The sequence below is a fragment of the Pseudomonas sp. SL4(2022) genome (assembly GCF_026625725.1).
GTDB lineage: Bacteria > Pseudomonadota > Gammaproteobacteria > Pseudomonadales > Pseudomonadaceae > Aquipseudomonas.
Genome location: NZ_CP113060.1, coordinates 1,452,168 through 1,563,975, shown reverse-complemented (window position 1 = coordinate 1,563,975; position 111,808 = coordinate 1,452,168). Strand labels below are relative to the sequence as shown.

At 61.0% G+C, this 111,808-nt stretch carries 110 protein-coding genes and 1 pseudogene (2 of these 111 only partly in view); 54 read left to right on the top strand and 57 right to left on the bottom strand.

The window, feature by feature from the left end; genetic code table 11:
- Positions 1-769, top strand: partial view of a hypothetical protein gene (locus OU997_RS07535; protein WP_108487247.1) — the 3' portion only. Its footprint begins 185 nt before the window's first position; 769 of the gene's 954 nt are visible here — the last part of the coding sequence; its start codon lies beyond the left edge, outside the window; the stop codon is at positions 767-769.
- On the top strand, positions 766-1,605 hold the full coding sequence (locus OU997_RS07530) for a sulfotransferase domain-containing protein (protein ID WP_108487246.1): 840 nt from the start codon (positions 766-768) through the stop codon (positions 1,603-1,605). Before OU997_RS07535 ends, OU997_RS07530 begins: the two co-directional genes overlap by 4 nt.
- Here OU997_RS07530 and OU997_RS07525 read toward each other — a convergent pair.
- From OU997_RS07525 to OU997_RS07515, 3 genes are all read right to left on the bottom strand, one after another.
- Entirely contained in the window at positions 1,602-3,527 is a 1,926-nt protein-coding gene (locus tag OU997_RS07525; RefSeq protein WP_267809545.1) for an asparagine synthase-related protein, read from the bottom strand. The genes OU997_RS07530 and OU997_RS07525 overlap by 4 nt on opposite strands.
- A gap of 30 nt (positions 3,528-3,557) precedes the next feature.
- A complete protein-coding gene (locus OU997_RS07520) occupies positions 3,558-3,731 on the bottom strand; it encodes a hypothetical protein (protein WP_267809544.1) in 174 nt (57 codons plus the stop codon).
- Positions 3,732-3,795: 64 nt separating this feature from the next.
- On the bottom strand, positions 3,796-4,554 hold the full coding sequence (locus OU997_RS07515; protein ID WP_267809543.1) for a hypothetical protein: 759 nt from the start codon (positions 4,552-4,554) through the stop codon (positions 3,796-3,798).
- Positions 4,555-4,621: 67 nt separating this feature from the next.
- Between OU997_RS07515 and OU997_RS07510 the strand changes: the two genes are divergently transcribed.
- Positions 4,622-5,371: a class I SAM-dependent methyltransferase gene (locus OU997_RS07510; protein WP_267809542.1), complete on the top strand. Its 750-nt coding sequence runs from the start codon at positions 4,622-4,624 to the stop codon at positions 5,369-5,371.
- Positions 5,372-5,743: 372 nt separating this feature from the next.
- Positions 5,744-6,703 (top strand): class I SAM-dependent methyltransferase, encoded by a 960-nt coding sequence (locus OU997_RS07505; RefSeq protein ID WP_267809541.1) that lies wholly within the window; start codon positions 5,744-5,746, stop codon positions 6,701-6,703.
- 303 nt (positions 6,704-7,006) lie between these two features.
- On the opposite strand, the gene OU997_RS07500 is transcribed toward OU997_RS07505, so the two are convergent.
- The 7 genes and pseudogenes from OU997_RS07500 to OU997_RS07475 form a co-directional block, all read right to left on the bottom strand.
- Positions 7,007-7,591 carry a hypothetical protein gene (locus OU997_RS07500; RefSeq protein ID WP_267809540.1) on the bottom strand — a complete coding sequence of 195 codons (585 nt, stop codon included), beginning with the start codon at positions 7,589-7,591 and terminating at the stop codon, positions 7,007-7,009.
- Positions 7,588-8,829: a peptidylprolyl isomerase gene (locus OU997_RS07495; RefSeq protein ID WP_108487240.1), complete on the bottom strand. Its 1,242-nt coding sequence runs from the start codon at positions 8,827-8,829 to the stop codon at positions 7,588-7,590. Before OU997_RS07495 ends, OU997_RS07500 begins: the two co-directional genes overlap by 4 nt.
- Before the next feature lie 10 nt (positions 8,830-8,839).
- Positions 8,840-9,829 (bottom strand): phospholipase, encoded by a 990-nt coding sequence (locus tag OU997_RS07490; protein WP_108487239.1) that lies wholly within the window; start codon positions 9,827-9,829, stop codon positions 8,840-8,842.
- A 217-nt stretch (positions 9,830-10,046) separates the two neighbouring features.
- Positions 10,047-11,174 carry a methyl-accepting chemotaxis protein gene (locus OU997_RS07485; RefSeq protein WP_420713272.1) on the bottom strand — a complete coding sequence of 376 codons (1,128 nt, stop codon included), beginning with the start codon at positions 11,172-11,174 and terminating at the stop codon, positions 10,047-10,049.
- A 132-nt stretch (positions 11,175-11,306) separates the two neighbouring features.
- Positions 11,307-11,636 (bottom strand): annotated as a pseudogene (locus tag OU997_RS20975) (PAS domain-containing protein); the annotation flags it as partial.
- Positions 11,633-13,861, bottom strand: coding sequence for a putative bifunctional diguanylate cyclase/phosphodiesterase (locus tag OU997_RS07480; protein ID WP_108487237.1), 2,229 nt, complete (start codon positions 13,859-13,861; stop codon positions 11,633-11,635). The pseudogene OU997_RS20975 and the gene OU997_RS07480, both read right to left, overlap by 4 nt.
- Positions 13,862-14,082: 221 nt before the next feature.
- On the bottom strand, positions 14,083-14,400 hold the full coding sequence (locus OU997_RS07475) for a hypothetical protein (RefSeq protein ID WP_256583083.1): 318 nt from the start codon (positions 14,398-14,400) through the stop codon (positions 14,083-14,085).
- 131 nt (positions 14,401-14,531) lie between these two features.
- Here OU997_RS07475 and recC point away from each other — a divergent pair, with 131 nt between their 5' ends.
- The 3 genes from recC (at position 14,532) to recD (ending at position 23,285) form a co-directional block, all read left to right on the top strand.
- Positions 14,532-17,786 carry an exodeoxyribonuclease V subunit gamma gene (gene recC / locus OU997_RS07470; RefSeq protein WP_267809538.1) on the top strand — a complete coding sequence of 1,085 codons (3,255 nt, stop codon included), beginning with the start codon at positions 14,532-14,534 and terminating at the stop codon, positions 17,784-17,786.
- A complete protein-coding gene (gene recB, locus OU997_RS07465; RefSeq protein WP_267809537.1) occupies positions 17,783-21,328 on the top strand; it encodes an exodeoxyribonuclease V subunit beta in 3,546 nt (1,181 codons plus the stop codon). The genes recC and recB overlap by 4 nt, the downstream gene beginning before the upstream one ends.
- 112 nt (positions 21,329-21,440) lie before the next feature.
- Positions 21,441-23,285: an exodeoxyribonuclease V subunit alpha gene (gene recD, locus OU997_RS07460; RefSeq protein ID WP_267809536.1), complete on the top strand. Its 1,845-nt coding sequence runs from the start codon at positions 21,441-21,443 to the stop codon at positions 23,283-23,285.
- A 247-nt stretch (positions 23,286-23,532) separates the two neighbouring features.
- On the opposite strand, the gene OU997_RS07455 is transcribed toward recD, so the two are convergent.
- Positions 23,533-23,811, bottom strand: a complete 279-nt coding sequence (locus OU997_RS07455) for a YheV family putative zinc ribbon protein (protein WP_267809535.1) — start codon at positions 23,809-23,811, stop codon at positions 23,533-23,535.
- Positions 23,808-25,856, bottom strand: a complete 2,049-nt coding sequence (gene prlC / locus OU997_RS07450; protein ID WP_267809534.1) for an oligopeptidase A — start codon at positions 25,854-25,856, stop codon at positions 23,808-23,810. Before prlC ends, OU997_RS07455 begins: the two co-directional genes overlap by 4 nt.
- 131 nt (positions 25,857-25,987) lie before the next feature.
- Here prlC and OU997_RS07445 point away from each other — a divergent pair, with 131 nt between their 5' ends.
- Both OU997_RS07445 and OU997_RS07440 read left to right on the top strand, forming a co-directional pair.
- On the top strand, positions 25,988-26,530 hold the full coding sequence (locus tag OU997_RS07445) for a gamma carbonic anhydrase family protein (protein ID WP_267809533.1): 543 nt from the start codon (positions 25,988-25,990) through the stop codon (positions 26,528-26,530).
- A gap of 14 nt (positions 26,531-26,544) precedes the next feature.
- Entirely contained in the window at positions 26,545-27,192 is a 648-nt protein-coding gene (locus tag OU997_RS07440) for an HAD family hydrolase (RefSeq protein ID WP_108487261.1), read from the top strand.
- A 207-nt stretch (positions 27,193-27,399) separates the two neighbouring features.
- Here OU997_RS07440 and OU997_RS07435 read toward each other — a convergent pair whose 3' ends face one another.
- Positions 27,400-27,630: a DUF1161 domain-containing protein gene (locus tag OU997_RS07435; RefSeq protein ID WP_267809532.1), complete on the bottom strand. Its 231-nt coding sequence runs from the start codon at positions 27,628-27,630 to the stop codon at positions 27,400-27,402.
- Between the two features lie 59 nt (positions 27,631-27,689).
- Positions 27,690-28,748, bottom strand: a complete 1,059-nt coding sequence (locus tag OU997_RS07430) for an aminopeptidase (RefSeq protein ID WP_267809531.1) — start codon at positions 28,746-28,748, stop codon at positions 27,690-27,692.
- A gap of 401 nt (positions 28,749-29,149) precedes the next feature.
- Here OU997_RS07430 and OU997_RS07425 point away from each other — a divergent pair, with 401 nt between their 5' ends.
- Positions 29,150-29,569, top strand: a complete 420-nt coding sequence (locus tag OU997_RS07425; RefSeq protein WP_108487223.1) for a hypothetical protein — start codon at positions 29,150-29,152, stop codon at positions 29,567-29,569.
- A gap of 9 nt (positions 29,570-29,578) precedes the next feature.
- On the opposite strand, the gene OU997_RS07420 is transcribed toward OU997_RS07425, so the two are convergent.
- The 3 genes from OU997_RS07420 to OU997_RS07410 all read right to left on the bottom strand — a co-directional run bounded on the left by OU997_RS07420 (position 29,579) and on the right by OU997_RS07410 (position 31,898).
- Positions 29,579-30,577, bottom strand: coding sequence for an LLM class flavin-dependent oxidoreductase (locus OU997_RS07420; protein WP_267809530.1), 999 nt, complete (start codon positions 30,575-30,577; stop codon positions 29,579-29,581).
- A 151-nt stretch (positions 30,578-30,728) separates the two neighbouring features.
- Positions 30,729-30,944: a dodecin gene (locus OU997_RS07415; protein WP_108487221.1), complete on the bottom strand. Its 216-nt coding sequence runs from the start codon at positions 30,942-30,944 to the stop codon at positions 30,729-30,731.
- A 66-nt stretch (positions 30,945-31,010) separates the two neighbouring features.
- Positions 31,011-31,898 (bottom strand): LysR family transcriptional regulator, encoded by an 888-nt coding sequence (locus OU997_RS07410; RefSeq protein WP_267809529.1) that lies wholly within the window; start codon positions 31,896-31,898, stop codon positions 31,011-31,013.
- A 129-nt stretch (positions 31,899-32,027) separates the two neighbouring features.
- On the opposite strand from OU997_RS07410, the gene trpB reads away from it, so the two are divergent.
- The 3 genes from trpB (at position 32,028) to OU997_RS07395 (ending at position 34,904) form a co-directional block, all read left to right on the top strand.
- Positions 32,028-33,239 (top strand): tryptophan synthase subunit beta, encoded by a 1,212-nt coding sequence (gene trpB / locus OU997_RS07405; protein WP_267809528.1) that lies wholly within the window; start codon positions 32,028-32,030, stop codon positions 33,237-33,239.
- Positions 33,236-34,045 (top strand): tryptophan synthase subunit alpha, encoded by an 810-nt coding sequence (gene trpA / locus OU997_RS07400; RefSeq protein ID WP_108487218.1) that lies wholly within the window; start codon positions 33,236-33,238, stop codon positions 34,043-34,045. The genes trpB and trpA overlap by 4 nt, the downstream gene beginning before the upstream one ends.
- A 226-nt stretch (positions 34,046-34,271) precedes the next feature.
- Entirely contained in the window at positions 34,272-34,904 is a 633-nt protein-coding gene (locus tag OU997_RS07395) for a TetR/AcrR family transcriptional regulator (protein ID WP_267809527.1), read from the top strand.
- 93 nt (positions 34,905-34,997) lie between these two features.
- On the opposite strand, the gene argA is transcribed toward OU997_RS07395, so the two are convergent.
- Positions 34,998-36,296 (bottom strand): amino-acid N-acetyltransferase, encoded by a 1,299-nt coding sequence (argA, locus tag OU997_RS07390; RefSeq protein WP_108487216.1) that lies wholly within the window; start codon positions 36,294-36,296, stop codon positions 34,998-35,000.
- Positions 36,297-36,399: 103 nt separating this feature from the next.
- Positions 36,400-37,578, bottom strand: a complete 1,179-nt coding sequence (argE, locus tag OU997_RS07385; protein WP_267809526.1) for an acetylornithine deacetylase — start codon at positions 37,576-37,578, stop codon at positions 36,400-36,402.
- Positions 37,579-37,724: 146 nt separating this feature from the next.
- Here argE and OU997_RS07380 point away from each other — a divergent pair, with 146 nt between their 5' ends.
- Both OU997_RS07380 and OU997_RS07375 read left to right on the top strand, forming a co-directional pair.
- Positions 37,725-39,197, top strand: a complete 1,473-nt coding sequence (locus OU997_RS07380; protein WP_108487214.1) for an inorganic phosphate transporter — start codon at positions 37,725-37,727, stop codon at positions 39,195-39,197.
- Between the two features lie 228 nt (positions 39,198-39,425).
- Positions 39,426-40,790 carry an inorganic triphosphatase gene (locus OU997_RS07375; RefSeq protein WP_108487213.1) on the top strand — a complete coding sequence of 455 codons (1,365 nt, stop codon included), beginning with the start codon at positions 39,426-39,428 and terminating at the stop codon, positions 40,788-40,790.
- 86 nt (positions 40,791-40,876) lie between these two features.
- Here the strand turns inward: OU997_RS07375 and OU997_RS07370 are convergent, their stop codons facing one another.
- Positions 40,877-41,935 carry an extracellular solute-binding protein gene (locus OU997_RS07370; protein ID WP_108487212.1) on the bottom strand — a complete coding sequence of 353 codons (1,059 nt, stop codon included), beginning with the start codon at positions 41,933-41,935 and terminating at the stop codon, positions 40,877-40,879.
- Positions 41,936-42,097: 162 nt separating this feature from the next.
- Positions 42,098-43,474, bottom strand: a complete 1,377-nt coding sequence (locus OU997_RS07365) for a glutamine synthetase family protein (RefSeq protein WP_108487211.1) — start codon at positions 43,472-43,474, stop codon at positions 42,098-42,100.
- Positions 43,475-43,750: 276 nt separating this feature from the next.
- Here OU997_RS07365 and OU997_RS07360 point away from each other — a divergent pair, with 276 nt between their 5' ends.
- From OU997_RS07360 to OU997_RS07320, 9 genes are all read left to right on the top strand, one after another.
- Positions 43,751-44,503 (top strand): gamma-glutamyl-gamma-aminobutyrate hydrolase family protein, encoded by a 753-nt coding sequence (locus tag OU997_RS07360; RefSeq protein WP_267809525.1) that lies wholly within the window; start codon positions 43,751-43,753, stop codon positions 44,501-44,503.
- 43 nt (positions 44,504-44,546) lie between these two features.
- Entirely contained in the window at positions 44,547-45,905 is a 1,359-nt protein-coding gene (locus OU997_RS07355) for a glutamine synthetase family protein (RefSeq protein WP_108487209.1), read from the top strand.
- 116 nt (positions 45,906-46,021) lie between these two features.
- Positions 46,022-47,395 (top strand): aspartate aminotransferase family protein, encoded by a 1,374-nt coding sequence (locus OU997_RS07350; protein WP_108487208.1) that lies wholly within the window; start codon positions 46,022-46,024, stop codon positions 47,393-47,395.
- A gap of 156 nt (positions 47,396-47,551) precedes the next feature.
- Positions 47,552-48,649 carry an extracellular solute-binding protein gene (locus OU997_RS07345; protein WP_108487207.1) on the top strand — a complete coding sequence of 366 codons (1,098 nt, stop codon included), beginning with the start codon at positions 47,552-47,554 and terminating at the stop codon, positions 48,647-48,649.
- 62 nt (positions 48,650-48,711) lie between these two features.
- Positions 48,712-49,800, top strand: coding sequence for a polyamine ABC transporter substrate-binding protein (locus OU997_RS07340; protein ID WP_108487206.1), 1,089 nt, complete (start codon positions 48,712-48,714; stop codon positions 49,798-49,800).
- 54 nt (positions 49,801-49,854) lie between these two features.
- The gene (gene potA / locus OU997_RS07335) at positions 49,855-51,009 is read left to right on the top strand and encodes a polyamine ABC transporter ATP-binding protein (RefSeq protein WP_108487205.1); all 1,155 of its coding nucleotides are present in this window, start codon (positions 49,855-49,857) and stop codon (positions 51,007-51,009) included.
- A 26-nt stretch (positions 51,010-51,035) separates the two neighbouring features.
- Positions 51,036-51,917, top strand: coding sequence for an ABC transporter permease subunit (locus OU997_RS07330; RefSeq protein WP_177480043.1), 882 nt, complete (start codon positions 51,036-51,038; stop codon positions 51,915-51,917).
- A complete protein-coding gene (locus OU997_RS07325; protein WP_108487203.1) occupies positions 51,914-52,807 on the top strand; it encodes an ABC transporter permease subunit in 894 nt (297 codons plus the stop codon). The genes OU997_RS07330 and OU997_RS07325 overlap by 4 nt, the downstream gene beginning before the upstream one ends.
- Positions 52,808-52,926: 119 nt before the next feature.
- A complete protein-coding gene (locus OU997_RS07320) occupies positions 52,927-53,280 on the top strand; it encodes a diguanylate cyclase domain-containing protein (protein WP_420713271.1) in 354 nt (117 codons plus the stop codon).
- 12 nt (positions 53,281-53,292) lie between these two features.
- Here OU997_RS07320 and OU997_RS07315 read toward each other — a convergent pair whose 3' ends face one another.
- From OU997_RS07315 to OU997_RS07260, 12 genes are all read right to left on the bottom strand, one after another.
- The gene (locus tag OU997_RS07315; protein ID WP_108487202.1) at positions 53,293-53,544 is read right to left on the bottom strand and encodes a TIGR03643 family protein; all 252 of its coding nucleotides are present in this window, start codon (positions 53,542-53,544) and stop codon (positions 53,293-53,295) included.
- A 35-nt stretch (positions 53,545-53,579) separates the two neighbouring features.
- On the bottom strand, positions 53,580-55,778 hold the full coding sequence (locus tag OU997_RS07310) for an OsmC domain/YcaO domain-containing protein (protein WP_267809524.1): 2,199 nt from the start codon (positions 55,776-55,778) through the stop codon (positions 53,580-53,582).
- Positions 55,779-56,003: 225 nt separating this feature from the next.
- A complete protein-coding gene (locus OU997_RS07305; protein WP_218276646.1) occupies positions 56,004-56,240 on the bottom strand; it encodes a VOC family protein in 237 nt (78 codons plus the stop codon).
- Entirely contained in the window at positions 56,206-56,394 is a 189-nt protein-coding gene (locus OU997_RS20970) for a VOC family protein (RefSeq protein WP_371920682.1), read from the bottom strand. Before OU997_RS20970 ends, OU997_RS07305 begins: the two co-directional genes overlap by 35 nt.
- Positions 56,395-56,688: 294 nt before the next feature.
- Positions 56,689-57,084 carry a GFA family protein gene (locus OU997_RS07295; RefSeq protein ID WP_108487200.1) on the bottom strand — a complete coding sequence of 132 codons (396 nt, stop codon included), beginning with the start codon at positions 57,082-57,084 and terminating at the stop codon, positions 56,689-56,691.
- 143 nt (positions 57,085-57,227) lie between these two features.
- Positions 57,228-57,536, bottom strand: coding sequence for a hypothetical protein (locus OU997_RS07290; RefSeq protein ID WP_108487199.1), 309 nt, complete (start codon positions 57,534-57,536; stop codon positions 57,228-57,230).
- Between the two features lie 66 nt (positions 57,537-57,602).
- Positions 57,603-58,142 carry an NADPH-dependent FMN reductase gene (locus tag OU997_RS07285; protein ID WP_108487198.1) on the bottom strand — a complete coding sequence of 180 codons (540 nt, stop codon included), beginning with the start codon at positions 58,140-58,142 and terminating at the stop codon, positions 57,603-57,605.
- 97 nt (positions 58,143-58,239) lie between these two features.
- Entirely contained in the window at positions 58,240-58,788 is a 549-nt protein-coding gene (locus tag OU997_RS07280) for a cysteine hydrolase family protein (RefSeq protein ID WP_267809523.1), read from the bottom strand.
- A 66-nt stretch (positions 58,789-58,854) separates the two neighbouring features.
- On the bottom strand, positions 58,855-59,346 hold the full coding sequence (locus OU997_RS07275; protein WP_267809522.1) for a DUF7000 family protein: 492 nt from the start codon (positions 59,344-59,346) through the stop codon (positions 58,855-58,857).
- A gap of 105 nt (positions 59,347-59,451) precedes the next feature.
- Positions 59,452-60,120, bottom strand: coding sequence for a hypothetical protein (locus tag OU997_RS07270; protein ID WP_267809521.1), 669 nt, complete (start codon positions 60,118-60,120; stop codon positions 59,452-59,454).
- Between the two features lie 113 nt (positions 60,121-60,233).
- Positions 60,234-60,647: a hypothetical protein gene (locus tag OU997_RS07265; RefSeq protein WP_267809520.1), complete on the bottom strand. Its 414-nt coding sequence runs from the start codon at positions 60,645-60,647 to the stop codon at positions 60,234-60,236.
- Between the two features lie 24 nt (positions 60,648-60,671).
- On the bottom strand, positions 60,672-61,292 hold the full coding sequence (locus OU997_RS07260) for a TetR/AcrR family transcriptional regulator (RefSeq protein WP_108486795.1): 621 nt from the start codon (positions 61,290-61,292) through the stop codon (positions 60,672-60,674).
- 80 nt (positions 61,293-61,372) lie between these two features.
- On the opposite strand from OU997_RS07260, the gene OU997_RS07255 reads away from it, so the two are divergent.
- A complete protein-coding gene (locus tag OU997_RS07255; protein WP_267809519.1) occupies positions 61,373-62,227 on the top strand; it encodes an oxygenase MpaB family protein in 855 nt (284 codons plus the stop codon).
- Positions 62,228-62,279: 52 nt separating this feature from the next.
- Here the strand turns inward: OU997_RS07255 and OU997_RS07250 are convergent, their stop codons facing one another.
- Both OU997_RS07250 and OU997_RS07245 read right to left on the bottom strand, forming a co-directional pair.
- Positions 62,280-63,773 (bottom strand): M20 family peptidase, encoded by a 1,494-nt coding sequence (locus OU997_RS07250; RefSeq protein ID WP_267809518.1) that lies wholly within the window; start codon positions 63,771-63,773, stop codon positions 62,280-62,282.
- A gap of 16 nt (positions 63,774-63,789) precedes the next feature.
- Positions 63,790-66,165 carry a penicillin acylase family protein gene (locus OU997_RS07245; RefSeq protein WP_267809517.1) on the bottom strand — a complete coding sequence of 792 codons (2,376 nt, stop codon included), beginning with the start codon at positions 66,163-66,165 and terminating at the stop codon, positions 63,790-63,792.
- Positions 66,166-66,279: 114 nt separating this feature from the next.
- Here OU997_RS07245 and OU997_RS07240 point away from each other — a divergent pair, with 114 nt between their 5' ends.
- Positions 66,280-67,332 carry an AraC family transcriptional regulator gene (locus OU997_RS07240; RefSeq protein WP_267809516.1) on the top strand — a complete coding sequence of 351 codons (1,053 nt, stop codon included), beginning with the start codon at positions 66,280-66,282 and terminating at the stop codon, positions 67,330-67,332.
- A gap of 34 nt (positions 67,333-67,366) precedes the next feature.
- On the opposite strand, the gene OU997_RS07235 is transcribed toward OU997_RS07240, so the two are convergent.
- Positions 67,367-67,975, bottom strand: a complete 609-nt coding sequence (locus OU997_RS07235; RefSeq protein WP_256583080.1) for a DUF6436 domain-containing protein — start codon at positions 67,973-67,975, stop codon at positions 67,367-67,369.
- Positions 67,976-68,058: 83 nt separating this feature from the next.
- On the opposite strand from OU997_RS07235, the gene OU997_RS07230 reads away from it, so the two are divergent.
- Positions 68,059-68,991, top strand: coding sequence for an alpha/beta hydrolase (locus OU997_RS07230; protein ID WP_267809515.1), 933 nt, complete (start codon positions 68,059-68,061; stop codon positions 68,989-68,991).
- A 132-nt stretch (positions 68,992-69,123) separates the two neighbouring features.
- On the opposite strand, the gene OU997_RS07225 is transcribed toward OU997_RS07230, so the two are convergent.
- Positions 69,124-69,891 carry a DUF2059 domain-containing protein gene (locus OU997_RS07225; RefSeq protein ID WP_267809514.1) on the bottom strand — a complete coding sequence of 256 codons (768 nt, stop codon included), beginning with the start codon at positions 69,889-69,891 and terminating at the stop codon, positions 69,124-69,126.
- A gap of 84 nt (positions 69,892-69,975) precedes the next feature.
- On the opposite strand from OU997_RS07225, the gene OU997_RS07220 reads away from it, so the two are divergent.
- On the top strand, positions 69,976-70,599 hold the full coding sequence (locus OU997_RS07220; RefSeq protein ID WP_108486787.1) for a 2OG-Fe(II) oxygenase: 624 nt from the start codon (positions 69,976-69,978) through the stop codon (positions 70,597-70,599).
- 8 nt (positions 70,600-70,607) lie between these two features.
- Here the strand turns inward: OU997_RS07220 and OU997_RS07215 are convergent, their stop codons facing one another.
- Positions 70,608-71,165 (bottom strand): DUF6160 family protein, encoded by a 558-nt coding sequence (locus OU997_RS07215; RefSeq protein WP_108486786.1) that lies wholly within the window; start codon positions 71,163-71,165, stop codon positions 70,608-70,610.
- 222 nt (positions 71,166-71,387) lie between these two features.
- Between OU997_RS07215 and OU997_RS07210 the strand changes: the two genes are divergently transcribed.
- Positions 71,388-71,882: a DUF523 domain-containing protein gene (locus tag OU997_RS07210; protein ID WP_108486785.1), complete on the top strand. Its 495-nt coding sequence runs from the start codon at positions 71,388-71,390 to the stop codon at positions 71,880-71,882.
- Here OU997_RS07210 and OU997_RS07205 read toward each other — a convergent pair.
- Together OU997_RS07205 and serA are read right to left on the bottom strand one after the other, a co-directional pair.
- Complete coding sequence (locus OU997_RS07205; RefSeq protein WP_108486784.1) at positions 71,879-72,661, bottom strand: DUF4344 domain-containing metallopeptidase; 783 nt, start codon at positions 72,659-72,661, stop codon at positions 71,879-71,881. The two genes, OU997_RS07210 and OU997_RS07205, sit on opposite strands and share 4 nt — an antisense overlap.
- Positions 72,662-72,732: 71 nt before the next feature.
- Positions 72,733-73,962, bottom strand: a complete 1,230-nt coding sequence (serA, locus tag OU997_RS07200) for a phosphoglycerate dehydrogenase (RefSeq protein WP_108486783.1) — start codon at positions 73,960-73,962, stop codon at positions 72,733-72,735.
- A gap of 186 nt (positions 73,963-74,148) precedes the next feature.
- Here serA and OU997_RS07195 point away from each other — a divergent pair, with 186 nt between their 5' ends.
- From OU997_RS07195 to OU997_RS07175, 5 genes are all read left to right on the top strand, one after another.
- On the top strand, positions 74,149-75,543 hold the full coding sequence (locus OU997_RS07195) for an FAD-binding oxidoreductase (RefSeq protein ID WP_108486782.1): 1,395 nt from the start codon (positions 74,149-74,151) through the stop codon (positions 75,541-75,543).
- Between the two features lie 279 nt (positions 75,544-75,822).
- Positions 75,823-76,488, top strand: a complete 666-nt coding sequence (locus OU997_RS07190; RefSeq protein ID WP_108486781.1) for a fumarylacetoacetate hydrolase family protein — start codon at positions 75,823-75,825, stop codon at positions 76,486-76,488.
- A gap of 114 nt (positions 76,489-76,602) precedes the next feature.
- Positions 76,603-77,538 carry an SdiA-regulated domain-containing protein gene (locus tag OU997_RS07185; RefSeq protein ID WP_267809513.1) on the top strand — a complete coding sequence of 312 codons (936 nt, stop codon included), beginning with the start codon at positions 76,603-76,605 and terminating at the stop codon, positions 77,536-77,538.
- Between the two features lie 83 nt (positions 77,539-77,621).
- Positions 77,622-77,969 carry a NirD/YgiW/YdeI family stress tolerance protein gene (locus tag OU997_RS07180; protein WP_108486779.1) on the top strand — a complete coding sequence of 116 codons (348 nt, stop codon included), beginning with the start codon at positions 77,622-77,624 and terminating at the stop codon, positions 77,967-77,969.
- Between the two features lie 104 nt (positions 77,970-78,073).
- On the top strand, positions 78,074-78,994 hold the full coding sequence (locus tag OU997_RS07175; protein WP_108486778.1) for an SdiA-regulated domain-containing protein: 921 nt from the start codon (positions 78,074-78,076) through the stop codon (positions 78,992-78,994).
- On the opposite strand, the gene OU997_RS07170 is transcribed toward OU997_RS07175, so the two are convergent.
- Positions 78,975-80,372 (bottom strand): NorM family multidrug efflux MATE transporter, encoded by a 1,398-nt coding sequence (locus OU997_RS07170; protein WP_267809512.1) that lies wholly within the window; start codon positions 80,370-80,372, stop codon positions 78,975-78,977. The genes OU997_RS07175 and OU997_RS07170 overlap by 20 nt on opposite strands.
- Before the next feature lie 138 nt (positions 80,373-80,510).
- On the opposite strand from OU997_RS07170, the gene OU997_RS07165 reads away from it, so the two are divergent.
- Positions 80,511-81,440: a LysR substrate-binding domain-containing protein gene (locus tag OU997_RS07165; RefSeq protein ID WP_267809511.1), complete on the top strand. Its 930-nt coding sequence runs from the start codon at positions 80,511-80,513 to the stop codon at positions 81,438-81,440.
- A 326-nt stretch (positions 81,441-81,766) separates the two neighbouring features.
- Positions 81,767-82,555 (top strand): gamma-glutamyl-gamma-aminobutyrate hydrolase family protein, encoded by a 789-nt coding sequence (locus OU997_RS07160; protein ID WP_267809510.1) that lies wholly within the window; start codon positions 81,767-81,769, stop codon positions 82,553-82,555.
- A 57-nt stretch (positions 82,556-82,612) separates the two neighbouring features.
- On the opposite strand, the gene OU997_RS07155 is transcribed toward OU997_RS07160, so the two are convergent.
- Both OU997_RS07155 and OU997_RS07150 read right to left on the bottom strand, forming a co-directional pair.
- Entirely contained in the window at positions 82,613-84,112 is a 1,500-nt protein-coding gene (locus OU997_RS07155) for a YifB family Mg chelatase-like AAA ATPase (RefSeq protein WP_267809509.1), read from the bottom strand.
- A gap of 39 nt (positions 84,113-84,151) precedes the next feature.
- Positions 84,152-84,421 (bottom strand): accessory factor UbiK family protein, encoded by a 270-nt coding sequence (locus OU997_RS07150; protein WP_108486773.1) that lies wholly within the window; start codon positions 84,419-84,421, stop codon positions 84,152-84,154.
- A 427-nt stretch (positions 84,422-84,848) separates the two neighbouring features.
- On the opposite strand from OU997_RS07150, the gene glnK reads away from it, so the two are divergent.
- The 4 genes from glnK to sutA all read left to right on the top strand — a co-directional run bounded on the left by glnK (position 84,849) and on the right by sutA (position 88,562).
- Complete coding sequence (gene glnK, locus OU997_RS07145; protein ID WP_021700071.1) at positions 84,849-85,187, top strand: P-II family nitrogen regulator; 339 nt, start codon at positions 84,849-84,851, stop codon at positions 85,185-85,187.
- A 36-nt stretch (positions 85,188-85,223) separates the two neighbouring features.
- Positions 85,224-86,540 (top strand): ammonium transporter, encoded by a 1,317-nt coding sequence (locus OU997_RS07140; protein ID WP_108486772.1) that lies wholly within the window; start codon positions 85,224-85,226, stop codon positions 86,538-86,540.
- Positions 86,541-86,706: 166 nt separating this feature from the next.
- The gene (locus tag OU997_RS07135; RefSeq protein WP_267809508.1) at positions 86,707-87,957 is read left to right on the top strand and encodes an ammonium transporter; all 1,251 of its coding nucleotides are present in this window, start codon (positions 86,707-86,709) and stop codon (positions 87,955-87,957) included.
- A gap of 275 nt (positions 87,958-88,232) precedes the next feature.
- Positions 88,233-88,562: a transcriptional regulator SutA gene (gene sutA / locus OU997_RS07130; RefSeq protein ID WP_108486770.1), complete on the top strand. Its 330-nt coding sequence runs from the start codon at positions 88,233-88,235 to the stop codon at positions 88,560-88,562.
- A 160-nt stretch (positions 88,563-88,722) separates the two neighbouring features.
- Here the strand turns inward: sutA and OU997_RS07125 are convergent, their stop codons facing one another.
- Genes OU997_RS07125 through lptM form a run of 6 tightly spaced genes read right to left on the bottom strand, consistent with a single transcriptional unit; the run spans position 88,723 to position 93,280 of the window.
- A complete protein-coding gene (locus OU997_RS07125) occupies positions 88,723-89,418 on the bottom strand; it encodes an HAD family hydrolase (RefSeq protein WP_267809507.1) in 696 nt (231 codons plus the stop codon).
- Positions 89,415-90,311, bottom strand: a complete 897-nt coding sequence (gene xerC, locus OU997_RS07120) for a tyrosine recombinase XerC (protein WP_108486768.1) — start codon at positions 90,309-90,311, stop codon at positions 89,415-89,417. The genes OU997_RS07125 and xerC overlap by 4 nt, the downstream gene beginning before the upstream one ends.
- Before the next feature lie 38 nt (positions 90,312-90,349).
- Positions 90,350-91,048: a DUF484 family protein gene (locus OU997_RS07115; protein WP_108486767.1), complete on the bottom strand. Its 699-nt coding sequence runs from the start codon at positions 91,046-91,048 to the stop codon at positions 90,350-90,352.
- Positions 91,049-91,061: 13 nt separating this feature from the next.
- Entirely contained in the window at positions 91,062-91,892 is an 831-nt protein-coding gene (dapF, locus tag OU997_RS07110; RefSeq protein WP_108486766.1) for a diaminopimelate epimerase, read from the bottom strand.
- A 5-nt stretch (positions 91,893-91,897) separates the two neighbouring features.
- Complete coding sequence (lysA, locus tag OU997_RS07105; protein WP_267809506.1) at positions 91,898-93,145, bottom strand: diaminopimelate decarboxylase; 1,248 nt, start codon at positions 93,143-93,145, stop codon at positions 91,898-91,900.
- A gap of 9 nt (positions 93,146-93,154) precedes the next feature.
- Positions 93,155-93,280, bottom strand: a complete 126-nt coding sequence (gene lptM, locus OU997_RS07100; protein WP_108486800.1) for an LPS translocon maturation chaperone LptM — start codon at positions 93,278-93,280, stop codon at positions 93,155-93,157.
- 147 nt (positions 93,281-93,427) lie between these two features.
- Between lptM and OU997_RS07095 the strand changes: the two genes are divergently transcribed.
- From OU997_RS07095 to OU997_RS07075, 5 genes are all read left to right on the top strand, one after another.
- Positions 93,428-94,468: an AraC family transcriptional regulator gene (locus tag OU997_RS07095; protein WP_267809505.1), complete on the top strand. Its 1,041-nt coding sequence runs from the start codon at positions 93,428-93,430 to the stop codon at positions 94,466-94,468.
- A gap of 52 nt (positions 94,469-94,520) precedes the next feature.
- Positions 94,521-94,853, top strand: coding sequence for an iron donor protein CyaY (gene cyaY / locus OU997_RS07090; protein ID WP_108486763.1), 333 nt, complete (start codon positions 94,521-94,523; stop codon positions 94,851-94,853).
- Positions 94,834-95,040 carry a DUF1289 domain-containing protein gene (locus OU997_RS07085; RefSeq protein WP_267809504.1) on the top strand — a complete coding sequence of 69 codons (207 nt, stop codon included), beginning with the start codon at positions 94,834-94,836 and terminating at the stop codon, positions 95,038-95,040. The genes cyaY and OU997_RS07085 overlap by 20 nt, the downstream gene beginning before the upstream one ends.
- A 118-nt stretch (positions 95,041-95,158) precedes the next feature.
- The gene (gene rnk, locus OU997_RS07080) at positions 95,159-95,569 is read left to right on the top strand and encodes a nucleoside diphosphate kinase regulator (RefSeq protein WP_108486762.1); all 411 of its coding nucleotides are present in this window, start codon (positions 95,159-95,161) and stop codon (positions 95,567-95,569) included.
- 60 nt (positions 95,570-95,629) lie between these two features.
- Positions 95,630-96,430: a lipase family protein gene (locus tag OU997_RS07075; protein WP_267809503.1), complete on the top strand. Its 801-nt coding sequence runs from the start codon at positions 95,630-95,632 to the stop codon at positions 96,428-96,430.
- A 1-nt stretch (position 96,431) separates the two neighbouring features.
- Here OU997_RS07075 and OU997_RS07070 read toward each other — a convergent pair whose 3' ends face one another.
- The 6 genes from OU997_RS07070 to argH form a co-directional block, all read right to left on the bottom strand.
- A complete protein-coding gene (locus OU997_RS07070) occupies positions 96,432-99,353 on the bottom strand; it encodes a class I adenylate cyclase (protein ID WP_267809502.1) in 2,922 nt (973 codons plus the stop codon).
- Positions 99,354-99,577: 224 nt separating this feature from the next.
- Positions 99,578-99,832, bottom strand: coding sequence for a TIGR02647 family protein (locus tag OU997_RS07065; RefSeq protein WP_108486759.1), 255 nt, complete (start codon positions 99,830-99,832; stop codon positions 99,578-99,580).
- A 96-nt stretch (positions 99,833-99,928) separates the two neighbouring features.
- Positions 99,929-100,195, bottom strand: coding sequence for a hypothetical protein (locus OU997_RS07060; protein WP_108486758.1), 267 nt, complete (start codon positions 100,193-100,195; stop codon positions 99,929-99,931).
- Positions 100,196-100,219: 24 nt separating this feature from the next.
- The gene (locus OU997_RS07055; protein ID WP_108486757.1) at positions 100,220-100,699 is read right to left on the bottom strand and encodes a GNAT family N-acetyltransferase; all 480 of its coding nucleotides are present in this window, start codon (positions 100,697-100,699) and stop codon (positions 100,220-100,222) included.
- Positions 100,700-100,705: 6 nt separating this feature from the next.
- Positions 100,706-100,948, bottom strand: coding sequence for a hypothetical protein (locus tag OU997_RS07050; RefSeq protein WP_267809501.1), 243 nt, complete (start codon positions 100,946-100,948; stop codon positions 100,706-100,708).
- A gap of 31 nt (positions 100,949-100,979) precedes the next feature.
- Entirely contained in the window at positions 100,980-102,374 is a 1,395-nt protein-coding gene (gene argH / locus OU997_RS07045) for an argininosuccinate lyase (RefSeq protein WP_267809500.1), read from the bottom strand.
- 254 nt (positions 102,375-102,628) lie between these two features.
- On the opposite strand from argH, the gene OU997_RS07040 reads away from it, so the two are divergent.
- The 8 genes from OU997_RS07040 (at position 102,629) to rsd (ending at position 109,952) form a co-directional block, all read left to right on the top strand.
- Positions 102,629-103,711 (top strand): sensor histidine kinase, encoded by a 1,083-nt coding sequence (locus OU997_RS07040; RefSeq protein ID WP_108489094.1) that lies wholly within the window; start codon positions 102,629-102,631, stop codon positions 103,709-103,711.
- Positions 103,708-104,454 (top strand): LytR/AlgR family response regulator transcription factor, encoded by a 747-nt coding sequence (locus OU997_RS07035; protein ID WP_108489095.1) that lies wholly within the window; start codon positions 103,708-103,710, stop codon positions 104,452-104,454. The genes OU997_RS07040 and OU997_RS07035 overlap by 4 nt, the downstream gene beginning before the upstream one ends.
- 92 nt (positions 104,455-104,546) lie before the next feature.
- A complete protein-coding gene (gene hemC / locus OU997_RS07030) occupies positions 104,547-105,485 on the top strand; it encodes a hydroxymethylbilane synthase (RefSeq protein WP_267809499.1) in 939 nt (312 codons plus the stop codon).
- Positions 105,482-106,255, top strand: a complete 774-nt coding sequence (locus tag OU997_RS07025) for a uroporphyrinogen-III synthase (protein ID WP_267809498.1) — start codon at positions 105,482-105,484, stop codon at positions 106,253-106,255. The genes hemC and OU997_RS07025 overlap by 4 nt, the downstream gene beginning before the upstream one ends.
- A gap of 16 nt (positions 106,256-106,271) precedes the next feature.
- The gene (locus OU997_RS07020; RefSeq protein ID WP_420713252.1) at positions 106,272-107,477 is read left to right on the top strand and encodes a uroporphyrinogen-III C-methyltransferase; all 1,206 of its coding nucleotides are present in this window, start codon (positions 106,272-106,274) and stop codon (positions 107,475-107,477) included.
- Positions 107,474-108,733, top strand: coding sequence for a heme biosynthesis HemY N-terminal domain-containing protein (locus OU997_RS07015; protein WP_267809497.1), 1,260 nt, complete (start codon positions 107,474-107,476; stop codon positions 108,731-108,733). The genes OU997_RS07020 and OU997_RS07015 overlap by 4 nt, the downstream gene beginning before the upstream one ends.
- Positions 108,734-108,740: 7 nt before the next feature.
- Positions 108,741-109,283, top strand: coding sequence for a DUF3833 domain-containing protein (locus tag OU997_RS07010; RefSeq protein WP_267809496.1), 543 nt, complete (start codon positions 108,741-108,743; stop codon positions 109,281-109,283).
- 195 nt (positions 109,284-109,478) lie between these two features.
- Positions 109,479-109,952 (top strand): sigma D regulator, encoded by a 474-nt coding sequence (rsd, locus tag OU997_RS07005; RefSeq protein ID WP_108489101.1) that lies wholly within the window; start codon positions 109,479-109,481, stop codon positions 109,950-109,952.
- 12 nt (positions 109,953-109,964) lie between these two features.
- Here rsd and OU997_RS07000 read toward each other — a convergent pair whose 3' ends face one another.
- Positions 109,965-110,609, bottom strand: a complete 645-nt coding sequence (locus OU997_RS07000) for an FKBP-type peptidyl-prolyl cis-trans isomerase (protein WP_108489102.1) — start codon at positions 110,607-110,609, stop codon at positions 109,965-109,967.
- Positions 110,610-110,735: 126 nt separating this feature from the next.
- Between OU997_RS07000 and OU997_RS06995 the strand changes: the two genes are divergently transcribed.
- Positions 110,736-111,578: an AlgP family protein gene (locus OU997_RS06995; RefSeq protein WP_420713251.1), complete on the top strand. Its 843-nt coding sequence runs from the start codon at positions 110,736-110,738 to the stop codon at positions 111,576-111,578.
- Here OU997_RS06995 and OU997_RS06990 read toward each other — a convergent pair.
- Positions 111,575-111,808 carry the 3' portion of a TIGR02444 family protein gene (locus OU997_RS06990; RefSeq protein WP_267809495.1) on the bottom strand. 231 nt of this gene lie beyond the right edge of the window, so only the last 234 of its 465 coding nucleotides appear in the window; the start codon falls outside the window, past its right edge; it ends in the stop codon at positions 111,575-111,577. The two genes, OU997_RS06995 and OU997_RS06990, sit on opposite strands and share 4 nt — an antisense overlap.

Here is a 111,808-nt window from a genome sequence, read left to right as displayed (position 1 = left end):
TTGTCGCTTTGCTATTGACGGGGTGGCGGCTTACCGCATAGCGGCCGATGGTCGTTCGATTCGCATACAGCCTCACCTCCCTGAGGACTTTCCTGCTATTCGAGCTTTCCTGTTCGGCATGGTTTTCGCCATTGCCTGCCAGCGGCGTGGTCTACTTCCCCTGCATGCCTGTTGCGTCAGATTACCCACCCCGCATGGCGATGTCGCGGTGGCATTCAGCGCAGCATCTGGGGCCGGTAAATCCACCCTGGCGTCAGCCTTCATTCGCCGAGGTTATCCAATCCTGGCTGATGATGTGACTTTGGTCTGCGCCGGGGAGCAAGGCACCTTGGCACTGCCGACCTTCCCCCGGATCAAACTATGGGGCGATGCTCTTGAGCGGGAAGAGGTGCGCGGCACATCAAGAGAGCGTGTCCGCCGGGGCATGGACAAGTTCTCTATTGGATTGCAAGCGACAGATTTTTCGGCCGATGAGCCGCTGAAGCTCGCAACCCTTTATCACCTTGAGCGGGTTAATGACGTCCAGCATGTCGGCCAGCAGTGTGTCATGGGGCTCGATGCATCAATTCGTTTCGCGCACGCCCTGTACCAGGCTCCTGCTTTGATGCGCGTGGCGACGGATAAAGCCGCCCACTTTTCGCTGGCAACCCAGCTTGCGGCAGGAGTCGCCGACCATATCCTGCTTCGACAGTTGTCGGGTTTCGAGCACTTGGATGACCTCGTCAGTCGTATTGTTGACGTCCACGCACGCGGGCGTGTGCCGGCATGAGTGGTTTTTATTGGCTGGCGTCCTACCCCAAGTCAGGCAATACCTGGCTGCGCCTGGCGTTGAATAGCTATCGCAACGGTGGTGCAACCCCGGATTTTTCCCAGAGGCTGGACTTTGCCCACGCCGCCAGTAGCCGCCGCCGTTTCGACGACCACCTTGGCGTGGCTTCGTCCGATTTACTGCCGGACGAGATCCTCATGCTACGTCCGCGCTTGTATGAAGAGCTGGCCCTCGCCGCGCGTAATCCTCTTTTCAACAAGGTCCATGATGCCTGGCGGCTGACGCCGGGTCATGAACCCCTGTTCCCGGTAGATGCCACTTTGGGGGCGATTTATGTCGTGCGAGACCCTCGCGATGTAGTGCTCTCGCTCGCAGGGCACATCGGTATCGATGCGGACAGAACGATCGATTTTCTCCTCGACGAAAACGCTACGCTTTGCCATCAGCGCGCCTGGCTGCTGGAGCAGTTACCCCAGTTCTTGGGGAGCTGGTCTCACCATGTCCGCAGCTGGATTGATCTGCCCGCGCCATGGGCTCCATTGTTGTTGCGTTACGAGGATATGTTGATACAGCCTCTGCAAAGCCTGGCTCGTGTTGTCGAGTACGTTGGTTGGACGTTGGATGCAGGACGGCTGGAGCAGGCAATGACAGCGACTCGCTTTGATCGGCTACAGGCGGCTGAAGCCCAGCATGGCTTCAGTGAGCGTCCAGCGCGGGCCAAGCGGTTCTTTCGGGAGGGACGAGCGGGCAGTTGGCGTGAACAACTGACCGATAAACAACGCAGGCGCGTGGAAAACGCTACAGAGGCGATGAGGGCGAGACTGGGTTACGACTAGTTCCGCGTGCCGCCGGACTCTACCCAGTGAAGAAACTGACCAAAGTGCAGTCCTCGGTGAAGTACTGTCAGGTACTCGCGGTGCCAGGGCGTCGAAGGCCAGTGTGCAAGCAGTGCACTCATTCGCTTGAGATCGAGTATCTCTCTGGCCAGGGGAGATCCGTTCAATTGAGCGAGATGCTCGGCCAGCATCGGTCGCATGGCCGTCATCCGATGCATGTACTCTGGGCATTGCAGGCCACGACGGCGGTTGTTTACAACGCTCGCCGGCAGGCGGTCTGCGGTGACGTGACGCGCTAACAGTCGGCTCACACCACCGTTCAGATAGAGGCTGTCGGGCAGCGAAAAGCAGAACTCCAGCAACCGACGATCAGCCATGGGGTCGCGAACTTCGAAGCCATGGAGTGCTCGTACAAGCCCCATAGCTTCAAGGCTAACCTGGCGTTCCTCAAAGCAGCATTGGCGCAGTTCCCAGCTACCCAGCGTAGACATGCGCTCGCGCTTTCTGAATGCGGCCTGGATCTGGGGCCGGTTTCGGGCTGCCGGTGTAACCGAACACTGCTTTTGCCACTCCAACTCTGTTGATTGGCCCAGCAGGTTTCGCATTACACGTTGAATATAACCAGGCAGAAACGGCATCAACGTCGTCCTGAAGATCTGGCGCGCCGTAGAAGCCGACCGACCGGAGCCTTGTGCCAGAGCATTGGCTTCCCGGAGTGCCTGCAACCATCGGCCGCGTCTGATCAGGCCGGGAAGTGTGCCTTGGCCATCCCAAGACAATGTAATGTTACCGAGCCCGCCCGAAAGCAGCACGCGCCCGCCCTGCTGGCGTACATAGTCCCTTGCGGGGCCCATCCATGCGAGGTTCATGACATTACGCCATGGGGTACCCGTGGATTGAAACATGGCTGTCCAGTCTGTATCCCAGCGATGCAGCTCTGGGCCAGGAAAAAAGAGTGGGGTCAGGCTAGGGCTTTGTTCCGCGATGCTCTCCACATACGGGCGTTCGGAGGCATAAAAAGATGGTGAATCGGCGGTAATCGTACCTTCGGCTGGTAGGCTGGTCAGTGTGGTAAGTCTGTTGCCAGGCAGATGTCGCAGCGCCGTTACCGAAACGGCGGAAGAGTCCAATCCTCCGGTGATGGACGAAAAAGCAGGGCCTTCGATTCTCAGGCAATCCCGTACCGCTCGGTTGAACAGTTCGCGCGCGGCCTCAACATAGTCTTCTTCGTGAGGCAGATGCAGTTCTGATTTGCGCTCCGGTGTCCAGTAACAACGTTGAGTCAGGCGGCTTCCGCGCAAGGTAGCGACGGAGCCGGCGGGAAGTGCGGATATGTGTTTGTGAAAGGTGCTATGGGGATCGAGGGGTAAATCAAAAAGGTTTAGGATCAGTCGATCTTCGTCCACGCCCCAAGGAATACCAGGGATTGCCAGTAGGGCAGTGGGAGACGTCGCGAAAGCAAATAAGCCGTTGCTGTGGTGGTAGTAGAGTGGGCGCTGGCCTACGCCGTCCCTCATCAACAGCAGGCATTGCGTCATTGGATTCCAGGCCGCCAGTGCGAAATCGCCCAACAGATGCTCAGCTGCCCGCTCGTCCCAGTGGAGAAGCGCCTCGAAGGCAAGCGCACTGTCTGGCCAGTTATTCGCCGACCTTGGCAGGGCCAATGATTGAATCAGCTCGGGTCGGTTGACCAAATAGCCGTCGAATACCAGCACTAAAGGATGTTCGGCATTGTGCCTTGGTTGCTTGTCCTGGCGGTCCTCGGGAGCTGTAACGCGCATGCGATGTGACAGGTGCACACCCGCGTCCGACCAGTACTGCGGCAACTCCAGCCCTGGAGCGTCCAATGCTTTCGCAAAGCGCTCGGCCAGATCAACCGGCAAAGCACGCCCTATGGCCAATAGGCCGGCGAAGGCGCTCACAGGCTAACTTTCAAAACCGAGCGTCCCAGATCAAGACACGTTGCTGAAACCCAAGGTCCCATCATTTCCGCTCGTAGCGAAGATGGATGCGGTTACGTCGGTGATTGATACCTCGGTGAAGTCCGGCTTTTGCCAGGCCTTGCGCTGGATATTTTGCTCGATTTTTTCGCCGTGGGGGGCTGGACAGTCTGTCATGTCATTCATGCGCTTTGCTCCAGATGAGTATGGTTGATGAGGTTACCGTACTCGCAATTTACGGACAATTGGTTTACTCCGGTGAATAGTTCACTGGCTCTTTATAGAGCGGACGCCCTTGGGTGAAGTTTTTGTAACTGTTGTCGCCCACCTGATAGGCGACCTGCACCCACTTCATCAATGTGACTGCAGCGGAGACCGGCGCCAGGCGCTGAGTTGGGCGCAGGCGCTCCAATAGGGCCGTTTCAACGGTCTTGAGTTCATTGGTGAACGTGAAGTTATTGGATGGGCCGCAATGGATTTCATACGCTGTGCATCCCCGCTTAATAGTGACCTCGACATTCGGTCCCAGCTCTTTGGCCAAGTTGACTCGTTCGCGCACTTGTTTGTAAACGTCTTGGGCTTGTTGCAGGCTGTCGAGATAAAACAGCGTGCGGTAGGGGCCGGCTTGGAACTGCAAGTTCAGACTGGCACCGGCCTTGTAGGCGTACGGTAGGTCATGAGCAATTCGCTCGGAAGCGACCAGTTGCTGCAATGTGGTCGGTCGCACTTGTACTTTGTAGCAGGTGCGACAACCGTCAGGAACAGTCGCTCGTGCATATGCCTGGTAAAAGAGAAACCCCATAAGTTTCCCGCAAGGGAAGGGCGTGCTTACCGGGCCAAATACCCAGTTGTTGGCCGCTAAGTAGGTTCTTGTCAGCGACCAGCTGCCGTCTTCATGCAGGATTATATCGCCTCGAAGCTGGGCTGCCTGGAGATTCTCGGCAATGGTAGTCTTCCCAGGCTTAAAGTTCAGGATGTCGGCGGCGATGGCGGTTTTTTCGTTGTTCATTGTGGGCACTTCCGTGTCGGAGAGTGAGTGCTAGTGTCAAGTTTGTCCGTGCTCAGGTAAAGCGCATATGAATATGCTCTTCAGGCGTTGTATACGTAAGCGATACTCCTTAGTCAGCATGGCGCGCCTTGCCCTACAGATAGTCCTCGGAGGCGAGCATCGCCGCTCGGCGTTGTTACTTTGGCGAGCCCCGCAAGGCTTGTTTCAGCCCTACGGTACCACCCGTGACGCTCGATACTCGTCACGGCTCCAGTGGCTAAGCGAGTTCATTGTCGATGAGCCAGAAACCCGCATTCTGTCCTTCGGCTGCTCGACAGGTGAGGAGGTGTTCAGCCTAGCCCGGTATTTCACCCAGGCGCATATATGTGGTGTGGATATCGAGCCGGGGCGTATCCGTGACTGTTGGAGACGCTGGCGACGTGAGGGGTATCCATCCCGACTGGCATTTAAATGCGCCGCTAATGTGGAGTCTTATCAGCCAGAGTCCTACGAGCTGATCCTTTCTATGGCTGTATTTCGCCATGGCGCCTTGGGGGGCTGCCCGGACCAGTGTTCAGCCTGGCTGAGATTTAGCGATTTCGAGCGAGTTATCATAGATTTTGCTAGGGTATTGCGTCCTGGCGGGCTGTTAGTGATTCGCCACGCCAACTTCCGCTTTGGCGATACGCAGGTTGCTTACTTGTTTGAGTGCCTGCAACGGGAGACTTTCACCGATGAAACAGAGGTCACTCCCATTTACGGTAGGGACGATCATTTACTGCCTGGTGTGAGGGGGGATGATGGTGTTTACCGTAAGAAACCTATGGATTCTGATTAATATTTTTTCACGGTAGAATTAGACGCTAGAATTCTTTGAGTATAGGCCTTTGCAAGGCGTAGTGTTAAATTTTCTGTGCGGTGTATGGCGTAATCATTTTATGTGCTGTGATTTTTTTATTTTATCCGCTTGTGAATGTAAGCAGGCTATAGTGGTTATCGGAAATCGGAGGTTTTCAATGGCTTAAAGTGCTCAGGTAGGCTTTAATAATTCAGGTGGAAGTTTTTTATGTTACGCTTCGGTAAATTAATATGTGGTCATTGCTTTGTGTTTTTTATTTGTTTTTTTAATGTTTGTGAATGTGGTTTAAAAGTAATGGTATGTTGATTTAAAGTGCGCTGATAAAAATCATTTAATATATAGTGGGCATTAATGTCGGTTAGTCAAAATTCCTCTTTGCTGGTTGAGCTCGGCAGGCTGAACCAGAATCTGCTGGAGCTTCCGTGTCCGTCCTGCGGTAAGCGCGACCCCTCTTTCATCTGGCGTCGTGATCGCTATTTTCTTGAAGTCAATCTATCGGCTTGTCGTGGATGCGGCGTGGTTTACCTGGCTCGAGGGCTCAGCGGTGAAGCCCAGACCCGTTTCTATTCACACATTTACCCTCGTTTGATGCGTCAGCCGCCACCCGAAGATGCGCTCTGTCACTACCGCCTGATTGCGGGCTATCGCTACAGCGAAATCAACGCAGTGGTTGGTGAATGCTCTTCTGTGTTGGACGTGGGCTCTGGGTTAGGCTTTTTCCTGGACGCCTGCAGGGCACATGGCTGCGAACAATATGCCGGTATTGAACCTGGTGGGCCTCAGCGCGAGCATGCGGTTCATACCTTGGGATTAGGTGAGGCTATCCAGGACGGGTACCTGGACCAAACGACTCAGCTGCCATTCAAGCCAAAGTTGGTGACCTTATTTCATGTGCTGGAGCATCTGGATGAGCCGGGAAAGGCGCTGGGGTGGATTGCCAAACTGATTGCCCCTGATGGTTGGCTGGTTATAGAGGTGCCCGATATTCTGGCTAATTGGCCGAAACTTGGTTTGTGGCAAATCCATATTTCCCACCGTAGCTACTTCTGTATGGAAACGCTCGAGGCTTTATTGCAGAAAAATGGCTTTAAGGTTCAGCACAGTTGTCGTGAGGCGTATGGAATATACGAGGGTAATCTGCGCGTCTATGCCCGTCTCAGCGAACAGTGTGTATCTGAACACTCAGTTGCACAGCATGCGCTAATCAGCACTAAAGCACATATCAAAAAACAAATTCGACCGTGGAGCCTGCGTAATGGTTATCCTCGAGCCGCTGTGCGTCTTTTACGGTTGGCGTTAAAACGTCATTAATCAATATAAAGACGTGGCGCTTAAATGCTGTACCTAATGGCGTGACAGCGTGTGAAAATTTATTCAGATAAATATTTTGGATCTGAATAGAATTTGTTTTGGTGCTAATTGCTCGCTGCCGTTTAAGCGCCGCTCGCCATCCCGCCGTTCTTTTGTGCGCCACGGGTATTACGCCATGCATCTATTGTCAGGCTTTTACTGCGCATGCCTGCAGTACGAGCGAGGGATGGCCGGCCGAAGTTCCTGCTTCGGGTGGTGAGTCGATTAGAGCATTTGGGCACCCATCGGATGAGCGTATTTCTGTCACTCGCCTCCATCCGGTAACAGTTCCGGTCTTTCCCTCAGCAGTTTGTTCTGCAGCATTTCCAGCTGCTCCAGCGCGGCGCGGGCTTCGTCGAGTTCGGTTTGGCTGCGTTCGCCGGATTGCGCGGCTTGTTCGATGCGCTCGCGGATGGCGGGGATCTGCTGGACGCCGCTGGCGTAGGCCATGATCTGGTCGCGGGTTTGTTGTTCTTCGAAGGCGTTGTACTGCGCCGGATCGGCCATTTGGGCGGGGCTGGCGGGTTGGCGCGGTTTGAGTTGGCCCAGGGCCGGGCTGCGTGGGTCACCCTGATCGGCCATAAGCTGAATCAGCATCTGCGCTTCCTGGGCATTCAGGGGCGGTTCGCTGGGCGGTGCTTCCACAGGTTGTTCCGCAGGTGTTGGGGTTGCCGCTGGCTGCTGTTTCGGCAGTGCGGCGGGCATCTCTGGCAGGCGAATGGGCGGACTGATTGGTGTTGCAGTCTGTGCTGCAACGGCAGGTGTGATATCAGCCTGGGGCGTGCGCACAACGACGATGGTCACCGCGGTGATCACGCCGAGTAGGCCGATACCGAGCCAGGCCTTCATAGCCCTTCTACCTTGGCGTTGGCCAGCAGAGCGTCGACGCGAGCCTGGAAGGCTTGGGTCAGTTGCTCCTTGGCCACGGCCTGGTTGACCTCATACCGCACGCTGGGATCGCTCAGTGGCAGCTGTCGATCCTCGCGGCTGCGTACCTGCACGATCTCGAAGGCGCCGTCGATCAACATCGGTTGAGAAATGCTGTTTGCCTTCTGCAGCAGGGCGGTCTTGCGCAGAAAATCCAGCGGCGCGTCCTGTGGGCGAATCAGGCCGAGGTCGCCGGGTGGCGTGTGGCTCTTGGTCTCAGCCAGTGAGTAGCGGCGCACGGCGTCATCGAAGCTCAGGCCCTGTTGCAGTTCGGCATACACCCGGTCGGCACTGGCTTGATCAGCCAGGCGGATATGGCTGGCCTGCACCTGGGCAACGTTCAGGTAGAGCTGCAGGTTGCGCTGGTAGTAAGCCTCGGCGTCCGCATCGCTGACCCGGCTAGCGCGTTCGCGCAGGCCGGCGGTTTCATGGTGAAAGTCGTTGTGCAGGCCAAGCTGGTGCAGGTACTTGTGGCGGACGAGTTTGTCGCGCACCAGCTGGCGGATGCCGGCCTGTTCGTCCGTGCTAAAGCCTTTCTCGCCGAGCTGATACCAGAGGTAGTCACGCAGCGCCTGCTGGCGCACCTGTTCAGCCAGGTACACCAGGTTGCCCTGTTGCAGCTCCACGCGGCCTTGTACGTTGTCGCCTTGATACAGCTCCAGCAGGTTCAGGCGTTGTTCGGCCTGGCCGGGGAATTGCCAACTGATTAGCTGCACCTGGGCAGCATCGGTTTGTTGTTGGGGGCTCAACTGCAGGCTGTCGAGCACCACGCCTTGGGTTGGCGCGGTCAGTACCTGGCGCATGCGGGCACTGCTCAGCGCCTGTGGCTGACGCAGAAAGGGGCGTACATCGTGGTCGAATTGGCGGCCGTAGACCTGCTCGATCAGATTGCTCGCCTCGCGCTCGACCAAGGCATCCAAATCGCTGCTGTATTTGGTATTCAGTTCGTCTTCCACCTCACGGGCCAGCAGGTGGTTTTCCGCCAGGCCTGTGCGCAGCAGGCGCAGGTCGGTGTTGAATTTGACCCGGGTCATGGCCTGTTCCAGCAGGCCGATGCTTTTGCCAGGCAGGCGTTCACCGTTGATGTGCAGGTCCTGGCTGCCCAGGGCTGACAGGCAGATGCCGGTCAGCCCCAGTACCAGCAAACTGCGCTGGATCATCGCGCGCACCTTACAGGCCACCCTGGCCGTAGAAGGTGTTGGCACCCTTGGTCAGCACGCTGACGGTGAGGGCGATGGACTCCGGAATCAGCTCCTTGGCCACCCGCAGGCGGGTAGCGTAGCTGGTGTCATACAGCGGCTCGGGGCGCTGGTAGGCCACTTGCGCGGTCTGGGTCAGCAGCTCGCGGATCGGCTTTTGCGGGTCGTAACTGCCCACCCGGTTGGCCACCGCGGCGATATTGTTCAGGCCTTCGCTGAAGTAATGATCGTCCACCCAGCCTTCCCAGCCGGAGTGACCGTTGCCCGAGGTGACCCAGGCGTGGTGTGGCTGCGCCACATCGCCGGTGGTGTGCAGTGAGTAGCCGATGGTTTGCAGCGAGGGGGCGTTTTTGAACTGATCGAACCAGTATTTGGCCAGGTTATCGATGGGCTGAAAGGCCGCAGTCTGGAAGTCGCCATAGTGCGTCTGCCAGTTGGAGGACGTGCCCTGACGGTAATGCGCTTCGGTGGTGTCGAAGTCGCTTTTCTTCAGCTCGCGGTTGTACAGGTAAACCATGGCGTACCAGTCAACGTCGCCGCTCCAGCTGCCATCCACCTTGCGGTAGCGGTAGTCGTAGCCGCCGTGGTCATTGCCGTGTGCGTCACCCTGACGGGCCATGTTGATGAAGTGCCAATAGGAGGTGTAGTTGACCAGCGAAGCGGCGGCGCCATACACCGGCGCGTGCTCGTAGCCGACCCACCAGCCACCCAGACGGGTGTCCTGGAAATCATCGACGTCGTAGGCGGCCTGGCCGAGGATTTCCCCCGCGCGGGCTTCGCTGCCGGCGGCGCCGACATAGAACTGGTAGGCGCGTTTCATCTCGGGCGTGGCGTGCGCCGAGTTGAGGAAGGCCAGGGCGTCTTTGACGATGTTTTTGTGCGTAGGTTGCGACCAGGCGCTGGCATGGCTGGCGCTAAAAGCCAGGCCTAGACCAACGACCAGGGAGGTGAGGGTTTTCATAGGGAAGGCGCTCTTTTGTTGTTGGAGTTGAGCAGTATTAGCGGTCATTGATGGCAAAAAGGTTGCAATGCCGCATGTCAACTTAAAGCGGGTGCGCCGCGTTACCTCAACCCAACCAAGGTTGGGTGGTATAGACCAATTTTCTTGGGGTGTTACTTCGCGTCGTTGTCCTCGTGAGGCAGGGCACCTGTCTCGCTGCTTTCCAGCGCCGCATCGGTCAGGCGTGGCGTTGATGGCTGTGGAATTGCTCCACCAGCAGTTGCAGACGCTCGGCCAGCTTCGCCAGGTGTTGGGCGCTGTGGCGACTCTGATCACTGGCGGCCACGCTGCTCAGGTTCGCCTCGCGGATGGCGCAGAGGTTGAGCTGAATGCTGTCACCCACCGTGCTTTGCTGCTCCACTGCCGCGGCAATCTGGATGTTCATGTCGCTGATCTGCGCCACCCGCTGGTTGATTCCGCCCAGCGCTTCGGCGGCCTGCAGCGCCTGTTCGACACTCGCCTGCGCCTGGGTCTGGCTGCGCGCCATGGCGGCCACCGCGTCACGCGTGCCCAGCTGCAGGGCATTGATAATGGCATGGATCTTTGCCGTAGATTGCTGGGTCCGTTGTGCCAGGCCGCGCACTTCATCGGCCACCACGGCAAAGCCGCGTCCGGCCTCACCGGCGCGTGCCGCCTCAATGGCGGCGTTAAGGGCCAGCAGGTTGGTTTGCTCGGCAATGCTCTGGATCACATCGAGCACCTGGTAGATGTCCTGGCTGTGCAGCTCCAGCTGCTGGATCACCTGATGGCCGTGCAGCACTTCCGCTGCGAGGGTGGCGATCTGCTGGCGGGTTTCCTCGACCAGTTGCAGGCCGTTGACGGTTTCCAGATCGGCCTGGCTGGCGGCATTGGCACTGAGCTGGGCGTGGCGCGCCACCTCCTGCACGCTGCTGGCCATCTGGCTGATGGCACTGCTGACCTGCTCGGTCTCTGTGTGTTGCTGCAGGCTGGCCTGGTTGCTGCTGTCGATGGCATTGGCCAGTTCGGCGGCATCCTGGCTGAGTTCCCGGGCCGAGTTGGCCAGGCGTCCGACCACTGCACCGGACTCGACCCGCAGGCTGTGCAGGGCGAAGGCCAATTGGCCGAATTCGTCACGGCGGCCGCTGTAGACCCACTGGTTCAGCGGGTTGTCGACCAGGGCGCGGGCTTCCTGACAGAGCTGGTGCAGTGGCCGCAGTGCCAGGTGGCAGCCTGCCGACAGCAAGGCGCTCAACCCCAATCCGCCGCTGACGGCCAGCCAGCCGGGCAGGCTGCCACTGGTTGCCAGAACGGCGGCGCAGGCGAGGATGGGCAGGCTGAGCAGCACGCTCAAGCGATTGGCCAGCGGCAGCCGCAGTGGACGCAGTTGCTGTGGGCTGCGCCCTGCCCGCAACTGGCCGTACAACCACTCGGCTCGGGCGATGCGCTCGGGTGTGGTGCGTGTGCGCACGGACTGGTATTCCACCGTTTGGCCATTGCGCACCACCGGGGTGACGTAGGCGCTGACCCAATAGTGATCGCCATTCTTGCAACGATTTTTCACCAGGCCCATCCACGAGCGGCGCGCCTTGAGGGTTTGCCACAGTTCGCTGAAGGCGGCACTGGGCATATCCGGGTGACGCACGATGTTGTGGTTCTGGCCGAGCAGTTCAGCCTCGTCGAAACCGCTGATGCGGATGAAATCAGGGTTGATGTAGCTGATCGCACCCTTGAGGTTGGTGGTGGAGAGGATGTTGGCGTCTTCTGGCACGCTGACGTCGTGCTGACTAACGGGCAGGTTGGTTTTCATGATTCGATCGGCTCTTCGGCTGAGGGCAAGCGGGTGCTCATGCGGCTGAACAGGGGTTGCAGTTCATGGGCGCTGCAGGGACGGCTGAACCAGAAGCCCTGGGCCAGTTGGCAGTTCTGCGTGCGCAGAAAATCCAGGTGGGCGGCGTGCTCCACGCCTTCGGCGATGACCTCCAGGCCGAGGCTGTGGCCCAGGCCGATGATCGCCCGGCTGATGGCTTGCAGTTCGGCATCTTCGGGCACGCCGCCGATAAAGCTCTTGTCGACCTTGAGGATGTGCAGTGGAAAGCGTTTGAGGTAACCCAGTGAGGAATAGCCGGTGCCGAAATCATCCAGGGCCAGTTGAATACCCAGGTTGGCGAGGGCGCGCAGGGTGATCAGGGTTGCGGTGCTGTCTTCCAGCAACTGGCTTTCGGTGATTTCCAGCACCAGACAGGAGGGCGGCAAACCGGTGTCCTGCAGGATGGCGGTGAGCCGGTTGACAAAGTCGTCCTGGCGCAACTGCCGGCTGGAAAGATTTACGGCGCAGTGCAGTTGCGTGTGCCCGGCCTGTTGCCAGGCGCGCACCTGGCGGCAAGCCTGGCGCAGCACCCAGTCGCCGACCGGAACAATCTCCCCGGACTCTTCCAGTGAGGGGATGAACTCCAGCGGTGCGACCAGCTTTTCGCCGCGTTGCCAGCGCAGCAGGGCCTCGACCCCGACGACCTGAGTGCCCGTGCCATCACTGCGACAGATTGGCTGGTAGTGCAGGACAAACTCATCACGCAGCAGGGCCTGGCCGAGAGCGCTTTCCAGTTCCAGCTGATGATGCGCGCTGGCCTGCAGTTCAGCGCTGAACCGGGCGAACTGAGCCTTGCCGGCTTGTTTGGCTTGATACAGGGCCAGGTCGGCGGCCTGCAGGGCATCCTCGGCGGCATCACTGGCCTGCAACGCGGTGATGCCGATGCTGGCGCTGACCACCAGCACCTGCTCCTGTACATGCAGGGGCAGGTGCAGGCTGTCGAGCATGCGCTGGGCCACCTGCTCGGCATCGCTGGTACTGGCCAGGTCGGTGAGCAGCACCACAAATTCATCACCGCCAAAGCGGCACACGTGATCACCGGGGCGCAGGCAGTGGTTCAGGCGGCGGCTGATCTCGATCAGTACCTGATCGCCGCAGGAGTGACCGAGGCTGTCGTTGATCAGCTTGAAGCGGTCGAGGTCGATAAACAGCAGTGCGGCTGCACGCGCGCCCTCTTTGCCCAGCTGTTGCAGGGCTTGCAGCAGCAGCTCGTCGAGGCGCAGGCGGTTGCCCAGGCCGGTCAGCGGGTCGTGGCGGGCGGCGTGGCGCAGTTGCTGTTCGACGGCCTTGCGTGCGCTGATGTCGCTCTGCGAACCGGCGATGCGCTGTTGCCCGCTGGCATCGCTCTGCGCCACGCCACGCACCAGCACCCAGAGGTAATCGCCATTGCAGCGGCGGATGCGGTACTCGTGGTGCAACAGCGGGCTGGCGCCACTGAGGTGGCTTTCCAGGGCCTGGCGCAACGCCGGCAGGTCGTCCGGGTGCACGCGGCTGAACCAGCTGGCGCTGCTTTCGCCGAGCTGATCACGGTCGAGGTCGAGCATGCGGGCCCAGCGTGCCGAGACATATAGACGATCGTGCTGCAGGTGCCAGTCCCAGATGCCGTCATTGGCGCCACGCAAGGCCCGGGCGAACCGCGCTTCGCTGTCTTCCAGGGCCTTGCGCTGGGCGGCGCTGTAGGTGTCGATGGCCAGCGTCATGTCGAAGAACACTGCTTTCAACAGGCTGGCGTAGAGAGCCTGGTCGGGATGCTCCGCGAATAGGCGGGCGAGGACTTCATCGAGGTACAGCCGGTAACCGGCCATGTACCATTTCAGTTCGATGCCGGCCAGCTGGTGGATCAGCCCGATGCGCAGGCGGCTGGCCACGTAGTCGGCGTTGTAGGGGCCGTGCCAGAGGCGCTGGTAGTAATCCAGCTGGCTGTGCTTGAGGCGTTGCAGGGTGGATGCGCTGCTGATCAGGCTGGCGGGGCCGGGAAAGCCGGCCAGGTGTCCGTAAAGGCGCTCGGTAAAGGCCTGTTGGGTGTCGCTCATGTGCGCGGCGGCGCTATTCAGGCGTGTGGCGTCGGCATCCTGCCAGTCGAGGAGTTTGCGCCGCTCATGCACGTCACGGCGGTTGAGGCCGATGCGCTGGATCAGCTCATCGAGTGCGGCTACTGAGTTCATCTTCCCTCCCTGCTGTTGTTGTTTTGCAGTCATGCACAGTGGTCAGCGCCTCGCCCGGATGCTGCGCGGCCAAGTGGCCCCCACAAATCGCAGCCATAAAAAAAGCGCCGCAGCATTACGTTCGTGATGAACGCACTGCTGCGGCGCTTCGTCTTGCAGGCCCTGTGTCCTGCCCGGCAAAGCCGGTTCCCGCCGTGGCGGAACCTACTTGAACGCTAGTTCTACTCTATTTTCCGGGTGGCTGACAATTCCTCCAGCAAGCCCTCCAGGCGCGTGCGCAGCTCACCCAGCTCGCGGGATTTGAACGCATGGCGGGTACGCATGAGGGTGGCGATCGTATCGCTCAGGGCCGCATGCAGCAGATCTTCTGCCGGCGGGCTGGGTGCCTGTAGCCAGTGGCACAGCGGTGCCTGACTGCAGTCGCTGGTGACACAGATGACCTCACCGGCGCTGGTCTGGCTGGCCAGCCATTGGCGCAGGCGCAGACCCAGTGATGCGTCTGTGCAGATGATCCGTGGTGTAGGGGCGAGGGTACACATAGAGGCGGCACTTTAACGGTGCACTCCCGGGGAAACATTGATCGGTGTCAACGCGTCTGCCTCGGCTGAACACCTGCTGTGCCGCCGCTGAACTGCTACCCTAGCGCCTTCGACAGCAGGCCGGTTGCCCAATGTTCACCCTCTACCATGCCCCCGATCTGGAAACCCTTGGCGAACTGGCGACCACGCTGCTCGCCACGCCAATGCGCGAGCCGTTTGCGCCGGCCTGGGTGGTGGTGCCGAGTCAGGGCATGGGACGCTGGCTGACGCTGGAGCTGGCGCGCAAGCAGGGCATTGCCATGCAGCTGGACGTGCAGCTGCCGGCCAAGTTCGTCTGGGACATCTCGCGCCTGTGCCTGGGGCAACTGCCGGAGCAATCGGCGTTCAGCCCCAGCAGCCTGAGCTGGCGCTTGTATGACTGGCTGTGCGAGCCCGCTCACTTGGCTGAAGCGCCACGTCTGGCGCATTACCTGGACGGTGGCGATGAGCGCCGAAGGCTGTCGCTGGCCGTGAAGATCGCCGACGTATTCGACCAATACCTGCTGTATCGCGACGACTGGCTGGCCGCCTGGGAACGCAACGAGCGGCTTGATCTTGGCGCGGATGAAGCCTGGCAAGCGCTGCTCTGGCGCGAGCTGACCAAAGACGGCCATCCACACCGCGCCCGCTTGCTGGAAGAGCTGCTCGCCCGCCTGTATGACGCCACACCCATCGCCGGGCTGCCCGAGCGCGTGCTGGTGTTCGGTATCAGCGCGTTGCCACCGCACCACATGCGCGTACTGGAAGGCCTGGCGCGGCACACCGAGGTGATTGTTTTCGCCCTCAACCCGTGTCGCGAAGCCTGGGGCGAGATTCGCGATATCCGCGAACTGGCGCGGCAACCCGAAGCCAACCCCGAAGACTGGTACTTGGATGTCGGCCATCCGTTATTGGCCAGCCTGGGCAAACAGGGCCGCGATTTTTTCGACAGCCTGTTTAGCCTGGCCTCCAGCGAAGGCAGTCAGGAAATCGGCCTGTATTCCGAAGATGAAGACCTGCACGACGCCAGCCTGTTGCAGGCATTGCAGAACGACATCCTGCGCCTGCGCACCCGCACCGCCGATGAACGTTTGCTGCTGCGTGAGGACGATCGCTCGCTGGAACTGCACGTCGCCCACTCGCCGCTGCGCGAAGTGGAAATCCTGCATGACCAACTGCTCGCCCGCTTTGCCGCCGACCCCGCGCTGACGCCCGATCAGGTGGTGGTGCTGACCCCGGACATCGAGCGGTATGCGCCCTATATCGAAGCGGTGTTCGCCCCGCGCGACGGTGTGCCGCGCGTGCCGTTCAGCCTGGCCGACCGCAGCCTGCGCGCGGAAATCCCGCTGATCGAAGCCTTCCTCAACCTGTTGGCGCTGCCGGACAGCCGTTTTGCCGCCGAGGAAATCCTCGCCTGGCTGGAGCAACCAGCCATTGCCCGTCGCGTCGGCATTGAGGCAGAAGATTTACCGCTGCTGCGCGACTGGCTGCGCGACGCGGGCGTGCGCTGGGGCCGCGATGAAACGCACCGTGAGCAACTGGGCCTGCCGGCCGACGCGGCCTTTACCTGGCGGCAAGGGCTGGACCGCCTGCTGCTGGGTTTTGCCGCGCCGCCGCAGCTGGCCGGTCTGGCTGCGCCGTTGCTGGGCGACAGTTGGCCGCTGGATGCGCTGGAAGGCGGCCGCGCACAACTGCTCGGGCGCTTGGCCGGTTTTGTCGAGCGCTTGGCCGTGCTGGCGCAGAGCCTGCAACGGCCGCGCGCCCTGGGCGAATGGGCCGGATCCCTGCAAGGGTTGATCGATCAGCTGTTTGACGAGCGCGAGGCCGGTGACACCCTGTTGCTGCTGTCCAAGGCCTGCGCGGCGCTCAAAGAACAGGGCGACGCCTCGGGGATTGAGCGGCCAATTGAGCTGGCGCTAATTCGTCAGCAACTGACCGCCGCCTTGGAGCAGGGCAGCGCCGCTTCGGGCTTTCTCACCGGCGCGGTGACCTTCTGCACCATGGTGCCGATGCGCAGCCTGCCGTTTCGGCTGGTCTGCCTGCTCGGTCTGGATGACGGTGCCTTGCCGCGCCGCACCCCGGCAGCGGGCTTTGACCTGATCAGCCAGAAACCCCGCCGCGGCGACCGCGCACGGCGGCTGGATGACCGTTACCTGCTGCTGGAAATTTTGCTCTCGGCGCGGGGCGGCCTGTACCTGAGCTATGTCGGCCGTGATCCACGCAGCAACGCCGAGCTGCCGCCTTCGGTACTGGTCAGCGAGCTGCTGGATGTGGTTGATCTGACGGCGATCGATGGCAACGGCCCGGCTAGCACGAGGATTACCCACCACCATCCGCTGCAGCCCTTCGCCCCCGGCAACTTCGCTGGCAACTGCCATGCCGGCTTTGCCGCGCCCTGGTTCCACGCCGCGCAGCGTTTGAGTCAGGCGGTGCAAGCCCCTGCGCCCTTTGCCAGCGCTCTGGATGCACCGGATGCGGACGGGTTAAGCATCGAACCCAGTCAGTTGATTCACTGCTTTAAACATCCGGCGCGCTACCTGCTGGAACAACGCCTCGGCCTGCGTTTGGCGCAAACCGAAGAAGCCCTCGCCGGTGACGAGCCGTTCAGCGTCGAGTGGACCAGTCAGCACGGCTTGCGTCAGCTGGCCTTGCAGGCCACCGAGAACGGCTGGAGTGAACGCCAGGAGCGCGCCGTGGCGGCGGCTTCCGGCTGGCTGCCGGTGGGCGAGTTGGGCCAGGCGCACTGGGGGCAAATTCGCGGGCCGATCCGCGCCTTTGCGCCGACCCTGTTTGACGAGCGCCCGGAGGACGCGCCGCAACCGCTGTTGGTCGATATCGAACTGGCGGGTGTGCGCATCCACGGCTGGCTGGATGGCGTGACCCGTGAAGGGTTGTTTGATTACCGCCTGCGTGATCTCGGCGCTTGGGAGCTGGCGCCGTTCTGGCTGCGCCATCTGCTGCTCAACTGCGCGGCCAGCCCCGAGATCAGCCGCGACAGCCGCCTGCTCTCACCGAAAAGCGAATGGCGTCTGGGCGCGTTGGCCAATGCCCGTGAGCTGCTCTTACCCTGGCTGGAGGCCTACAAACGCGCGCTGTGCGAGCCGCTGCCGCTGTTCGCCAAATGCAGCCACGGTTTTGCTCACAAATGGCGCAACCCCGGGCGTAAAGAGCCAATTGACGCCGCCCGCAGCGAAGCGCGGGTGATGTGGCAAGGCAATGACTTTATGACCGGTGAAGGCCAAGACCCCTGGAACGCCTTGGCCTTCCGCGACCGTGAAGCGCTGGATGAGCGCTTTGAAGTGTTGGCCGAACAACTCTACGGCCCGGCGCTGGACGCCCTGCAAGACAGTGACGAGGACGAAGCATGAGCAGCGCCAGCCTGAACCTGCTGCACGACAGCTTCACCGGTCGCTCGCTGATCGAGGCCAGCGCCGGCACCGGCAAGACTTGGACCCTGACCGCGTTATACGCGCGCCTGCTGCTGGAGAAGCAGCTCAACGTCAGCCAGATTCTGGTGGTGACCTTTACCACCGCTGCCACCGCCGAGCTGCGCGAACGCATTCGTAAGCGCCTGGCCGAGTTGCTGGCGGTCTATGAACAGGGGCCGGGCGACGACGCCTTGCTTAATGCGCTGCAAACCCAGTACCCGGATGCCGCCAGCCACCGGCGTTTGCTGCTGGCGGTGCACGGTTTTGACGAGGCGGCGATCTTCACCATCCACGGCTTCTGTCAGCGGGCGTTGCAGGACGCGGCGTTTGAAGCGGGGGGCGATTTCGACAACGAGCTGACCCACGACGACCGCGAGATTATCGACGCCCTGCTCGCCGACCTTTGGCGGCATGAGCTGGCCAGCGCCGAGCCGGAATGGGCGGCATTTCTGGTGCAGCAAAAGATCACCCCGCAAAGCCTGCGTCAGCGTTTGCGCAATCACCTGGGCAAACCCTACCTGCGCATCGAACCACAACCGGGCACGCGCTGTGAGATGAGCGCCCTGCGCGCTGCCTGGCAGCAGGCGCAGCGCCTTTGGCAGGGCGAAAGCGCCGGCTGGCTGGCGCAGCTCAAAGCCTTCGATGGCTTCAAGAGCAATATGTGCAACGCGGCCAAACTAGGCGTCTGGCAGGCCGAGCTGGACGGTTATTTCAGCGACGCCGCCGCGCTGTTCAGCAAGACCGAAGCGCATCGACGGCTGGCCCGCGAAGGGCTGAACAAGGCCAGCAAGAAGGGCTGCGAAGCCCCGGCTAATCCGCTGGCCGCTGCGCTGCAGGAACTCTGCGATGCCCTCGATGCCGCGCAACCCGAAGCCGAGCAACGCCTGATCGACCTGCAGGTGCGCTTGATTCATCAGCTCAACGAACAATTGCCCGCGCGCAAGGCGGCGCAACGCCTGCTGGCCTTCGATGACCTGCTCAACAAACTGCAGCAAGCCTTGCAGAGTGAGGGCGGCGAACATTTGGCGAGCACCCTGCGCACGCAGTATCCGGTTGCGCTGATCGATGAGTTTCAGGACACCGACCCGGTGCAGTACCGGGTGTTTCATCGCATTTATCAGGATTCCGGTGACCTGTGTTTTGTCGGCGATCCGAAGCAGGCCATCTACGCCTTCCGTGGCGCGGATCTGGCGACCTACCTCAAGGCCCGCAGCGAAGCCGCGCGGCAATACAGCCTGGCCACCAACCACCGCTCCACGCCCGCGCTGATCGCCGCGCTGAATCAGCTGTTCGACCGGCCCATGCCCTTTGCCGAGAAGGGCTTGGCTTATCAGCAGGTCGGGGCCAGCAGCAAGGCGCGGGCGCGACTGGTATTGCCGCGTATTGAGGATGAAACCGACGCGCCGCTGGCGTTGGTCTGGCTGGATAACGACTACCTGGGCAAGGGTGAAGCGGGGGCGTTAGTTGCTCGCGACACCGCGCGGCGCATTGCGGCGGTGCTCAGCGCCAGCAGCCGGGGGGAGGCCTATTTCGAACAGTCGGGTATCCATACGCCGTTAAAGGGCGGCGATATCGCCGTGCTGGTCGCCAGTCACCGTCAGGCCGGCGAAGTGGCCGCCGAACTGGCCGCCCGTGGCGTGCCCAGCGTGCGCCGAGGCAAGGAGAACGTCTGGCACAGCGAAGAGGCTGATGAGCTGTCCGCCGTGCTCGCTGCCTACGCTGAACCGGGCCGCGAGGGTGCCTTGCGCTATGCCCTGGCCAGCCGTTTGCTGGGCCGCAGCGCCGCCGATCTCGCCGCCTGCAGCGAGGATGCCCAAGCCTGGGACCGTGAGCGCGAAGCCGCCGAGCGCTATCACCAACTTTGGCAGCAACAAGGCTTTATGCGCGCTTTTCGCGCCTGGCTGGATGAGCAACAGGTGGCCCAGCGTCTGCTGGCGTTGGTCGATGGCGAGCGCCGCCTGACCAACCTGCTGCACCTGGCCGAGCTGCTGCAAACTGAAAGCCTGCAACGCCCCGGTCTGGAGCAATTACTCGCCTGGTTCAACGCCCAACGCAGCGCCGAAGCCCATGGCGAAGACGCCTTGCTGCGTTTGGAAAGCGATGCCGAGCGGGTGCAGATCGTCACCATCCACACCTCCAAAGGCCTGGAATACCCGCTGGTGTTCTGCCCCTACCTGTGGGACGGCGCGCTGCTGCGCCAGCATGAAGACATCAGCTGCCACGCCGACGACGGCACGCCGCTGCTGGACCTCGGCAGCGAACAGCTCGACGTGCACCGCGAGCGCGCCCGTCATGAGCGCTTCGCCGAAAAACTGCGCCTGACCTACGTCGCCCTGACCCGCGCGCGCGATCGCCTGTGGCTGCACTGGGGGCCGGTGGACTGCAAGCCGAAAAAGGACGGCAGCCTCGGCGACAGCGGCCTGCACAGCAGTGCCTTGGCCTGGCTGCTGCACGGCCGTGGGTTATCGGGTGAGGATGCCCTCGCCGAACTGGCCGGCCACCTGCAAAACCTCAGTCCGCAGGGTTTGCGTACGGAAGTCGAACAGTTGATCGCCAGCAGCCAAGGCCAGATGGCCATTCAACCGTTGCGTGACAGCGAGGCCAGCGCCGCCGGTGAACAACGCGCCCCGGCCCCACAGCAACTCGCCACCTTGCAGCGCAGCCTGCACAGCGCCTGGCGCATCGGCAGCTTCTCCGGGTTGGCCGCCGGTATGCACATGGAAGCCCCGGACCGCGACGGCCTGGTGCTGCCGGATGCCAGCGAGCCGGGCACGGGCTTCTTCGCCTTTCCCCGTGGTGCGCGGGCCGGTACCTGTCTGCACGCCATCCTCGAAGATTGGGCGCGCAGCAAAGGCGCGCTGGCTGAGCTGATCGAACCGGGGCTAAGCGGTCACGGCATCAGCAACGACTGGCAGGCCGTGGCGCTTGACCATCTGCAACAAGTGATCGACGCCGATCTGGACGGCCAGGGTCTGACCCTCGCTGGTCTGAATCCGACGCGCCGCTTGCCCGAACTTGGCTTTACCTTTCCCTTGGCCGGGCTGGATGTGCAGCGCCTGCGCGCCATTCTCTGCGACCCGACCCATGGACTGGCGGCACCGATGCGCGAGGCGGCGGCGCGCCTTGAATTCGACAGCCTCAAGGGCTTTCTCAAGGGCTTTATCGACCTGACCTTCGAGCACAACGGCCGCTGGTACATCGCCGATTACAAGTCCAACTGGCTCGGCCCGGATGCCAGCTACTACGGCGGCGAACGCCTGCTGCACGCCCTGGCCGCCGAGCATTACTACCTGCAATACCTGATCTACCTCGTGGCGCTGCGGCGCTTCCTGCGGCAGCGTCTGGATGACTTCCAGAATGAGCAACTGGGCGGCGCGTATTACCTGTTTCTGCGCGGCATGCCGAGCGCCGGGGTGTATTTCTCGCGGCCCAGCGATGGGCTGTTGGATGCGCTGGATACCTTGTTTGCGGAGGGGCGCTGATGCTGTTGGGTGATCCGGCGGGGATGTCTAGGGTAGGGTGGATGACGCTGTTTTCATCCACCACGGCGAACGGTGGATGGATGAAGCGTCATCCACCCTACGGGAGTGGACTATGACGCTTGCTGATTTGCCCCTTGGCCCGTTGGAGCGTGCGCTGGTCGCCAGCTTGCAGCGCCTTGATCCGCAGGCGTCGCCGGTGGTCTTGGCGTCAGCGGCGCTGCTGTGCATGGCCTTGGACAAAGGCGATGTGTGCCTGCCGTTGGCGCGCATGGCCGGGCAGCGGCCTTGGCCGGAGCATGCCTTCAACCTGCCGAAACTGGCGGACTGGCAGGCGCAGTTGCAGGCATCGGCGTTGGTCGGCGGCGAAGGCGCTTTCACACCGCTGATCCTTGAGCACGGCCGCCTTTATCTCGCGCGTTATCAGGCTTATGAGCGCCAGTTGGCCAAGCAGTTGCTGCAACGCGCCGCCGACCTGCCCGAAGTGGATGAGGCCCAGCTCAGTGAAAGCCTGACCCGACTATTTGCCTTTAACCAACAGCAACCCGACTGGCAGCGCCTGGCCGCCGCGCAAGCGGTGCGCCGCAAGCTGGCGGTGATCTCCGGCGGCCCCGGCACCGGCAAAACCACCACCGTGGTGCGTTTGCTGGCGGCGCTGCTTGAACAGCCCGGTTGCGAACATCCGGGCGGCGCTCCGCTGGCCATCGGCCTGGCCGCGCCTACCGGCAAAGCCGCGGCGCGCATGGCCGAAGCCATTCGCAATGCCAAAGCCGAGTTGCCGGTCAGCGAGGCGATCAAAGCCGCGCTGCCCGATGAGGCGCGCACCCTGCATCGCCTGCTCGGCAGCCGGGGCGACAGCCCGCAAGTGCGCCATCACGCGGCCAATCCGCTGGCGCTGGACGTGCTGGTGGTGGACGAAGCGTCGATGGTCGATCTGGCGCTGATGGCCAAACTGCTCGATGCGCTGCCGCCCACTGCACGATTGATCCTGCTTGGCGATAAAGACCAACTGTGCGCCGTGGAAGCCGGCGCGGTGTTTGCCGAACTCTGCGAGGGCCGTGGTTTTGATGCTCAGGCGGCGGGCGAACTGCAACGCATCACCGGCCAGCAGGTGCCGAGCAGCCAGCCGACCTCGCAACTGGGCGATGCGGTGGTGCTGCTCACCCACAGCCACCGCTTTGCCGGCGACAGCGGCATCGGCGAACTGGCGCGGCGCATTAATGGCGGCGATGTCAGCGGCACGCTGAACCTGCTCAAGGAAGGTCGCAGCGACCTGACCTGGATGGCCGCGCCAACGCCCAATGAGTTGCTGGAACGTCTGGATCAGGGCTACGCGCCCTATATCAGCGCCGCCAAAAGCGCCGACCCAGCGGCGGCCTTCGCCGCGTTCAATGCCTTTCGCGCACTCTGCGCTCAACGTGAGGGAGCCTGGGGCGTGGCCGGGATCAACGAAGCGCTGGAGGCACGGATCAAACGCCGCAGCCAGGTCCCCGCGCGCGAGCGCTGGTATGTCGGCCGACCGATCATGGTGCGGCAGAACGACTACGCCCTCGGCCTGTTCAACGGTGATATCGGCCTCTGCCTGCACACTGAATACGGCCTGCGCGTCTTTTTTGAAGGCGAAGACGGCTACCGCCCCTTCGCCCCGGCACGCCTGCCGAGCCACGACAGCGCCTTCGCCATGACCGTGCACAAAAGCCAGGGCTCGGAATTTGCCAACGTGCTGCTGGTGCTGCCCGAACTGCCCAGCCCCTTGCTCAGCCGCAGCCTGTTCTACACCGGCATCACCCGCGCCAAACACAAGGTGGAAATCTGGGCCTTACCCGCCCGCTTGGGCGAAGCCGTGGCCACCCGTGCCGAGCGTGCGGCGGGGTTGGCTGAGCGGCTGGCGACAAAACCTAACGACGCAGCGCCGGCACCCTCGATAGCAGAGGGCTTCAGCCAATTTGCGTTGTTTTGAGGGTGTAAAAGCTGTTGGGCTTCGCTGCGCTCAACACCAACCTACCGTCTGCCGGTAACGGTCAGTGCGCTTGTGCGGGTGGAAAATAGCGCCCGCCTGTTTTTTATGGCCTGCCATCCCTGGAGGCCACCCTGACGGGCCGTCGCTGCGCGACGTTAAAAATGACTCCCGGTCATTTTTTATGGCCTGCTATCTCTGATGACCACCCTGCGGGCCGTCGCTACGTGACGTTAAAAACAGCGCCCGGCTATTTTTTCAGTTTCGGATTCGGGAAGAACTGCACCGCCTGCACCTTCGGATCGGCCGCCTTGGGTTTCAGCGCGCTGGTGTTGACCCGCGTGGGCAGCTCTTTCGGCACCGAGTTGCCGCGCTCGTCCAGGGTGTCGGCGTAGCCGCAGCCGATGCACTCGCGGTGCGGAACGCCGTCCACGTTCCACATCTGGATCTTGTCCATTTCGCTGCACGCAGGGCAGACGGCCCCGGCGATAAAGCGTTTGGCGGTGATGGTCACAGGTGCGTCGCTCATGCGGCCTCCTGGCTCAGGCCGAGGTGGCGCAGCAGGGCGTCGATGCTCGGCTCGCGGCCACGGAAATCGACAAACAGCACCATCGGTGCCTGCGAGCCGCCACGGGCCAGAATCGCCTCGCGGAAGGCTTGGCCGGTGGCGCTGTTGAACACGCCTTCTTCCTCAAACTTGGAGAAGGCATCGGCGCTGAGCACTTCAGCCCACTTGTAGCTGTAGTAACCGGCCGCGTAACCACCGGCGAAGATGTGCGCGAAACTGTTGGGGAAGCGGTTGTAGGCCGGTGGACGCAGTACCGAGACTTCCGCGCGGATGCCTTCAAGTACGTCGAGCACGCTGCGGCCGTCGCCGTGGGTGGCGTGCAGTTCGAAGTCGAACAGGCTGAACTCGATCTGCCGCACCATCATCAAGCCGGACTGGAAGTTCTTCGCCGCCAGCATCTTGTCCAGCAGGTCCTGTGGCAGCGGCTCACCGGTCTCGTAGTGTCCGGAGATCAGCGCCAGGCCTTCCGGCTCCCAGCACCAGTTCTCCATAAACTGGCTTGGCAGCTCCACGGCGTCCCAGGCCACGCCGTTGATGCCCGACGCGCCAGCGTGTTCAACGCGGGTCAGCAGGTGGTGCAGGCCGTGGCCGAATTCGTGGAACAGGGTGGTGACTTCATCGTGGGTCAGCAGCGCCGGTTTGCCGCCGACGGCTGGGGTGAAGTTGCACACCAAATTGGCCACCGGGCTGATCAACGTACCATCAGCCGTGCGGCGTTTGTCACGCGCGCCGTCCATCCATGCACCGCCGCGTTTGTTGGCGCGGGCGTAGAGGTCGAAGAAGAAACGCCCGACGTGCGCGCCGTTTTCGCTGATTTCAAACAGGCGCACATCCGGGTGCCAGGTGTCGAAGCCGGACAGCTCGTTGATCTGGATGCCGTAGAGCTTTTCGACGATGGCGAACAGGCCGGTCAGCACCTTGTCGATGGGGAAGTAGGCGCGCAGGATTTCCTGGGAAATGCTGTAGCGCTGCTCGCGCAGCTTCTCGCTGTAGTAGCCGACGTCCCAGCTTTGCAGCTCGTTGCAGCCCTGTTCAGCGGCGAAGGCTTGCAGTTCGCGCAGGTCTTGCTCGGCAAATGGCTTGCCGCGAGCGCCAAGGTCGCGCAGGAAGTGCAGCACCTGGTCGGTGGTTTCGGCCATTTTGCTGGCCAGGCTCAGCTCGGCGTAATTGCCGAAGCCCAGCAGTTTGGCCAGTTCCTGACGCAGGGCGAGGATTTCCAGCATCACCGGGCCGTTGTCGTTCTGCCCGGCATTCGGCCCCTGATCGGAGGCGCGGGTGCAGTAGGCGGCATACAACTCTTCGCGCAGGGCGCGGTCGTTGGCGTAGGTCATCACCGCGAAATAGCTGGGGAATTCCAGGCTGATCAGCCAACCGTCCAGCCCCTTGGCCTCGGCGGCTTGCTGCATCTGCGCCTTGGCTGAATCGGTCAGGCCGTCCAGCGCGGCCTCGTCGGTCACGTGCTTGGTCCAGGCCTGAGTGGCATCGAGCAACTGGTTGGAGAAGCTGCTGGCCAGCTCGGACAGCTTCATCTGAATCTCGCCGTAGCGCTTTTGCTGCTCGGCCGGCAGGTCGATACCGGACAGGCGGAAGTCGCGCAGGGCGTGTTCGAGGATGGTTTTCTGCGCCACATCGAAACCGGCGGCTGCCGGGCTTGCGGCCAGCGTCTGATAGGCCTGGAACAGCAGTTGGTTCTGGCCGATTTCGGTCCAGTATTCGGACAACTTGGGCAGGCAGGCCTCGTAGGCCGCGCGCAGTTCAGCGCTGTTGCACACCGCATTCAGGTGGCTGACCGGGCTCCAGGCTTGCCCCAGACGCGCGCCCAGTTCATCCAGGGCCAGCACCAGGCCGTCCCAGCTTGGGTCGGCGGCCTGTTGTTCCAGCAGGCGGCTCATGGCGGCGCGGTTGTCGGCCAGAATCTGCTCAATGGCCGGCTCTACGTGCTCCGGGCGGATGGCGCTGTAGGGCGGCAGGTCGAAGGCGTGCAGCAGGGGATTAGTGGCGGTCACAACAAGGCACCTGTAGCGAAGGGAAAAGGGCTGGGCGCAGACGATGGGCAACTCGCCTGACGTGATATCACCCGACATGGGGGCCATCTTAATTACAATCAAGCTTTCCCGCAGCCCAAGAGATTTCTATCGTGGCGATTCGTACCTACCAGGAATTCACCCCGCAGCTTGGCGAGCGGGTGTTTGTCGACGCCTCAGCCGTGGTGCTGGGCGATGTGCACATCGGCAGCGACAGCTCGGTGTGGCCGCTGGTGGTGATTCGCGGCGACATGCACCGCATCCGCATTGGCGAGCGCAGCAGCATTCAGGACGGCAGCGTATTGCATATCACCCATGCCGGGCCATTCAACCCGGACGGCTACCCGCTGATCATTGGCGATGAGGTGACCGTCGGCCATAACGTCACCCTGCACGGCTGCACCCTGGGCAAGCGTATTCTGGTCGGCATGGGCAGCATCATCATGGACGGTGCAGTGGTGCAGGACGAGGTGGTGATCGGTGCCGGCTCTCTGGTGCCGCCGGGTAAGGTGCTGGAAAGCGGCTTTTTGTATGTCGGCAGCCCGGTGAAACAAGCACGGCCGTTGACGGATAAAGAGCGCAACTTCTTCAGCTACAGCGCCGCCAACTACGTGCGGTTGAAAGACCAACACCTGCTGGAAGGCTATGCAGGCTGATGAGCGAACCCGTGATGCACTACCAGAACATTCTGTTTGACCTCGACGGCACCCTCACCGACCCGCGCGAAGGGATTACCCGCTCGGTGCAGCATGCGCTGGCCAAGCTGGGCATTGAGGAGCCTGATTTGCAGGCGCTGGAGCACTTTATCGGCCCGCCGTTGTTGCAGTGTTTTATGCACAGCTACGGCTTTGACGAGGCCACGGCCTGGCAGGCGGTGAACCATTACCGCGAGCGTTTTCGCGAGGTGGGGCTGTATGAAAACCGGCTGTTCGACGGCGTCGGTGAACTGCTGCAATTGCTGCAAAACCAACAGCGCACGCTGTACATCGCCACCAGCAAGCCGACGGTATTTGCCGAGCAGATTGCCCGGCACTTTGGTTTCGCGAAGCACTTCAAGGTGATTTACGGCAGCGAGCTGGACGGCACGCGCACTGACAAGGTCGAGCTGATCGCCCACCTGCTGCAACAGGAACAACTGCCAGCGGCGCGCACGCTGATGATCGGCGATCGCAAGCACGATTTGATTGGTGCCAAACGCAACGGCCTGGATGCGGCCGCTGTCGGCTATGGCTTTGGCAGTTTTGCCGAGCTGCAGGCCGAAGCGCCGACCTATCACTTCCACAGCCTGGCGGAGTTGCATCGGGCGTTTATGCGCTAGTTGGGCTTCGTCGCTGCGCCTCGCAACCCAATCTACAGCCTGAAAGCATCGACCGGATTGCATACCCGTAGGTTGGCGTTGAGCGCAGCGAAGCCCAACTGGGTTGTACATTCGTCGGGCTTCGCCACTGCGCGCCTCAACCCAACCTACGGCCTGAAAGTCAGGCAGGGTGGACAACGCGAAGCGTGTCCACCTGATGCGCTACGCCTAAGCGTTCTTCTGGTAAATGATCTTCCGGGTGCCGCCGTCGCAGCTGCCGACCACCATGTTGGGGTCCTGAGCGTCTTCGTTGGGCACGATTTCCAGGGTGTAACTGGCCACACCGGCGGCCTGGATTTTCACTTCAATCTCCGCGCGCAGCTCTTCGCAGGGCTTGGGTGCAGCCAACAGGCTGGTGCTGGTCAGCGCTAACAGTACGCCGAGGGTGAGTTTGTTCATGGCCTGCTCCTTTTTGCGTGAACATCAATGACATGGATGTGGACTGTCTGTGCCGTCCCTTAGTTCGGCGTAACGGCCAATAAGTCCGTCAACGCTTGATGCCGCTGCGTCTCGGGCAGTTGGCCGAAGGCGGCGACGCGCTCATAAAAGCGCGGCCAGTCGCGGTCAACCTGCTCGAACAGCGCGGCAAAAGCCGGCACCCATTGATCATAGAGGCCAAAGGGCAGCAGCTTGGCGTTGTTCATCGGCGTGTTGATCCAGTTGTCGTAACGGCCCTGGCCAGCCCATTGGCGTTCACGCAGGGCGTGGTACTCCGTGCGCAGCCGGTCGAACTCAGCGGCTTTGCGCACGCGCATCTGAGTCGCGGGCAGCTCACTGGCGTAGAGCTGCGCCAAGCGTGCGCGGCTGGCCAGTACCAGCGCGATAAATTGCTCGCGCTGCTGTTCGCCGGCCGGATCGCTGGCCACTAAACCCCGCGCAGCACGCCATTGGCGCAGGCCTTCGTGCTCGACAAAGCTGGCGAAGGATTCGTTGAACGCGGTGTCATCCGCCACATACAGCTGTTGGTGCGCCAACTCGTGGAAGATCACCGCCACCAGGCGCTCATCGCTCCAGCGCAACATGGTGTTGAGAATCGGGTCATTGAACCAGCCCAGGGTGGAATAGGCCTCGACCCCGCCCAGGTAGGTGTCCAGCCCTTGCTGCTTGAGCAAGGCCGCCGCACCGCGCGCCCGGCCCTGACTGTAAAAACCGCGATAGGCCACGCAACCGGCAATGGGGAAGCAGTGCAGCTCAGGTGACAGGGAAAATTCCGCCGTGGCAAATACGTTCCACACCACGAACGGTCGGCCGATATCGGCATACAGGCGGTAGCTGCCGTTGTCAGGCAGGCTCAGCTGAGCGCTGGCGAAATCCCGCGCCTGTTGTGCCATGGCCAGGCGTTGCTGGAGTTCGGGGTCAGCAGTCGGGTTCCCCAGCAGCTCGGCAATCGGCTCGCGGGCCTGCAGCAGGTGCAGGTGCCCGCCGGCCAGGTGGCTGTAGTAATCCAGGGTGCTGCAACCGCTCAGCAGCCATGCGGCGGCCAACGGAACCCAGCGCCAGAGCAGCGCGTCGAACATGGATCAGTACCCCTGAGTAAACAGGCTGCCACGCTAGCGCATCGGCGCTGCTGCCTCCAGTACGGGATCGGCGTAGGTTAGGGGCTGTTGATGTTTCGTCGCGAACCGCGTTGCCGCGGGAAATCTCGCCAGGCTAGGCGGAGGACGCCGGTAATGGTGTTCCCTTGCCAAGTCCTCCAACACCGCTTGGCGAGATTTTTCGCGCAACCCGAAGGGCCGAGCCTGTTTTAGCGCGATACTGCGTTTCTCGACACTCATTTGGAACAACAAACTTCGTGTCTCGTGTCTCGTGTCTCGTGTCTCGTGTCTCGTGCCTTGCCTCGCGCTAAAACAGGCTTCGGCGCGGTCGCGAACGAAACGTCAACAGACCCTTGGGCTGTTGCGATTTATGGAGGTGCCCCATGCGTTATCTGGCTTTGCTTGGCGGTGTGCTGGTGCTCAGCGCCTGCGCCTCGCCCGTGCCGCCGGCAGACCCGAGCCAGGCCTGGGTTGAACTGCGCAGTAATGCCGGCACCCTGTTGATGGCGGATCGCCTTGATGGCCAGCGCCTTAACGATGGCCGTTTCTTCCAGGTGCCTAGCGGTGCTCATGAGCTGCAGGCGCGCTTTCAGTTCGAGGTGAACCGTGGCGGTGGCCTGGATGGCGCCTATGAGCCGCTTCAGGTGACCTGCGAGATTCGTGTGCAGCATGACAATTTCGTGGCTGGCCAGCGCTACCGGCTGGAAGCCAGGCCTATGCAAATGAAGGCGCAGTCCTGGTTGTATGACGAGCAACGCACTGTGCTGGCGCGCGGCAAGGTGCTGCGCTGCGGCACGTTCTGATGTGCCCGTTTAGCTGCGTAATTGTGCCACCAGCTCGAAGGCATGCAGCCGATCTGCAAAGTCATACAGGTCGCAGGTGAAGATCAGTTCATCGGCACCGGTCTGTTGCAACAGTAGTTCCAGGCGCGCACGCACCTTGTCCGGGCCACCGATCATCGCCATGCCGAGGAAGCTGCTCACGGCCTCTTTTTCATGCGGCAACCACAAGCCCTGCATGCTGGTAACGGGCGGTTTCTGCACCAGGCTCTGGCCGCGAATCAGCGCGAGGATGCGCTGATAGGCCGAGGTGGCCAGGTAGTCGGCCTGCTCATCCGTGTCGGCAGCGATCAGCGGCACGCCGAGCATCACATAGGGTTTGTCGAGCACCGCCGAGGGCTTGAAGTGGTTGCGGTAGACGCGAATCGCCTCATGCATATAGCGCGGTGCGAAGTGCGAGGCGAAGGCGTAAGGCAGGCCCTTTTCTCCCGCCAGTTGAGCGCTGAACAGGCTGGAACCGAGCAGCCAGACCGGCACGTTGGTATCGCTGCCGGGCATGGCGATCACCCGCTGATCCGGCGTGCGTGGGCCAAGGTAACGCTGCAACTCTTCGACATCGGCAGGAAAGTCATCGGCGCTGCCAATCCGATCGCGGCGCAGCGCCTGGGCAGTGAAATGATCGGCCCCCGGCGCGCGGCCCAGGCCCAGTTCGATACGGCCGGGGTAAAGCGTGGCCAAGGTGCCGAACTGTTCGGCAATCACCAGCGGCGCGTGGTTGGGCAGCATGACCCCGCCGGAGCCCAGGCGAATGGTTGAGGTGCCAGCGGCCAGATAACCGAGCAGCACGGAGGTGGCCGAGCTGGCGATGCCATCCATGTTGTGGTGTTCGGCGACCCAGAAGCGCTCGAAGCCCAGGCGCTCGACATGCTGCGCCAGCGCCAGTGAGTTGTGCAGGGCCTGGGCAGCGTTACCGTCATCGCGAATCGGGGCGAGGTCCAGGGTGGAGAATTTGCTCTGTGCGAGTGCGCTCATCGGGCTGCCTGTGGAATATCCGTGTGTTCGGGCGCATTAAGGCCCCAATACCTGAGTTAGATAGTGGGGCTTGTTCTGCGGATTCCAAGGGCAAGGTGCGTGGGGCGGGAAGATCTGCGGCCATGTCCAGGCATGACCGCAGCAGCTGGTTTCAGCTATCACTCAGGCGGAAGCCGATCTTCAACGTGACCTGGTAGTGGCCGACCTTGCCATTCACGATATGCCCGCGGGTCTCTACCACCTCAAACCAGTCGAGGTTGCGCACCGACTTGGCACATTCGGCCAGGGCATTTTCGATGGCGTCCTCGATACTGACTTTCGAGGAACCGACGATTTCGATTTTCTTGTAGGTGTGATGATCGGACATGGGCGTTCTCCGCAGGTTGTTCGTTCAACGCTAGTTGAGTCGCCACGGTTCTGCCTGACCGCCGGTTCAGCCTTGCAGTTCGTGACGTAGCCATGCGGCCAACAGCTGTGCCCGTTTATCCAGGCGCCGCGCCGGTACCCACAAGGCCAAACGCGCCGAGGTTTCGACAAAGCCCCAGGGCGCAACCAGGCGACCGGCGGCGAGATCATCGGCCACCAGTTGTTGCGGGGCGATGGCGACACCCAGCCCTGCGGCTGCCGCCTCCAGCAGGTAATACAAATGCTCGAAGCCTTGGCCGAGTTTCAACGCGCTGGTGTCCAGCGCATTGCGCGTGGCCCAGTTGGGCCAGGCTTGCGGACGCGAGTTGGTGTGCAACAACGGCTCGCCCAGCAGCGCGCTGGCCGGTGCCTGATGCAACTCCGCGAAGCGTGCGTAACGCGGGCTGAGCACCGGGCCGATGCGCTCAGCCGCCAACTCAAACACCTGCATGTCCGCTGGCCAAGGCGGCGTGGCAAACCACAGGGTGGCGTCCACACCGCTGCGGCGTGGGTCCAGCTCCCCTTCACTGGCTGACAGTTGCAGGCGCAGTTCGGGTAACTCACGGTTGAGCCGGTCCAGACGCGGGATAAACCAGCGCGCCAGCAGGCTGCCGGGGCAGGCCAGAACAAAGGGCGCATCGGCTTGGCCTTGCTGCAATTCCGTACAGGTGCTGCGCAGGCGACCAAACACCTCGGCACACACATCGCGCAGGCGAATCCCTGCATCTGTGAGTTTAAGGCCGCGCCCTTCTTTGCTGAACAGGGCCACACCGAGGTGCGCTTCCAACGCACGCACCTGCCGGCTCACCGCACCGTGGGTGACATGCAGCTCGTTGGCGGCGTGGCTGACACTGTTCAAGCGGGCGGCCGCTTCAAAGGCGCGCAGGGCATTCAGCGGCGGTAAGTCCTGGCTCATCTGTGAGTTTTCCTGACAGGTTGCGGCGATCTTATCGCTTTTGCTGAGCGGGCCACAGCTTTATCCTGTGTCCATCGTCGTGAAGCGGGTATCACCCGCTCAGCGCGCCCATTTCCCGAGGAGAACGCCATGACTTCCTTCCGCACTGGCCCAGACGCCAACGGCCTGTTCGGCTCATTCGGTGGCCAATACGTTGCCGAAACCCTGATGCCGCTGATCCACGACCTGGCCGATGAGTACGAAAAGGCCAAGCTCGACCCCGAGTTCGAAAAGGAACTGGCCTACTTCCAGCGTGATTTCGTCGGCCGCCCCAGCCCGCTGTACTTCGCCGAACGCCTGACCGAGATGTGTGGCGGCGCGAAGATTTACTTCAAGCGCGAAGAGCTGAACCACACCGGCGCGCACAAGATCAACAACTGCATCGGCCAGGTGTTGCTGGCCAAGCGCATGGGCAAAAAACGCATCATCGCCGAGACCGGCGCGGGCATGCACGGCGTGGCCACTGCCACCGTGGCGGCGCGCTTCGGCATGGAGTGCGTGATCTACATGGGCAGCACCGACATCCACCGGCAGAACGCCAACGTGCTGCGCATGAAGCTGATGGGCGCCACCGTGATCCCGGTTGTCGCCGGCACCGGCACGCTGAAAGACGCGATGAACGAAGCCCTGCGCGACTGGGTAACCAACGTCGACAGCACCTTCTACATGATCGGCACCGTGGCTGGCCCACACCCGTACCCAGCCATGGTGCGCGACTTCCAGGCCGTGATTGGCAAGGAAACCCGCGACCAGATGCTCGCCCAGGAAGGTCGCCTGCCCGACAGCCTGATCGCCTGCATCGGCGGTGGCTCGAACGCCATCGGCCTGTTCCACCCCTTCCTCGATGACAAACAGATCCAAATCATCGGCGTGGAAGCGGCCGGTCACGGCATCGAAACCGGCAAGCACGCCGCCAGCCTGAACGGCGGCGTACCGGGCGTACTGCACGGCAACCGCACCTTCCTGCTGCAGAGCGACGACGGCCAGATCATCGACGCCCACTCGATTTCCGCCGGCCTGGATTACCCCGGCATCGGCCCGGAACACGCCTGGTTGCATGAAGTCGGCCGCGTCGAATACACCTCCGTGACCGACACCGAAGCCCTTGAAGCCTTCCACATCTGCTGCCGTCAGGAGGGCATCATCCCGGCGCTGGAAACCGCTCACGCCCTGGCGGAAGTGTTCAAACGCGCGCCCAACCTGCCCAAGGATCACCTGATGGTGGTCAACCTCTCCGGGCGTGGCGACAAGGACATGCAAACCATCGTGCACCACATGGAACAACAGGAGAAGCACGCATGAGCCGCCTGCAAAGCCGCTTTGCCGAGCTGAAACAACAGAACCGCGCCGCGCTGGTGACCTTCGTCACCGGTGGCGACCCGAACTACGACACCTCGCTGGCCATCCTTAAAGGCCTGCCCGCCGCCGGTGCGGATGTGATCGAACTGGGCATGCCCTTCACCGACCCGATGGCCGATGGCCCGGCCATCCAGTTGGCCAACATCCGTGCGCTGGACAACGGTCAGGATCTGGCGAAAACCCTGCAGATGGTCCGCGCATTCCGCGAAGGCGAGCAAGTGACCCCGCTGGTGCTGATGGGCTACTTCAACCCGATTCACAAATACGGCGTTGAGCGGTTTATCGCCGAAGCCAAAGACGCCGGCGTCGACGGTTTGATCGTGGTCGACCTGCCGCCCGAGCATAACGCTGACCTGTGCGACCCGGCGCAGGCGGCGGGCCTGGACTTTATCCGCCTGACCACCCCGACCACCGACGACAAGCGCCTGCCGAAAGTGCTCAACGGCAGCTCGGGCTTTGTTTACTACGTGTCAGTCGCCGGTGTGACCGGTGCCGGCGCAGCCACGCTGGATCACGTCGAACAGGCCGTCACCCGTCTGCGTCGCCACACCGACCTGCCCCTGTGCATCGGCTTCGGCATCCGCACCCCGGAACACGCGGCAACCATCGCCCGCCTGGCCGAAGGCGTGGTGGTCGGCTCGGCGCTGATCGACCAGATTGCCAATGCCACAAGCGACGCACAGGCCATAGACGGCGTGCTGAGCCTGTGCAGCGCGCTGGCTGAAGGTGTGCGCAGCGCGCGCGTCTGACGTGGATCTGAGTCGTAGGGTGGATGGCGCTTCACTCATCCACCGATGGCCTTGATGGATGAGCACAGCGCCAACTACGCGCCCCGATCCACCCTGCGCGCCCGGACGCACTCCGGGCATCTTTGTCGTCAATAAAACCGTCGTGGATTTTATTCGAGCTATGGGTTCGGTGTAGGGTAGGCGGCGAACCGTCATCACCCCTTGATTCCCTGCTCTGAGTCTCGCCATGTCCCGCCCAGCCGTTGTCCGCAAACCCCGCGCCAGTAGTCAGAGCCGCATCACCGGCATTCTGGCCGCCGCCCGCGAATTGCTGGCCGAGCAGGGCGTGGCCAGTCTGTCGATCTACAACGTGGCCGAACGCGCGGCGATTCCGCCGTCATCGGTCTATCACTTTTTTGCCAGCGTGCCGGCACTGCTGGAAGCGCTGACCGCCGATGTGCACCAGGCCTTTCGCGATTGCCTGCAAGCGCCGGTGGTGCATGACGCGTTGCGCGACTGGCGTGATCTGTCGCGCCTGATCGAACAGCGCATGCTGGCGATCTACGCCGCCGACGCCGCCGCCCGCCAGCTGATTCTCGCCCAACACGGGCTGACCGAGGTGACCCAGGCCGATCGTCAGCACGATATTGAACTGGGCCAGTTGATGCAGCAGGTCTTCGACCGCCACTTCCCCCTGCCGCAACTGCCGGACGATGTCGATGTGTTCGCCCTAGCCATGGAACTGGGCGACCGCGTCTACGCCCGCTCGGTGCAACTGCACGGCACCATCACCCCGCGTATGGCCGAAGAAGGTATGCGGGTGTTCGATGCCTATTTAGGTTTGTACCTGCCACCCCATCTGCCGAAACGCAATCTGTAGGGCGCCGCTAGGCGTAGGTTGGGTTGAGTAGCCGCGCGACGAAGCCCAGCGATCCGGCCTCGTCAGTTGCGCTTCGCTACGCTCAACGCCAACCTACAGCGCCTTTTCAAACACCTGCGAGTTGCGCTGGTAGTTGTACAGCGAGGCGCGCGCAGCCGGCAGGCGGTCGACGCTGCTGGGCATAAAGCCGCGTTCGCGGAACCAGTGGGCCGTGCGCGTGGTAAGTACGAACAGGGTTTTCAGGCCCTGGGCGCGGGCGCGTTCTTCGATGCGTTCGAGCAACTCATCACCGCGTCCGCCATGGCGGTAGGCCGGATTGACCGCCAGGCATGCCAGCTCGCCGAAATCCGACTCGGCAATCTGGTACAGCGCGGCGCAGGCGATAATCAGCCCTTCGCGTTCGACAATGCTGAACTGTTCGATCTCTCGTTCCAGCACCTCGCGTGAGCGGCGTACCAGAATGCCCTGGTCTTCCAGTGGGGTGATCAGTTCGATCAGTCCGCCGACGTCTTCGATGGTCGCCTCGCGCAGCGACTCGAACTGCTCCTGGGCCACCAGGGTGCCGTTGCCGGTGCGGGTGAACAGCTCGCTAAGCAGCGCTCCATCTTCCGCATAGCTGACGATATGGCTGCGCCGTACCCCGGCCTTGCAGGCTTCGGCGGCGGCATCCAGCAGCTCCGCCTGATAGCTACTGCCCAAGCGTTGCAGATGCGCGGGTACTTGCTGCGGGCGCAGTTCGCGCACCAGTTTGCCGGCTTCGTCGAGCAGACCGCATTCGGCGCCGAACAGCAGCAGCTTGTCGGCGTCCAGGTCGATGGCGGCGCGGGTGGCGACGTCTTCGCAGGCCAGGTTGAAGATCTCCCCAGTGGGCGAATAACCGAGTGGCGACAGCAGGACGATGCTGCGCTCATCCAGCTGGCGATTAATGCCCTTGCGGTCGATGCGCCGCACTTCGCCGGTGTGGTGGTAGTCGACGCCATCGACCACGCCAATCGGCCGCGCAGTGACAAAGTTGCCGCTGGTAATGCGCAGGCGCGAACCCTGCATCGGCGAGCGCGCCATGTCCATCGACAGGCGCGCTTCGATGGCGATGCGCAGCTGGCCGACGGCATCGATCACGCATTCCAGAGTCGGGCTGTCGGTGATCCGCAGGTCACGGTGAAAGCGTGGCGTCAGGCCGTTGTTGGCCAGGCGTGCCTCGATCTGCGGGCGCGAGCCGTGCACCAGTACCAGGCGTACGCCGAGGCTGTGCAGCAGCACCAGGTCGTGGACGATATTGCCGAAATTCGGGTGAGCAACACCCTCGCCCGGCAGCATCACCACAAAGGTGCAGTCGCGGTGGGCATTGATATAGGGCGAAGCGTGGCGGAGCCAGTTGACGTGGTCGTGCATTGCGTGAAGAACCTGTGTCGAAAACGGAACGCATGGGAGCGGCGCGGGGACGCGCCAGGCGGCAGCCGAGAGCAGCGGTTTTATCGTCGCAGTTGGGGCAGCTTCACGCGTTCTCTCCTCCGGATAACACAGGGTGTTTGGCTTGTAGGCAGTAATGTTCAATCAGTTGCTGCAGCAGACGCACAGTAGGCTGCAAACGTGACATTTCCAGGTATTCCCCAGGCTGGTGGGCGCAGTCGATATCGCCGGGGCCGAGCACCAGGGTTTCGCAACCAAGTTGCTGAAGATAAGGCGCTTCGGTGCCAAATGCCACTGCTGTGGCGCTGTGCCCGGTGAGGCGTTCGGCCAGGCGCACCAGCTCGGCGTCGGCGGCCTGCTCGAACGGCGGCACGCTAGGGAACAGCGGGGCAAAATCGATCTTCACCTGATGCTGCTCGGCCAGCGGCTGCAGCTTCTGGCGGATCGCCGCGCGGAGTATTTCCGGCTGCATGCCGGGCAGCGGGCGCAGGTCGAACTCCAGTGAACACTGGCCGCAGATGCGGTTGGGGTTGTCGCCGCCGTGGATGCAGCCGAAGTTCAAGGTCGGCTGTGGCACGCTGAATTGCGGGTTGTTGTACTCGCGCTGCCACTGCGCGCGCAGGCCGCGTAGCTTCAGCATCACGTCCTGCATGGCTTCCAGGGCGCTGTGGCCGAGGCGCGGATCGGAGGAGTGACCACTCTGCCCGAGGATGTCGATGCGCTCCATCATCACCCCCTTGTGCAGGCGAATCGGCTTCAATCCGGTCGGCTCACCGATCACCGCCGCACGGCCCAGCGGCCGTCCGGCTTGCGCCAGGGCGCGGGCGCCAGACATCGAACTTTCTTCGTCGCAGGTGGCGAGGATCAGCAGCGGTTGTTGGAAGCGCTGCTCCAGCAGGGGTTGCACGGCTTCGATGATCAGGGCGAAAAAGCCCTTCATGTCACAACTGCCGAGGCCCACCCAGCGGCCATCGACTTCGGTGAGCTTCAGTGGGTCGGTCTGCCACAGCGCGGCATCGAATGGCACGGTGTCGCTGTGCCCGGCCAGCACCAGGCCGCCAGGACCGCTGCCATAGCTGGCGAGCAGGTTGAATTTGCCACGAGATATTTCCTGCACCTCGCAGGTGAAGCCGAGATCCGTAAGCCAGTTCGACAGTAAATCGATCACCGCGCGGTTGGACTGATCCCAGTGCGCCTGGGTGCAACTCACCGAGGGCGCAGCGATCAGCGCGGCGAATTGCTCTTTAAAGGAAGGCAGGGTCATCGACAGTCTCCACAGGCAGTTCGGCCATCATAGGAGCCTGGCTGGGCGAATAGAAGGCTGCAGACTGGTCGTCGAATCCAGCGCGCGCAGGCACCCTGCTTCTGGCATAATCCGCGCCCCCAATCTCAAACAGTCACAAAACCGCCATGTTTGAACTCTTTAACGGACTCGATGCATGGGTTGCTGTGAGCCTGGTGCTTGCTCTGGCCTTTGTTCTGACCTTCGAATTTATCAACGGTTTCCATGACACTGCCAACGCAGTCGCCACTGTGATCTATACCAAGGCCATGCCGCCGCATCTGGCCGTGATCTTCTCCGGTATCTTCAACTTTCTCGGTGTGCTGCTTGGCGGCGTGGGCGTGGCGTATGCCATCGTGCACCTGCTGCCGGTCGAGCTGTTGATCAATTCCAACACTGCCTATGGCCTGGTCATGGTGTTTTCCATGCTCAGTGCGGCCATCGCCTGGAACCTCGGTACCTGGTACCTGGGCATTCCGGCATCCAGTTCCCACACCCTGATCGGTTCGATCCTCGGTGTCGGCCTGGCTCACGCGTTGATCTCCGATATCGCCTTGAGCGAAGGGGTGAACTGGCAGAAGGCGATCGACATCGGCCTGTCCCTGCTGCTGTCTCCGCTAGCCGGTTTTGCCGTTGCGGCGCTGCTGCTGCTGGCACTCAAGCGCATGTGGGGCGGCTCGAAAATGCATGAAACGCCAGAGACCCGCAAGGAGATCAAAGGCAAGAACAAGCCGCCGTTCTGGAATCGCGTGGTGCTGATCGCCTCGGCCATGGGCGTGAGCTTCGTGCACGGCTCCAACGACGGGCAGAAGGGGATCGGCCTGATCATGCTGGTGCTGATCGGTATCGTGCCGGCACAGTTCGTCCTTGATCTGAACAGCACCACTTACCAGATCGAGCGCACCCGCGACGCCGCCATTCACCTCAGCCAGTTCTACGAGCGCAACCACGACGCGTTGAGCGAATACCTGGCGCTGGGCAAGAACGGCACCACCGAGTTGCCGGCCAAGTTCCGCTGTGACGCCAAGCTCACCGAGCTGACCATCGCGACCCTGCTGAAGACCATCGAAGGCGTCACCGACTACAAGCAGATGTCCGAAGAGCAGCGCACCCAGGCGCGGCGCTACCTGCTGTGCCTGGATGACACGGCGAAGAAGGTCGGCAAGCTGGATAACCTGCCCAAGCGTGAAGTGGCTGACCTGGCCAAACTGCGTAAGGACCTCACCGCCACCACCGAATATGCGCCGTTCTGGGTCATCCTCGCGGTCGCCCTGGCGCTGGGTATCGGCACCATGGTCGGCTGGAAGCGCGTGGTTCTGACCGTTGGCGAGAAGATCGGCAAGCAGGGCATGACCTACGCCCAGGGCATGAGTGCGCAGATCACAGCATCCATCGCCATTGGCCTGGCCAACGTCTACAGCCTGCCAGTGTCGACCACCCATGTGTTGTCTTCTGGTGTAGCCGGTACCATGGTGGCCAACAAAAGTGGCCTGCAGTTCGGTACCGTACGCAATATCCTGACCGCCTGGGTGCTGACCCTGCCGATCACCATCTCGCTGTCTGCCGGCTTATTCTGGTTGGGCGTGAAGTTGTTCGTCTAAGCTCGACACGCAGTGCGTTACGCAAAGCCGCCTTCGGGCGGCTTTGTGGCCTTAGGGCCTGTTTGCGATCTCGCGAGCTAGAGCCAGACAAGGCAAAACAGCCGAGGACGCGCAGTTTGTGAGTTGTAAATGAGCATGACTCGTTTCACTCGCCCTTCGGGTCGCACTGAGCAGATCGTAAGCAGGTTCTCAGGGCCATCCTTTTAATCAATTCCGCAAGAGTCGACCATGGTCAAAGAAACCGAAATCAAGCTGCGCATCAGCCGCGAGACCCTGGCCGCCTTGCGTGAGCATCCGCTGCTGAAGAAGCGCAACAAGAGTGGTTGGGAGCAGTGCGAACTGTTCAATCAGTATTTCGACACCCCCGAGCGTGACCTGGCGGCGGCCAAAGTGGCGCTGCGCGTGCGCCGTGATGGCGAGCAGTTTATCCAGACCCTGAAAACCCGCGGGCAGAGCGTGGCCGGTTTGTCCGAGCGCAATGAGTGGGACTGGAACCTGGCCAAGGCCAAGCTGGATCTGAAGAGGCTCGATGACAGCTGCTGGCCGTCGGCCCTGGCTGGGCTGGATAAAAAGCGGCTGGTGCCGATCTTCACCACCGACTTTGTTCGCGAGAAGGCGGAAATCGCCTGGGGCCGTGGCAAGGCCAAGGTGGTGATTGAGGCGGCGCTGGACCTCGGTAAGGTGATTGCCGGCGAAGGCGAAGAAGAAATCTGCGAGCTGGAGCTGGAGCTGCGTCAGGGCGAGCCCGAAGCGCTGCTGGAGCTGGCCGCTGAGTTGGCGGCCGACCTGGCGCTGATGCCCTGCGATATCAGCAAGGCCGAGCGCGGTTACCGCCTGTTCGATGCTGGCAGCTACAGCCTGAGCCTGCCGGCACCGAGCCTGAGCGCGGAAACCAGTCTGGATGACAGCGTTGCGGCACTGGGTTGGCACCTGCTGGGCAGCAGTCAGCGCCTGGCCGAGCAGTACCGCTTTAATGGCCACTGGCGTTTGTTGGTCGACTGGCTGGAGCAGCTGATCGGCCTGCGTGCATTGCTCGGCAGCCTGGGTCAGGCCGCGCCGCGTGCCAGCAGCCATGCCTTGCGTGAATTGCTGGATGCCTTGCTGCTGGAATGGCGCCCACGCGTTCTGGCCGGGCAGGACAAGGACAGCCTGCGCAAGAACGCTCCGGCATTGTTTGCAGCTGAACTGCAGGGCAATCGTTGGGGGCTGTTCTCGCTGAACCTGTCGCGCTGGCTATTGGCCCGCAGCTGGACGGTGGAGCGTAACAACCGTGGTAATCGCCAGGGCGCTGCGCCGCTGGGCAACTGGTTGCCGACGTTGATTGCTGAAGAAGGCGCTGCCCTGCAACTGCGTCGTTATCAGCAGCAGCCGGAAGACCTGGCCGAACAGCTGCCGCGCATCGAGCGCCTGCTGGTCTGGCTGCATCTGGCCCGTGAGGTACTGGAAGTGCCGGAAGTCGACCGTCTGTACGGTGAACTGAACAAGCTGGCGGAACTGGCCAATCAAGTAATTGATCCGGAAGTGCTGGCTGCGCGCAAGGCGCAGTTGCTGACCATCGGTTCGCTGAAAGCCTGGCGTCAGCTGGTCAAGTAAGCGCCGGGCCTTTTGCGGGAGGCGCTTTAGCGGCGAGCTGTTGTTCTTGTCGCGGCTGAAGCCCCTCCCATGTATCTGTTTTTCACTCAACTGCCATCGCGAAAGCGCGTCCATACGGCATCGCGGGTCGCGCTGTGCTTTTCTGGCAGGGTTTCCAGGGGATGCAGGCGGCGTTTGGTGTCGCGGTCCGGGTAGAGATCCGGTTGGTTGCGCAGGGCTTCATCGAGAAACTCGCGGGAGTCGGCGTTGCCGCTGGGGTACAGGGTTTCGGCAGTGATCAGTGCGGCGACTTTGGGCTGCATCAGGTAGTCGATAAAGCGGTGGGCCAGGTCGACGCGCTTGGCGCTGCTGGGGATCACCAGGTTGTCGATAAACAGGATTGAACCTTCGTCAGGCACCACGAAACGCACCGGCTGTCCCGCATCGGCTGCTGCCAGTGCATCACCGACCCAGGCCATAGCCACGCACAGCTTGCCCTGGTTGAGGTCGTCGATATAGCGCTCGCTGTCGACGTAACGCAGATTCGGCCGCAGATCATCCAGGACGCTGCTGGAGCGCTCGATGCGGCTCGGTGCGCTGCGCGCCAGACTGCGGCCCTGATAGTTGAGCAGCAGGGTCAGGGTCTCGTCAGGAGCGTCCAGTACGCTCATGCCACACGTGGCCAGGCGTGAGCTTTGTTCGGCATCAAACAGCAGGCTCCAGCTATTGGGCAGCGGGCCGCCAAAGGCTGCTTCTGCTTGCGGTGTGTTGATCGCCAGACCGACTGCGCCCCACAGGTAGGGCAATGCATGGCGGTTGGCGGGGTCGAGGGCGACCAGGGTGCTGAGCAGTTGTTTGTCGAGGTGTTTGCGATGAGGCAACAGGCTGAAATCCAGCGGCTGAATGTTGCCGTTCTTGATCAGTGTCGGCAGTGCGTCATGCGAAGGCACGGCCACGTCGACGGCTTCGCCGCTGGCCAGTACAGCAGCCAGCTCTTCGGCGGTGCTGTAAGTGCGGTAGTCCACGCGGATGCCGGTTTGCGCCTCGAAGTCTTTCAGTACCTGCGGGGCGATGTAGTCGTTCCAGTTGTAGACCCGGATCACCTCCTCGGCACTGGCCAGCAATGGTGTCAGGGTGAGCAGGAAGGCGGCAAACAGGCGAGGCATGGGGTTCTCCGGGGTAGGTGAATGGCGTGCCAGCAAAGATCCGGGTCGAACACTGCCCGTCACCGCGACTCTGGCGATTGTTGGGCAGGGGATTGCGCAGTGCGCGGGGTAGGCCAGGGGCCATAAAAAACGCCGGCTCAAAGGCCGGCGTTGGGTGTTGCATCAAACTGTGTGCAAGTACCAGTTGTATTCGAGGTCGGAGATCGAGTTCTCGAACTCGGCCAACTCGCTCTCTTTACAGGCGACGAAGATATCGATGTATTTCGGATCGATATAACGTGCCAGTACTTCGTTGTCGTCCAGCTCGCGCAGGGCGTCACGCAGGTTGTTTGGCAGGCTCTGCTCGTTCTGCTCGTAGGAGTTGCCTTCCACCGGGGCACCCGGCTCGATCTTGTTGGTCAAGCCGTGATGCACGCCTGCCAGTACTGCCGACATCAGCAGGTAGGGGTTGGCGTCGGCACCTGCCACGCGGTGTTCGATACGCACGGCATCGGCCGTGTCATTGGGCACGCGCAGCGCCACCGTGCGGTTGTCGATACCCCAGCATGGCGAGTTCGGTACGTAGAACTGAGCACCGAAACGTCGGTAAGAGTTGACGTTCGGGCAGAGGAACGCCATCGACGCGGGCATGGTTTCCAATACGCCACCGATGGCATGGCGCAGTGCATCGTTTTGCTCAGGGTCATCACAGGCAAAGATATTGTTGCCTTGCTTGTCGAGTACCGAAATGTGCACGTGCAGGCCGTTGCCCGCTTGATTGGGGTAGGGCTTGGCCATGAAGGTGGTGTCCATTTCATGGTCGTAAGCGATGTTCTTGATCAGACGCTTGAGCAGTAGTGCGTGGTCGCAGGCTTTAATCGGGTCGGCAACGTGGTGCAGGTTGACTTCGAACTGCGCCGGTGCGCTTTCCTTGACGATGGCGTCAGCCGGGATGCCTTGCTCCTTGGCGCCTTCAAGAATGTCCTGCAGGCATTCGGCGTACTCGTCGAGGTCGTCGATCAGGTATACCTGGGTCGACTGTGGGCGTTTGCCTGACAAAGGTGACAGCGGCGGCTGTGGGCGGCCGTTCACGTTGGCCTGGTCGATCAGGTAAAACTCGATTTCGAACGCGGCGCAAATGGTAAGGCCCAGTTCGTCGAACTTCTCCACCACCTGGCGCAAGACTTCACGCGGGTCGGCAAAGAATGGCTCGCCTTCCATTTCATGCATGGTCATCAGCAGCTGCGCGGTAGGGCGTTTTTGCCAAGGCTCATTGCTCAGGGTGTTGGGGATGGGAAAGCAGACCCGGTCGGCGTCGCCGATATCCAGACCCAGGCCGGTGCTTTCCACCGTCGAGCCGTTGATGTCCAGGGCAAACAAGGAAGCCGGGAGATTAATGCCGCGTTCGTAAACCTTATGCAGGCTCGCACGCTCGATACGCTTGCCGCGCACCACACCATTCATATCTGCGATCAGAAGGTCGACGAACAGGACCTCAGGATGTTTCTTAAGGAACGCGTTCGCTTCGTTAAGCTGAACGGCACGCGGGGGTACCGACATGATGCAACACCTTTTTTGTTAAAAATATCAATCATGCAATTGCACGGGGGTGAGTCAATCTTAAACACCCTGTGCTGTCAAGAGAGGCACATTTTGCCCCAAAAGAGGGCTTGATGGCCAGTTTTGGGGCATTGCAGGGCATTGTAACCCAGCTGAAACCCTTGTCTGCCGCGGTGCTCAGTCGGGTGTGTTCAATTTTTTACATGGCTATTGTGAAAAAAAATGAACAAGGCTAAGCTCGGTCGAAACCCATAACAGCAATAAAACGGGTGTCTCATGTCGCGCCAGCCGATTATCGGCGTTAGTGCCTGCACCAAGCAGCTCGGGCACAACATCTATCACACCGCAGGTGATAAATACCTGCAGGCCATTGTTACCGTCGTTGGCGGCATGCCGGTGATCATTCCGGCCCTGGGCGAGCAGATCGACCAGCAGTACCTGCTGCAACATATTGATGGTCTGGTGTTCCCGGGCTCTCCGTCAAACGTTGAACCTCACCATTACAGTGGCCCTGCCAGCGATGCCGGCACCCTGCATGATGCTGCTCGTGACAGCACGACTCTTCCTCTGATTAAAGCAGCAATTGCCCTGGGCATCCCGGTGCTGGGCATTTGCCGTGGTTTTCAGGAAATGAATGTGGCTTTTGGTGGTGCATTACACCAGAAGGTGCATGAGGTGGATGGCTACATGGATCATCGTGAGCCCGAAGACACCCCGGTAGCGCAACAATATGGCCTGCGACACGCGCTGCATGTGCAGCCCGGTGGGCTACTCGCCAGCATCGGCTTGCCGAGCGAGATTCAGGTCAATTCCATTCATGGCCAGGGCGTTCAGCGTCTGGCGCCGGGCCTTCGCGTAGAAGCACTGGCGCCTGACGGGTTGATCGAAGCCTTCTCCGTCGAAGGTGCCAAAAGCTTTGCATTGGGGGTGCAATGGCACCCTGAATGGCAGGTACGATCCAACCCGAATTATCTCGCCATCTTCCAGGCCTTTGGTGAGGCTTGCAGGAAGAAGGCGGGGCAACGCTGAGCCGACTATATATAGGTCGGCTCTCACCAACCCTGAGGTCTCTATGAGTACCAAACTAGACCAGCTTTCGAGCTGGCTGAAAGAACGCAAAATCACCGAAGTTGAATGCCTGATCAGCGATCTTACCGGCATTGCCCGCGGCAAGATCTCGCCGACCAACAAGTTCCTCGACGAGAAGGGCATGCGCCTCCCCGAGAGTGTGCTGCTGCAGACCGTAACCGGCGACTATGTCGAGGACGATATTTATTACGACCTGCTCGACGAGGCGGACATCGACATGTTCTGCCGTCCGGACGAGAACGCTGTGTTCCTTGTGCCGTGGGCCATTGAGCCAACTGCGATGGTGATTCACGACACCTTCGACAAGCAGGGCAACCCGATTGAGCTGTCGCCGCGCAACATTCTCAAGAATGTGCTCAAACTCTACGCAGACAAGGGCTGGAAGCCCATCGTCGCGCCGGAAATGGAGTTCTACCTGACCAAGCGCAACAGCGACCCGGATTTCCCGCTGGTCGCCCCGATGGGGCGTTCCGGTCGTCCGGAAGTGGGCCGTCAGTCGTTTTCCATTGATGCGGCCAACGAATTCGATCCGCTGTTTGAAGACGTGTATGACTGGTGCGAAATCCAGGGCCTAGATCTCGATACGCTGATCCACGAAGACGGTCCGGCGCAGATGGAAATCAACTTCCGTCACGGCGAGGCCCTGCACCTGGCCGACCAGATCACCGTGTTCAAGCGCACCATGCGTGAAGCCGCGCTCAAGCACGATGTGGCTGCCACCTTTATGGCCAAGCCGATCACCGATCAGCCGGGCAGCGCGATGCACATTCACCAGAGTGTGGTGGACATTAAAACCGGCAAGAACCTGTTCTCCAACCCGGATGGCAGCATGAGCGAACTGTTCATGTTGCACATCGGTGGTCTGCAGAAGTACATCCCTGAACTGCTGCCGCTGTTCGCCCCCAACGTCAACTCGTTCCGCCGCTTCCTGCCGGATACTTCGGCACCGGTGAACGTCGAATGGGGTGAAGAGAATCGCACCGTGGGCCTGCGCGTACCGGAAGCCACGCCACAGAACCGCCGAGTGGAAAACCGCCTGGCCGGTGCTGACGCCAACCCTTATCTGGTGCTGGCCGCTTCGCTGCTGTGTGGCTATATGGGCATGGTTGGCGACTTCAAACCGAGTGCTCCAGTCAAAGGTCGCGCTTATGAGCGTCGCAACCTGCGCCTGCCGATCACCATCGAGCACGCCCTGGAACGCATGGAAGCCTGTAAGGATGCGGAGAAGTACCTGGGCGACAAGTTCATGCGTGGTTACGTCGCGGTTAAACGCGCCGAGCACGAGAACTACAAGCGGGTGATCAGCTCCTGGGAGCGCGAGTTCCTGCTGCTGTCGGTGTAACTGCCAGGCCGCTGGCGTGGGTGATCCCTGCGCCAGTGGTCGCGATGAGCCGGTTATCAGGCTCCAAGAATTTTAGCGGGCTGCAGTACGCAGCCCGGTTAATCCAAGGTGTTGTTATGAACAGTCAAGTGACCAACCCGAAAACCCGCGAGTGGCAGGCCATGAGCCGCGAACATCACCTCGCGCCGTTCAGCGATTATCAGCAGCTGCACGAGAAGGGCCCGCGCATTATCACCAAGGCCGACGGTGTTTACCTGTGGGACAGCGAGGGCCACAAGATCCTCGATGCCATGGCCGGACTTTGGTGTGTGGCAATTGGGTATGGTCGCAAGGAACTGGCAGACGCCGCCGCGAAACAGATGCAAGAGCTGCCCTACTACAACATGTTCTTCCAGACGGCCACGCCGCCTGCTCTGGAGTTGGCCAAGGCGATTGCCGAGCTGGCTCCGGCGGGAATGAACCATGTGTTCTTTACCGGCTCCGGCTCTGAAGGCAACGATACCATGCTGCGTATGGTGCGCCATTACTGGGCAGTCAAAGGCCAGCCGAACAAGAAGGTGATCATCAGCCGGATCAACGGTTACCACGGCTCCACCGTGGCGGGCGCCAGCTTGGGCGGCATGAAGTACATGCATGAGCAGGGCGATCTGCCGATTCCGGGCATTGTGCACATTCCGCAGCCGTACTGGTTCGGTGAGGGCGGTGACATGAGCCCCGAAGCGTTCGGTATCTGGGCCGCCGACCAGCTTGAGCAGAAGATCCTCGAAGTCGGCGAAGAAAATGTCGCCGCCTTTATTGCCGAGCCGATTCAGGGCGCGGGTGGCGTGATCATCCCGCCGGACAGCTACTGGCCGCGCATCCGCGAAATCCTCGCCAAGTACGACATCCTGTTTGTCGCCGATGAAGTGATCTGTGGCTTTGGCCGTACCGGCGAATGGTTCGGCAGTGACTATTACGGCAACACGCCGCACATGATGACCATCGCCAAGGGCCTGACCAGCGGCTACATCCCGATGGGTGGGCTGATCGTGCGCGACGATATTGTCGAGGTGCTCAATCAGGGCGGTGACTTCAACCACGGCTTTACCTACTCCGGGCATCCGGTGGCGGCCGCAGTGGCCCTGGAAAACCTGCGCATCTTGCGCGAAGAAAAGATTGTTGCGCGCGTCAAGGCAGAAACGGCACCGTATTTGCAAAAGCGTTTGCGTGAGTTGGCTGATCACCCGCTGGTGGGTGAAGTGCGCGGCGTCGGCATGTTGGGTGCCATTGAACTGGTGCAGGACAAGGCTCGCCGCCAACGTTTTGCCGCAGATGTCGGGGTTGGCATGATCTGCCGTGGTCACTGCTTTAATAATGGGCTGATCATGCGCGCCGTCGGCGACACCATGATCATCTCGCCGCCTCTGGTAATCAGCTTTGCTGAGATCGACGAACTGGTTGAAAAGGCCCGTAAATGCCTCGACCTGACTGCCGCTGAGGTGCTGGTTTAAGGTTCAATAGCCTTCGTTTTCAGATGGTTACGTCTGAAAGTTGTCAACGGGTGGTGACCTTGCCAGACTGCGCCAATGCGTATGTCAGGCTCACCGGAAGGTGCTGCAGATGACGCGCATCTTCCGGAAACGACTACAACAACAGGAGCTGTACGCATGAAAAAATTCGGCAAAACCCTTCTCGCGTTGTCCCTTGCTGGGGCTGTGGTGAGTGCCGCACACGCGGATGACAAGGTCCTGCACGTTTACAACTGGTCCGACTACATCGCAGAAGACACCCTGGATAACTTCCAGAAGGAAACCGGCATCAAGGTCGTCTACGACGTCTTTGACAGCAACGAAACCCTGGAAGCCAAATTGCTGGCCGGCAGCTCCGGTTACGACATCGTGGTACCGTCCAACCCGTTCCTGGCCAAGCAGATCAAGGCAGGGGTATTCCAGAAGCTGGACAAGTCCAAGCTGCCAAACTGGGAAAACCTCGACAAGAACCTGCTCAAGGCGCTGGACCCGAGCGACCCGGGCAACCAGTATTCGATTCCCTACATGTGGGGCACCATCGGCATCGGCTACAACGTCGACAAGGTCAAGGCTGCACTGGGTGAAAACGCCCCGGTCAACTCCTGGGATCTGGTGTTCAAGCCGGAAAACATCGCCAAGCTGAAAGACTGCGGTGTGTCGTTCCTCGACTCGCCGACCGAAATCCTTCCCGCCGCCCTCAACTACCTGGGCTTCAAGTCGGACAGCACCAATGCTGGCGAGCTGAAGAAAGCCGAAGAACTGTTCCTCTCGATCCGTTCCTCGACCTCCTACTTCCACAGCTCCAAGTACATCGGTGATCTGGCCAACGGCAACATCTGCGTGGCCATCGGCTACTCGGGCGACCTGTATCAGTCCAAGTCCCGTGCTGAAGAAGCGAAGAATGGCGTGAACATTTCCTACAGCATTCCTAAAGAAGGCGCTGGCAGCTTCTTCGACATGATGGCCATCCCAGCTGATGCGAAGAACGTCGAGGCTGCTCACGTGTTCCTCAACTACCTGATGAAGCCAGAGGTCATGGCCAACATCACCAACTTTGTGCAGTTCCCGAACGGTAATGCCGCCGCCACGCCACTGGTTGACGAAGTGCTGCGTACTGATCCGGGCATCTATCCGGACGCCGCGACCATGGCCAAGATCTACACCTTCCCGGATCTGCCGGCTAACGCGCAGCGCGCGATGAACCGCAGCTGGACCAAGATCAAGTCGGGTCGTTAATAGCCGTACCGGGTGGGGCAGGTTCGCCTGCCTCATCCACCCACAACAATAAGGAAGCTCCTATGCGTCGTACTCCTTTTCTGGCGGGGCTGTTAGCCGCCGTCAGCTTCAGCGCCGTGCAAGCCGCCGACCCTGTGGTCAAGGTCTACAACTGGTCTGACTATGTCGCTGAAACCACCCTGGCCGATTTCCAAAAAGCCACGGGCATCAAAGCCCTGTACGACGTGTTTGACTCCAATGAAACCCTGGAAGGCAAACTGCTGGCGGGCCGTTCCGGCTACGACATCGTAGTGCCGTCCAATCATTTCCTTGGCAAGCAGATCAAGGCGGGCGCATTCCAGACGCTCGACCGCAGTCAGCTGCCTAACTGGGAAAATCTTGACCCGGTTCTGCTGAAGCAACTGGAAGTCAACGACCCCGGCAATCAATACGCAGTGCCTTATCTGTGGGGCACCAATGGCATCGGCTACAACGTGGCCAAGATTAAAGAAGTGCTCGGTGTCGACAAGATTGACTCCTGGGCCACCGTTCTCGAGCCGCAGAACATGCAGAAGCTCGCCAGCTGTGGCGTGAGCTTCCTCGACTCGGCCGATGAAATGCTTCCGGCCGTGCTCAACTATCTGGGCCTTGACCCGAACAGCACCAGCGCTGCGGATTACGCCAAAGCCGAAGCCCAACTGCTGGCTGTGCGTCCCTATGTGACCTACTTCCACAGCTCCAAGTACATCGGTGATTTGGCCAACGGCGATATCTGCGTGGCCGTCGGTTTCTCCGGCGACATCCTGCAGGCCGCCGACCGCGCCGAAGAGGCCGGCAAGGGCATCCAGATCGCCTACAGCATCCCCAAGGAAGGCGCCAACCTGTGGTTTGACATGCTCGCCATTCCGGTAGATGCCAGCAATCCGAAAGAGGCGCATGCCTTTATCAACTACCTGCTTGATCCTGTCGCCATTGCCGGGGTCAGCAACTATGTCGGTTACGCCAACCCGAATATCAAAGCAGGTGAGTTGATGGACCAGGATGTGCGCAACGACGAGTCGGTGTACCCGCCACAAGCGGTGCTGGACAAGTTATTTATCTCGGCAGAGTTGCCGGTCAAGGTGCAACGGTTGATGACCCGCAGCTGGACCAAGGTCAAGTCGGGTCAATAAATTCAAAACGCCCGGCCAGCGGGGTCGGGCGCTACTTTTGCGGGAGTTTTGGTAATGGCAGTTGCTTCCAGTGCCTACAAAAAGGTTCTCGAGGGTGATCAGCAACCGAAAGAGGTGCTGGTCAAGATCGAGCGCGTAACCAAGAAGTTTGACGAGACTGTGGCCGTCGAAGACGTCTCTTTGACGATCAACAAAGGTGAGATCTTTGCCCTGCTGGGCGGTTCCGGCTCGGGTAAATCGACCCTGTTGCGCATGCTCGCCGGTTTTGAACGACCAACCGAGGGCCGTATTTTCCTCGATGGTCAGGACATCACCGACCTGCCGCCCTACGAGCGACCGATCAACATGATGTTCCAGTCCTACGCCTTGTTCCCACACATGAGCGTGGCCGAGAACATCGCCTTCGGTCTCAAGCAGGACAAGATGCCCAAGGCGGAAATCGACGCTCGCGTCGAGGAAATGCTCAAGCTGGTGCATATGACCCAGTACGCCAAGCGCAAGCCGCACCAGCTGTCCGGTGGTCAGCGCCAGCGTGTGGCTCTGGCGCGCTCGTTGGCCAAGCGTCCCAAACTGCTGCTGCTCGATGAGCCCATGGGTGCTCTGGACAAGAAGCTGCGTTCGCAGATGCAGCTTGAGCTTGTCGAAATCATCGAGCGGGTCGGCGTAACCTGCGTCATGGTGACCCACGACCAGGAAGAAGCCATGACCATGGCTCAGCGCATTGCCATCATGCACCTGGGCTGGATCGCGCAGATCGGCAGCCCGGTGGACATTTATGAAACCCCGACCAGCCGTCTGGTCTGTGAGTTCATTGGCAACGTCAACCTATTCGATGGGCAGATCACCAGCGACGAGGCCGACCACGCCATCATCAACTGCCCGCAGTTGGACAAGCCGATCTACATCGGTCACGGCGTCAGTACCCGTGCCGAAGACAAGAAGGTCAGCTACGCCCTGCGCCCGGAAAAACTACTGATGGCCACTGTGTTGCCGAGTGACCATGAACACCCCGAATACAACTGGAGCAACGGCCACGTCCACGATATCGCCTACCTCGGCGGTCACTCGGTGTACCACGTCAAACTCACCTCCGGGCAGGTGGTGCAGTGCTTCATCGCCAACGCCGAACGGCGTGGCAAGCGGCCGACCTGGGATGATCCGGTGGTGGTGTATTGGGAAGACGACAGCGGCGTGGTACTGCAATCATGAACATTGTCCGGAGTATCAGCCGCCGTATGCCCAAGGGCCGGCACCTGGTAATCGGGGTGCCGTTCCTGTGGTTGTTCCTGTTCTTCATGTTGCCGTTCTTCATTGTCCTGAAGATCAGCTTTGCCGAAGCCGATGTGGCCATCCCGCCGTACACCGATGTGTACAGCTGGGCAGAAAACAAGCTCACGGTGATCATCAATCTGGGTAACTACATCTTCCTGAGTGAGGATGCGTTGTACCTGGCCGCCTACCTGGGCTCGCTGAAGATGGCCGCGGTCAGCACCTTTCTCTGCCTGATCATCGGCTTTCCCATGGCCTATGCCATTGCTCGGGCCGACAAGGACAAGCAGATGGTGCTGCTGCTGCTGATCATGATGCCGACCTGGACGGCGATCCTGATCCGCGTGTATGCCTGGATGGGCATTCTCAGCAACAACGGCCTGCTCAATGGCTTCCTGATGTGGCTGGGGGTGATCAGCGAGCCGTTGCAGATCCTCAACACCAACCTGGCGGTGTACATCGGTATTGTTTACTCGTACCTGCCGTTCATGGTGCTGCCGCTGTTCGCCAACCTGGTCAAACATGACCAGAGCCTGCTGGAAGCCGCCGCAGATCTGGGGTCGAGCACCTTCAACAGCTTCTGGAAAATCACCGTGCCGTTGGCCAAGAACGGCATCATCGCCGGCTGCATGCTGGTGTTTATCCCGGTGGTCGGTGAGTTCGTGATCCCTGAACTGCTCGGCGGTCCGGAGACCCTGATGATCGGCAAGGTGCTGTGGCAGGAGTTCTTCAACAACCGCGACTGGCCGGTGGCATCCGCCCTGGCGGTGGTGATGCTGGCGATCCTGATTGTGCCCATCATCCTGTTCAACCGTAACCAAGCCAAAGAGATGGAGGGCCGGGCATGAAGCGTTTCAGTTTCTCCAACTTTATGCTGTGGGCCGGTCTGGCGTTTATCTACCTGCCGATGCTGATCCTGGTCATCTACTCGTTCAACGCCTCGCGGCTGGTGACGGTGTGGGGGGGCTGGTCGGTGAAGTGGTATGTCGGCCTGCTCGACAACACCCAGCTGATGAACTCGGTGATGCGCTCGCTGGAAATCGCCTGTTACACCGCCATTGCTGCGGTCGCGCTGGGCACCATGGCAGCCTTCGTGCTGACCCGCGTGACCCGCTTCAAGGGGCGCACGCTGTTCGGTGGTCTGGTCACCGCGCCACTGGTCATGCCTGAAGTGATCACCGGTCTGTCGCTGCTGCTGCTGTTCGTGGCCATGGCACAACTGATCGGCTGGCCTGCCGAGCGTGGCATCCTGACCATCTGGATCGCCCACACCACCTTCTGTTCTGCCTATGTGGCGGTCGTGGTGTCGTCGCGTCTGCGTGAGCTGGACCTGTCTATCGAAGAAGCGGCCATGGACCTGGGCGCCAAGCCGTGGAAGGTGTTCTTCCTGATCACCATCCCGATGATCGCGCCTTCGCTGGCGGCCGGCGGCATGATGTCCTTTGCCTTGTCGTTGGACGATCTGGTGCTCGCCAGCTTCGTGTCCGGGCCAGGTTCGACCACCCTGCCGATGGAGGTCTTCTCTGCCGTGCGTCTGGGTGTGAAGCCGGAAATCAACGCCGTGGCCAGTCTGATTCTGTTGGCCGTGTCCTTCGCCACCTTCCTGGTGTGGTTCTTTGCCCACCGTGCCGAAGAGAAGCGCAAGAAGGCCCTGCAGCAGGCCATGGATGAAACCACCGGTGCCGCGCTGATGAACGGCCCGGACAGCCGCCGTGACCCGTCCCAAGTGCATGCCTGATCGCACCTCGGAGTAACCCACAAGGGCCGCATTAGCGGCCCTTGTGCATTCTGCGGCAACATTGGCCAGTCAGCCTGGCCAATGTTGCGCCGTCCGCTGATCGTGGTTAAACCTCAGCTATCAGCCGTCCGGATTGCCTGCGGAGTGTTGGCCGGGCCTTGAGCGCGGCCGCTGTACGCCCGCGTCACCTGATGGCCCGCTTCGGCGGCGAAGAGTTTGTTCTGCTGCTGCCGGCAACCGATGCCCAGGCTGCGGCTCAGGTCGCCGAGCGGTGCCGTCAGCTGATCCGTGAGCAGAACATCCAGCACGCCCATTCCCACGTCGGCCCTTTGCTGACCCTGAGCCTGGGCGTTGGCACCCTGACGCCAGGTCCATTCGATCAGCCACAGAGCTTTCTCGAACAGGTTGATCGTCTGCTCTACAAGGCCAAGCACAGTGGTCGCAACCAGGCGGTGCTGGCTTCTGCAGTCTGATCAGGCTGTGCTTTAACGTTGTTTGTATTGCGTCGGGCAATAGCCGCGACTCACGCGCGTATCGCGCAGTTTCAGGTGTTTGGTCTGTCGGCCACTGACCCGCGCTCGCCAGAGTTTGAAACTGCCGGACTTGAGGGCGCGGCGCATCAAGGCGATTACCTGCGCTTCAGACAGGCCAAATTGCAGCGCAATGGCTTCGAAGGGCGTGCGGTCCTCCCAGGCCATTTCAATTATCCGCGACATCTCATCTGCTGACGGCTGCATCCTGTACCTCCATCTGTTGATGCGCTTGTGCGGGCTTAGCGTCCCGCTGCCCGTGCTCTGGCTGCATGCAGTTTTTTGTAGCTTTCCACCAGGCGCAGATGACGGTCGAGACCTTCCAGCTTCATGCTGGTCGGGGTCAGGCCATGGAAGCGTACGCTGCCGTTGACCGAACCGATGGCCGCCGCCATCCGCTCGTTGCCGAACATGCGGCGGAAGTTGGTCGCGTAATCGTCCAGCGCCAGGTCGTCGTCCAGTTGCACTTCCAGCACGACGTTCAGGGCCTGATAGAACAGGCCGCGTTCGACTGTATTGTCGTTGTACTGCAGGAAGGCTTCGGTCAGTTCCTTGGCCTCTTCGAATTTCTGCAAGGCGAGGTAAATCAGCAGCTTCAGCTCAAGGATGGTCAACTGGCCCCACACCGTGTTGTCGTCAAATTCGATGCCGATCAGTGTGGATATCTCGGTGTAATCGTCGGCCTCACAGTGTTCCAGGCTCTTGAGCAGGGACTTGAGGCGCATGTCGCTCAGGCTGTGCAGGTTGAGGATGTCCGAGCGGAACAGCAGGGCCTTGTTGGTGTTATCCCAGATCAGGTCCTCAACGGGGTAGATTTCCGAGTAGCCCGGCACCAGGATGCGGCAGGCATTGGCGCCGAGGTCATCGTACACCGCCATGTACACCTCCTTGCCCATGCCTTCGAGGATGCCGAACAGGGTCGCGGCTTCCTGGGCATTGGAGTCAGCCCCTGCGCCGGAGAAGTCCCATTCGACGAATTCGTAGTCGGCCTTGGTGCTGAAGAAACGCCACGACACCACGCCGCTGGAGTCGATGAAGTGCTCGACGAAGTTGTTCGGCTCGCTCAGCGCCTGGCTCTCAAAGGTTGGCGGCGGCAGGTCGTTGAGGCCCTCGAAGCTGCGGCCCTGGAGCAGCTCGGTGAGGCTGCGCTCCAGCGCCACCTCAAGGCTTGGGTGCGCGCCGAAGGAGGCGAACACGCCGCCGGTGCGCGGGTTCATCAGGGTCACGCACATCACCGGGAATTCGCCGCCCAGGGAAGCGTCCTTGACCAGCACCGGGAAGCCTTGCGCCTCCAGCCCCTGGATGCCGGCAACGATGGCGGGGTACTTGGCCAGGACCGCCTGCGGTACATCCGGCAGTGCCAGTTCGTTCTCCAGAATCTCGCGCTTGACCGCCCGCTCGAAGATTTCCGACAGGCACTGCACCTGCGCTTCTACCAGGGTATTGCCGGCGCTCATGCCGTTGCTCAGAAACAGGTTTTCGATCAGGTTGGACGGGATGTACACCGTCTCGCCATCCGACTGGCGCACGAAGGGCAGCGAGCAGATGCCACGCGCCTTGTTGCCGGAGTTGGTGTCGTACAGGTGTGAGCCGCGCAGTTCACCGTCCGGGTTGTAGATGGCCAGGCAGTATTCGTCGAGGATCTCATCCGGCAGCGCATCCTTCGGCCCCGGCTTGAACCAGCGCTCGTTGGGGTAATGGACGAAATCGGCGTTGGCGATCTCCTCGCCCCAGAACTGGTCGTTGTAGAAGAAGTTGCAGTTCAGCCGCTCGATGAACTCGCCCAGCGCCGAGGCCAGCGCGCTCTCCTTGGTTGCGCCCTTGCCGTTGGTGAAGCACAGCGGCGACTGCGCGTCGCGGATATGCAGCGACCAGACGTTGGGCACGATGTTGCGCCAGGAGGCGATCTCAATCTTCATGCCCAGGCCGGCAAGGATGGCCGACATATTGGCGATGGTTTCTTCCAGCGGCAGGTCCTTGCCAAGAATGCGCGTGCCTTCGCCGGCCGTCAGCGCCGGCATTAACAGCGCCTGGGCATCGGCGTCGAGGTTGTCCACTTCCTCAATCACGAACTCCGGTCCGGCCTGCACCACCTTCTTTACCGTGCAACGGTCGATGGAACGCAGAATGCCCAGGCGATCCTTGTCGGAGATGTCCGCTGGCAGTTCGACCTGAATCTTGAAAATCTGCTGGTAGCGGTTTTCCGGGTCAACGATGTTGTTTTGCGACAGGCGGATATTATCCGTGGGGATGTTGCGCGTCTGGCAGTACAACTTGACGAAGTAGGCCGCGCACAGCGCCGAGGATGCGAGGAAGTAGTCGAACGGCCCCGGCGCCGAGCCATCGCCCTTGTAGCGGATGGGCTGGTCGGCGATTACCGTGAAATCATCGAACTTGGCTTCGAGACGCAGGTTGTCGAGAAAGTTGACCTTGATTTCCATGGGGCATACCGAATACGGGCTGAACAAATGGCCGCCATTATCCGGGTTTTCGGCGCGAAGTCTTGCGCGCTGAGGCGGGCTTCAGATGAGCGCGTTGCACGCTCTGCAGCTGTGCATGCCGTTCGGCTCGCTTATCGAGGGGCTTGGTCCAGCTTGCAGCGAGCGTGGTATGCGCCAGGCTTGGCAGTAGTCATTGGCCTGGATGGATCGGCTGATCACGGGTATTCACACACCCGGCCAGAAGAACTCAATACGAATGCCGCTGGGGTCGAAGCACATAAGATGTTGCGCCGGGCCTTGTTTCACCCAGTCAGGCGAAAACTCAACACGAGTGCCAGAACGGATCAGGTGCCTGTGCAGCGCCTCAAGTTGCGCCTCACTTTCAACGAGCAATGCCAAATGATGTAAACCCACATTGGCGTGCCAATCAAATGCAACCGGGGCGATGGCTTTGGTCGACACAGAGAGTCAGCGTCACGGTACCGTCGCTGACAAAAATTGCTGGGTAATCCGGGTTTCTTTTAACTTCATGCCAACCCAGTTGCTGAATGAAGAACTGGGCGCTCTCCTCAAGGTTGCAAACGCTCAAACCAAGATGGTGAATGCCTTTGCTCATGGCTGCCATATTGATTCCCTGGTCATGTTCTTGAATATTCACGATGGGTTAAAAATATATATCCAGCGTTACGTGAGGGCAGACGGCTATTAAGTTGAATGTTCATAGGTCAAATCCGCTTGCTGGGGGCGTCCATGTTAGTAAATAGGGTATCGGTACACGACTGCTCGGGCAGTTGAACGTGGGGCTTTGGTCCGTGTCAGTGAGCGACGTGGGCGGTTTTTAATGCAGTTAGGCCGCGCCACGGTTTGCGCCGATAGCAGAATTCACCGTTCTCAGTTTTGCTGCATGGCACTACGGGTGAGGATGCTCTAAGAATTGTTTCGCCTCATCACAGATGCCATACCAGCTCGGCTTTTCTTTTACGAACTCATGAAACATATTCGTGATCTTAAGCTCGTCATCGAAGCAGTTGGCCGCAACCGGAAAAGACTCTTCAAGGGATGTGATTTCACCAAGCGCTGTGCCGCAATGGGAGCAAAAGCAACGGTTGTATTGGTAGGGTGCTTCTGGCTTGTATGTGGATATGGCGTCTGCGCCTGAGAGTAATTCAAAAGAATCGCGCTTGACGAATACAAATGTGGTGGCGCCGACCTTGCGGCAGCGCGTGCAGTAACAAGTGCCCATCATTGTTGGGGGGCTAGATAGCGTGAACCTGATGGTTCCGCAGCAGCAACTTCCTTTCAGCATGGTTATCACCTGATGTATTAAAAAATGAAATGATGCGGAGATAGAGCATTCTTTGCATATGGCCTAACGTTTGGTTAAGGGGCCGGCTGGAGCGTGTCCCAGCGAGCGAAGTGAATGCTTTGCACCACTGGTTAGGCCGTTTGCTACTCATAGGCCTCGTCAGTCGTACCCAACGCATATTCATGGAATTGAGGGCCGTTAGGTTCAACAATAAGTGCTGGCTGTTCAGCATCGTCTGTGAAAGCGACAAATGGCCTGAAACTATCGCCTTGATAATCGATCTCGCCTTGATCGAAAAGCATTGATAAGTCGAAGCTGAATTCACCACAGATTGATTTGGCGATGTCGTTAGGTATGTTGTGCTTTTTAAGCCTGTCCCGTAGTAAGACGATCCACTGCCTTTGGAAGTCCGCACAAAGAGCTTCTAGTTGTTCGTAAGCTGCGTCGTCCATGGTTTCCTCCTGGTAAGCTTACCGTCAACATCCAGCGGCGACGCAGAGCGCCGCCGCTGGATGTTGTTAGCCGTTTGGCAAATTCTTCAACCCCCTAACAGCCTCAATCAATCGGTCGTTCAACGCTTCGTTAATAAGCATGCCGCGCTCGACATCAAAGTTCTCGTTAAAGCTTGGAATAGAAAGACTGGCTTGGACACGGCCGGCAAAATGAGGAGCAGAGGTCGTTGCTAAGGCCAGAACGCTGGCGCCTCCGCGTGCGCCTGGTGACGTGGAAAGCAAAACAAGAGGCTTGTCTTGAAATACTTTTGTATTAATTCTCGAGCACCAATCAAACAGGTTCTTGTAGGCAGCACTGTAGGCGCCGTTGTGTTCAGCAAAAGAAATTATGATCACATCAGAAGCTGCAATTTTTGACACAAATGCCTTTGCCAAATCAGGATTGCCGAGCTCTTTTTCCTTATCAATACTGAACAATGGCAGTTCATAGTCGTTCAAGTCTAAGATATCGACATCAGCACCTTCAAGGAGGCTTGCGGCATATGTTACCAACTGCTTGTTTATAGATTGTTTACTGTTACTGGCTGCAAATGCTAACAATTTCATCTGACAATTTCCTATAGGGTGAAGATGACTAACGTTAAGTTAAGGGGGCGTTTTTAACCGACCCCGAGTGAGCGAAGCGAACGGTTTGAACCAGTTGTTAGAGGGCCTTTCGTAACTCGGTGGTTGTGACGACTGTTGCGTACTCACCATGAAGATTCGCTAATGCCATAGCATGTACCTCTTCAGCGCTACGTAGAACTCTGTTGTAGTCGGGCTTTGCGAATGCAAACGTTGCATCCGCTGCCACATAAGTTTTAAAACCAAGATTACCTGCTGTACGCGCTGTTGCTTCGACAGAGTTGTTGGTACTCACACCTACGATTGCAATGGTTTCGATGCCTCTGATCCGAAGCCAGCGCTCAAGCCCGGAGTTAATGAATGCGTCCGGGACGTTCTTTTCAACTACATGCTCGGTGTTTAATGGCTGTAGTTCTTCTTGGAACTCAACACCAGGCTGCCCAGGCCAGAACGGAGAGCCAGGTGTTCTTGAGATGTGACGCACATGAACAATCGGTGCCTTCGCTTCTCTCCATGCTTTCAGCGTAATTGCGATTGCTTGCTCTGCATGCGGGTTGTTGCGAGCGCCTGCTGACGGTTCGAGCATTCCACGCTGCATATCAATGATGATGAGGGCTGGTATGTGCATGAGTGAATGAACTCTAACGTGGAAGTGAGGGGCGGCCGTCCCTCTCGACTGCAGTGTTATGTGGCATTATTCGTATGCCTCCAGCGTGTTGAATATCGCCTGCGACAGGGATTCAAATTGAGTGTGAATGGACTCCGATAGCTTTGTTGAACTATCAAAGTCTGGGGCCAAAAGTAGTGGGGCTTCGAAAATTGAATACTCTGGCATTACCTCCTTATTGACCCACTTCACTTCTCTTAGTTTTCTCCAATAGAGAATCTGTACATCCTTTGTTTGCCCAAGGAGCCACAGTTCAAAATTTGCATTTTTGTGGTTGAAGACAATCGCAAGCTTTAGCTTTTTCTTCTTGAGATAGCTGTTTTGCAAGTAAAAGTACGTGAAATCTATGTAACCATGCAACACATTGGCAATCAAGAATTCGCTTTTGTATTTCTTAGAGAATTCAGTTCTTAGATTTTGGACAATGCCAACTAGGTCTTGGTAGGTCTTTTGGAGTTCCCCACTGGAGAATGCGGCCTTATAAGCTGGTATACGTGAGTTTAGACTTTTGCTCGGCATCAATCATTCCCCAAAAAATCAGCTGGCACATAACGTTTGGTTAAGGGGCCGGCTTTAGCCGGTCCCAGTGAGCCGAGCGAGCGATTTGAACCATTTGTTATGCGGCTACCTACTCATTCTGGCTAAAAATTCAGTTACACCATGAAGCATTAGATTAACCTGCTCCTTTGAATATTCATCGTATTTCCCATGGGCAGCATTGTTTCTTATGTCTAACCATGCAGTTACCGACTTTTGATCAAGCTTTGTATACACCTCTGCTTTTGCTAAATCTGAATTTAATCTATCAGCTTTTTTAGGTATAAATTTGTCGTCTTTTTCGATTTCTGTGTCGATATTGTTTGTTGTGCAGAGGTGTCGCAGATTCTCTTCTAGAACGCTGCCAATCATAACTGCTGCTGGATCTTTGTAGTTTTGATCTATTAAATGCTCTGCCATTTCAAGAAAGTCAGAGAATATTTCTGCTGCAATTAATTGCTTGACAGTAAAAATCCAACCGCCTTCGATTTCGGATTGAATAGAGTGAAGGATTGCATGAGATTTTTTAGCGTTATTTTCAGTGCTGCGATCTGAGGCAGAGTCGAACTCTGAATAGTATGAATGCTCTTTTCCATAAGTCATTGCAATGAAAGACAATGTTGATGCTCTAAGTCCCGCCATTGCTCCGGAATCTACGTAATCAGGTCCATACTGACTGTATTTCTTTGTTGCTAATACACGTTCTGATTGTTCAATTAATTGGGCAACTCTTTTGGGAAGATCTTTTGGCTGCATAGTATTCTCATTGCTGCATAACTATAATTAGACGGCATATCCGTATCTGCACACTGTTGCCACTGCTGGCAATAAGTATCCAAATCTAGCCATCTCGTATCCATATCTGACCATCAGCTATTGATGATCCGTTCTTGTAGTCCAAGCTCTACTGCTGCTTTGTAACTTAGCAACCATGCCTTTTCTTCAGGCTGCCACTTACCGCCCGCCTGCTTTACCGCCAGTTGCATGACCTTCTCATGAAAATTTACGCGCACGAATACCAGCGCCGTTGGCTGTTTAGGCGTTTGGGTGCGGGTTTTTGGTGGTTTGTGTTTGCGTTCGACGATCAGTTCGACAGTGGTGTAGCTGATCTGATTTTCGGCGTCGTGGTGGTAGCGCACGGCGGTCATGTTGTCGCCGTCGCGTTCGACAAAGCGTTTGCTGCCGTTTTTGCCTGGCTTGAGGCTTTTTACAACGTCCATATCGTGCCCCGCTGGGTGGCAGTGTCCTGCTGGCAGTCTGCCTTTATCTGTCTGAAGGCTCAAGCAATGGGGCGGGCTAGAGCACGGCTACGTGTTGGTCTGTTGGGGGTTCGCTGCTGCAGCCAAGTAGGCAGTCAGCATGTTGGTCAGTTCATTGATCAGTTGTTGGTCGCTCAGTGGAGGGGCGTCCAGTGCCAGGTGACGCACCAGGGTCATCAGGGTGGCGTTGATCATCACAAACAGCATCGGCATGGGGTTGTCGATGGGGAACTGGCGGATGTGGCGAAGCAGATAACGTCGGCAGATTTCTGACAGGTGCCGCTCCAGCCGGTCAACCACATGCAGGGCCTGCAATTGCTGCCAATGGCGCACCAGTACGCGATAGTGGCCATTGCCGCTGAGAATAAATGCGAGCACGTCGCTCAGCAGCATCCTCACAGCCGTCCTGACGTCAGCCTCCAGCAGTTGTGCCATGCGCGCGTCGACCAGGCGGGTGATATCGAGCGCCATCTTTTCGAGCAGTCCTTCCAGCAGTTCCTGCTTGTTTGCAAAGTACTGGTACAGCGAGCCCACGCTTACGCCGGCCTCTGCTGCGACCCGGTTGGTGGTCAGGTTGGCCAGGCCCTGCCGCTCGATCACCCGGCCGCTGGCCTCCAGCAGGATGTCGACCATCTGTTGTGAGCGTTGCTGGCAGGGTTTCTTGCGCATGGCGGCTCCATTGCGAATTTAATGCGAGCTAATACTCGCATTAGCATGGGTGCCAGACAATTGCACAGGAGCGCCCGAGCATGCAGACGACTTGTCCCGTTTCAGATACGCAAACGTTACGGCCTCTGGGGCCGGACTCGCTGACCTGGCGCTATTTCGGTGATCTGCGTGGTCTGCTGCTGATCAGTCGCGTCGGCCTGTTGCAGAACCTGCATCCTGGTCTGGCTGCCGGTGTGCAGGAACATTCCGACTTGTTTGTTAATCCCTGGAACCGGCTATTGCGATCGATTTCACCGATTCTTGCGGTGGTCTACGGCGGTGAGCAGGCGCCTGCAACCGGTGTGCAGATCCGCGATTGGCACCGGCAGATCAAGGGCATGGACGCTCAGGGGCGGCGCTACCATGCCTTGAGCCCGGAGCTGTTCTATTGGGCGCATGCCACCTTCTTTGAAGGGCAGATTGCCGCTCAGGCGCTGTTCGGCACGCCGCTCGACGAGGCGAAGCTGGAGCGCTTGTATCAGGAGTCCATCCAGTGGTATGCCCTGTACGGTCTGCCAATGACGACGGTTCCGGCCGACTACAAGGCATTCCAACTTTATTGGCAGGACATGCTCGACGCACGATTGGAAATGACGGGCGTGGCGCGCTGGTACCTTGATGGCAACAAGTCTCTGCCAGCCCCCTATGCCTGGATGCGTGGCCCGCTCTGGTGGTTGCTGCGACCGCTGTTCGATCAGGGAGCACGCTGGTTGGCGGTGGGCAGCTTGCCCGCGTCACTGCGTCAGCGGCTGAAGCTGCCTTGGAGCGCAAAGGATCAGCGGCGCCTGGACGGCCTGTCTCGGCTGGTCAGAGCGCTGTGGAAAGTGCTGCCCCGGCGTTGCCGATATTTTCCCCAGGCCTACACCGCTCTACGGCGCGCCGGTAAAGCGGTTTGAGGCATGGCGCTGGCTGCGTACGAGCGGCACTGCCCCTCGCGCTGTTTGTCGCCTACTTGGCCGGGTTGTTCAGGTTCTGCAGCAGTCGGTAGTAAAACCCACTGGCATTGGCCAGCGTATCGATCGCCACGCGCTCGTTGGTGCCGTGCATGCGTGGCAGGTCGTCACGCTCCATCAGCAGCGGGCTGAAGCGGAAGATGTTGTCGGTCAGCGGCTCGTAGTAGCGCGAGTCGGTGCCGCCGACCGTGAGGTTGGGGCTGACCAGGGTGTTGCTGAAGCTCTGGCGGATCACCTCGGCGAACTGCTGATAGGGCTCGCCCCGCACATCGGAGACCGCCGAAGGTTCAAGCCCGCCGGGCATGACTTTGATTTGAATCTGTTCATCGGCCACGGCGTTGCGCACGTGTTCGGTGACGCGTTCGATGCTGTCACGCGGGTGGATGCGCAGGTTGAGGGTGGCGCGGGCGCTGGGCGGCAGGACGTTTTCTTTGATGCCGGCACGTAGCAGAGTCGGCGACAGCGAGGTTTGCAGTTGCGCGGCACCGGCTGGCGAGGCGGCCAGTTGTTGTTCCACCAGCGGGCCGAACAGCCAGAGGTTGGCGAAGATCAGCCGGTAACCGAAGGCTTGCGCCGGGGTGAAGCTGGCCAGCAGGTCGCCAGTGGGGCCGTCGAAACCGCGCTGGAAGGGCGCATCGCCGACCCGTTGCAGGGCTTGGCTGAGGCGGCCGATAGCCGTTTCATCAAAGGCGGGCGGCTGCGAGGAGTGGCCACCCTGGGCGCTGGCGGTGAGGGTCAGGCTGAGGTAGCCCTTTTCCGCGATGCCTACCACGGCGACATCCTGGCTGACGCCGGGGATCTGCCCGCGCACCACAAAGCCACCTTCATCGCTGACCCACGCCAGGCGTTTGCCCTGTTCCTGCAACTGCGCGGCGATGCGCCGGTTGCCTTGGTGGCCGCCGATTTCTTCATCGTGACCAAAGGCCAACAGCACATCGCGTTGTGGCTGGAAGCCCTGAGCGATGAGGGTTTCCACCGCTTCAAGAATGGCCACCATCGAGCCTTTGCTGTCGATGGCACCGCGGCCCCAGACAAACCCCTCGGCAATCGCGCCGGAGAACGGTGGGTGGGCCCACAGTGCTTCGGTGCCGGGCGCGACGGGCACCACGTCCTGATGCGCCATCAGCAGGGCGGCGGGCAGTTGGCTGTCCTTGCCCGGCCAGCGCAGCAGGATGCTTGGGCTGCCGGTGGCGAGTGATTCCGTGCTGGCTGTAACGCGTGGATAACGCTGTGCCAGCCACTCCCGCATGCCGGCAAAGGCGGCGTTGCTGGCTGCCAGTTGGCTGGCCGGCGCGCCGACCTGATGCGACAGGGTTGGCAGGCGAATCGCCGCAGCCAAACTTTCCGCTGCACGCTGACTATCCAGCCCCTCAGGCAGGCTGACTGGCGCGCTGTTGTAAGCCGCGGCCGGCAGCAGCAGGGTGCGGCCGACCACCACGGCCACCAGGCCGAGCAGAATGATCAGTAAAAGCAGTAACAGGCGTTTCATTGCCGATCTCCTTGGCTTATGGACGCAGAATCAGCTGGCTGCGGCTGTTGGTTTTGATCGCGTCGGCATCCAGGTGCATCGGCACGTACTCGCCACGTATGTAAGCGTCGGCTTGGTCCTTGTAATGCTGATCGAACAAGACGCCACTCTGGCCCACCGGGTTGATGCCCAGGGCGCTGCCGGCGTCGGCCAGATCGATCAGGCGACGGGTCGAGGGGCCGTACACCACCGACCAGGGCGCCGGGCCGACCGGTTGCGAGAGGTTGTTCGGCGTTTCATGGCCACCCGGTGCGGCAAAGGCGCCGACGTTGAACAGGTTATCCAGCGGCTTTTGCTGGCCCAGCGGGTGGGTGTGAGTGAGGGTGTGTACGCTGCCCCAGGCCCATTTTGCGCTGTCGTCACCGAGGGTGCTGCGCAGGTGGGCGAGGCTGGCCTGCCAGGCGGCTTTGACGGTATCGGCACGGCTTTCTACCGCCTCACTGCCGCGTTTGTCCCACCAGGGCGAGTGGGCATCGGCGGCCAGGCGCGGCAGGGCGCTGTCGAGCACGCGGGTTTGCAGCAGGTTGGTGAAGAAGGCCTCGCTCAGCTCGTCGGCCATGGCTTCACGCGTCAGTTGGTACACCAGTTGGTTGAATAGGGTGGCGGCGGTGTTCTCGACCTGATGCTGGCCATCCCAGCTCAGCAGCTGCTCGACCAGCGCCTGCTCTTCGCTGCCGCTGGCGGCAGCCCGCAGATCAGCCGCCAGCAGAGTGAGCAGGCGTTGCGGGTAGCCGGTGCCGGGCTCCAGTTGCAGCGCCTGGCTGTTCTGTACGTCCCACTTCACGCTGCTGTCGCGCAGGCGTTCGTCGAGGCGCTGGCCGCGATCGGCCAGGTTGTAATAGCCGGGAATCGCCATGCCGGTCGGCGACACGGGCTGGTAGTTGGCGGAGAGGATATAGCCGCGCTCGGGGTTTTCTTCCTGCGGGTTGGCGCTGAACGGGTAGTAGCCGTCTTTTTCCGCCTCGCCGTTGCTGCCGTCGAGGATAAAGCTCGGGTTGACCCCGGCCGGGCGACGCGGCAGTTTCGCCGCCGCCCACCAGCCGATATCGCCCGTGGCATTGGCCCACACCACGTTCAGCCCCGGCGCTTCGATGTGCTCGGCGGCGACGCGAGCTTGTTCTAGCGTGGCGGCGCGGTTGAGTTGGTAAAAGCCATCGAGGATCGGGTTCTCGGTCTCGAGAAACGCCCACCACATGGCAATCGGTGTGCTGCCGACGGTTTCACCCAAAGCACTGTTGATGATCGGGCCGTGCGGCGAGCGGCGGATGGTCAGGCGCACCGGCTCGGCATCCTTGACGCTGATCAGCTCTTCACGGCTTTGCAGCTCGACCCATTGGCCGCGATACCAGACCTGGTTGGGGTTGTCCGGGTTGGTTTTCTCGGCGATCAGGTCCAAATCGTCGTTCTGGAACATGGTGATGCTCCAGGCAAAGTCACGGTTGTGGCCCAGTGAGGCCACTGGGTTAAGCGCCTGGTGATGGCCGTACAGGCTGAAACCGGGGTAACTCAGGTTGGCCTCGTACCACACCGACGGCACGGCAAAGCGGATATGCGGGTCGCCGGCCAGCAGCGGTTTGCCGCTGGCGGTGCGGCTGCCGGACACCGCCCAGGCATTGCTGCCCTCGAACTGCGGCAGGCCGGCATCCAGCAGCGCGGCGTGGCTCAGTTCGGCGATGGCGTTGAGGTCTTGCCAGTCGCCGGCAGCGAGATTTTGCCCGACCACGCCCTGCGGGTGCCAGTCGAGGTCGAAGGCTTTCAGGTAGTCGGCGCCCAGCTGATCACGGATGTGCGTCAGCACCGGCTCGGTGCGAAAGGCCGCGGCAAAGCTGTAAGCCATGTAGCCGGCGACGCTGAGGGTGTCGGCGGGGGTGAAGGGACGCTTGTCGATGCCCAGCACATCGAACTCGATCGGCGCCGGGTGGTTGGCCTGATACTGGTTGATGCCATCCAGATAAGCCTGCAGCGCCTGACTGGCCGGGGTGTTCATGTCCAGTTTGGCGGCGTAGCGATCGGCGTGTTCGCGGATGCCCAGGGTGCGGAACAGGCGGTCGGTGTCGACCAGCTTGCTGCCGAGAATTTCCGCCAATTCGCCACGGGCCAGGCGGCGGAGAATTTCCATCTGGAATAAGCGGTCCTGGGCGTGCACATAACCGAGGGCGCGGTACATATCGGCTTCGCTCTGTGCCTGGATATGCGGCACGCCGCGTTCGTCGTAATCCACCGTGACTGCGGCCTGCAGGTGGCTCAGTTGCCGCTCGCCGTCACGTTGCGGCTGCTTGCTGTCGATGTACCAGTAAGCGCCGGCGGCAGAGGCTGCGACGATCAGAGCCAGGGCAGTCAGGGTGCGTTTCATGGGGTTTTCCTTGTTATAGGTTTTATCAGCGCCCCATTGTGCGCACTGCTGGCTGCTCAGGCATTGACCCAATACAGCAAGAATGAAAGTCTTTGGTCAATCCAAGAGGCTTGTATGCAACACGACCCGCACAACAGCATCGCCAGCGCGCTGACCCATTCCTCGACCCTGCGCCGCCTGCTCTACGAGGCTCTGGCGGCATTGGGGCTGGACCCAACCGACACTTATCGCCAGGCCTATCAGGGCGTGGTGCTGACGCCGCCGCTGCTCACTGCCCGCGCAGACCACGACAATGCGCCGCGCTTCTGGCAGGCGTTGGCGGGCATCAGCGGTGATGCTGACATCGGCCTGCATCTGGGTGAAACCATGCAGCCACGGCCGATGGATGTGGTGGGTTACCTGCTGCTGGCCAGTTGCGACCTGGGCCAGGCGCTGGAGAGCTTTGTGCGTTTCCAGCACATCCTTTCTGGCGGTTTTGCCGCGCGCCTGGAGCTGGAGGGCGAGCAGGCGCGCTTGATCTTCGACCTCAATTACCGTGGCGTGGGTTCGTTGCGTCAGCAGATGGAGTGCCTGGCGCTGCTGCTGCAGAAGATGCTGGCCAGCGTCACCGGCGGCGGCTTTGCGCTCGACGGTGTGGAGTTTCGCCACCCGGCCCCGCGCCGGCTGAGTGAGCACCGCCGGCTGTTCGGCCTGCTGCCGCGCTTTGCCCAGGCGCATGATGCGCTGATCTTTCCGCGCGCCTGGCTTAGCCGGCCATCACGCAGCGCCAACCCACGGCTGTTCGCGGTGCTCTGGGCGCAGGCGGAAGTGGAGTTGGCCGAGTTGGAGGAAAACCAGCTGCTCAACCGCGTGCGTTACTGGCTGGAGGTCAACCTGGGCGTGCAACTATGCGATTTGCGCCGCTGCGCCACCGCGCTGGGTTACAGCGTTGGCGGACTGCAGCGGGCGTTGGCCGAACAGCAGCAGAGCTTTCGCCAGCTGCATGATGAGGTGCGCCGCCTGCGCGCACAGGCCCTACTCGACAGCGGTCTGGCCATCCGTGAAGTGGCTCGTGCCTGCGGCTTTGCCGAGCTGTCGCCGTTTTACCGCGCGTTCAAGCGCTGGCAGGGCGCGACGCCAATGGGCTTTCGCCGGCAGTTGGTTGTAGGGGCAGCAGCGGCAGACTGATCGATCAGCGCGTTTGCCCTATGGTCGCTCGTCTTCAGTTGTTCTGCCACTCACAGAAGCAGCCCACTGCCAGAGTATTGCTGGCGCTGACCGGGCGCTCTTCAATCAGGGCATCGAGAATCGGCTCGATAAAGCTGTTGCTGGAGGTGCAAACAGCCCCTTCGCTGTAGGGACCGAAGTACGCCAGCTGACCCGTGCGGTCCCAGATGGCCACCGCCGGGCTGGCGGGAATCTGCGTGCTGCCTGTCAGTTCAGCCAGCGGCTGCAGGGCGCTCAGGGTGCTGGGCAGTTGGCCGCTGCTGCCGGGCTTTTGCACGGCATAGAAGTTCACGCCCTGGGAGGCGAAGCGTTCAATCAGTTCGGCCAGGTGTTGCTGGTTGCCGACATTGCACGGGCAGGCCGGGTCCCAGAAGTGCACCAGGCGAATGGGACCGGGGCCGGCCAGCTCATCCGGCAGGCGCAGCTGTTCACCATAGAACAGGGCCGTCTGCTCGCTGAAACTGCGTAGGTAGCGCGATTCATACCACCGGTAGGCGGCCAGCATGGCGGCTGCCCAGAGCAGAATCAGCAAGCTGGCGAGGAGGGTCTTGCGTGTGGGTCGAGTCATGAGCAGCCTTCGGCAAACAGGCGCGCAGCTTGCCATGACTGGCGCGACAGCTGAATATCCCAACCTGATCATGTCGGTCTGGATGACCGATAAATCTTCCTATGACGAATGGAAAGCCAATGCCAGAGCCGTTTCAGCCGGACAACCTGTCTGCCAGTCTGCGACCCTTAGCCGCAGCCGTTGTGCTGTCGCCGGCTGAACAGGCCTACCGACAGTTCTACGGTTTCAGCGACGCCTGGGCGACGCGCAGCTGCATGGGTACGCTGCAGGCCGCCGGCTACCAGATCGCCGTACAGGCCTGGTGGCCTGAGCAGCCGCGCGCCACGCTGGTGCTGGTGCATGGTTACTACGACCACGTTGGCCTGTATCGCCATGTGATCGAGTGGGCGCTGGGCATGGGCTTCGCCGTGCTGGCCTTCGACTTGCCGGGGCATGGCCTGTCCAGCGGCGAGCGCGCCAGCATTGGAGATTTTGCCGAGTACCAGGCGGTGCTGCAGGCGGTGCTGGTGGAGGCCGCCGCGCTCGAGCTGCCGCAGCCCTGGCATCTGTGCGGGCAAAGCACCGGTGGGGCGATTCTGATCGACTACCTGCTGACTGGTAGCCCGGGTGCGGCCATCGGCGAAACCATCCTGCTGGCGCCGTTAGTGCGGCCGCGGGCATGGGGTTGGTCGCAGTTCAGTTATCGCATCATGAAGCGCTTTGTCAGCGAGATTCCCCGGCGCTTCAGCGTCAATTCCAGCGATGCCGAGTTCATTGACTTCGTGCATCACCAGGACCCGTTGCAGCCACGCAACCTGCCAACCGCCTGGGTCGGCGCGCTTAGTCAGTGGGTGCCGCATATCGAAGCCGCGCCGCGCAGTCTTCGCAGCCCGTGGATCATTCAGGGTGAAGCCGACATGACGGTGGCCTGGCGGCACAACCTGCGGGTGTTGCAGGACAAGTTCGCCGCTCCGCAGGTTTTGTGTCTGGCCGAGGCGCGGCACCACCTGGCCAACGAAGCGCCGGCCTTGCGCCAGCGCTATTTCGAGTTTCTTAGTCAGAAGCTGGCGTAGGTTGGTGTTGAGCGTAGCGAAGCCCAACAGGGCGTGCGCAGCACTGCGCTCGACGATCCGTTGCAGTCGTTGGGCATCGTCGCGTTGCTCCTCAACGCATCGCCGCTCAACACCAACCTACATGGATTCGGCTCAGATGCCTTGCGAGGCTGGAGCCAGTGCTGTGCTGCTCTGGCCGACCGCCAGGCCGCTGCGGATTGCCGCCAGTGCGGCCTGGTAGTAGGCCTTGCCGGCATCGGACTGGGCGAAACTGACGAACTCTTCCAGCTCCGGATCGCTCAGCTCGCGGTAGACGTGCAGCAGGGTGTTATCCAGATCCGTCCCGATCTGCTCCATCAACCGCTGGCGCTGGCCATTGAGCATGGCCTGGGCGCTGTCGCCACCGAGCAGGCCGGGGAGCATCTGACTGAGGCTGTCGGCGGCTACACCGGCCAGGGCCAGGCTGACTTCGGCACCGGCTTCCCGCGCCGGCAGCGCCTGGGCCAGGTGGCGAATCAGCAGGCGGCGGGTGGCGCTGGCTTCACTGCGCGGCAGACCATTGGCATGGCGGGCCAGTTGGTCGCTGCGGGTGGCCAATAACTCGGCATCGACAATCTTGCGCCCCAGTGGCGACTGGAAGAACTGCAAGGCACTGGCGGGCGCCGCGAGGTGGCTGCGCAAGCCCTGTAGGGCGCGTTGGTCCATGGCGTTGGGGGCGAAGCGCTGGTTGCTGTTGTTGACCAGCGCCTGATGCACCGCTGGCGGCAGGCTGCTGCGGTAGCGCTCCTGAGCGGCCTGCAGGGCGTCGCTGAAATGCATGCGTTGCTGCGGCCAGCCGGCCGCCTGATACAGCCGCAGGTAATCGTCCGCCAGGGCGGGCAGGCTGAGCAGCAGGGTCAGTACAACGGAAAGGGCGCGCATTAGGGACTCCATTCAGGGGCGGCTATTTTCGGCGGCACGCTGACACTTGTCGAGGCTCGGCAGGGCGCTGGTAGAATCGCCGGCATGACGACCGATACCCACACCGCACTTCTGACGCACATCGTTGACGACCTGGCCGAGCACGGCTGGTCGTTGCAAACGCAGTTCATTGCGCCTTCTCTGACCCTGAAACTGGCCGAAGAGTGCCGTAAACGTGCCGCACAAGGTGCATTGGCGCCCGCCGGTGTGGGCCGCGGCGCGCAGCAACAGATTCGCGAAGGAGTGCGCGGTGACCATATCCAGTGGCTGGAGGCCGGGCAGCAGGCAAGCTGCGATGAGTATCTGCAGGTGCTGGATGAGCTACGCCAGGCGCTGAACCAGGGTTTATACCTGGGTTTGGAAGACTTCGAAGGGCACTTTGCGTTGTATCCACCGGGTGCGTTCTACCAGAAACATCTGGACCGGTTCCGTGATGATGACCGTCGCGCGGTATCGGTGGTGTTTTATCTCAACGAGGACTGGCAGGCTGAGCAGGGCGGCGCGCTGCGGTTGTACCTGGCGAATGGCGAAACGCGTGATGTGTTGCCGCAGGCGGGCAGTCTGCTGGTGTTTCTGTCTGCCGACATGCCTCATGAGGTTTTGCCGGCGTGCCGTGACCGTTTGTCCTTAACCGGCTGGTTTCGCCGGCGCGGCAATGGGCCACTCTAGACCGCGGTTTAGTGACCCCAGACCTTGAAGGTCCCGCGTAGATCGGTGATGTCGCGGATCTCAACACTGCCCAGCTGGCTGTCGCCGACGTACATGTCAGCGGCTACACGCATACGAATGCGTTGGGCGGGAATGCCGCTGGCAATCAGCTGCTGGTTGATGGTGGTGAGATCAGGCAAGGTCAGCTGCAGTTGCTGCTGGCCGCTGCCATTGTTGACCACGTCGATTTTCAGGGTGGGCAGGTTGACGCCGAAGATCGGCAGGGTCAGGCCCAGTTGTGCAGCGCCGAAGGCAAAGCTGCCGCCAGAACCGTTCGGACAGCTGGCCGGGGTCAGGCAGCCGTTGTCGATCTTCACGTTGCGTAGCGAGGCGCTGCCACCGTCGTCATTCCAGCTGATCCGGCTGATCGTCGCCAATACATCGGTACGGATGCTGATGCCGGCCTGGCCACTGATTTCGCTCAGGCTTTGGTTATCCATCGGTAGCAATTCGGCCTGGCTTGGCAGCGTATAGGCTGCAAGGCTGGCAACGAGGGATAAGGCGACGGTGCGAAGTGGGCGGTGCATGGCGATGTCCTCAGCTAGAGTGCCAAGAGTCTGTGCCGGGCCTGTCGCGCGCGCCATTGAACCGGTTCGCTTCCCGCCGAAGGATAGGTCGTAGTTGGGCGCGGATAGGGCGGCTGGCGTGATGGGTTTGGCAATCTGCCAGGCAGCCCGACCCTTTGGTCGGGAGGGGCGCGAGGCAGTAACCGGGCCGTGTTACGGCAAGTGACTAAACGAGAGTGAGACATGCAGAAAATTCTGGTGAGCCGTTGCCTGCTGGGCCAGCGCGTACGCTATGACGGCGGTGCCCATGGTCCGTTCAGCCTGCTGGAGCGCTGGCAACAGGAAGGCCGCGTGGTGCCGTTGTGCCCGGAAGTGGCGGGCGGCTTGCCCACGCCGCGTGCCCCAGCGGAAATTGCGGGCGGTCAGGGGGCAAAAGTGCTCGATGGGCACCTGCCGGTGCTGACGGTGGATGGCGAGGATGTCACAGCGGCTTTTGTTGACGGCGCACAACAGGCCCTGGCCCTGGTGGCGCAGCATGGCATTGGTATTGCGCTGCTTAAGGCGCGCAGTCCCTCGTGTGGCAATCGCGAGGCGTATGACGGCAGTTTTAGCGGCACCCAGGTCGCTGGCGAAGGCGTGACGGCGGCGGCCTTGCGCCGCGCCGGGGTGCGGGTGTTCAGTGAAGAAGAACTGGTGGCGGCGCAGGCCTTTCTGGCGGTGCTGGACGGCGCTGATTAAGGCGCTGGATCATCATCGAAGTGCAGTGGCAGAAGCTGTTCGATGGCATTGGCCAGCTGCCAATACTCCTCTTCACAACTGTCCCGGCGCTCCTCCGGAAGCTGATCGCCTGCATCGCTGTAACGCTCGATGTCGGCACCGTATGCCCAGCACATCACGTTGTAATAGCGTTGCCCGTTCAGGCTGTGCGTCGCGGCCAGCCCGTCTTCGCTGACATCGTCGCCCCACGTGGCAAAGCTTAAAATGGTGCCGTTGAGGATGTGCTCGCCGTCTTCGCGGTGTACCCAAATGTAGGTGCTGATCTGATCGGCCACATCTTCTTCGCGCCCCAGCATGGGGATTTCCAACTGATCGATCAGCGCGTGGCCCAGTTCGTGGAAGAACAGGTAGTCGCTCCAGCCGACGGCGAACGCCTGCGCCTCTTCGGCATTGAGTTGGCCATCGGCTTCAAATTGAGCGAAGTTGTTTTGCGTGTCTTGCAGCTCTTCGTAGCAATAAATGATGCTCTGTTCGGCGCTGTCGTAAAACGCGTTGGCCTCATCGCATGTGCGCATTGTCAGCAGCAGTTGCAGGCCCTGATCCGGCAGCAACGCTTCGATCTGCTCACGCCAACCCTCGAGAATGGCATCCTGTTCGGCCTGTGCGGCGATGTCTCGCAGCTCAAGCGGCGCGGCCTCGTAGCGTACGCTCAAACTGTTGGCATTGGATTGGGCCTGAGTGCTGCCGAGGGTTAATAAGCCGGTCAATAGCAGGGTAAAACGGACTGGAAGGGTGAGCATAGGAATTCCTGAATGTGTCGAACGCGCATTAAAAAGGCGACCGAAGTCGCCTTTTTAATGTCTGCGCCGCGTTAGAACAAGACGCGGCTGCGGATCGTGCCTTTAACGTGTTGCAGCTTCTCCAGCGCCAGGTCGGAGTAGTCGGCGTCGACGTCGATGACCACGTAGCCGACCTTGTCGTTGGTCTGCAGGAACTGGCCAGAGATGTTGATGCCGTTTTCGGCGAACACGTTGTTGATCTCGCTCATCACGCCTGGGATGTTGGCGTGGATGTGCAGCAGGCGGTGCTTGCCCGGGTGCGCCGGCAGGGCCACTTCCGGGAAGTTGACGGACGAAACCGAGGTACCGTTGTCGCTGTACTTGACCAGCTTCTCGGCCACTTCCAGGCCGATGTTGGCCTGGGCTTCAGCGGTCGAACCGCCGATGTGCGGGGTCAGGATCACGCGGTCCAGGCCACGCAGCGGGCTTTCGAACTCTTCGTCGTTGGACTTTGGCTCGACCGGGAACACGTCGATGGCGGCGCCAATCAGGTGCTCGTCCTTGATCGCCGCAGCCAGATGCTCCAGTTCAACCACGGTGCCGCGTGCGGCGTTGATCAGAATGCCGCCCTTTTTCATGGCGCGGATTTCTTTCTCGCCGATCATCCACTGGGTGGAGGGCAGCTCAGGGACGTGCAGCGACACGATGTCGCACATGCCCAGCAGGTCGTGCAGTTTGGCGATCTGGGTGGCGTTGCCCAGTGGCAGCTTGGTCACGGTGTCGTAGAAGAACACCTGCATGCCCATGGCTTCAGCCAGTACCGAGAGCTGGGTGCCGATCGAGCCGTAACCGACGATACCCAGCTTCTTGCCACGGATTTCGAAGGAGTTGGCTGCCGACTTGATCCAGCCACCACGGTGGCAGGAAGCGTTCTTCTCGGGGATGCCGCGCAGCAGCAGAATGGCCTGGGCCAGCACCAGTTCGGCCACCGAGCGGGTGTTCGAATAGGGTGCGTTGAACACGGCGATACCGCGCTCGCGGGCGGCGTCGAGGTCAACCTGGTTGGTGCCGATGCAGAAGCAGCCTACAGCCACCAGGCGCTTGGCGCAGTCGAAGACTTCGGCGGTCAGCTGGGTGCGCGAACGGATACCGATAAAGTGCGCATCGGCGATCTTTTCTTTCAGCTCGTCGTCGGAGAGTGCGCCCTTGAGGTACTCGATGTTGGTGTAACCAGCGGCCTTCAGGGTGTCCACTGCATTCTGGTGGACGCCTTCAAGAAGAAGGAACTTGATCTTGCTCTTGTCGAGAGAGGTCTTGCTCATCGGAGTACCTGTTGTCCCACAAAATAGTGTCAGGGAGGAGGCCGAGCGCCGCCGGCCGCAGCCCGCAGATCGGCGCGGGGGCACGATTTACGGGGTGCGTATGCTAGCATACGAGCCCCGCGAAACACCTACCCTGGCAGATGAAGCGTGCTCAGGGTGACCATGAATCGTTTGAGAGTTCCGTTGATGACCAACCCTGCGCTGATCGAAGAGCTGAAGACCCTGGTTGAGCCTGGCAAGGTGCTGACCGATGCCGATTCCCTCAACACTTACGGCAAGGACTGGACCAAGCATTTCGCCCCCGCGCCGCTGGCGATTGCCTTCCCCAAGAGCATCGAGCAGGTGCAGGCCATCGTGCGTTGGGCCAATCAGCATAAGGTCGCGCTGGTGCCGTCGGGCGGTCGTACAGGGCTTTCGGCAGGCGCGGTCGCTGCCAACGGTGAAGTGGTCGTGGCCTTCGATTACATGAACCAGATTCTCGACTTCAACGAATTCGACCGCACGGCGGTGTGTCAGCCCGGCGTGGTGACCAAGCAGTTGCAGATGTTCGCCGAGGACAAAGGGTTGTATTACCCCGTGGATTTCGCCTCGGCGGGTTCCAGCCAGATTGGCGGCAACATCGGCACCAATGCCGGTGGCATCAAAGTGATTCGCTACGGTATGACCCGCAACTGGGTGGCTGGCCTCAAGGTCGTTACCGGCACCGGCGAGTTGCTGGAGCTGAACAAAGACCTGATCAAGAACGCCACCGGCTACGACATGCGCCAGCTGTTTATCGGTGCCGAAGGCACGCTGGGCTTTGTTGTGGAAGCGACCATGCGGCTGGACCGTGCGCCGAAGAACCTCACCGCCATGGTGCTCGGCACCCCGGACTTCGACTCGATCATGCCGGTGCTGCATGCCTTCCAGAACAAGCTGGACCTGACCGCCTTCGAGTTCTTCTCGGACAAGGCCCTGGCCAAGATCATGGCCCGTGGCGATGTACCACCGGCGTTTGAAACCGATTGCCCGTTTTATGCTCTGCTGGAATTTGAAGCCACCACCGAGGAAGTCGCCGACGCCGCCCTGGCCACCTTCGAGCATTGTGTGGAGCAGGGCTGGGTGCTGGACGGCGTGATGAGCCAGAGCGAGCAGCAATTGCAGAACCTGTGGAAGCTGCGCGAGTACATCTCGGAAACCATCAGCCACTGGACGCCGTACAAGAACGACATTTCGGTCACCGTCTCCAAGGTGCCGGCCTTCTTGCACGACATCGACCGCATCGTCGGCGAACACTACCCGGACTTCGAAATCGTCTGGTTCGGCCATATCGGTGACGGCAACCTGCACCTGAATATCCTCAAGCCGGAGAACCTGTCCAAGGACGAATTCTTCGCCAAGTGCGCTACCGTCAACAAGTGGGTGTTCGAGACCGTGCAGAAGTACAACGGCTCGATCAGCGCCGAACACGGTGTGGGCATGACCAAGCGCGATTACCTGACCTACAGCCGCTCGGAAGCCGAGATTGGCTATATGAAGGCGATCAAGGCAGTGTTTGACCCCAACGGCATCATGAACCCGGGTAAGATCTTTCCGCTTTGAAAGCTGCTGCGGGCTACGCGCGCCATGCTGCGTTGGCGAAGTCAGGAAAAATGCTCATTGGGGCACTAGCCAACTCCGCTTTTTCCAGACTCCGCCGCCTTGCCTGGCCTTCGCTCGCAACGCTTTCAGCAAGCTGATTAAGTCTTTAGTCGCTACGACAGCCCGTGAAGGTTCTTCCACCATGGGCGATCAACGATTCAGAGCGTAGGGCGGGGCTACCGCTCTGCGCCTGCCGCTCGCACAACGAGCGGCGTCATGCATTCCCATCAGGAGTTGCTTATGAGCTACCAGCATCAGTATGTCGATGGCACCCATATCCACTTTCCCATGGGCAAGGTGGTGTGCATCGGCCGTAACTACGCCGAGCATGCCAAGGAACTGAACAACCCGGTTCCTACCGAGCCGTTGCTGTTTATCAAAGCGGGCAGTTGCGTGGTGCCGCTGGATGATGGCTTCACCCTGGTTGAGGGTAAGGGTGATGTGCATTACGAGGCGGAAATCGCGGTGCTGATCGGCAAGCCGCTGTCGCGCACGCCGAATGCCGAGGAGGTGCGCGATGCCATCTCCGGCTTCGCCCCGGCGTTGGACCTGACGCTGCGCGACCTGCAGGCCACGCTCAAGGCCAAGGGCTATCCCTGGGAAACCGCCAAATCCTTCGACGGTGCCTGCGTGCTGGCGCCGTTCGTGCCCGGTGATGCCGTTGAAGACCTTACCGATATCGGCATTCGCCTGGCGATCAACGGTGAAGTGCGTCAGGACGGCAACAGCCGTGACATGCTTAACCCGATTCTGCCGATGATCCAGCACATCGCTGGGCATTTCAGCCTGCAGCCGGGTGATGTGATCCTCACCGGTACGCCAGTGGGTGTCGGCCCGCTGCACAAGGGTGATGAGCTGGCGCTGGAGCTGGTTGGCCACAGCCGCTTCAGCAGTCGCGCGCTTTAAGTCATATGACCGTTACAAGCAGGCGCCTGGAGGTGCCTGTGGGTCAGGTGGCGTAACAGAAACTTAAGGGTAGCTCTCTAGTCTGATAGCCATCGTTCTGCTGAGTTGTGTGCGATGTCAAACTGGATTGTCCGGCTGGTGCGTCTGCGTTGGCTCATTGCGTTTTTGCTGTTGGGGCTGAGTGCGGCGTTGGTGGCCAATTACCGCCATTGGGATGACCGTCTGTATTTCTGGTTTCAGGAACTGCAGGTGGGGGCAGCCGAGCAGCAGCAACATATCTGGCTGCCAGGCTATCAGGCTGTGCTGCAGGGCAAGCCGCTGCAGGGGCTTGAGCAGGAGGAGGTTTCCGGCCTGACCTACAGTGCCGACAGCAATACCTTGTTCATTGTCACAGGCAAATCCCCGCAATTGATCGAGTTGACCCTCGATGGTCAGGTGCTGCGGCGCATTGACCTGCATGGTTTTGCCAATCCCGAAGGCGTGGAAATGCTTGCTGATGGTCGCCTGGCGATCATCGATGAGCGCATGCGTACGCTGACCACGTTCAAGTTGGAAGCGCTGACCCGTAGCCTGGAGTTTGCCGAGCTGCCCTCGTTGGATCTGGGGTTTGCCGAGGCGGGCAACAAGGGCTTTGAAGGGATTGCCTGGGACTCGCGCAACAACCGGGTGCTGCTGGGCAAGGAGCGTGGGCCGCTGGGTCTGTTCAGCCTGCCTTTCCCCGGTGAAGACGGTGCCACCGGTGTTATGCAGCCCATGGGCGGTGGGCACTTGTTTCTGCGTGATATTTCCTCGCTGACCTACGATGCCCGTACCGGCCACTCTCTGGTGTTGTCTGACGAGTCGCGGCTGCTGCTGGAGGTGGATGAGTACGGCGAACCGGTCAGCTTTATCAGCTTGGCGCGTGGTATGAATGGCCTGCGTGGCGGTATCGAACAGGCTGAGGGGGTGACCATGGATGCGCAGGGCAATATCTACATCGTCAGTGAGCCGAACCTGCTTTACGTGCTGCACAAGGAGCCGGCTGCGGCCTCGCCCACCCTGGCGGATTAAGCTTGGTTTAAGCGTCGATTAAGCCTGGCTTCAGCTACGCCCTCTACTCTGGCGCCATCACCAACTGATTAGAGGGTTACCCCATGAAGCGTTTCACTTTGGCTCTGCTGCTGGCTCCACTGTTCTCTACTGCTGCAATGGCCACCGGTTACACCGGCCCAGGCGTTACTGCCCAGGTCAGCACCGTGGCGGCAGCGCTGGATGCCGCCGATGACACCCCGGTGGTGCTGCAAGGGCAGATCGTCAAGCGCCTGCAGGATGAGCTGTATGAGTTCAAGGACGCCAGCGGCACCATCAATGTTGAAATCGATGATGAGCACTGGCCCGCTCAGGCCGTGTCTGAAACCGCTACGGTGAAAATCACCGGCGAGGTCGATCGTGACCTGATGAGTCGTGAGATCGACGTGGAGTTCCTCGAACTGGTCAACTGACGCCGACGTGTTGAGCCGCCTCTAATGGGGGGCTTGGCGCGCCAGCCAGCAGCGTGTCTGTTGGCTGGCGTTGTGGTGTTTTCTGGTATCGAGAGCAAGCGGGTATGCGTATTCACCTGTCCCTCAAGCACGTGTTGTGGTTCATCCCGGTGTTGGTCGTGTTGCTGCTTGGGCTGCTTGCCCAGGAGTACCGGCTGTTTGAACGTGCCTGGTTCAACGTGCAGCAATGGCGCCAGCACAGCCCCTCGCCCGTGCTGGCCATACGGCTATCCGACTATCAGGTTGAAATCGAGGCTCAGCCGATTGCCGGGCTGGATGATGATGTGTCGGCGCTGACCTTCGACCCTGACCGCAATAGCCTGTTTACCGTAACCAACCAGAAGGCGCAGCTGATTGAATTGTCACTGGCGGGCGAGATTCTGCGGCGGATCGACCTGCATGGTTTTGGCGATGCCGAGGCGGTCGAGTACATCAGCCAGGGCCTGTATGTGATCAGCGATGAGCGCCAGCAGCGTCTGATCAAGGTGCGTGTCGATGACACAACCACCGAGTTGCATGCCGATCAGGCACAGCAGTTCTCGCTGGGTATCGGCTTGAATGGCAACAAGGGTTTTGAGGGGCTGGCTTACGATTCGGCCGGTCAGCGCCTGTTTGTCGCCAAGGAGCGCGACCCGATGCGCATCTATGAGATTCACGGCTTCCCTCAGCGTGATCCGCAGCGCCCTTTCGCGGTACACGTGGTGGATGATCAGCAGCGCGATGCCGGGTTGTTTGTACGCGATCTGTCCAGCCTGCAGTTTGATGAGCGCAGCGGCCATCTGCTGGCGTTGTCCGATGAGTCGCGCCTGGTGCTGGAGCTGAATGTCGAGGGCAAGCCGATCAGCAGCCTGTCGCTGCTCGGTGGGCGCAATGGCCTGACCCGCAGCGTGCCCCAGGGCGAGGGCATCGCCATGGATAACCAGGGCGTGCTCTATCTGGTCAGCGAGCCCAATCTGTTCTATCGCTTCAAGAAGCCAGACGCTTAGGCTGTGGCGTGAAGGCGGTGGCCGTCGGTTGCAGCAGGCGCGCGGTTTTCCATTCAAAGCCCAGGGTCAGGCCGATCGCGGCGCAGGCCAGGCCACCAGCCAGCCCCCACCATACGCCTTCTGCGCCCCAGCCCAGCGGGAAGGCCAGCGTCCAGGCCAGCGGCGCGCCGACGGCCCAGTAACAGCCGAGACCGACCCAGAAAGTGGTCTTGGCGTCCTTGAGGCCGCGAATTGCACCCATGGCGATGGTCTGAATGCCATCGAAGAACTCAAACCAGGCGGCAATCGCCAGCAATGCTACGGCCACGCCCACCACCTCGGCATAGGCGCTGTCGCTGTGGTCGAGGAACAGTCCGACCACCCAGTGCGGCGCCAGCCAGAACAAACCGGCGAACCCCAGCATGCACAGCGCGCCGAGGCCCAGGCCCAGGCGCCCGGCCTGACGTGCCTGCAGCAAGCGGCCGGCACCAAAGTGCTGACCAATACGGAAGGTCACCGCGTAGGAAATCCCCACCGGCACCATAAAAGCCACGTACACTGACATGATTGCGATCTGGTGCGCCGCCAGTTGGGTGCTGCCCAGTGCGCCCATGCACAGCGCGGCAAAGGCAAACAGGCCGGATTCCACTGCATAGGTGCCGCCAATCGGCAGGCCCAGGCGCAGCAGCTCTTTCAGCTCGGTCCAGGCCGGCCGCAGCAGCCCGCGCCACAGCGGATAAGGGCGGTAGGCGCTGTGGTGCAGCACATGCCAGGCCAGCAGCAGCGCCATCACATTCATCACCACGGCGGTGACCAGGCCGATTCCAGCCAGACCCAGCGGCGGCAGGCCGAACCAGCCCTTGATCAGCGCATAGTTGAGGATGAAGTTGGCCAGCGCGCCGCCAATGCTGATGGCCATCACCGGGCCGGGGCGGCCGATGGCGCTGGTAAAGCCGCGCAACGCCATAAAACTCATATAGCCAGGCAGGGCAAACACCAGGGTGGAGAGAAACTGCATGCCGCCGCTGACGTTCTCCGGCTTCTGGCCGAAGTACAGCAACGCTGGGCCCAGGTTCCACAGCGCCAGGCCAGCCAGCAACGCCAGACCCCAGCCGAGCCACAGACCGTTTTGCGTCAGCCGGGTGACGCCGGCCGCGTCCTGCGCGCCGTGACGGATGGCCACCAGATTGCCGACCGAGGCAATCACTCCCACGCAGAAGATTGAGACAAAGGAATAACTGGCCGCCCCCAGCCCACCGGCAGCCAAGGTCGCGGGGCCGAGCAGGCCCATCATCACGGTGTCGGTAAACACCATCAGCACATGCGCCAGTTGCGCCGCAATCAGCGGCCCGGCGAGTTTCAGGATGGCGCGCAGTTCGTCACGAAGCGGATGCAGCATGATGAGTTCTACTCAGTCAGAAGGCTTGCCCGGGTGATCCGCGCAGGCAGAGAATGCGCCTATTCTCAAGAGCCAGTCGTGGCAGCACAAAAGGATAATAACGATGACAGGCATGACTATTACTCATGGATTGCGGTCGTGAGCCAGCGCCTGCCGCCGCTCTATGCCCTGCGCGCCTTCGAGGCGGCGGCGCGGCACAGTTCCTTTACCCGCGCCGCCGAAGAGCTGGCGATCACTCAGAGCGCGGTCAGCCGGCATGTGCGCACCCTGGAGGAACACTTCGCTTGCCGCCTGTTCGAGCGTCGCGGCCGCAGCCTGCAACTCACCGAGACGGCGCGCATGCTGCTGCCGGGGCTGCGCGATGGTTTCGAGGCCTTGGAGCGCGCCTGCAACACCCTGCGCGTCGACGACGCGGTGCTGCGCCTGAAAGCCCCGTCCACGCTGACCATGCGTTGGTTGCTGGCGCGCTTGTCGCGCTATCGCCTGAGCAGTGCCAGCGAGGTGCAACTGACCAGCGCCTGGATGGATGTCGACAAGGTGGACTTTCTGCATGAACCCTTCGACTGCGCCGTCCTGCTGAGTCAGGGTGACTTCTCGGAGGAATGGGAGAGCACCGAGCTGTTTGCCGAATGGTTGATTCCGGTCTGCGCGCCTGAGGCCTTGAGCGAACAGCCTTGGGATCTGCCACGTCTGCAAGACGCCGAACTGCTGCACCCCACCCCTGACCGCCGTGACTGGCGTCAGTGGCTGCAGGCCATGGGCCTGGCGGATCAGGTGCCGCTCAAAGGCGGCCAGGTGTTCGATACCCTGGAGCTGGGCATGGTGGCGGCGGCGCGTGGCTACGGCGTGTCCATTGGTGATCTGGTGATGGTCGCCGAGGACGTCGCCCAGGGCCGGTTGGGCCTACCCTGGCCCAGCGCGGTGCCCAGTGGCTGCAGCTACTACCTGGTATGGCCCAAAGCGCGCCGAGGTCAGGAGCGCTTTCGCCGTTTGCGCGATTATCTGGTGGCGGATGTGGCCGCGATGCAGCTGCCACAGGTTGAGCGGGTGATGGGTTATAGCCGTTAGGGATCATGGACAGGTTGCGTAAAAAATATTGGACTATCTCTCACGGTTGTTTCGATAAAAATTATTCAATAACAACATGTTATATCTATTCATCAGTCTGGAAAGGTCATGCTAGCGGTCTGATTCTTTAACAATTGCTGCTGAATTGTTTGACATATTTTACGGCTTTGGCAGACTGGCCACAGGGTTTCGAACGCCACCCAGGTCCTATGAGCACACCTGTGCAGGCAGCATGGCGGGCGAACCAGCGGTATAACAGGGAGCGTATGACGGCCGTCAACCTTCCTGCACAGCAACGGCAGGCCATGCCTGCCCCAAGGTGATGTATGTCCAACAACAATACGAAACAGCGCCCAGGCGCGCGTAAACCGGTTGTCCTGATGTCCATGGGCGCGCAAGAGCGCAAAGGGCATGCCTATCAAGTCATGACTCACAAATACATAACCCCGCTGGTCGAGCTGTCTGGCTGCGTACCGGTGTTGGTGCCCAGCTGCTGCGGGCCTGACGATATTGAGCAATACCTGTCGATGGCCGATGGTGTGTACCTGACCGGTGCCGGCAGCAACATCGACCCGGCCCTTTACGGACAGAAAAACCAGACCCCGACTAAGGGCCAGGATAAGGATCGTGATCTGTTCGATATTCCACTGATTCGCGCTGCGCTGGCCCGTGGCCTGCCGCTGTTTGCGATTTGCCGTGGGATGCAGGAAATCAACGTCGCCCTGGGCGGTAATATCCACCAGAAGGTCTATGAAGTGCCCGGCATGAATGACCATCGCGAAGACACCAGCGCGCCGGTGGATGTGCAGTACGCCGACAGCCACAGCGTGCGTCCGGTGCCGGGTAGCTGGTTTGCCGAACTGATGGGCGAGGCCGAGTTCCCGGTCAACTCGCTGCACGGACAGGCACTGGATCAGTTGGGCGATGGCATCGAGGCTCTGGCCCACGCCGAGGATGGTCTGGTTGAGGCGATTCACCTGCCAGGCGCCGAGCAATTCACCCTGGCGGTGCAGTGGCATCCGGAGTGGCAGGCAGCACAGAATCCACATTCGGTGAAGATCTTCAAGGCGTTCGGTGATGCTTGTCGTGAGCAGGCCGCTCGACGCGAACAGTAAGGGCTCTAGCTCCATATAAAAGAAGCCCCGCATGCGGGGCTTCTTTATGGGCACGGTTCAGGCACCGCTGATGCTGGGGCGGTACTGCAAGGCTTCACCCAGATGGCTGCGATGGATAGACGCGGCACTGTCCAGATCGGCCAGGGTGCGCGCCACCTTCAACACCCGATGGGCCGCACGCAGGCTCAGGCCCAGACGCTCGCAGGCGTTTTCCAACCATTGGCGGTCTTCGCCCTGCAGGCTGCAATGTTGCTGTACGCCATTAAGATCCAGGTGGGCATTGGCGCAGCCCTGGCGAGCCAGTTGCTGTTGGCGAGCCTGTACGACCTGGGCGGCCAGTTCGGCGCTGCTTGGGCCGGACTCGGCGTTGGCATCCAGCCGGGTGGTTTCCCGTGGCACGTTGAGGTGCAGGTCGATACGGTCGAGCAGCGGGCCGGAGAGTTTGCCGCGGTAGCGCTGGATCTGTTCAGTGGAACAGCGGCAGCGCCCGGACGGGTCGCCGAGATGCCCGCAGGGGCATGGATTCATTGCCGCCACCAGCTGAAAGCGCGCGGGGAAACGCACCTTGTCGCGGGCGCGGGCAATCACGATCTGCCCGCTTTCCAGGGGTTCACGTAAAACCTCCAGAACTTTTCTGTCGAATTCAGGAAGCTCGTCCAAAAAAAGCACGCCGTGATGGGCCAGGGTGATTTCGCCCGGTTGCGGGCGACTGCCTCCGCCGACCAGCGCCGGGCCCGATGCACTGTGATGAGGCGTTCTAAAGGGTCTCTGTGGCCAAGCACTCAGTGGAATGTGGCTGGCCACGGAATGAATCGCTGCCACTTCCAGTGCTTCCTGCTCGTCCAGCGGAGGCAGTAGCCCTGGTAGGCGGCTGGCCAGCAGGGTTTTGCCGGTGCCGGGCGGCCCGGTAAACAGCAGGTTATGCGAACCGGCCGCCGCTACCAGCAGCGCGCGTTTGGCGGTGATCTGTCCCTGCACTTCGGCCAGATCGGGGTAGGGCAGGATCTGGCGCAGCAAGCCCTGGGCTTGATATGGCGCAATCGGTGTCTGGTTATTCAGGTGGGCGGCTACCTCCAGCAGGTGCTCGACGGCAATGACCGTCAGACCGGACGCCAGGCTGGCTTCCTCGGCATTGGCTTTGGGCACTACTAAGGTGCGTCCGGCAGCGCGGGCTGCCAGTGCGGCGGGTAAGACGCCCTGCACTGGACGAATCGCCCCGGACAACGCCAGTTCCCCCAGGCATTCGAGGTGCTCCAGCGCGCTGGCCGGAACCTGGCCGCTGGCGGCGAGAATGCCGAGGGCAATCGCCAAGTCGAAGCGCCCGCCGTCCTTGGGCAGGTCGGCAGGTGCCAGATTCAATGTGATGCGCCTGGGCGGGAACTCGAAAGCGCAATTGAGGATGGCGCTGCGTACGCGGTCCTTGCTTTCCTTGACGGCGGTTTCCGGCAAACCGACCAGGGCCAGCGAGGGCAGGCCGTTGGCCAGATGGGCTTCGACGGTGACGGCAGGGGCTTCAACACCCACCTGGGCGCGGCTGTGGACTATGGCCAGAGACATCGATCACTCCTTGATCGGCTGATGCATCCGCTGCGGGTGTTACTCGCGGGTGGCTGGGGTGTCTGCGCTGCGTGCTTCCATCTCGGCGACCTTGGCTTCGAGGGCTTCCAGGCGGGCGCGGGTTCGGGCGAGCACCACCATCTGACTGTCAAACTCATCACGGCTGACCAAATCGAGTTTGCTGAAAGCGCTTTGCAGCAACACCTTGAATTGCGCTTCAAACTCATTGCGCGGCAGCGGCACATCGCCATTGAACAAGCGCGAGGCGTGGGTGGTCAGGGCGTCCAGTAGGGCTTTGGGTGGCAGCATGGTGAGGTTCCGTTGGCAGGTGGCGGCAGTGTAGCACGCGCCATGAGTGGGCTTGGCGGGTGCGACGGCCGCAGGCTGAAGCCGTGCTTGCACGCTTTTTGCGCGCCCCGCATCCGATATGTGCACTGTTGTTGTGCGCGATTTGCCAGCCGATTTCTGCCAGATACCCGCTTTTGCTGGGTAACTGCATGAAATAAATCGCTTTTCGTTAATCTGGCAAGCTTTCTGCTAAGTCTCTCGTGACGCATGCACCGATGCAGTTCCGGTGCGTCAGGCGAAGCGGGGGAGCGTTTCGTCTGGTGTGGTTGGTTTATATCGGAGTAGCCGAGCTAGCGCGGTCGTAGCATTTCAAAAGCCAGACACTGCGCATAGACTTGGGCCGGGTTTGTTTTCCTGGGGCAAGTCCATCAATACGGGAGAAGAGTTAATGAAGCTAGTCACTGCCATCATCAAGCCGTTCAAGTTGGACGACGTCCGCGAGTCGCTGTCCGAGATCGGCGTGCAGGGTATCACGGTCACTGAAGTCAAAGGCTTCGGTCGCCAGAAGGGCCATACCGAGTTGTACCGCGGCGCTGAATATGTGGTCGATTTTTTGCCGAAGGTGAAGATCGACGTGGCGATTGCCGACGACCAGCTGGATCGGGTCATCGAGGCGATTACCAAGGCGGCCAACACCGGCAAGATCGGTGACGGCAAGATTTTCGTCGTCAATCTGGAACAGGCGATCCGCATCCGTACCGGCGAAACCGGCACCGACGCAGTTTAAGCCTCCAAACCCCCACACGCCCCAGGAGAAAACAATATGACTCTGCGTAAGATCGCAGGGCTAGGAGCCCTTTTGTCCCTCGTAACCCCTGGCTTGGCCATGGCTGACGAGGTTGTCCTCAACTCAGGCGACACCGCCTGGATGCTGACCGCCACCGTTCTGGTGCTGTTCATGACCATCCCAGGCCTGGCACTGTTCTACGGTGGCATGGTTCGTTCCAAGAACATCCTCTCGGTGATGATGCAGTGTTTCGCCATCACCGGCCTGATCAGCGTGCTGTGGGTCATCTACGGCTATAGCCTGGCATTCGACACCACTGGCATGGAGAAAGGTGTTACCAACCTCAACTCCTTTATTGGTGGTCTAAACAAGGCCTTCCTCAGTGGCCTGACGCCGGATAGCCTGATCGGCGCCTTCCCGGAAAGTGTGTTCATCGTCTTCCAGATGACCTTCGCCATCATCACCCCGGCCTTGATCGTCGGTGCCTTCGCCGAGCGCATGAAGTTCTCTGCGATGCTGGTCTTCATGGCCGTCTGGTTCACTCTGGTTTACGCCCCGATGTGCCACATGGTCTGGTCCGGCGACGGCGCTTTCCTCTGGGATGAAGGCGTACTGGACTTCGCCGGTGGCACCGTGGTGCACATCAATGCCGGTATCGCCGGTCTGGTGGCCTGTTTGGTGCTAGGCAAGCGCAAGGGTTATCCGACCACCCCGATGGCACCACACAACCTGGGTTACACCCTGATCGGTGCGGCTATGCTGTGGATCGGCTGGTTCGGCTTCAACGCCGGCTCGGCTATCGCTGCCAACGGCACCGCGGGTATGGCCATGCTGGTGACTCAGATTGCTGCCGCTGCCGCTGCCCTGGGCTGGATGTTCGCCGAGTGGGTCACCCACGGTAAGCCGAGTGCTCTGGGCATCGCTTCCGGCGTGGTTGCGGGCCTCGTCGCCATCACCCCGGCCGCCGGTACCGCCGGCCCGATGGGCGCACTGGTGATCGGTCTGGCGTCTGGCGTGATCTGCTTCTTCTGCGCCACCAGCCTCAAGCGCAAGCTGGGCTACGACGACTCCCTGGACGCCTTTGGCGTGCACGGTATCGGCGGCATCGTTGGTGCCATCCTCACCGGCGTGTTCGCTGCACCGGCCCTGGGCGGCTTCGGTTCGGTGGAAGACATCGGCGGCCAGGTCTGGATCCAGATCGTGGGTGTGCTGGTCACCGTGGTTTACACCGGCATCGTCACCTTCGTCATCCTCAAGGTGCTGGATCTGGTGATGGGCCTGCGGGTCAGTGAAGAAGCTGAATCGGTTGGTCTTGACCTCTCCGAGCACAACGAGCGCGGCTACAACCTGTAAGTCTAACTGCTGTGCAAAACGCCCGGCCTGCCGGGCGTTTTTTATGGCCAGCCATCCATGGCAGCCACCCTGCGGGCCGTCGCTACGCGCCGTTAAAAATGACTACCGATGATTTTCTTTGTCCGCGCCAACGGTGGCGCAGGTCCTACGGTACAACGGAGTACTTATGGAAAATACCGCACTGATTCCCTTGCAATACGCGCTCGACACCTTCTATCTGCTGGTCTGTGGTGCCCTGGTGATGTGGATGGCGGCGGGGTTTGCCATGCTCGAATCCGGCTTGGTACGGGCCAAGAACACCACCGAAATTCTGACCAAGAACATCGTCCTCTACGCCCTGGCGTGCGTCATGTACCTGCTGTTCGGCTACGCGCTGATGTACGGCGGCGATGCCGGCGGTGTGCTGCCTAATCTGGGCTTTCTGATTGGTGAGGAACATGTGCCGGAAGTGGTCGTTGTCGGTGGTGATGGCGCGCCTTACTATTCCAAACGTGCGGACTTCTTCTTTCAGGTGGTGTTTGCCGCGACCTGCATGTCGATCGTCTCTGGCGCAGTGGCCGAGCGCATGAAATTGTGGGCCTTTCTCGCCTTCGCCGTGGTCATGTGCGGCGTGATCTACCCGGTAGAAGGCTATTGGACCTGGGGCGGTGGCTTCCTCAAGGCTGCCGGCTTCAAGGACTTCGCCGGTTCCGGCATCGTTCATCTGGCCGGTGCCACGGCGGCGTTGGCCGGGGTCATCCTACTCGGCGCGCGTAAGGGCAAGTACGGGCCCAAGGGGCAGATCAACGCCTTCCCGGGGGCCAACCTGCCGCTGGCGACGCTGGGCACTTTGATCCTCTGGTTCGGCTGGTTTGGCTTCAACGGTGGCTCGCAGCTCAAGCTGAGCAGCATAGAAGACGCCAACGCCGTGGCCAATGTGTTCGTCAACACCAACCTGGCGGCGGCGGGCGGACTGATCGCCGCCTTGCTGGTGGCGCGCATCCTGTTCGGTAAGGCCGACCTGACCATGGCGCTCAACGGTGCCTTGGCTGGCTTGGTGTCTATTACTGCCGAACCGCTGACACCGAGTGCTTTGCAGGCGGCGCTGGTCGGTGGCGTCGGTGGTGTGCTGGTGGTGTTCTCCATTCTCAGTCTGGACAAGCTGAAGATTGATGACCCGGTCGGGGCTATTTCGGTACACGGTACCGGCGGCATCTGGGGCCTGCTGGCGGTCTGCCTGACCAATAGCGACGCCAGCCTCGGCGCCCAGCTGTTGGGTATCGGTGCGATCTTCGCTTGGGTCTTTGTGGCCAGCCTGATCGTCTGGTCCATCATCAAGCTGGTGATCGGCCTGCGTGTCAGCGAAGAGGAAGAGTACGAAGGTGTGGATATCGCCGAGTGCGGTATGGAAGCCTATCCTGAATTCACCAAGCGCTGAGTTTCAAAGTTGTGTACAAGGGCGCCTTCGGGCGCCCTTTGTTTTTATGTGAGGGTGAACAAACAACATCTGGCGAGCCGTGTTGCCCTAAAACAGACGTTGGTGCGGTTGTGATCCACGGGCAACAGCCCCTAGAATGCGCGCCGTTGAGCGCAGATCGCCGATGCGCAGCGTTCAGCCACAGCCAGAACCCTGGAATTTTTATCAGCGACGTTAGAAAGCTGACGCAGCTGGGCTATAACTACTCTGCTTTTCGCAAGTCATGAGGTTGGAACATGAGCGACGAAGATCTGGAACACGACGAATTAGAAGGCGCTGAAGAAGACGAAGGCGAAGAACTGGCGGCCGCCGATGACGGCGACAGCGGTGATGAGGGTGACGGCGACGATGAAATTGTTCCGGCCAGCAAAAGCAAGAAAGCCAAGGCTGCCGTCGATGTAGAAGATCTGCCGAGCATCGAAGCCAAGCAGAAAGAACGTGATGCCCTGGCGCGCGCTATGGAAGAGTTTTTGGCCCGGGGTGGCAAGGTGCAAGAGGTGGAAGCCAACGTGGTGGCTGACCCACCCAAGAAGCCGGACAGCAAATACGGCAGCCGCCCCATCTAAAAGTCTGCCGAAAAACAAAAAGCCCGCATGCCATCAGCATGCGGGCTTTTTTGTGGCCTGCCATCCATGGCGGCCACCCCTTCGGGGCCGTCGCTGTGCGACGTCAAAAATCGCTCCCGGCGATTTTTAATGGCCGCTATTTGTGGCGGTTGAGCGCGGTTTACGCCCAGCTGTGCAGCAGCACTGGCAGTTCGGCCAGGCTGCGGATCTCCGCATCCGGGCGGTTTTCCGCGCCCCAGATCTTACCCTGAGGGTTGAACCAGATCGCGCGCAGGCCGGCCGCCTGTGCCCCGGCAATGTCGTCGCTGGGGTGGTCACCGATATGCACCGCGTGCTCGGCTGCGATACCGGCGCGCTTCAGCGCTTCGCTGAATGGCTTCGGATCGGGCTTACCGACGCCCAGCTCCTCGGCGCACAGGGCGAACTGGAAGTAGTCGGCCAGGCCCAGGCGGCGCACATCGGCATTGCCGTTGGTGATCACCCCGAGCTGGAAGCGGTTGGCCAGGGCCTCAAGCGTAGGGTGTACCTCGGCGAACAGTTCGACCTGATGGCGTGCCGCGAGGAACACCTGAAAACCGGCCTCGGCCAGCGTTTGTGCATCCGCGTGTGCATAGCCGGCATCTGATAGGGCGTGGAAAAGAATGCGCCGGCGCAGTTCGCTGAGACGATGCTTGAGCATCGGTTCGGCCTGCAGCAAGGTGGCGCGAATCGACCACAGGTGCTCCACCGGCACGCCGCCGAGGCGTGGCGCATGCAGGGCCAGCCAATTGCGCAGTGCGGCTTCGGCGTCCTGCATCACCGGGGTGACATCCCACAGGGTGTCGTCAAGGTCGAAGGTGATCAGTTGAATGCTCATTCTGTGCTGCCTTTGCGTTTGGCCCGAGGGTGAGCCTGATCATAAACAGTGGCCAGGTGCTGAAAATCCAGGTGGGTGTAGACCTGTGTGGTGGCGATGTCGGCGTGGCCAAGCAGCTCCTGCACGGCGCGCAGATCCTGGGATGATTCCAGCATATGGCTGGCGAAGCTGTGACGCAGCATGTGCGGGTGCAGGTGCTGGCCCAGCTCACGCACACCGGCCTGACGCACGCGCAGTTGCACCGCGCGTGGGCCGATACGCCGGCCTTGCTGGCTGATAAACACGGCGCCATCGGCCGGGCTGGCCAGCGCGCGCAGTGGCAACCATTGCTCCATCGCTTCGCGTGCCATGCGCCCGATGGGCAGTTCGCGGGTCTTGTTGCCCTTGCCGATGACGCGTACTAAGCCGGCCGGCAGGTCGAGGCCGTCCAGATTGAGGCTGACCAGCTCGGACAGGCGCAGCCCAGATGAATAGAACAGCTCCAGCATGGCCTGGTCGCGGCGGGCGATAAAGTCGTCTTCCAGGGCGCCGTCGAGCAGTTGTGCGGCGCGGTCGGCATCCAGGGTTTTCGGCAGGCGACGTTCGCCCTTGGGTGGCGTCAGGCCGCTGGCCGGGTCGCTGTCGCAATGACCTTCACGAATCAGGTAGCGGTACAGGCCGCGCGCGGCCGAGAGCAGGCGGGCCAGGCTGCGGCTGGACTGGCCCTGCATGTGCAAACGGCCGATTATGCGGCGCAGACGTGGCGTGTCGAGCGCGCTCCAGCTGTCGATCTGCTCCTGGCTGCAGAACGTCAACAGCGTGCTCAGGTCGTGGCGATAGCCAATCAGGGTATGGGAAGAAAGCTGGCGCTCACTGCGCAGGTGTTCGAGGTAGGCGTCCAGGAGGTCTTGCATGGAGGCTCCCTGCGATACGGTCGCTGCGAGGTTTAGCGCTAGCGTACCGAGCGCAACGGTGTGGCAAAACCGGGAACGACGCGTGCCAGCACTTCGGCAATGTAGCCGAGGAACAGCGTGCCCAGCGAGCTTTTGTAATGCTGTGGATCGGCACTGCCAATCGCCAGCACGCCATGCAGGCCCTGGTGGCTGATGCTGACCACCGCGGCCGAGCCAACCTGAGCACCGTCTTCGTTGCCAAACAGGAAGTTCAGCTCATGTTCACGCAGCACGCCGCAGATGGTTTTGCCACCGGCCAATAGCCCGCCAATGGCCTGATGCGCTTCGGCACTGCTGACCGAGCGGCCAACCGGCAGTGGTACATCGCAAAACAGGATCAGGCTGACAAAGGGCACCTGAAACTCGCGGCGCAGGCTGTCTTCAACGCAGCTGACCACTTCTTCCAGGCTGCTGGCATCGAGCAGGTCGAGTACCAGGCGGCGGGTCTTGTCGAACAGCCGGTCGTTGTCACGGGCCACGTCCATCAGTTGCGAGAGGCGGTGACGCATCTCGATATTACGCTCGCGCAGCAGCTTCACCTGACGCTCGACCAGTGACACGGTATCGCCGCGCTGGTGCGGAATGCGCAGCTCGGGGATCAACTCGTCGTGGTCGATAAAGAATTCCGGATGCAGGCGCAGGTAAGCGGCGACTGTTTCTGAATCCAATGGTTTGGGTGAATCCTGCTGGTCTGTCATAAGCGCTGCTCAGTCATAAGCGGACTTGTCCTTCGTACACCCGTACGGCGGGCCCGGTCATCATAACGGGCCGCCCTGGGCCTGCCCACTCGATGCTCAGTTTGCCGCCTGGCAGCTCGATCTGCAGCGGAGAATCCATCCAGCCCTGGCTGATAGCTGCCACTGCCGCTGCGCAGGCACCGGTACCGCAGGCCTGCGTTTCCCCGGCGCCGCGCTCCCAGACGCGCAGCTTGGCGTGTGTGCGGTCGAGCACCTGGAGGAAGCCGACATTCACCCGTTGCGGGAAGCGCGGGTGGTGTTCGAGCTTCGGCCCGAGGCTGTGTACCGGCGCGTTGTCGACGCTTTCGACGCGCAGCACGGCATGCGGGTTACCCATGGACACGGCGGCCAGCTCAACGGCCTGTCCGTCGACGGCCACGCTGTAGCTCAGCGCCTGCTGTTCGGCCTGGAACGGGATATCGGCAGGCACCAGGCGCGGTGCGCCCATGTTGACGCTGATCTGGCCGTCGTTGCGTACATCCAGCTCGATGATGCCGCCCTTGGTTTCCACACGGATTTGCTTCTTCACCGTCAGGCGCTTGTCCAGCACGAAACGGGCAAAGCAGCGTGCGCCGTTGCCGCACTGTTCCACTTCCGAGCCGTCGGCATTGAAGATGCGGTAGCGGAAGTCCACGTCCGGGTTGCTCGGCGGCTCGACAATCAGCAGCTGATCGAAGCCCACGCCGGTGTGACGGTCGCCCCAGGCCTTGGCGTTTTTCGGCTGGATATGCGCGTGCTGGCTGACCAGGTCGAGGACCATGAAGTCATTGCCGAGGCCGTGCATCTTGGTAAAGCGCAATAGCATCGGTTTTACTCCGGCAGGCGGCTTTCGCCCGCAAAGAGTTCGCCGAGCGTCTCGCGACGACGCACTTCGAAGGCCTGTTCGCCATCCACCATCACCTCGGCGGCGCGGCCGCGGGTGTTGTAGTTGGAACTCATGACAAAACCGTAAGCACCGGCCGAGCGCACAGCCAGCAGATCACCTTCGGCCAGGGCCAGGTCGCGGTCCTTGGCGAGGAAGTCGCCGGTCTCGCAGATCGGCCCGACGATGTCGTAGTTGCGGGTTGCGCCATCGCGCGGCTGCACGGCTACCACATCCATCCAGGCCTGGTACAGCGCCGGGCGGATCAGGTCGTTCATCGCCGCATCGACGATGGCGAAATCCTTGTGTTCGGTGTGCTTGAGGTATTCCACCTGAGTCAGCAGCACGCCGGCGTTGGCGACGATGTAGCGACCCGGTTCAAATACCAGGGCCAGGTCACGACCGGTCAGGCGCTCACGCACGGCGGCGATGTACTCGCCGGCCTGCGGTGGCTGCTCATCGCGGTATTGCACGCCCAGGCCACCACCCAGATCCAGGTGCTTGATGCGGATGCCGCGTGCAGCCAGGCGGTCAACCAGTACCAGCAGGCGATCCAGAGCATCGAGAAACGGTGCCAGGGCCGTCAGCTGCGAGCCGATGTGGCAATCGACCCCGACGATCTGCAGGTTCGGCAACTCGGCGGCGCGGGCATACACCGCTTCAGCCTGCTCGATGTCGATGCCGAACTTGTTTTCTTTCAGACCGGTGGAGATGTACGGATGGGTGCCGGCGTCGACGTCCGGGTTGACCCGCAGCGAAATCGCCGCCGTCTTGCCCAGCTCGGCGGCGACCACTTGCAGGCGTTCCAGCTCTTCGGTGGACTCGACGTTGAAGCAGTGCACGCCAACCTCCAGGGCGCGGCGCATGTCATCACGGCTTTTGCCGACGCCGGAGAAGACGATCTTGCTCGCTTCGCCGCCAGCTGCCAGGACGCGCTCCAGCTCACCGCGGGAGACGATATCGAAGCCAGCGCCGAGGCGGGCCAGGACATTCAGCACGCCGATGTTGGAGTTGGCTTTGACGGCAAAACACACCAGATGCGGCATACCCTGCAGGGCATCGGCATAGGTGCGGTACTGCGCCTCGATGTGCGCACGTGAGTAGACGTAGGTCGGCGTACCGAAGCGTTGGGCGATGGCAGACAAGGCCACGCCTTCCGCGAACAGCTGGCCGTCGCGGTAGTTGAAGGCGTTCATAGCTGGCCCTTATTCGGTTTGCGCAGGCGCTGGCTGGCTTTCTTCCGGCAGGTACAGCGGGCCTTTCTGGCCGCAGCCCGTGAGCAGGGTGCTGACAGCAAGCATCGCGATAAAGGCAGTAAACAACCGCTTCATGGTGAAATCCTTGTAATAAAGCATGATTGCGCCGGAGTATACCGACCCCCCGACGCCTTGCCTATGCGCCAGAATTCCCGTCTGGCGGGGCTTTGCCTGTATCTTTGGCGGAGTATTTGCGCTTACCACCCGCGTTCAGGAGCCCGGATGGATACCCCTGTAGTGGTCAACAGTTCGGTTTCAGTCGCCTACCTGCAAGGGTTGCTCGACTACCTCGCCCGTCAGGGGCTCGATACGCCCGCGTTGCTCGAGCGCGTGCAGCTCAGTCCGCAGATTCTGGCCCAGCGCGATCAGCGCGTTGCCGCCAGTACTTACCTGGAACTGCTCGGCCATGGCGTGCAGTTGACCGGCGATGAGCAACTGGGCCTGCATCTGGGCGAGGCGGTGCGGCCGGGTTACTACGGAGTGCTTGGCTACCTGATCATGAGCTGCGCGACCCTCGCTGATGCGCTGCATCGCCAGGCGCGTTACGCCGCGTTGGTGGGGAATCTGGGGGTGGTCGATCTGGCTGATGAGCCGCCGCGTCCTGAGCTGGAACCGCAGGTGGCGCACAGCTGGCAGCCCTTGTTGCCGCAGCAGAAACGTCAACTCAGTGAAGAAACCCTGGCTGGCTGGGTAACCTTCGGCCACTGGATCAGCGGCCTGGATATTCCACCGACCGAGGTGCGCTTCCAGCATTCGGCTCCGGCGGATACCTCCGAGTACCTGCGGATTTTTCGCTGTCCGGTGCTGTTCGATCAAGCCGATAACGCCCTGGTCTTTCCCAGGCGCCTGCTCGCCACGCCACTTGGCCAGGCTGATGCCCAGGTGCGGGTGATGCTCGATGCCTATGCCGATCGCCTGCTCGGGGAAATCCAGCAGGGCAGCAGCGTGCTTGATCGTGCGCGGCTGGAATTGTCCCGGCAGTTGCCGGAGGCGGGCGCTGATCTGCAGCAAATCGCCGCGCGTTTGGCGCTCAGTCCGCGTACCCTGCAGCGGCGTTTGCGCGAGGCCGGGTTATCCTTCAACCAGTTGGTGGATGAAACCCGCCAGCAACTGGTGCTCAATTACCTGCGTGACCCGGCGCTGGAACTGGCGGAAATCGCCTTTCTGGTCGGGTTCAGTGAGCCCGGTTCGCTGGCTCGCGCCTTTCGTCGCTGGACGGGGCAGAGTCCTGGCGAGTACCGCCGTTGCTTGAATGACCATTAATCACCGCAGCCCAAGACTTTTGCAGTCGCTGGAATTTTTGAGGTAAGCCGTAATGAGTTTGACCGAAGCCCGCTTTCACGATCTGGTCGATGCCACCCAGCAGGCGGTAGAAGATATTTTCGATGACAGCGACCTGGACCTGGACCTGGAAAACTCAGGCGGGGTGCTGACTGTGCGTTTTGAAAACGGCAGCCAGCTGATCTTCAGTCGCCAGGAACCGTTGCGCCAACTCTGGCTGGCCGCGCGTTCCGGTGGTTTCCACTTTGATTACGATCAGGCCAGCGAGCGCTGGATCTGCGACAGCAGTGACGAGCAGTTGGGTGAAATGCTGGCGCGCATCACCCTTGAACAATCCGGTGCTGACCTTGAGTTCGAAGAGCTCTGAGCCTGCCGGCGGACAGGTCCTATCGCCCTGCCGTCGCCAGTGTTGTCTGGACGCTCAGGATATCTGCCTGGGTTGTGGCCGCACGCTGCAAGAGATTCTCGACTGGAGCAGAGTCGACGCGCCGCGCCAGCGCGCGATCTGCGCGGCGGCCGAGGTACGTCTGCAGCAGCGTAACGGCATGGTTTGACCGGGCGGTCTTGTTTATTTGAGTGGCTGTGGTACGGTCAGCCCACGTCTTGCAAAACCCCATCTTCGTGATGGGGTTTTGCTTTTTTCAGCATCCGTAAAGGAGATAGAACCGCACCATGACCAGCGCACCTTCACTCACCATTACTCGCCTTGACCTGCAGCGCCTGGAAAACCTGCTCGACAGCCTGGAGGACTTCGGTCCCGGCGCTCAAGCCTTGCAGGCCGAACTGGACCGCGCTGAGGTGGTGGGCCATGACGAAGTGCCGGCCGGTGTGGTGACCATGAACTCGCGCGTGCACTGCCGCGAGGAGAGCAGCGGCAAGGATTATCACCTGACGCTGGTGTATCCGCAGGATGCGGGTCAGGATGGCACCGTGAGCATCCTGGCGCCTGTGGGCAGTGCCTTGTTGGGCCTGTCGGTCGGTCAGCACATTGACTGGACGGCGCCCAACGGTAAGGTGCTCAAACTCACCCTGCTGGCGGTGGAATATCAGCCGGAAGCGGCGGGTGAGTACACGCGGGCCTAGCGTGCAGGGGGCGCGCAACCGACTAGAGTCAGAGTCAGTCAATTTTGGCAAGGAGGCCGTATGTCGAGTCTAGCGTTGTATTTTCCGCAGGCGTTCGACCTGCCCAGAGCCGTGCTGTGTGCTCAGCTGGTGAACGCCGCCTATGACCAGTACCAACAGTGGTTGAACCAGCGGCGGCCGAGACAGCCAGATGCGTTTACCTGGCAACCACCATCGCTGCCAGGCTGGCGTTTTGGTGCGCCGATCTGGAGCCTGCTCAATGATTTGCACTTTCTTAATGAGTCGGAGCCCTTTGGCTTTGTCGCGCGTGACCCGCAGGGCGAGGTCTATCTGGTGTTTCGCGGTACTGAAAGCGCGCAAGACTGGCTGGACGATCTGGAAGTCGACCAGTGCGCCTATCCTTGGCAGGCTGGCCTGGGTCATGTGCATGACGGCTTTCTCAGACTCTATGCATCACTGCGCGACCAGGCCTTGCAGGCCGTAGCTACTCAGCAGCCCAGCGGGCCACTCTGGGTGTGTGCACACAGCCTGGGTGGTGCGCTCTCCAGCCTGGCTGTGCTGGATCTGCGTGAACGCTGGCCGGACTTGCCCCTGCAGCACTACAGCTTTGCCAGCCCGCGCCTGGCCGCCCCGGATTTCGCCGCGCATTACAACGGGCTACAGGTGCCGACCTTCCGTGTGGTGAATGACAGTGATCTGGTGCCGCAAGTGCCGCCAGGTGTGACCGGCAGGTGGCAGTATCAACACCTTGGGCTGGCGGTAACCTTCAGCGCCAGCTACGCCTCAGTGGCTGCCAATCACAGCCTGGCCGATAGCTACCTGTATGCCCTACAGAATCCGCAGGCACCGATGCGCAGCTGAATCAGGCCAGTTGCAGAGCCTGATTGAGCGCCGCCTCCAGGCGGCTCTTGTAGCGCAGGTAATGCACACTTTGCATATGCCCATCCCCCAGAACTGCCGACAGGTCAAGGTCGGTGATGTAACACGGGTAGCGTGCGCCATCGCGGCGCTGCGCGAGAATGTGCTGAGCGACGGCAGCGAACAGATCGCCGGCATATTCCAGTTCGGAGAACTCGCGGTGGTTGCAGTACAGGGTAACGTGTGAGCGCTTTTGTCCCAGCGTGCTGGTGCTGCGTCGCGGAGTGAGATCAAAGTTCTCCCCGCTAGACATGCGATGGCCATCCGCCGGCTCGACGATGGCCTGTACGTCATAGAACGGGTGGCTGATGGGCGACAGTGGCGGCGGCCTGCGCTCCAGGCGCTGAGGGCGCAGCGGGGCATCGGGCAGCACCTGGTAATACAGGATATCCAGTGGCTGATGAGCTGGCAGATTATCCAGCGGCAACAGGGCATTGCGCCGGTACAGCACCGACTGCAGAAAGCGTTGCAGCGGGGTCAGCAGGCTTTGCTCATCGCGGTATGGCATCTGTTGGCGCCACAGGGCGTTATGTTCATCAAGCACGCTGAGTTCGGCCAGGGCATTGGCTTCGTTCAGTCGGTAGAACACTTGAATGCACTGGGGTCTGCCCACGGGCAGAATCAGGGCCAAATCCTCGCCTTCCAGGGCGCTGCGGTCCAGGTGCAGCTCACTGTAGCCGGGCAGTTCCTCGCCCAGGTGTTCGATCAGTGCGGGCAGGTCTTTCAGGCTGGTGTGGCTGACGTGACCCGGTTTCAGCTCGAGCAGGTGATACTGCTGCTTGATCTGTAGCAGGTAGCGGTTGGCCTGCTCGCTGCTGAAACTGCCGAGGGTTTCGCGGAACAGCTCTTCAACCCGCTCGGCAATCGCCGTGGCACGATTACGACAGAAACAGCGAACTTGCAGGTTGGGCTTGCGCCCATTGCTGGGCAGGTTGTTAAGAAAATCGCGCAGGCAATCGAGCAGCGCATGCGGGCCGTCGTAGCGACTGACCAACAGTTCGTTCCAGCTGTTGAGGGTGACCTGGTCAATGGTCAGGATCAGGTTCTCGCGGACCCCCGAATAGCCCAGGGCGTCAGTCCTGCCAGTGGTCATGTGCATATTCATCTGGCTGTACTGCTTGAGCGGATCGACGCCGACGTTGACCAGTAGCAGCACCTCGCCAGGCACGCTGGCGCTGAGCAGAGCGCTTTCATCCACGGCGGGCAAGGGCAGTGGCACGACCTGCTGCAGGCTGCTGAGCAGGTTTGCAAGTTCGAACTCGGTAAGGTCGCTGTTGCCAGGGTGCAAAGACAGGCGTGTGCTGCTGTCAATCACGCCATTGCGTTGGCACCAGGCGAGCAGTTCGATCAACTCGCGTGAGCGTTTGAGCGGTGAGAAATCTTCCAGATCCTGAGCGCTGAGGCTGCCACTGTAGAGTGCCCAGAGGCTCTCGTTCGGATCTTCTGCACTGGGGCTCTGGGCCAGGGTCAGAATGTCTTCGGCGAGGTCTGGGGCAATGCCGGGGTTGATGAACTCAATCTTGCCAGCCTTGCGCTCGAAGGCGGCATACAGGCGGCGACCGAGGATGCCCAGATCACGGCTGTTAAGCGAGCTGCCGGCATGTTCGCTACGGGCAAATTCGGAGAGAAAGCGGTAGCTGTAGGTCAGCTCGTTAACCAGCATGCGCCGTTCGGCGCTGACCTGGCGCACCTTCCACTGGCTGCGGCTGTCGAGCATCGCCAGTTGGCGGCTGTCCCAGTTCCAGTCGCGGGTCAGGCGCTCCAGCAGCAGGCGTTGCCAGCTTTTGCGGTTATTGCGTGGCGGGCGGCTGAGTTTTTTATCGACCTTAAGGTACAGGCAGCGGCGGATCAGCTCCAGACGCTCAGACTCGCCCCGGGCCTTGAGGTATTCCTCCAGGCGCCGGTAGACCACGATATAGGGGTCGAGCTCATCGACGTCCAGGCGATTGGCGAACACCGCCTGCTTGAAACGCAGCGACAGGCATTCGACCTTGGGGTGTTCACTGGCATAGACCTCGGTAAGCAGCAGCTTGAGCACGGATTTGTAGGGTGACTCGATGCCCTTGAACAGCTGCCACATGCCAGCGCCGATAAACTCTTCTGGCGGAATGCGCGCCAGGTGGCCGAGGTCGAGCACGTCCTCGGCGCGGATAAAACGCTTGGCCAACAAGGTGCTGGTGTAGTGCTGGTAACGCGGCTCTTCATACACCGGCACCAACCACCACAGCGGCGTGCGCCCGCCGAGCCAAATGGCAGTGCGGTAGAACTCGTCAAGCAGCAGGTAGTGCTGGGTGGTGCCGCAGTCGTCTGAGGTCAGCTGCGCCTCGCGCTCGCCTTGGGTGAAGCGTGCCGGGTCGATCAGGAAGAAATGTGCTTCGGCGCCGAAGGTGGCCGCCCAGCTTTCCAGCAGTGCGCATTTCTTGTTCAGCTCATGCAGCTGCTGTGGGCTCAGGTCGCTGGCGTGGCAGACCCACAGGTCCATGTCACTCTGTTCGGCCTGGGCTACGGTGCCCAGGCTGCCCATCAGAAACAGTCCGTGGATCGGCAAGGATTGCTTGCCGCGATAGGGCTTGTAGGCGAATGAGCGGGTCAGGCGCTGGGCCTCAGCCAGCAACTCGTCGTCCGGTTCGAAGCCACTGAGACCTGCAGGCGTCAGCCCTGAGACATAGCCGGGTAACAGGGGGTGATTCACATGAAACAGTAGCGGCAGCAGGCGCAGGACCACCTGCTGGCGTGTCGACAGTGCCTGCATGGCACGCTGCAGACGACTTTCGTTGAGTTTGAGGAAGCGTGCGCGCAGCTGGGTCAGGACCTTGCGGTCGATACCGTCGTCAATGTCCGGGCGGATTTCCTGGGTACGCGTCATGCTCATGCTCGCTGCGAGGGTAAGGCAAGCCTATCAGTTGCCTCGTCTCTTGGAACCTGTTGTTGCGTGTCTGCCGCGCTTTTGCAATGTAATCGGCAGGTTGCATGCAGGCCGCTCGGCACGGGGCTCCGGGCGGCCTGCATGGGGGCAGTTATGATGGCTTTACGGGTTTTGTCGCCGGGCTGTGCGGTATCTGTTGCGGTATTGCCCGGCAAGGGAGTGGGTCAGGTGAGCAGGGTCTGTTTGGGGGTCAGGATCGTCAGTAGCCCCTGGGCGTGTTCAGCGGCATCAATGCCCAGGCTGGTCAGATAGCCGCCATCGGGTTCGCTGATCAGTCCCTTCTCATGCAGGCGGGTAATTGCGCCCTGTGCCTTGAACGATGCGTTGTTATGTACCTTGAGTCCTTCCTGATGATTGCTCAGGTTATACAGGGCGAGGATTTCCAGCTCATCGATCAGGTCGGAAGTAAAAGCTTTCATGGCGACTCCGTGTTGTTGTTATGGCTGCCCTGCAGTGTAGTCCGGGCGCCACAGCCTGCCGATTTTTGCCCCGGCGGGTCGGCCCTGTGTGGTGTCTTAGTCGGTGTTCGGCAGTTCAGGCAGCGCGCGCAGGCCGTGTTCATAGCGGGCCAGGTCAAAGGGACGGTCATCGCGCAGCATGACGTCGATTTCATCGGCCAGCACCAAGGCCATCAGTTCAAGGATCTCGTCGCGTTCATAACCGACCAGCGTCAGCTTGTTCAGCACCGCCTGGACAAAGGCCGGTTCGCCGGCCTCCAGCTGGTTTTCGATCGCCTGGGTCAGGGTGTCCTGGGCAAAATCTTCGTCTTCTTGCTCGCTCATGCGCGACTCCGGTAGATGGCGGTTTCAGCCCTGGGCAAAATCCAGCAGGGCTTGGCCGGTAAGGCGGTAGGTGGTCGATTCGTCCTGCGGGCGGGCGCCAAACGCTTGGTAGAACTCAATGGCTGGTTGGTTCCAGTCCAGCACGATCCACTCGAAACGGCCACAGTCCTTGGCCACTGCCAGTTGCGCCAGATGCCGTAGCAGGGCTTTGCCCGCGCCCGCGCCGCGTTTTTCCGGGCTGACGTAGAGGTCTTCCAGGTACAGCCCGTGCTTGCCCAGCCAGGTCGAATAGTTGAAAAAGTACACCGCATAGCCGATGGGCTGGCCCTCATGCTCGCAAATCAGTGCATGGACGTTACTGTTCGGGCCGAACAGGCTCGCTTGGATGCCGATCACATCGGTTTTTACCTCATGCTCGGCGTTATCGTAGATCGCCAGATCGGTGATAAAGCGCAGGATCAGAGCCGCGTCTTCGGCAGTAGCGGTGCGGATATGCAGGGACATGGGTACTTAGCCGTAGAGAGAAACTAGGACAGTCAGCGGCAGGCCGACCACACAGAGAAAGCCAAAGGCGCTGACCCAGCTACTGCGCGGGTCCATCGGGTCGGATACACGCAGCGGCAGGCGCGGATAGCGGCCCAGCGTCAGTAGACGCAGCGCCAGCCAGCCGCTGGCATAGAAGAGGTAGTTGAAAATCAGCTCCAGTACGACCTCTGCCAGGACAGACAGGCCGCGTAGCAACAGTTCGAACATGGGACATCCCTTTCCCTTGGTGAGTTGACGATCAGCGCGTCGCCAGCAGTTCCTTGCCGCGCACAACAGCTGCACGCACTTGGTTCGGTGCGGTGCCGCCGATATGGTCGCGGGCGTTGACAGAGCCTTCCAGGGTCAGCACGGCAAATACGTCCTGCTCGATCTGCTCGCTGAACTGGCGCAGTTCGTCTAGGCTCATTTCGGCCAGGTCTTTGCCGGTCTGCACGCCGTATTTCACGGCATGGCCGACGATTTCGTGGCAGTCACGGAAGGGCAGGCCTTTGCGCACCAGGTAGTCGGCCAGGTCGGTGGCGGTGGAGAAGCCGCGCAGCGCCGCTTCACGCATGATCGCGTGCTTGGGCTTGATCGCCGGGATCATGTCGGCAAAGGCGCGCAGCGAATCGCGCAGGGTGTCGGCGGCGTCAAACAGCGGTTCTTTGTCTTCCTGGTTGTCCTTGTTGTAGGCCAGCGGTTGGCCTTTCATCAGGGTCAGCAGGCCCATCAGTGCGCCGAATACGCGGCCGCTCTTGCCGCGAACCAGCTCGGGGACGTCGGGGTTTTTCTTTTGCGGCATGATCGAGCTGCCGGTGCAGAAGCGATCCGGCAGGTCGATGAACTGGAACTGCGCAGACGTCCACAGCACCAACTCTTCGGAGAAGCGCGACAGGTGCATCATCGCCAGCGAGGCAGCGGCGCAGAATTCGATGGCGAAGTCACGGTCCGATACGCCGTCCAGCGAGTTGCCGCCCACGGCGTCGAAACCCAGCAATTGTGCGGTGATTTCACGCTGAATCGGGTAGGTGGTGCCAGCCAGCGCGGCGCTGCCGAGCGGCATGCGATTGGTGCGTTTGCGGCAATCGACCAGGCGCTCGTAGTCGCGGCTGAGCATCTCAAACCAGGCCAGCAGGTGATGGCCGAAGGTCACCGGTTGCGCGGTTTGCAGGTGGGTGAAGCCGGGCATGATGGTCGCCGCTTCACGCTCGGCCTGCTCCAGCAAACCCTGCTGCAGGCGGGTGATTTCGCCGAGGATCAGGTCGATTTCGTCGCGCAGCCACAGGCGAATATCGGTGGCCACCTGGTCATTACGGCTGCGCCCGGTGTGCAGTTTTTTACCGGTCACGCCGATGCGGTCGGTCAGACGCGCTTCGATGTTCATGTGCACATCTTCCAGGTCGACGCGCCAGTCGAACTGGCCGGCTTCGATCTCGCCCTGAATCTGCGTCAGGCCGGCGATGATCGCGTCGCGTTCCGCATCAGTCAGTACGCCGACCTTGGCCAGCATGGTGGCGTGGGCGATGGAGCCCATGATGTCGTGGCGATACAGGCGCTTGTCGAATTCGACGGAGGCGGTAAAGCGGGCAACAAAGGCATCGACGGGCTCGCTGAAGCGGCCGCCCCAGGATTGGTTGGTTTTTTCAGTGCTCATGGGCTTCGCTCGGCTGGTGCGCTAAAACGGGCAGGCCGCGCTGGGGCGGCCGGCAAGACAGAAAAGTGCGCCGATAATAACAGGCTGACCGGCAAATTCGCCGCGTCACGTTGTCGGTGGTCGCAGCTAGGCTTGAACGAGGCAATGTTGCGCCGTTCACAGTTTTATCGCGGCGGGCGCATTTCGGTGCTTTATTTTGCCCGGTCGCAGCTGTCTATCTTGCTGCTGGCGCGGCTCACGCGGAAACTGCGGCGATGAAAATAAAAAGCGCTTTATCAGAAAAACAACCACCACTGGTCGATGACTTCTTCGTGCCCGAACTCTGCCAGCCAGAAGCCTTGCTGAGCATGGTGCTGCTGGCCGAGTTGCTGGTGTTGGTGCTGGTGTTGTCCGAACCGATGCTGCCAGGCTTCGACTGGGTGCGTCTGGCGCTGACGTCGCTGTTTGTGCAATGGATCGTGCTGCTCTCGGCGGCCGTGCTCTGCCGCCTGCGCCCGTTAATGGCGCGCATGCCGGCGGCCACTGCCGGCGCCTTGTGCTGCGCGATTGTGGTCACCCTGAGTCTGATCTGTACCGCTGTGGCGGATTACTACGAGCTGGGCGGGCCGTTGCCGCGTACTGGCGAGGTCAACCTGTACCTGCGCCATGCCTTGATCAGTCTGATCATGTCGGCGCTGCTGCTGCGCTACTTCTATCTGCAAAGTCAGTGGCGCAAGCAGGAGCAGGCCGAGTTGCGGGCGCGTATCGAGTCGCTGCAGGCGCGTATTCGTCCGCACTTTCTGTTCAACAGCTTGAACAGCATCGCCAGCCTGGTGGTGGTCGACCCCTACAAGGCCGAGCAGGCGGTGCTGGATTTGTCCGATCTGTTCCGCGCCAGCTTGGCCAAGCCCGGCAGCCTGGTGCCCTGGCGCGAAGAGCTGGAGCTGGCACAACGATATTTATCGATTGAGCGCTATCGGCTCGGCGAGCGTCTACAGTTGCAGTGGGAGATTGTCGATGTGCCGGACGATCTGCCGATTCCACAACTGACGCTGCAGCCCTTACTGGAAAACGCCTTGATCTACGGCATTCAGCCGCGTATCGAGGGTGGCCTGGTGCGGGTCGAGGCGAGTTATCACGAGGGGGTATTCCAGCTGTGCGTGAGCAATCCATATCAACAGCTCGGCGAGGCACCGCCCTCGCGCGGTACACACCAGGCGCTGACCAATATCGATGCGCGACTGGTGGCACTTTTCGGGCCGCGAGCCAGTCTCAGCGTAGAGCGCCGTGACGGACGCCACTTCACTTGTCTACGCTATCCTTGTGCGATACCCAAGCAGGAAGCCCGTGCATTATGAATGTCCTGATTGTCGATGATGAACCCCTGGCCCGAGAGCGCCTGAGCCGTATGGTGGGCGAACTCGATGGCTATCGTGTGCTTGAACCCGCAGCCAGCAACGGTGAAGAGGCCCTGAGCCTGATCGACAGCCTGAAGCCGGATGTGGTGTTACTGGATATCCGCATGCCCGGCCTGGATGGGCTGCAGGTGGCGGCCAAGCTGTGTGAGCGCGAAGCACCACCCGCCGTGATTTTCTGCACCGCCCATGATGAGTTTGCCCTGGAAGCCTTCCAGGTCAGCGCTGTGGGTTATCTGGTCAAACCGGTGCGCGCAGAAAGCCTCAGTGAGGCGCTGAAGAAAGCTGAGCGGCCCAACCGTGTGCAACTCGCCGCCCTGACCCGTCCTGCCGTAGACAGCGGTGGCGGCCCGCGCAGCCATATCAGTGCACGCACCCGCAAAGGCATCGAGCTGATTCCGCTGGATCAGGTGATCTACTTTATTGCCGACCATAAATACGTAACCCTGCGTCACGCGGGCGGCGAAGTGCTGCTGGATGAGCCGCTGAAGGCCTTAGAAGACGAGTTTGGTGATCGCTTTGTGCGCATTCACCGCAATGCACTGGTCGCTCGCGAGCGTATCGAACGCCTGCAACGTACGCCGCTTGGGCACTTCCAGCTGTACCTCAAGGGGATGAACGAGGAAGCGCTGATCGTCAGCCGCCGGCATGTGGCCGGGGTGCGCAAGCTGATGCACAACCTCTGAGGCTGATCAGGCGATCCGGATGACTCCGGGTCGCAGGCCTGATCCGGGCCAGCCTGTTATTATCCCCGGCAGTTCGTTTTCTGGAATTGCCCATGTCTCGCGAAATCCGCATCGCCACCCGTAAAAGTGCCCTGGCCCTGTGGCAGGCCGAACACGTCAAAGCCCGCCTGGAGCAGGCCCACCCTGGCCTCAAGGTCAGCCTGGTGCCCATGGTCAGCCGTGGCGACAAGCTGCTCGACGCGCCGCTGGCGAAGATTGGCGGCAAGGGTCTGTTTGTCAAAGAGCTGGAAACCGCCCTGCTGGAGAATCAGGCCGATATCGCCGTGCATTCGATGAAGGATGTGCCGATGGATTTCCCCGAAGGCCTGGGTCTGTACTGCATCTGCGAGCGGGAAGACCCGCGCGATGCCTTCGTGTCCAACACCTATGCCAGCCTCGATGCCTTGCCCGCAGGCAGTGTGGTCGGTACCTCCAGCCTGCGCCGCCAGGCCCAGCTGCTGGCGCGTCGCCCGGATCTGAAAATCCAGTTTCTGCGGGGCAACGTCAACACCCGTCTGGCCAAACTGGATGCCGGCGAGTACGACGCGATCATCCTCGCCGCTGCCGGGCTGATTCGCCTGGGCTTTGCGGAGCGTATTCGTTCTTCGATCAGTGCTGAAGACAGCCTGCCGGCCGGTGGCCAGGGGGCGGTCGGCATCGAGTGCCGCACGGCCGACAGCGAGATCCATGCGCTGTTGGCGCCGCTGCATCACCGCGACACCGCGCTGCGGGTTACCGCCGAGCGTGCGCTGAACAAACACCTGAACGGTGGCTGCCAGGTGCCCATTGCCTGTTATGCCGTGCTGGAAGGCGACCAGCTGTGGCTGCGCGGCCTGGTCGGTCAGCCTGATGGTGGCTTGCTACTGCGGGCCGATAACCGTGCATCGGTCGCCGAGGCCGAGCAGCTGGGTGTGCAGGTCGCCGAAGCCCTACTGGCCCAGGGCGCAGCGGCCATTCTGCAAGCCGTTTACGGCGAGGCCGCAGCCGAGTGACGGGGTGGCGTGTGCTGCTGACGCGCCCGGCGCAGGAATCGGCCGCGCTGGCGGCAACCTTGGCTGAGCAGGGCATCTACAGCAGCAGCTTGCCGCTGTTGGCTATTGAAGCCCTGAGTGAGAGTGCCGAGCAGCATGCCCTGCTTGCCGATCTGCCCCGTTACAGCGCAGTCATTGTGGTGAGCAAACCCGCGGCACGGCTGGGTCTTGACCTGCTGGGTCGCTATCAATTGTCAGTGCCTGCGCAACAGTCCTGGTTCAGCGTGGGCGCGGCCACGGCGCAGATTCTCCGTGAGCATGGCCGGCAGGTGTTTTACCCGGAAGAGGCCGATGACAGCGAGGCGCTGCTCGCCCTGCCGCCGCTACAGCAAGCGCTGGCGGCGAGCGCTGATCCACGGGTGTTGATTCTGCGCGGCGAGGGTGGCCGAGAGTTACTGGCCGAGCGCTTGCGCGGCCAAGGCGCGCAGGTGGACTATCTGCCACTGTATCGCCGGGTGCTGCCGGATTACCCGTCAGCGGCTCTTATCGAGCGGGTCCGGGCTGAACGCCTGAACGCCCTGGTGGTCAGCAGTGGGCAGGGCTTGCTGCATCTGCATGAACTGGCTGCTGATGCCTGGCCCGAATTGGCCCGGTTACCTGTGTTTGTACCCAGCCCGCGTGTTGCCGAGATGGCCCGTGCGGTGGGTGCGTACTCTGTTGTGGATTGTCGCGGTGCGAGTGCCGCGGCGTTGCTGGCAGCGTTGCAGACGCAACCTGCCCCCGATCTCTGACGCAAAGGATGGATACGTGAGCGAAGCAACTACTCCGAAAGACCAAGGCCCGCACGACCACGAAGTAAAACAACCTGAACAGGCAGCGCTGGATGCTGCCACTGTTTTGCCGGCTACGCCCGCGCCTGCTGCAAGCAAACCGGCTTCGCGTGGCAACGGTCTGGCGCTGCTGGCCTTGTTGGTCGCGGCTGCGGGCGTCGGTGCAGGTGGTTGGGGGCTTTGGCAGTTGCAGGCGCTGGACGCTCGCGAGCAGCAACAGGAAGGCCGCTTGCTGGAGGCGCGTAATGAGGCGCAAAGCCTGGTGCGCACTGGCGAGAAACTGGAGCAGCGGTTCGATCAGCTGCCGAGTGTCGAGGAATTGGAAAGCCGTCGCCGTTTGCTGATGCAGTTGCAGGGCGATCAGCAAGTGCTCAACCAGCGTCTGGAAACCGTGCTCAGTGCCAGTCGTCAAGACTGGCGCCTGGCTGAGGCCGAGCATCTGCTGCGCCTAGCCAGCCTGCGACTGTCCGCGTTGCAGGACATCAACAGCGCCACTGAGCTGGTTCGGGCTGCCGATGAGATCCTTCACGAACAAGATGATCCGGCGACATTTGCTGCCCGTGAGCAGCTGGCCAAGAGCCTGCAAGCGCTACGCTCGACGGTGAATCCCGACCGTACCGGGCTGTTCCTGCAGCTTGGTGCTTTGCGTGAACAGGCGGCTCAGCTAAACGCTCAGGCGCCCAGTTTCGCAGGTCAAGGTGGTGTGCTCAGTGAGTTGGCCGATGCCGGTGCGGTCGAGCCGCAATGGTGGCAGCGTGCTCTGCAGATCTTGTCGGAATACTTCCGCATTGACTTCAATGCGGACCGCAATATCCGTCCCCTGCTGGCGGGGCAGAGCCTGACCCAGGTGCGTCTGGCTCTCAGTCTGGCGCTGGAGCAGGCGCAATGGGGTGCCTTGCATGGCCAGACGGCGGTGTACCAGCAAGCCCTGCAGCAGGCTCGTGAGGTGCTGGATGCGCACTTTGATGTGGATAACCCCAACAGCCGAGCCCTGCGCGTACGGCTCGATGAATTAGCGCAGCAACCAATTGCCGTGACGCCGCCGGACCTGAGCCCTGCGTTGAATGCCCTACAGGCGTATCTGCAGGCCAAGCAGGCTGCGCGTCTGCTGCCGGGCGGTGAGGCGCAGCCTGCGGCGGCCCACGATGACGTCGAGGCGCAATTGCAGGAGGCCCTGCAATGAAGCGCCTGTACTGGTGGCTGCTGATTCTGGCGCTGCTTGTCGGCGTCGCCAGCCTGGTGTTGTTCGGCCTGCCGCTGGCCGAGCACAAAGGCTATGTGCTGATTGCCTTCCAGGGCTTTCGCTATGAGTCCAGCCTGTGGGCGTTTGTCGCGTTGATCCTGGTGCTTGGGTGGCTGGTGTATCTGCTGCGCTGGAGCCTGAGGGCGCTGGTGACCTCGGGCAGCCTGCTTAACCCCTGGTCACGTCTGCACAGCCGTCGGCGCGTACGCTTGGCCTCCGAACAGGGCTTTCTCGACCTGGCAGAAGGCCGTTGGGCACGTGCGCTGCGTCATCTGAAGCAGGCTGCCTACAACTCACCGCAGCCGCTCAGCTACTACCTGGGGGCGGCGCAGGCAGCCAATCAGCTGGGGCAGTACGAGGACAGCGACGGTCTGCTGGAACAAGCCCTCAACCGTCAACCGCAGGCGGAACTGGCGATTGCCCTGCAGCATGCCGAGCTGCAGCTGGCGCGCGGGCATACCGAGGCCGCGCTGGAGACTCTGCAGGCGATGCGTGCACGGCACCCCCATCATCATCTGGTGCTGCGTCAGTTGCAGCAGCTCTACCGGCAGTCGGCGGATTGGTCGGCCTTGCTCGGTCTGCTGCCCGACCTGCGCAAGGAGAAGGCCCTGGGCAACGCCGAATTGAGCGAGCTGGAACGTCAGGCCTGGCGGGGTCGCCTGCTTCAGGCAGGGCATGCGAGCGGCGATGCGCCGGCGTCCCTGGCGGCGCTGCAACAGACCTGGCGGGCCATGTCGACGGCGCAGCATCAGGAACCCGAACTGCTCGCGGTGTATGCCGAACAGCTGCGTCAGCTGGGTGCCGAGGGGGAGGCCGAAGAACTGCTGCGCCAGTACCTCAAGCAGCATTACGACGTGGCGTTGGTGCGCCTGTATGGCTTGCTGCACGGGCGTGATCCGGGGCGGCAACTGCAAGTGGCAGAGAGCTGGCTGAAGCAGCATGCGAATGACGCTGCGCTGTTGCTGACCCTGGGTCGTCTGTGTCTGCACAGCCAACTGTGGGGCAAGGCCAGGGATTACCTGGAAAGTAGCCTGACCTTTCAGCGTCACCCGGAAACCTGCAGCGAGTTGGCCCGCCTGTTGGCACAGCTGGGTGAGCTGGAGCGCAGCAACAGCCTGTATCAGGAGGGCCTGCATCTGCTGGATGCGCGCCTGTGTCCGGTGGCTCTACCGGCGCTAAATGAAATGAACCACTGAGGTGTCTATGCGAAGGCTGTTGCTGTTGTGTCTGCTAAGCGTGCTGGCAGGTTGTGCGGGCCCACAGGTGAGTGATTACGTTCATGAACAACCGAGTCTCGAACTGAGTGATTACTTCAACGGCGAGCTACAGGCCTGGGGCATGTTCCAGAATCGCTCCGGAGAAGTGATCAAGCGCTTTCACGTCGCCATGACCGGCACCTGGGACGGTGATGTGGGCGTGCTCGATGAGCGCTTCACCTACAGCGACGGCAGCACCGAGCGACGTGTCTGGACATTGCGCAAGCAGGCTGACGGCAGCTGGCGGGGTACGGCGGACGATGTGGTTGGCGAGGCTATCGGTGAGGTCGCTGGCAACGCCTTGCATTGGCGTTACCAGCTGCGGCTGAAGGTCGATGACTCAACCTATGTGGTTGATTTTGATGACTGGATGTTCCTGATGGACGGTCAGGTCATGCTCAATCGGGCGCGTATGTCGAAGTGGGGTGTTGATCTTGGTCAGGTCACCTTGAGCTTTTACAAGCCTGTGGTGGCTGAGAAGGCGGAGTAGTCGCCGGTTAAACGCTTGTATGAAATTTTCTCCGGCACTGCCTTGAAGGCTGCAGCCCGCGGGAATAATCTGGCTCGCGAGTACCGCCGGAAAGTTGCCGTTTCACGGTTGTCTTCCCAGACCTTGCTGTGATTGACAAAAAAATGTCTCTGGCAGGCGAACAACACTAATAGCGATAGGGAAGTAGAGGTCATCATGCTTGAGAGTTGTCAGAACGCCCAAGAACGCTGGGGTGGGGTTCACCTGCTGATTGACCGCTGGCTGCAAGAGCGCAAGGAGCTGGTGCAGGCATACGCCGCCATCAATGACTCGGCACAGGCACCGAGTGCCAACGCAGAAGCCCTGCAGCACTTCTGCGAAATTCTCGTGGACTATGTGTCCGCCGGGCACTTCGAGGTCTATGAGCAGCTGACCAGCGAAGCCAAGGCGTTCGGTGACCAGCGTGGCCTTGATCTGGCTAAGCAGATCTACCCGCGTATCGAGGTGATTACCGAGGTGGCCCTGGCCTTTAATGACCGTTGTGACAACGGCGACTGCCACGACTCGGTGTCCCTGCTCGATGAACTGAAACGCCTGGGGCAACTGCTGCATGAGCGCTTCGAGCTGGAGGACTGCCTGATCGAAGTCCTGCACAATGCTCATCAGGAGCAGGTCGCGCCTGCCCTCTGACACGCTGATCTACTATTCCTTGGTGTCGAGCAGTTCCAGCTCGAACACCAGGGGTGAGTAAGGCGGAATCAGATCGCCTGCACCTTCCTCGCCGTAAGCCTGGGCTGATGGAATCACCAGACGCCATTGTGCCCCCACCGGCATGTCCTGCACGGCACTGCGCCACCCAGCAATTACGCTGTCGAGACGAAACCACTGCGCGGTCTGGCTTTCATCAAACTGGCTGCCATCGGCCAGATAACCGATGTAGCGCACCTGGATGCGGTCTTTCGGGCCAGGTTTGGCGCCACTGCCGGCACGCAGCTCCTGCACCAGCACACCATTGTTCAGCACGCGGATACCGGCCTTGGCCTTCTCGCCTGCGAGAAAGCGCTTCTCCGCTGCCTTGGCCCTTTCGATGCGTTCCGGGGCGGCAGCCAGGTGCGCTTCATGTTCGGCCAGCAGGCTTTCGATGCGCTTCTCATCCAGCGCCAGAGGCTCATTGCGGTAGGCCTGGCGCAGCCCATCGAGCAGCGCCTGCAGGTGCAGGTCGGGCACTTCGTCGCGCAGCCGTTCACCGAGTTTGACGCCCAGGCTGTAGGCCAGATCGTGTGAGTGATCATCGGCCTGGACCGTAGAGGCAAGCAGGCAGATCAGGAGCAGGGTCAAGCGAGACATGGAGGTTCTCCGGCCGAGGATGGCCCGATTATGCCAGCCAGGTGCTCAAGCTCAAGGCGTGAGGTGGCAAGGCGAGTGTGAGGCGGTCTAGTATGAGCGTTATCTTCATCCGCCAGGAGGCGTGTCATGTCGCTTACAAAGAATGCAAAGAAGAAGTCCGTGAGTACTCCGCTGCACCTGCTGCAGCAACTTTCCAGTAGTCTGCTTGAGCACCTGGAGGACGCCTGCACGCGCGCCCTGGTCGATGCTGAAGAATTGCTCGCCAAACTGGAGAAGCAACGCGGTAAGGCCCAGGAAAAGCTGCACAAGGCACGCAGCAAGATGCAGGACGCAGCCGTCGCCGGCAAGGCCAAGGCCCAGGCCAAAGCCAAGGACGCTGTGGCTGAACTTGAGCAATTGCTCGATACCCTGAAGGATCGGCAAAGCGAGACCCGCAGCTATATCGCCGGGCTCAAGCGTGATGCGCAAGAGAGCCTGAAACTGGCCCAGGGCGTGGGCAAGGTCAAGGAGGCCGTGAGCAAGGCCCTGGACAGCCGCGCTGTCAAAGCTGCACAGGTTAAACCCGCCGCCAAGCCCGCTGCGGCCAAGGCACCCGCTAAACCTGTGGCCAGCAAAGCCGCTGCCAAACCTGCCGGGAAAAGCCCCGCCGCGGCTAAAGCACCAGCCAAGCCCGCGGCGAAAACTGCCGCCAAACCAGCGGCGAAGAAACCCGCTGCAGCCAGCGACACCAAGCCGGCGGCGAGCAAAGTGGCCACTGCAGCAGCACCCAAGGCAGTGAGCAAACCTGTGGTGAAAAAGGCTCCAGCCAAACCGGCGAGCAAACCAGCGGTAAAACCGGCAGCAAAACCTGCAGCCAAAACACCGGTGGCCAAGCCCGCCAGTAAGCCCGCAGCGGCCAAGCCGGCAGTCGTTGAGGCCACTGCTGCGCCAGCTGTCAGCCCAGCCAGTACCCCTGCCAGCGCCGTTTAAGCGGTGAGGTGTGCCGCCGCGACTCGCAGCCTGTGCAGCGCGTCGCGGCTGGCCTGCGCTGGGGCCAGGCATTCCAGCCAGTCCGGTGATGCATCTGTGCGCACCGCCTCCCAGGCCTGACAGCGCGCCGCCAGGCGCTCCAGCTGTTCGCGCTCTGCAGCCAGTTCCAACTGTTTCACCTGTTCGCGCAACCGCGCCAGGGTCTCATCGCTTTGGGCGGCTTCACGCCA

Excerpts from the sequence above, each read along its gene's own strand:
- OU997_RS07530 (WP_108487246.1), top strand. The coding sequence starts at position 766 with ATGAGTGGTTTTTATTGGCTGGCGTCCTACCCCAAGTCAGGCAATACC.
- OU997_RS07520 (WP_267809544.1), bottom strand. The coding sequence starts at position 3,731 with ATGAATGACATGACAGACTGTCCAGCCCCCCACGGCGAAAAAATCGAG.
- OU997_RS07515 (WP_267809543.1), bottom strand. The coding sequence starts at position 4,554 with ATGAACAACGAAAAAACCGCCATCGCCGCCGACATCCTGAACTTTAAG.
- OU997_RS07510 (WP_267809542.1), top strand. The coding sequence starts at position 4,622 with ATGAATATGCTCTTCAGGCGTTGTATACGTAAGCGATACTCCTTAGTC.
- OU997_RS07505 (WP_267809541.1), top strand. The coding sequence starts at position 5,744 with ATGTCGGTTAGTCAAAATTCCTCTTTGCTGGTTGAGCTCGGCAGGCTG.
- OU997_RS07500 (WP_267809540.1), bottom strand. The coding sequence starts at position 7,591 with ATGAAGGCCTGGCTCGGTATCGGCCTACTCGGCGTGATCACCGCGGTG.
- OU997_RS07495 (WP_108487240.1), bottom strand. The coding sequence starts at position 8,829 with ATGATCCAGCGCAGTTTGCTGGTACTGGGGCTGACCGGCATCTGCCTG.
- OU997_RS07490 (WP_108487239.1), bottom strand. The coding sequence starts at position 9,829 with ATGAAAACCCTCACCTCCCTGGTCGTTGGTCTAGGCCTGGCTTTTAGC.
- OU997_RS07480 (WP_108487237.1), bottom strand. The coding sequence starts at position 13,861 with ATGAACTCAGTAGCCGCACTCGATGAGCTGATCCAGCGCATCGGCCTC.
- OU997_RS07475 (WP_256583083.1), bottom strand. The coding sequence starts at position 14,400 with ATGTGTACCCTCGCCCCTACACCACGGATCATCTGCACAGACGCATCA.
- recC (WP_267809538.1), top strand. The coding sequence starts at position 14,532 with ATGTTCACCCTCTACCATGCCCCCGATCTGGAAACCCTTGGCGAACTG.
- recB (WP_267809537.1), top strand. The coding sequence starts at position 17,783 with ATGAGCAGCGCCAGCCTGAACCTGCTGCACGACAGCTTCACCGGTCGC.
- recD (WP_267809536.1), top strand. The coding sequence starts at position 21,441 with ATGACGCTTGCTGATTTGCCCCTTGGCCCGTTGGAGCGTGCGCTGGTC.
- OU997_RS07455 (WP_267809535.1), bottom strand. The coding sequence starts at position 23,811 with ATGAGCGACGCACCTGTGACCATCACCGCCAAACGCTTTATCGCCGGG.
- OU997_RS07440 (WP_108487261.1), top strand. The coding sequence starts at position 26,545 with ATGCACTACCAGAACATTCTGTTTGACCTCGACGGCACCCTCACCGAC.
- OU997_RS07435 (WP_267809532.1), bottom strand. The coding sequence starts at position 27,630 with ATGAACAAACTCACCCTCGGCGTACTGTTAGCGCTGACCAGCACCAGC.
- OU997_RS07430 (WP_267809531.1), bottom strand. The coding sequence starts at position 28,748 with ATGTTCGACGCGCTGCTCTGGCGCTGGGTTCCGTTGGCCGCCGCATGG.
- OU997_RS07425 (WP_108487223.1), top strand. The coding sequence starts at position 29,150 with ATGCGTTATCTGGCTTTGCTTGGCGGTGTGCTGGTGCTCAGCGCCTGC.
- OU997_RS07420 (WP_267809530.1), bottom strand. The coding sequence starts at position 30,577 with ATGAGCGCACTCGCACAGAGCAAATTCTCCACCCTGGACCTCGCCCCG.
- OU997_RS07415 (WP_108487221.1), bottom strand. The coding sequence starts at position 30,944 with ATGTCCGATCATCACACCTACAAGAAAATCGAAATCGTCGGTTCCTCG.
- OU997_RS07410 (WP_267809529.1), bottom strand. The coding sequence starts at position 31,898 with ATGAGCCAGGACTTACCGCCGCTGAATGCCCTGCGCGCCTTTGAAGCG.
- trpB (WP_267809528.1), top strand. The coding sequence starts at position 32,028 with ATGACTTCCTTCCGCACTGGCCCAGACGCCAACGGCCTGTTCGGCTCA.
- trpA (WP_108487218.1), top strand. The coding sequence starts at position 33,236 with ATGAGCCGCCTGCAAAGCCGCTTTGCCGAGCTGAAACAACAGAACCGC.
- OU997_RS07395 (WP_267809527.1), top strand. The coding sequence starts at position 34,272 with ATGTCCCGCCCAGCCGTTGTCCGCAAACCCCGCGCCAGTAGTCAGAGC.
- argA (WP_108487216.1), bottom strand. The coding sequence starts at position 36,296 with ATGCACGACCACGTCAACTGGCTCCGCCACGCTTCGCCCTATATCAAT.
- argE (WP_267809526.1), bottom strand. The coding sequence starts at position 37,578 with ATGACCCTGCCTTCCTTTAAAGAGCAATTCGCCGCGCTGATCGCTGCG.
- OU997_RS07380 (WP_108487214.1), top strand. The coding sequence starts at position 37,725 with ATGTTTGAACTCTTTAACGGACTCGATGCATGGGTTGCTGTGAGCCTG.
- OU997_RS07375 (WP_108487213.1), top strand. The coding sequence starts at position 39,426 with ATGGTCAAAGAAACCGAAATCAAGCTGCGCATCAGCCGCGAGACCCTG.
- OU997_RS07370 (WP_108487212.1), bottom strand. The coding sequence starts at position 41,935 with ATGCCTCGCCTGTTTGCCGCCTTCCTGCTCACCCTGACACCATTGCTG.
- OU997_RS07365 (WP_108487211.1), bottom strand. The coding sequence starts at position 43,474 with ATGTCGGTACCCCCGCGTGCCGTTCAGCTTAACGAAGCGAACGCGTTC.
- OU997_RS07360 (WP_267809525.1), top strand. The coding sequence starts at position 43,751 with ATGTCGCGCCAGCCGATTATCGGCGTTAGTGCCTGCACCAAGCAGCTC.
- OU997_RS07355 (WP_108487209.1), top strand. The coding sequence starts at position 44,547 with ATGAGTACCAAACTAGACCAGCTTTCGAGCTGGCTGAAAGAACGCAAA.
- OU997_RS07350 (WP_108487208.1), top strand. The coding sequence starts at position 46,022 with ATGAACAGTCAAGTGACCAACCCGAAAACCCGCGAGTGGCAGGCCATG.
- OU997_RS07345 (WP_108487207.1), top strand. The coding sequence starts at position 47,552 with ATGAAAAAATTCGGCAAAACCCTTCTCGCGTTGTCCCTTGCTGGGGCT.
- OU997_RS07340 (WP_108487206.1), top strand. The coding sequence starts at position 48,712 with ATGCGTCGTACTCCTTTTCTGGCGGGGCTGTTAGCCGCCGTCAGCTTC.
- potA (WP_108487205.1), top strand. The coding sequence starts at position 49,855 with ATGGCAGTTGCTTCCAGTGCCTACAAAAAGGTTCTCGAGGGTGATCAG.
- OU997_RS07330 (WP_177480043.1), top strand. The coding sequence starts at position 51,036 with ATGCCCAAGGGCCGGCACCTGGTAATCGGGGTGCCGTTCCTGTGGTTG.
- OU997_RS07325 (WP_108487203.1), top strand. The coding sequence starts at position 51,914 with ATGAAGCGTTTCAGTTTCTCCAACTTTATGCTGTGGGCCGGTCTGGCG.
- OU997_RS07315 (WP_108487202.1), bottom strand. The coding sequence starts at position 53,544 with ATGCAGCCGTCAGCAGATGAGATGTCGCGGATAATTGAAATGGCCTGG.
- OU997_RS07310 (WP_267809524.1), bottom strand. The coding sequence starts at position 55,778 with ATGGAAATCAAGGTCAACTTTCTCGACAACCTGCGTCTCGAAGCCAAG.
- OU997_RS20970 (WP_371920682.1), bottom strand. The coding sequence starts at position 56,394 with ATGAGCAAAGGCATTCACCATCTTGGTTTGAGCGTTTGCAACCTTGAG.
- OU997_RS07295 (WP_108487200.1), bottom strand. The coding sequence starts at position 57,084 with ATGCTGAAAGGAAGTTGCTGCTGCGGAACCATCAGGTTCACGCTATCT.
- OU997_RS07290 (WP_108487199.1), bottom strand. The coding sequence starts at position 57,536 with ATGGACGACGCAGCTTACGAACAACTAGAAGCTCTTTGTGCGGACTTC.
- OU997_RS07285 (WP_108487198.1), bottom strand. The coding sequence starts at position 58,142 with ATGAAATTGTTAGCATTTGCAGCCAGTAACAGTAAACAATCTATAAAC.
- OU997_RS07280 (WP_267809523.1), bottom strand. The coding sequence starts at position 58,788 with ATGCACATACCAGCCCTCATCATCATTGATATGCAGCGTGGAATGCTC.
- OU997_RS07275 (WP_267809522.1), bottom strand. The coding sequence starts at position 59,346 with ATGCCGAGCAAAAGTCTAAACTCACGTATACCAGCTTATAAGGCCGCA.
- OU997_RS07270 (WP_267809521.1), bottom strand. The coding sequence starts at position 60,120 with ATGCAGCCAAAAGATCTTCCCAAAAGAGTTGCCCAATTAATTGAACAA.
- OU997_RS07260 (WP_108486795.1), bottom strand. The coding sequence starts at position 61,292 with ATGCGCAAGAAACCCTGCCAGCAACGCTCACAACAGATGGTCGACATC.
- OU997_RS07255 (WP_267809519.1), top strand. The coding sequence starts at position 61,373 with ATGCAGACGACTTGTCCCGTTTCAGATACGCAAACGTTACGGCCTCTG.
- OU997_RS07250 (WP_267809518.1), bottom strand. The coding sequence starts at position 63,773 with ATGAAACGCCTGTTACTGCTTTTACTGATCATTCTGCTCGGCCTGGTG.
- OU997_RS07245 (WP_267809517.1), bottom strand. The coding sequence starts at position 66,165 with ATGAAACGCACCCTGACTGCCCTGGCTCTGATCGTCGCAGCCTCTGCC.
- OU997_RS07240 (WP_267809516.1), top strand. The coding sequence starts at position 66,280 with ATGCAACACGACCCGCACAACAGCATCGCCAGCGCGCTGACCCATTCC.
- OU997_RS07235 (WP_256583080.1), bottom strand. The coding sequence starts at position 67,975 with ATGGCAAGCTGCGCGCCTGTTTGCCGAAGGCTGCTCATGACTCGACCC.
- OU997_RS07230 (WP_267809515.1), top strand. The coding sequence starts at position 68,059 with ATGCCAGAGCCGTTTCAGCCGGACAACCTGTCTGCCAGTCTGCGACCC.
- OU997_RS07225 (WP_267809514.1), bottom strand. The coding sequence starts at position 69,891 with ATGCGCGCCCTTTCCGTTGTACTGACCCTGCTGCTCAGCCTGCCCGCC.
- OU997_RS07220 (WP_108486787.1), top strand. The coding sequence starts at position 69,976 with ATGACGACCGATACCCACACCGCACTTCTGACGCACATCGTTGACGAC.
- OU997_RS07215 (WP_108486786.1), bottom strand. The coding sequence starts at position 71,165 with ATGCACCGCCCACTTCGCACCGTCGCCTTATCCCTCGTTGCCAGCCTT.
- OU997_RS07210 (WP_108486785.1), top strand. The coding sequence starts at position 71,388 with ATGCAGAAAATTCTGGTGAGCCGTTGCCTGCTGGGCCAGCGCGTACGC.
- OU997_RS07205 (WP_108486784.1), bottom strand. The coding sequence starts at position 72,661 with ATGCTCACCCTTCCAGTCCGTTTTACCCTGCTATTGACCGGCTTATTA.
- serA (WP_108486783.1), bottom strand. The coding sequence starts at position 73,962 with ATGAGCAAGACCTCTCTCGACAAGAGCAAGATCAAGTTCCTTCTTCTT.
- OU997_RS07195 (WP_108486782.1), top strand. The coding sequence starts at position 74,149 with ATGACCAACCCTGCGCTGATCGAAGAGCTGAAGACCCTGGTTGAGCCT.
- OU997_RS07190 (WP_108486781.1), top strand. The coding sequence starts at position 75,823 with ATGAGCTACCAGCATCAGTATGTCGATGGCACCCATATCCACTTTCCC.
- OU997_RS07185 (WP_267809513.1), top strand. The coding sequence starts at position 76,603 with ATGTCAAACTGGATTGTCCGGCTGGTGCGTCTGCGTTGGCTCATTGCG.
- OU997_RS07180 (WP_108486779.1), top strand. The coding sequence starts at position 77,622 with ATGAAGCGTTTCACTTTGGCTCTGCTGCTGGCTCCACTGTTCTCTACT.
- OU997_RS07175 (WP_108486778.1), top strand. The coding sequence starts at position 78,074 with ATGCGTATTCACCTGTCCCTCAAGCACGTGTTGTGGTTCATCCCGGTG.
- OU997_RS07170 (WP_267809512.1), bottom strand. The coding sequence starts at position 80,372 with ATGCTGCATCCGCTTCGTGACGAACTGCGCGCCATCCTGAAACTCGCC.
- OU997_RS07160 (WP_267809510.1), top strand. The coding sequence starts at position 81,767 with ATGTCCAACAACAATACGAAACAGCGCCCAGGCGCGCGTAAACCGGTT.
- OU997_RS07155 (WP_267809509.1), bottom strand. The coding sequence starts at position 84,112 with ATGTCTCTGGCCATAGTCCACAGCCGCGCCCAGGTGGGTGTTGAAGCC.
- OU997_RS07150 (WP_108486773.1), bottom strand. The coding sequence starts at position 84,421 with ATGCTGCCACCCAAAGCCCTACTGGACGCCCTGACCACCCACGCCTCG.
- glnK (WP_021700071.1), top strand. The coding sequence starts at position 84,849 with ATGAAGCTAGTCACTGCCATCATCAAGCCGTTCAAGTTGGACGACGTC.
- OU997_RS07140 (WP_108486772.1), top strand. The coding sequence starts at position 85,224 with ATGACTCTGCGTAAGATCGCAGGGCTAGGAGCCCTTTTGTCCCTCGTA.
- OU997_RS07135 (WP_267809508.1), top strand. The coding sequence starts at position 86,707 with ATGGAAAATACCGCACTGATTCCCTTGCAATACGCGCTCGACACCTTC.
- sutA (WP_108486770.1), top strand. The coding sequence starts at position 88,233 with ATGAGCGACGAAGATCTGGAACACGACGAATTAGAAGGCGCTGAAGAA.
- OU997_RS07125 (WP_267809507.1), bottom strand. The coding sequence starts at position 89,418 with ATGAGCATTCAACTGATCACCTTCGACCTTGACGACACCCTGTGGGAT.
- xerC (WP_108486768.1), bottom strand. The coding sequence starts at position 90,311 with ATGCAAGACCTCCTGGACGCCTACCTCGAACACCTGCGCAGTGAGCGC.
- OU997_RS07115 (WP_108486767.1), bottom strand. The coding sequence starts at position 91,048 with ATGACAGACCAGCAGGATTCACCCAAACCATTGGATTCAGAAACAGTC.
- dapF (WP_108486766.1), bottom strand. The coding sequence starts at position 91,892 with ATGCTATTGCGCTTTACCAAGATGCACGGCCTCGGCAATGACTTCATG.
- lysA (WP_267809506.1), bottom strand. The coding sequence starts at position 93,145 with ATGAACGCCTTCAACTACCGCGACGGCCAGCTGTTCGCGGAAGGCGTG.
- lptM (WP_108486800.1), bottom strand. The coding sequence starts at position 93,280 with ATGAAGCGGTTGTTTACTGCCTTTATCGCGATGCTTGCTGTCAGCACC.
- OU997_RS07095 (WP_267809505.1), top strand. The coding sequence starts at position 93,428 with ATGGATACCCCTGTAGTGGTCAACAGTTCGGTTTCAGTCGCCTACCTG.
- cyaY (WP_108486763.1), top strand. The coding sequence starts at position 94,521 with ATGAGTTTGACCGAAGCCCGCTTTCACGATCTGGTCGATGCCACCCAG.
- rnk (WP_108486762.1), top strand. The coding sequence starts at position 95,159 with ATGACCAGCGCACCTTCACTCACCATTACTCGCCTTGACCTGCAGCGC.
- OU997_RS07075 (WP_267809503.1), top strand. The coding sequence starts at position 95,630 with ATGTCGAGTCTAGCGTTGTATTTTCCGCAGGCGTTCGACCTGCCCAGA.
- OU997_RS07070 (WP_267809502.1), bottom strand. The coding sequence starts at position 99,353 with ATGACGCGTACCCAGGAAATCCGCCCGGACATTGACGACGGTATCGAC.
- OU997_RS07065 (WP_108486759.1), bottom strand. The coding sequence starts at position 99,832 with ATGAAAGCTTTTACTTCCGACCTGATCGATGAGCTGGAAATCCTCGCC.
- OU997_RS07060 (WP_108486758.1), bottom strand. The coding sequence starts at position 100,195 with ATGAGCGAGCAAGAAGACGAAGATTTTGCCCAGGACACCCTGACCCAG.
- OU997_RS07055 (WP_108486757.1), bottom strand. The coding sequence starts at position 100,699 with ATGTCCCTGCATATCCGCACCGCTACTGCCGAAGACGCGGCTCTGATC.
- OU997_RS07050 (WP_267809501.1), bottom strand. The coding sequence starts at position 100,948 with ATGTTCGAACTGTTGCTACGCGGCCTGTCTGTCCTGGCAGAGGTCGTA.
- argH (WP_267809500.1), bottom strand. The coding sequence starts at position 102,374 with ATGAGCACTGAAAAAACCAACCAATCCTGGGGCGGCCGCTTCAGCGAG.
- OU997_RS07040 (WP_108489094.1), top strand. The coding sequence starts at position 102,629 with ATGAAAATAAAAAGCGCTTTATCAGAAAAACAACCACCACTGGTCGAT.
- OU997_RS07035 (WP_108489095.1), top strand. The coding sequence starts at position 103,708 with ATGAATGTCCTGATTGTCGATGATGAACCCCTGGCCCGAGAGCGCCTG.
- hemC (WP_267809499.1), top strand. The coding sequence starts at position 104,547 with ATGTCTCGCGAAATCCGCATCGCCACCCGTAAAAGTGCCCTGGCCCTG.
- OU997_RS07015 (WP_267809497.1), top strand. The coding sequence starts at position 107,474 with ATGAAGCGCCTGTACTGGTGGCTGCTGATTCTGGCGCTGCTTGTCGGC.
- OU997_RS07010 (WP_267809496.1), top strand. The coding sequence starts at position 108,741 with ATGCGAAGGCTGTTGCTGTTGTGTCTGCTAAGCGTGCTGGCAGGTTGT.
- rsd (WP_108489101.1), top strand. The coding sequence starts at position 109,479 with ATGCTTGAGAGTTGTCAGAACGCCCAAGAACGCTGGGGTGGGGTTCAC.
- OU997_RS07000 (WP_108489102.1), bottom strand. The coding sequence starts at position 110,609 with ATGTCTCGCTTGACCCTGCTCCTGATCTGCCTGCTTGCCTCTACGGTC.
- OU997_RS06995 (WP_420713251.1), top strand. The coding sequence starts at position 110,736 with ATGTCGCTTACAAAGAATGCAAAGAAGAAGTCCGTGAGTACTCCGCTG.